At 38.1% G+C, this 115,343-nt stretch carries 111 protein-coding genes, 1 other RNA gene and 2 pseudogenes (2 of these 114 cut by a window edge); 10 read left to right on the plus strand and 104 right to left on the minus strand.

The features are described from left to right. Positions 1-860, minus strand: the 5' portion of a protein-coding gene (locus tag KJS36_RS02960) for a DUF4097 family beta strand repeat-containing protein (RefSeq protein WP_213534181.1). Its footprint begins 298 nt before the window's first position; 860 of the gene's 1,158 nt are visible here — the first part of the coding sequence; it begins with the start codon at positions 858-860; its stop codon lies off the left edge, out of view. Further along, the gene (locus KJS36_RS02965) at positions 845-1,210 is read right to left on the minus strand and encodes a PadR family transcriptional regulator (RefSeq protein WP_213534183.1); all 366 of its coding nucleotides are present in this window, start codon (positions 1,208-1,210) and stop codon (positions 845-847) included. Before KJS36_RS02965 ends, KJS36_RS02960 begins: the two co-directional genes overlap by 16 nt. A gap of 147 nt (positions 1,211-1,357) precedes the next feature. Between KJS36_RS02965 and KJS36_RS02970 the strand changes: the two genes are divergently transcribed. Continuing rightward, positions 1,358-2,197: an exodeoxyribonuclease III gene (locus KJS36_RS02970; protein WP_213534185.1), complete on the plus strand. Its 840-nt coding sequence runs from the start codon at positions 1,358-1,360 to the stop codon at positions 2,195-2,197. Between the two features lie 195 nt (positions 2,198-2,392). Continuing rightward, complete coding sequence (locus KJS36_RS02975) at positions 2,393-3,451, plus strand: C39 family peptidase (protein WP_213534187.1); 1,059 nt, start codon at positions 2,393-2,395, stop codon at positions 3,449-3,451. 55 nt (positions 3,452-3,506) lie between these two features. Here KJS36_RS02975 and KJS36_RS02980 read toward each other — a convergent pair whose 3' ends face one another. From KJS36_RS02980 to rimP, 27 genes and pseudogenes are all read right to left on the minus strand, one after another. Beyond that, positions 3,507-3,854, minus strand: coding sequence for a Spx/MgsR family RNA polymerase-binding regulatory protein (locus KJS36_RS02980; RefSeq protein ID WP_213534188.1), 348 nt, complete (start codon positions 3,852-3,854; stop codon positions 3,507-3,509). A 51-nt stretch (positions 3,855-3,905) separates the two neighbouring features. Beyond that, positions 3,906-4,550 (minus strand): phosphoserine phosphatase SerB, encoded by a 645-nt coding sequence (gene serB, locus KJS36_RS02985; protein WP_213534189.1) that lies wholly within the window; start codon positions 4,548-4,550, stop codon positions 3,906-3,908. 43 nt (positions 4,551-4,593) lie between these two features. After that, the gene (locus KJS36_RS02990) at positions 4,594-5,082 is read right to left on the minus strand and encodes a pyridoxamine 5'-phosphate oxidase family protein (RefSeq protein WP_213534190.1); all 489 of its coding nucleotides are present in this window, start codon (positions 5,080-5,082) and stop codon (positions 4,594-4,596) included. Between the two features lie 21 nt (positions 5,083-5,103). Further along, positions 5,104-6,288 carry a 3-phosphoglycerate dehydrogenase family protein gene (locus KJS36_RS02995; protein WP_213534191.1) on the minus strand — a complete coding sequence of 395 codons (1,185 nt, stop codon included), beginning with the start codon at positions 6,286-6,288 and terminating at the stop codon, positions 5,104-5,106. Positions 6,289-6,303: 15 nt separating this feature from the next. Continuing rightward, entirely contained in the window at positions 6,304-6,471 is a 168-nt protein-coding gene (locus tag KJS36_RS03000) for a hypothetical protein (protein WP_213534192.1), read from the minus strand. Next, positions 6,468-7,562: a 3-phosphoserine/phosphohydroxythreonine transaminase gene (gene serC, locus KJS36_RS03005; protein WP_213534194.1), complete on the minus strand. Its 1,095-nt coding sequence runs from the start codon at positions 7,560-7,562 to the stop codon at positions 6,468-6,470. The genes KJS36_RS03000 and serC overlap by 4 nt, the downstream gene beginning before the upstream one ends. A gap of 94 nt (positions 7,563-7,656) precedes the next feature. Then, positions 7,657-8,412 (minus strand): acetyl-CoA carboxylase carboxyl transferase subunit alpha, encoded by a 756-nt coding sequence (accA, locus tag KJS36_RS03010; protein ID WP_213534196.1) that lies wholly within the window; start codon positions 8,410-8,412, stop codon positions 7,657-7,659. Further along, positions 8,405-9,292: an acetyl-CoA carboxylase, carboxyltransferase subunit beta gene (accD, locus tag KJS36_RS03015; RefSeq protein WP_213534197.1), complete on the minus strand. Its 888-nt coding sequence runs from the start codon at positions 9,290-9,292 to the stop codon at positions 8,405-8,407. Before accD ends, accA begins: the two co-directional genes overlap by 8 nt. Positions 9,293-9,383: 91 nt before the next feature. After that, on the minus strand, positions 9,384-10,751 hold the full coding sequence (accC, locus tag KJS36_RS03020; RefSeq protein WP_213534199.1) for an acetyl-CoA carboxylase biotin carboxylase subunit: 1,368 nt from the start codon (positions 10,749-10,751) through the stop codon (positions 9,384-9,386). Between the two features lie 93 nt (positions 10,752-10,844). Next, positions 10,845-11,279 (minus strand): 3-hydroxyacyl-ACP dehydratase FabZ, encoded by a 435-nt coding sequence (gene fabZ / locus KJS36_RS03025; RefSeq protein WP_213534201.1) that lies wholly within the window; start codon positions 11,277-11,279, stop codon positions 10,845-10,847. A 32-nt stretch (positions 11,280-11,311) separates the two neighbouring features. Beyond that, on the minus strand, positions 11,312-11,698 hold the full coding sequence (locus tag KJS36_RS03030; RefSeq protein ID WP_213534204.1) for a DUF805 domain-containing protein: 387 nt from the start codon (positions 11,696-11,698) through the stop codon (positions 11,312-11,314). Beyond that, positions 11,699-12,169 (minus strand): acetyl-CoA carboxylase biotin carboxyl carrier protein, encoded by a 471-nt coding sequence (gene accB, locus KJS36_RS03035; RefSeq protein WP_213534206.1) that lies wholly within the window; start codon positions 12,167-12,169, stop codon positions 11,699-11,701. A 51-nt stretch (positions 12,170-12,220) separates the two neighbouring features. Next, positions 12,221-13,444, minus strand: a complete 1,224-nt coding sequence (gene fabF / locus KJS36_RS03040; protein ID WP_213534208.1) for a beta-ketoacyl-ACP synthase II — start codon at positions 13,442-13,444, stop codon at positions 12,221-12,223. Positions 13,445-13,502: 58 nt separating this feature from the next. Then, a complete protein-coding gene (fabG, locus tag KJS36_RS03045) occupies positions 13,503-14,234 on the minus strand; it encodes a 3-oxoacyl-[acyl-carrier-protein] reductase (RefSeq protein ID WP_213534211.1) in 732 nt (243 codons plus the stop codon). 102 nt (positions 14,235-14,336) lie between these two features. Then, complete coding sequence (fabD, locus tag KJS36_RS03050; RefSeq protein WP_213534213.1) at positions 14,337-15,263, minus strand: ACP S-malonyltransferase; 927 nt, start codon at positions 15,261-15,263, stop codon at positions 14,337-14,339. A gap of 146 nt (positions 15,264-15,409) precedes the next feature. Next, positions 15,410-15,634: an acyl carrier protein gene (locus tag KJS36_RS03055; protein ID WP_213534215.1), complete on the minus strand. Its 225-nt coding sequence runs from the start codon at positions 15,632-15,634 to the stop codon at positions 15,410-15,412. A 68-nt stretch (positions 15,635-15,702) separates the two neighbouring features. Then, the gene (locus KJS36_RS03060) at positions 15,703-16,680 is read right to left on the minus strand and encodes a beta-ketoacyl-ACP synthase III (RefSeq protein ID WP_213534218.1); all 978 of its coding nucleotides are present in this window, start codon (positions 16,678-16,680) and stop codon (positions 15,703-15,705) included. Between the two features lies 1 nt (position 16,681). After that, the gene (locus KJS36_RS03065) at positions 16,682-17,014 is read right to left on the minus strand and encodes a MarR family transcriptional regulator (protein ID WP_244842601.1); all 333 of its coding nucleotides are present in this window, start codon (positions 17,012-17,014) and stop codon (positions 16,682-16,684) included. A gap of 313 nt (positions 17,015-17,327) precedes the next feature. Then, positions 17,328-17,798 (minus strand): TM2 domain-containing protein, encoded by a 471-nt coding sequence (locus KJS36_RS10785; protein WP_244842603.1) that lies wholly within the window; start codon positions 17,796-17,798, stop codon positions 17,328-17,330. A 119-nt stretch (positions 17,799-17,917) separates the two neighbouring features. Further along, entirely contained in the window at positions 17,918-18,865 is a 948-nt protein-coding gene (gene manA / locus KJS36_RS03075; RefSeq protein ID WP_213534220.1) for a mannose-6-phosphate isomerase, class I, read from the minus strand. A gap of 119 nt (positions 18,866-18,984) precedes the next feature. Beyond that, complete coding sequence (gene rbfA / locus KJS36_RS03080) at positions 18,985-19,332, minus strand: 30S ribosome-binding factor RbfA (protein ID WP_213534222.1); 348 nt, start codon at positions 19,330-19,332, stop codon at positions 18,985-18,987. Between the two features lie 81 nt (positions 19,333-19,413). Next, positions 19,414-21,687, minus strand: a pseudogene (gene infB, locus KJS36_RS03085) (translation initiation factor IF-2); the annotation flags it as partial. A 218-nt stretch (positions 21,688-21,905) separates the two neighbouring features. Next, positions 21,906-22,257 (minus strand): annotated as a pseudogene (locus KJS36_RS10930) (translation initiation factor IF-2 N-terminal domain-containing protein); the annotation flags it as partial. Between the two features lie 21 nt (positions 22,258-22,278). Then, positions 22,279-22,584 carry a YlxQ-related RNA-binding protein gene (locus KJS36_RS03090; protein WP_213534700.1) on the minus strand — a complete coding sequence of 102 codons (306 nt, stop codon included), beginning with the start codon at positions 22,582-22,584 and terminating at the stop codon, positions 22,279-22,281. 4 nt (positions 22,585-22,588) lie between these two features. Continuing rightward, positions 22,589-22,918 (minus strand): RNase P modulator RnpM, encoded by a 330-nt coding sequence (rnpM, locus tag KJS36_RS03095; protein ID WP_213534226.1) that lies wholly within the window; start codon positions 22,916-22,918, stop codon positions 22,589-22,591. Positions 22,919-22,984: 66 nt separating this feature from the next. Continuing rightward, complete coding sequence (gene nusA / locus KJS36_RS03100) at positions 22,985-24,142, minus strand: transcription termination factor NusA (protein ID WP_213534228.1); 1,158 nt, start codon at positions 24,140-24,142, stop codon at positions 22,985-22,987. 113 nt (positions 24,143-24,255) lie between these two features. Next, the gene (gene rimP / locus KJS36_RS03105) at positions 24,256-24,729 is read right to left on the minus strand and encodes a ribosome maturation factor RimP (RefSeq protein ID WP_213534230.1); all 474 of its coding nucleotides are present in this window, start codon (positions 24,727-24,729) and stop codon (positions 24,256-24,258) included. Between the two features lie 221 nt (positions 24,730-24,950). On the opposite strand from rimP, the gene KJS36_RS03110 reads away from it, so the two are divergent. Both KJS36_RS03110 and KJS36_RS03115 read left to right on the plus strand, forming a co-directional pair. Continuing rightward, the gene (locus KJS36_RS03110; RefSeq protein ID WP_213534232.1) at positions 24,951-25,340 is read left to right on the plus strand and encodes a CidA/LrgA family protein; all 390 of its coding nucleotides are present in this window, start codon (positions 24,951-24,953) and stop codon (positions 25,338-25,340) included. Further along, positions 25,341-26,039 carry an LrgB family protein gene (locus KJS36_RS03115; protein WP_213534234.1) on the plus strand — a complete coding sequence of 233 codons (699 nt, stop codon included), beginning with the start codon at positions 25,341-25,343 and terminating at the stop codon, positions 26,037-26,039. A 167-nt stretch (positions 26,040-26,206) separates the two neighbouring features. On the opposite strand, the gene der is transcribed toward KJS36_RS03115, so the two are convergent. The 12 genes from der to KJS36_RS03175 form a co-directional block, all read right to left on the minus strand. Continuing rightward, positions 26,207-27,517: a ribosome biogenesis GTPase Der gene (gene der / locus KJS36_RS03120; protein WP_213534236.1), complete on the minus strand. Its 1,311-nt coding sequence runs from the start codon at positions 27,515-27,517 to the stop codon at positions 26,207-26,209. A 217-nt stretch (positions 27,518-27,734) separates the two neighbouring features. Further along, positions 27,735-28,460, minus strand: coding sequence for an NADPH-dependent oxidoreductase (locus KJS36_RS03125; protein WP_213534238.1), 726 nt, complete (start codon positions 28,458-28,460; stop codon positions 27,735-27,737). Further along, positions 28,453-29,334 (minus strand): primosomal protein DnaI, encoded by an 882-nt coding sequence (gene dnaI, locus KJS36_RS03130; protein WP_213534240.1) that lies wholly within the window; start codon positions 29,332-29,334, stop codon positions 28,453-28,455. The genes KJS36_RS03125 and dnaI overlap by 8 nt, the downstream gene beginning before the upstream one ends. A gap of 24 nt (positions 29,335-29,358) precedes the next feature. After that, a complete protein-coding gene (locus KJS36_RS03135) occupies positions 29,359-30,516 on the minus strand; it encodes a DnaD domain protein (protein ID WP_213534242.1) in 1,158 nt (385 codons plus the stop codon). A gap of 30 nt (positions 30,517-30,546) precedes the next feature. Next, positions 30,547-30,996, minus strand: coding sequence for a transcriptional regulator NrdR (gene nrdR, locus KJS36_RS03140; protein WP_213534245.1), 450 nt, complete (start codon positions 30,994-30,996; stop codon positions 30,547-30,549). A 39-nt stretch (positions 30,997-31,035) separates the two neighbouring features. Continuing rightward, the gene (trmB, locus tag KJS36_RS03145; protein WP_213534247.1) at positions 31,036-31,686 is read right to left on the minus strand and encodes a tRNA (guanosine(46)-N7)-methyltransferase TrmB; all 651 of its coding nucleotides are present in this window, start codon (positions 31,684-31,686) and stop codon (positions 31,036-31,038) included. A 97-nt stretch (positions 31,687-31,783) separates the two neighbouring features. Further along, positions 31,784-32,554, minus strand: coding sequence for a phosphotransferase family protein (locus KJS36_RS03150; RefSeq protein WP_213534249.1), 771 nt, complete (start codon positions 32,552-32,554; stop codon positions 31,784-31,786). 39 nt (positions 32,555-32,593) lie between these two features. Continuing rightward, positions 32,594-32,842 (minus strand): Veg family protein, encoded by a 249-nt coding sequence (locus KJS36_RS03155; protein ID WP_213534251.1) that lies wholly within the window; start codon positions 32,840-32,842, stop codon positions 32,594-32,596. A 140-nt stretch (positions 32,843-32,982) separates the two neighbouring features. Continuing rightward, complete coding sequence (dnaB, locus tag KJS36_RS03160) at positions 32,983-34,350, minus strand: replicative DNA helicase (RefSeq protein ID WP_213534253.1); 1,368 nt, start codon at positions 34,348-34,350, stop codon at positions 32,983-32,985. Positions 34,351-34,352: 2 nt separating this feature from the next. Then, complete coding sequence (gene rplI, locus KJS36_RS03165; RefSeq protein ID WP_213534255.1) at positions 34,353-34,805, minus strand: 50S ribosomal protein L9; 453 nt, start codon at positions 34,803-34,805, stop codon at positions 34,353-34,355. 19 nt (positions 34,806-34,824) lie between these two features. After that, positions 34,825-36,792 carry a DHH family phosphoesterase gene (locus KJS36_RS03170; RefSeq protein ID WP_213534257.1) on the minus strand — a complete coding sequence of 656 codons (1,968 nt, stop codon included), beginning with the start codon at positions 36,790-36,792 and terminating at the stop codon, positions 34,825-34,827. Between the two features lie 109 nt (positions 36,793-36,901). Then, complete coding sequence (locus KJS36_RS03175) at positions 36,902-37,558, minus strand: HAD family hydrolase (RefSeq protein ID WP_213534259.1); 657 nt, start codon at positions 37,556-37,558, stop codon at positions 36,902-36,904. An 89-nt stretch (positions 37,559-37,647) separates the two neighbouring features. Between KJS36_RS03175 and KJS36_RS03180 the strand changes: the two genes are divergently transcribed. Next, positions 37,648-39,003, plus strand: a complete 1,356-nt coding sequence (locus tag KJS36_RS03180; RefSeq protein ID WP_213534261.1) for an aspartate kinase — start codon at positions 37,648-37,650, stop codon at positions 39,001-39,003. A gap of 56 nt (positions 39,004-39,059) precedes the next feature. Here KJS36_RS03180 and KJS36_RS03185 read toward each other — a convergent pair whose 3' ends face one another. The 8 genes from KJS36_RS03185 to KJS36_RS03220 form a co-directional block, all read right to left on the minus strand. Beyond that, entirely contained in the window at positions 39,060-39,251 is a 192-nt protein-coding gene (locus tag KJS36_RS03185) for an immunity protein (RefSeq protein ID WP_213534263.1), read from the minus strand. Continuing rightward, a complete protein-coding gene (locus KJS36_RS03190) occupies positions 39,248-39,517 on the minus strand; it encodes a hypothetical protein (RefSeq protein ID WP_213534265.1) in 270 nt (89 codons plus the stop codon). The genes KJS36_RS03185 and KJS36_RS03190 overlap by 4 nt, the downstream gene beginning before the upstream one ends. A gap of 1 nt (position 39,518) precedes the next feature. After that, positions 39,519-39,794 carry a hypothetical protein gene (locus KJS36_RS03195; RefSeq protein ID WP_213534267.1) on the minus strand — a complete coding sequence of 92 codons (276 nt, stop codon included), beginning with the start codon at positions 39,792-39,794 and terminating at the stop codon, positions 39,519-39,521. Positions 39,795-39,849: 55 nt separating this feature from the next. Further along, on the minus strand, positions 39,850-41,289 hold the full coding sequence (locus KJS36_RS03200; RefSeq protein ID WP_213534270.1) for a flotillin family protein: 1,440 nt from the start codon (positions 41,287-41,289) through the stop codon (positions 39,850-39,852). A 115-nt stretch (positions 41,290-41,404) separates the two neighbouring features. After that, positions 41,405-41,761 carry a hypothetical protein gene (locus KJS36_RS03205; protein WP_244842605.1) on the minus strand — a complete coding sequence of 119 codons (357 nt, stop codon included), beginning with the start codon at positions 41,759-41,761 and terminating at the stop codon, positions 41,405-41,407. Positions 41,762-41,874: 113 nt separating this feature from the next. Then, positions 41,875-42,129 carry a hypothetical protein gene (locus KJS36_RS03210; protein ID WP_213534274.1) on the minus strand — a complete coding sequence of 85 codons (255 nt, stop codon included), beginning with the start codon at positions 42,127-42,129 and terminating at the stop codon, positions 41,875-41,877. Positions 42,130-42,299: 170 nt separating this feature from the next. Continuing rightward, entirely contained in the window at positions 42,300-43,370 is a 1,071-nt protein-coding gene (locus tag KJS36_RS03215; protein WP_213534276.1) for an Rgg family transcriptional regulator, read from the minus strand. A gap of 122 nt (positions 43,371-43,492) precedes the next feature. After that, a complete protein-coding gene (locus tag KJS36_RS03220; protein WP_213534278.1) occupies positions 43,493-44,878 on the minus strand; it encodes a Cof-type HAD-IIB family hydrolase in 1,386 nt (461 codons plus the stop codon). 165 nt (positions 44,879-45,043) lie between these two features. Between KJS36_RS03220 and KJS36_RS03225 the strand changes: the two genes are divergently transcribed. Then, on the plus strand, positions 45,044-46,009 hold the full coding sequence (locus KJS36_RS03225) for an asparaginase (protein WP_213534280.1): 966 nt from the start codon (positions 45,044-45,046) through the stop codon (positions 46,007-46,009). A 31-nt stretch (positions 46,010-46,040) separates the two neighbouring features. Here KJS36_RS03225 and KJS36_RS03230 read toward each other — a convergent pair whose 3' ends face one another. The 15 genes from KJS36_RS03230 to KJS36_RS03300 all read right to left on the minus strand — a co-directional run bounded on the left by KJS36_RS03230 (position 46,041) and on the right by KJS36_RS03300 (position 60,766). Then, complete coding sequence (locus KJS36_RS03230; RefSeq protein ID WP_213534282.1) at positions 46,041-46,964, minus strand: DHH family phosphoesterase; 924 nt, start codon at positions 46,962-46,964, stop codon at positions 46,041-46,043. Positions 46,965-47,060: 96 nt separating this feature from the next. Continuing rightward, positions 47,061-48,341: a DRTGG domain-containing protein gene (locus tag KJS36_RS03235; RefSeq protein ID WP_213534284.1), complete on the minus strand. Its 1,281-nt coding sequence runs from the start codon at positions 48,339-48,341 to the stop codon at positions 47,061-47,063. Between the two features lie 53 nt (positions 48,342-48,394). Then, the gene (locus KJS36_RS03240; RefSeq protein WP_213534286.1) at positions 48,395-48,949 is read right to left on the minus strand and encodes a GNAT family N-acetyltransferase; all 555 of its coding nucleotides are present in this window, start codon (positions 48,947-48,949) and stop codon (positions 48,395-48,397) included. 198 nt (positions 48,950-49,147) lie between these two features. After that, positions 49,148-49,987, minus strand: coding sequence for a hypothetical protein (locus tag KJS36_RS03245; protein ID WP_213534288.1), 840 nt, complete (start codon positions 49,985-49,987; stop codon positions 49,148-49,150). 63 nt (positions 49,988-50,050) lie between these two features. Then, an RNA gene (ffs, locus tag KJS36_RS03250) (signal recognition particle sRNA small type) lies at positions 50,051-50,146 on the minus strand. A 9-nt stretch (positions 50,147-50,155) separates the two neighbouring features. Next, the gene (locus KJS36_RS03255; RefSeq protein ID WP_213534702.1) at positions 50,156-50,689 is read right to left on the minus strand and encodes a nucleoside deaminase; all 534 of its coding nucleotides are present in this window, start codon (positions 50,687-50,689) and stop codon (positions 50,156-50,158) included. Beyond that, positions 50,689-51,435 carry an MBL fold metallo-hydrolase gene (locus KJS36_RS03260; RefSeq protein WP_213534291.1) on the minus strand — a complete coding sequence of 249 codons (747 nt, stop codon included), beginning with the start codon at positions 51,433-51,435 and terminating at the stop codon, positions 50,689-50,691. Before KJS36_RS03260 ends, KJS36_RS03255 begins: the two co-directional genes overlap by 1 nt. Before the next feature lie 82 nt (positions 51,436-51,517). After that, positions 51,518-52,372, minus strand: a complete 855-nt coding sequence (locus tag KJS36_RS03265) for a methylenetetrahydrofolate reductase (protein WP_213534293.1) — start codon at positions 52,370-52,372, stop codon at positions 51,518-51,520. Between the two features lie 14 nt (positions 52,373-52,386). Further along, positions 52,387-54,660 (minus strand): 5-methyltetrahydropteroyltriglutamate--homocysteine S-methyltransferase, encoded by a 2,274-nt coding sequence (gene metE, locus KJS36_RS03270; RefSeq protein WP_213534295.1) that lies wholly within the window; start codon positions 54,658-54,660, stop codon positions 52,387-52,389. 15 nt (positions 54,661-54,675) lie between these two features. After that, positions 54,676-57,057, minus strand: coding sequence for a homocysteine S-methyltransferase family protein (locus tag KJS36_RS03275; RefSeq protein ID WP_213534298.1), 2,382 nt, complete (start codon positions 57,055-57,057; stop codon positions 54,676-54,678). A 17-nt stretch (positions 57,058-57,074) separates the two neighbouring features. Beyond that, on the minus strand, positions 57,075-57,758 hold the full coding sequence (locus KJS36_RS03280) for a vitamin B12 dependent-methionine synthase activation domain-containing protein (protein ID WP_213534300.1): 684 nt from the start codon (positions 57,756-57,758) through the stop codon (positions 57,075-57,077). 12 nt (positions 57,759-57,770) lie between these two features. After that, complete coding sequence (locus KJS36_RS03285; RefSeq protein ID WP_213534302.1) at positions 57,771-58,142, minus strand: DUF4430 domain-containing protein; 372 nt, start codon at positions 58,140-58,142, stop codon at positions 57,771-57,773. A gap of 79 nt (positions 58,143-58,221) precedes the next feature. Beyond that, entirely contained in the window at positions 58,222-59,319 is a 1,098-nt protein-coding gene (locus KJS36_RS03290) for a vitamin B12 independent methionine synthase (RefSeq protein WP_213534305.1), read from the minus strand. 120 nt (positions 59,320-59,439) lie between these two features. Next, complete coding sequence (locus KJS36_RS03295) at positions 59,440-60,126, minus strand: YoaK family protein (protein WP_213534307.1); 687 nt, start codon at positions 60,124-60,126, stop codon at positions 59,440-59,442. A 157-nt stretch (positions 60,127-60,283) separates the two neighbouring features. Next, positions 60,284-60,766 carry a DUF8821 family protein gene (locus KJS36_RS03300; RefSeq protein ID WP_213534309.1) on the minus strand — a complete coding sequence of 161 codons (483 nt, stop codon included), beginning with the start codon at positions 60,764-60,766 and terminating at the stop codon, positions 60,284-60,286. Between the two features lie 162 nt (positions 60,767-60,928). Between KJS36_RS03300 and KJS36_RS03305 the strand changes: the two genes are divergently transcribed. Then, on the plus strand, positions 60,929-61,147 hold the full coding sequence (locus tag KJS36_RS03305; protein WP_213534311.1) for a zinc ribbon domain-containing protein: 219 nt from the start codon (positions 60,929-60,931) through the stop codon (positions 61,145-61,147). Positions 61,148-61,254: 107 nt separating this feature from the next. Next, positions 61,255-63,255, plus strand: coding sequence for an ABC transporter ATP-binding protein/permease (locus KJS36_RS03310; protein WP_213534313.1), 2,001 nt, complete (start codon positions 61,255-61,257; stop codon positions 63,253-63,255). Positions 63,256-63,290: 35 nt separating this feature from the next. Here the strand turns inward: KJS36_RS03310 and KJS36_RS03315 are convergent, their stop codons facing one another. Then, positions 63,291-63,854, minus strand: a complete 564-nt coding sequence (locus KJS36_RS03315) for a DNA-3-methyladenine glycosylase (RefSeq protein ID WP_244842607.1) — start codon at positions 63,852-63,854, stop codon at positions 63,291-63,293. A gap of 124 nt (positions 63,855-63,978) precedes the next feature. On the opposite strand from KJS36_RS03315, the gene KJS36_RS03320 reads away from it, so the two are divergent. Beyond that, entirely contained in the window at positions 63,979-64,611 is a 633-nt protein-coding gene (locus KJS36_RS03320) for a DedA family protein (protein WP_213534316.1), read from the plus strand. A gap of 36 nt (positions 64,612-64,647) precedes the next feature. Here the strand turns inward: KJS36_RS03320 and KJS36_RS03325 are convergent, their stop codons facing one another. The 26 genes from KJS36_RS03325 to KJS36_RS03450 form a co-directional block, all read right to left on the minus strand. Next, positions 64,648-66,420: an ABC transporter ATP-binding protein gene (locus tag KJS36_RS03325; RefSeq protein WP_213534706.1), complete on the minus strand. Its 1,773-nt coding sequence runs from the start codon at positions 66,418-66,420 to the stop codon at positions 64,648-64,650. A gap of 56 nt (positions 66,421-66,476) precedes the next feature. Then, positions 66,477-67,397 (minus strand): MarR family winged helix-turn-helix transcriptional regulator, encoded by a 921-nt coding sequence (locus KJS36_RS03330; protein WP_213534318.1) that lies wholly within the window; start codon positions 67,395-67,397, stop codon positions 66,477-66,479. 279 nt (positions 67,398-67,676) lie between these two features. Continuing rightward, a complete protein-coding gene (locus KJS36_RS03335; protein WP_213534320.1) occupies positions 67,677-68,525 on the minus strand; it encodes an aldo/keto reductase in 849 nt (282 codons plus the stop codon). Positions 68,526-68,678: 153 nt separating this feature from the next. After that, positions 68,679-70,397 (minus strand): thiol reductant ABC exporter subunit CydC, encoded by a 1,719-nt coding sequence (gene cydC, locus KJS36_RS03340; protein ID WP_213534322.1) that lies wholly within the window; start codon positions 70,395-70,397, stop codon positions 68,679-68,681. After that, entirely contained in the window at positions 70,394-72,103 is a 1,710-nt protein-coding gene (gene cydD / locus KJS36_RS03345; protein WP_213534325.1) for a thiol reductant ABC exporter subunit CydD, read from the minus strand. Before cydD ends, cydC begins: the two co-directional genes overlap by 4 nt. 152 nt (positions 72,104-72,255) lie before the next feature. After that, positions 72,256-73,251: a cytochrome d ubiquinol oxidase subunit II gene (gene cydB, locus KJS36_RS03350; RefSeq protein WP_213534708.1), complete on the minus strand. Its 996-nt coding sequence runs from the start codon at positions 73,249-73,251 to the stop codon at positions 72,256-72,258. 8 nt (positions 73,252-73,259) lie between these two features. Continuing rightward, a complete protein-coding gene (locus KJS36_RS03355) occupies positions 73,260-74,747 on the minus strand; it encodes a cytochrome ubiquinol oxidase subunit I (protein WP_213534710.1) in 1,488 nt (495 codons plus the stop codon). A gap of 334 nt (positions 74,748-75,081) precedes the next feature. Then, entirely contained in the window at positions 75,082-76,575 is a 1,494-nt protein-coding gene (locus KJS36_RS03360) for a peptide MFS transporter (RefSeq protein WP_213534327.1), read from the minus strand. Positions 76,576-76,739: 164 nt separating this feature from the next. After that, on the minus strand, positions 76,740-78,542 hold the full coding sequence (locus KJS36_RS03365; protein WP_213534329.1) for a glycoside hydrolase family 13 protein: 1,803 nt from the start codon (positions 78,540-78,542) through the stop codon (positions 76,740-76,742). A 205-nt stretch (positions 78,543-78,747) separates the two neighbouring features. Then, positions 78,748-81,147, minus strand: a complete 2,400-nt coding sequence (locus tag KJS36_RS03370; protein WP_213534331.1) for a glycogen/starch/alpha-glucan phosphorylase — start codon at positions 81,145-81,147, stop codon at positions 78,748-78,750. A gap of 248 nt (positions 81,148-81,395) precedes the next feature. Continuing rightward, the gene (gene glgA, locus KJS36_RS03375; RefSeq protein WP_213534333.1) at positions 81,396-82,832 is read right to left on the minus strand and encodes a glycogen synthase GlgA; all 1,437 of its coding nucleotides are present in this window, start codon (positions 82,830-82,832) and stop codon (positions 81,396-81,398) included. Between the two features lie 198 nt (positions 82,833-83,030). Continuing rightward, a complete protein-coding gene (glgD, locus tag KJS36_RS03380) occupies positions 83,031-84,176 on the minus strand; it encodes a glucose-1-phosphate adenylyltransferase subunit GlgD (RefSeq protein WP_213534335.1) in 1,146 nt (381 codons plus the stop codon). Further along, positions 84,166-85,308 carry a glucose-1-phosphate adenylyltransferase gene (locus tag KJS36_RS03385; protein WP_213534337.1) on the minus strand — a complete coding sequence of 381 codons (1,143 nt, stop codon included), beginning with the start codon at positions 85,306-85,308 and terminating at the stop codon, positions 84,166-84,168. Before KJS36_RS03385 ends, glgD begins: the two co-directional genes overlap by 11 nt. A gap of 117 nt (positions 85,309-85,425) precedes the next feature. Beyond that, entirely contained in the window at positions 85,426-87,435 is a 2,010-nt protein-coding gene (locus KJS36_RS03390) for a 4-alpha-glucanotransferase (RefSeq protein WP_213534339.1), read from the minus strand. 162 nt (positions 87,436-87,597) lie between these two features. Further along, a complete protein-coding gene (gene nusB, locus KJS36_RS03395; RefSeq protein ID WP_213534341.1) occupies positions 87,598-88,575 on the minus strand; it encodes a transcription antitermination factor NusB in 978 nt (325 codons plus the stop codon). Continuing rightward, positions 88,568-88,969, minus strand: coding sequence for an Asp23/Gls24 family envelope stress response protein (locus KJS36_RS03400; RefSeq protein WP_213534343.1), 402 nt, complete (start codon positions 88,967-88,969; stop codon positions 88,568-88,570). The genes nusB and KJS36_RS03400 overlap by 8 nt, the downstream gene beginning before the upstream one ends. A 72-nt stretch (positions 88,970-89,041) precedes the next feature. Beyond that, complete coding sequence (gene efp, locus KJS36_RS03405; RefSeq protein WP_213534345.1) at positions 89,042-89,599, minus strand: elongation factor P; 558 nt, start codon at positions 89,597-89,599, stop codon at positions 89,042-89,044. Positions 89,600-89,713: 114 nt separating this feature from the next. After that, entirely contained in the window at positions 89,714-90,769 is a 1,056-nt protein-coding gene (locus KJS36_RS03410; RefSeq protein ID WP_213534347.1) for a M24 family metallopeptidase, read from the minus strand. Between the two features lie 136 nt (positions 90,770-90,905). Continuing rightward, complete coding sequence (gene rsmA / locus KJS36_RS03415; RefSeq protein ID WP_213534350.1) at positions 90,906-91,790, minus strand: 16S rRNA (adenine(1518)-N(6)/adenine(1519)-N(6))-dimethyltransferase RsmA; 885 nt, start codon at positions 91,788-91,790, stop codon at positions 90,906-90,908. Further along, positions 91,777-92,397 (minus strand): ribonuclease M5, encoded by a 621-nt coding sequence (gene rnmV, locus KJS36_RS03420; RefSeq protein WP_213534352.1) that lies wholly within the window; start codon positions 92,395-92,397, stop codon positions 91,777-91,779. Before rnmV ends, rsmA begins: the two co-directional genes overlap by 14 nt. Beyond that, complete coding sequence (locus tag KJS36_RS03425) at positions 92,375-92,908, minus strand: P-loop NTPase family protein (protein ID WP_213534355.1); 534 nt, start codon at positions 92,906-92,908, stop codon at positions 92,375-92,377. The genes rnmV and KJS36_RS03425 overlap by 23 nt, the downstream gene beginning before the upstream one ends. Beyond that, the gene (locus tag KJS36_RS03430) at positions 92,905-93,309 is read right to left on the minus strand and encodes a VOC family protein (protein WP_280520330.1); all 405 of its coding nucleotides are present in this window, start codon (positions 93,307-93,309) and stop codon (positions 92,905-92,907) included. Before KJS36_RS03430 ends, KJS36_RS03425 begins: the two co-directional genes overlap by 4 nt. Beyond that, entirely contained in the window at positions 93,310-94,083 is a 774-nt protein-coding gene (locus KJS36_RS03435; protein WP_213534712.1) for a TatD family hydrolase, read from the minus strand. It abuts the gene before it with no gap. A gap of 129 nt (positions 94,084-94,212) precedes the next feature. After that, positions 94,213-95,790: a ribosomal protection-like ABC-F family protein gene (gene abc-f, locus KJS36_RS03440; protein ID WP_213534359.1), complete on the minus strand. Its 1,578-nt coding sequence runs from the start codon at positions 95,788-95,790 to the stop codon at positions 94,213-94,215. 500 nt (positions 95,791-96,290) lie between these two features. Next, on the minus strand, positions 96,291-96,689 hold the full coding sequence (gene spx, locus KJS36_RS03445) for a transcriptional regulator Spx (RefSeq protein WP_213534362.1): 399 nt from the start codon (positions 96,687-96,689) through the stop codon (positions 96,291-96,293). Between the two features lie 353 nt (positions 96,690-97,042). Beyond that, positions 97,043-97,642 (minus strand): ATP-dependent Clp protease proteolytic subunit, encoded by a 600-nt coding sequence (locus KJS36_RS03450; protein WP_213534364.1) that lies wholly within the window; start codon positions 97,640-97,642, stop codon positions 97,043-97,045. A 166-nt stretch (positions 97,643-97,808) separates the two neighbouring features. On the opposite strand from KJS36_RS03450, the gene KJS36_RS03455 reads away from it, so the two are divergent. Continuing rightward, positions 97,809-98,339: a hypothetical protein gene (locus tag KJS36_RS03455; protein ID WP_213534366.1), complete on the plus strand. Its 531-nt coding sequence runs from the start codon at positions 97,809-97,811 to the stop codon at positions 98,337-98,339. A gap of 45 nt (positions 98,340-98,384) precedes the next feature. Here KJS36_RS03455 and KJS36_RS03460 read toward each other — a convergent pair whose 3' ends face one another. The 13 genes from KJS36_RS03460 to KJS36_RS03520 all read right to left on the minus strand — a co-directional run. Then, positions 98,385-99,764 (minus strand): amino acid permease, encoded by a 1,380-nt coding sequence (locus tag KJS36_RS03460; RefSeq protein ID WP_213534368.1) that lies wholly within the window; start codon positions 99,762-99,764, stop codon positions 98,385-98,387. A 90-nt stretch (positions 99,765-99,854) separates the two neighbouring features. Next, complete coding sequence (locus KJS36_RS03465; protein ID WP_213534370.1) at positions 99,855-103,271, minus strand: pyruvate carboxylase; 3,417 nt, start codon at positions 103,269-103,271, stop codon at positions 99,855-99,857. Positions 103,272-103,381: 110 nt separating this feature from the next. Further along, complete coding sequence (locus KJS36_RS03470) at positions 103,382-104,629, minus strand: FtsW/RodA/SpoVE family cell cycle protein (protein ID WP_213534372.1); 1,248 nt, start codon at positions 104,627-104,629, stop codon at positions 103,382-103,384. A 172-nt stretch (positions 104,630-104,801) separates the two neighbouring features. Next, positions 104,802-104,948, minus strand: coding sequence for a 50S ribosomal protein L33 (rpmG, locus tag KJS36_RS03475; protein WP_213534374.1), 147 nt, complete (start codon positions 104,946-104,948; stop codon positions 104,802-104,804). After that, positions 104,938-106,161, minus strand: a complete 1,224-nt coding sequence (locus tag KJS36_RS03480; RefSeq protein ID WP_373306158.1) for a multidrug efflux MFS transporter — start codon at positions 106,159-106,161, stop codon at positions 104,938-104,940. The genes rpmG and KJS36_RS03480 overlap by 11 nt, the downstream gene beginning before the upstream one ends. A 33-nt stretch (positions 106,162-106,194) precedes the next feature. Then, a complete protein-coding gene (gene coaE, locus KJS36_RS03485) occupies positions 106,195-106,845 on the minus strand; it encodes a dephospho-CoA kinase (protein WP_213534376.1) in 651 nt (216 codons plus the stop codon). Positions 106,846-106,996: 151 nt separating this feature from the next. Then, complete coding sequence (gene pflB, locus KJS36_RS03490; protein WP_213534378.1) at positions 106,997-109,333, minus strand: formate C-acetyltransferase; 2,337 nt, start codon at positions 109,331-109,333, stop codon at positions 106,997-106,999. 246 nt (positions 109,334-109,579) lie between these two features. Further along, the gene (locus tag KJS36_RS03495) at positions 109,580-110,497 is read right to left on the minus strand and encodes a magnesium transporter CorA family protein (RefSeq protein WP_213534380.1); all 918 of its coding nucleotides are present in this window, start codon (positions 110,495-110,497) and stop codon (positions 109,580-109,582) included. Positions 110,498-110,589: 92 nt separating this feature from the next. Continuing rightward, positions 110,590-111,918, minus strand: coding sequence for a phosphopyruvate hydratase (gene eno, locus KJS36_RS03500; protein WP_213534382.1), 1,329 nt, complete (start codon positions 111,916-111,918; stop codon positions 110,590-110,592). Between the two features lie 126 nt (positions 111,919-112,044). Further along, the gene (locus tag KJS36_RS03505; RefSeq protein ID WP_213534384.1) at positions 112,045-113,013 is read right to left on the minus strand and encodes a glycosyltransferase family 2 protein; all 969 of its coding nucleotides are present in this window, start codon (positions 113,011-113,013) and stop codon (positions 112,045-112,047) included. A gap of 120 nt (positions 113,014-113,133) precedes the next feature. Next, positions 113,134-113,892: a (S)-acetoin forming diacetyl reductase gene (locus KJS36_RS03510; RefSeq protein WP_213534717.1), complete on the minus strand. Its 759-nt coding sequence runs from the start codon at positions 113,890-113,892 to the stop codon at positions 113,134-113,136. A gap of 325 nt (positions 113,893-114,217) precedes the next feature. Then, positions 114,218-114,772, minus strand: coding sequence for a ribosome hibernation-promoting factor, HPF/YfiA family (gene hpf / locus KJS36_RS03515; RefSeq protein ID WP_213534387.1), 555 nt, complete (start codon positions 114,770-114,772; stop codon positions 114,218-114,220). Positions 114,773-114,939: 167 nt separating this feature from the next. Further along, a protein-coding gene (locus tag KJS36_RS03520) for an ATP-dependent Clp protease ATP-binding subunit (protein ID WP_213534389.1) crosses the window boundary here: on the minus strand, positions 114,940-115,343 show its 3' end. The gene runs 2,047 nt beyond the window's last position; 404 of the gene's 2,451 nt are visible here — the last part of the coding sequence; its start codon lies beyond the right edge, outside the window — the gene reads right to left on this strand; it ends in the stop codon at positions 114,940-114,942.

The raw sequence follows: 115,343 nt of genomic DNA on the forward strand, positions 1-115,343 counted from the left end.
ATTTTTAAATTGCCACTGTGCAGTTGCATTTTTACCTTCTTGAAATGACTATCGTCAAAAGTGATATTGCCACTTTTAAAAGTAAAATCTGCTTCTTCAGCAATCAGTTGTTGCACTTTTACATTACCACTTTTTGCTTCAAAATCAAGTTTTTCTGTTATTAAATTTTCTAGCTTTGCATTGCCACTTGTCAGTTTCATCTGAAGTTGGGAAAATTCGCTATCAGTCATCGTCAGATTACCAGAACGACAGTCAAACGCAAGTTCAGCGATACGGAGCTGATAAATTTTTAAATTTCCCGTCATCGCTTGAACACTTAATTTTCCTTGGAAATTTTCAGGCAATAAAAGAAGCATTTTTGCACGAAATGGTCGTGGTAAGCCAAAAAGTTTCGGACGTTGTCCACTTTCAATCTTAAGTTCTGCTCCATTTTCAATAGTATTCGCAAAAAAAGCTGGATTTTGCGTGTTCATATATTCTTTCAGATGAATTTTACCATCTTTTGCTGTTGAAATTTCGAGTTCATCTGTCTGATTATTGAGAGAAATTTGTGAAAAATCTGCACTCTTAAAAATAACTTCATTTGCAAGTGATAACTGTGTATTTCCTTGCCGCAAACTTTCTTTCGCCAAGTTCGTCTGATTTTTTTCTTGTGCCATTTCATCCAGAACTTCTCTCAAATCTCCCATCTCAAAAAAGGCTTGTTCACTTGCTTCTTGGTCTGAGAGTCCGTCTGACTTATGAGCTTGTGTGGCATCTAAAAGATTGCCATAAACTTCTTGATACAAGTCTTTTGTCTCTGCTGTTTCTTCATAGTTTTGAAATACTGCATCTAACTTTTGTTTTAATAGTTCTTCCATGAGTTATCTCCATTGATTTTTCCTGTGATAAGTTGTGTGATGATAGCTTGAGCAAATTGCCAAGATTTCTGAGCCTTTGCGAGGTTTTCTAGTCCTTGTGCGCTGATACTGTAATATTTCCTGCGTCCTCCCTGACTTTCATCTCCCCAATAACTTGTGATGTCGCCTGCTTTTTCCAGTCTTCTGAATACTGTGTAAAGCGTTGCTTCATTGAGTTCATACTTATTTTGACTGAGTTCTTTGACCGTTTTTACAATCTCATAGCCATAACTATCATGCTGCGATAAGATATTGAGAATGATTGCATTGACATGACCACGAATGATGTCTTTTGAAATTTCTTCTGCCATTTTTCCTCCTTGGATTTATTCTTACTTAAGTATATTATAATTCAAATTACTGTGTCTGTCAAGGTATTATTCATGAAAATAAAAAATTTTATCCCTAAAGTCTGTGAATTTTGTTATAATGAAATTATCAAAACATAAGGAAATCCTATGAAATATAAATTTATCTCTTGGAATATTGACTCACTCAATGCTGCCTTGACTGGCACGAGCGAACGCGCCGCATTATCAATGGCTGTTGTGGAAAAACTCGCCGCTGAATTGCCCGATGTGCTGGCGATTCAAGAAACAAAACTCAATGATGACACGAAAAAAACGGACAAGATTTTAGCTATTCTTGCTAAAAAATTTCCTGATTACGCGATTGTTCACCGCATTTCTACCCCACCTGCACGCAAAGGCTATGCTGGCACGATGTACCTTTACAAAAAAAGTTTGCCTGAGCCTGTCGTGACTTTCCCTGAAATTGACGCACCAGATACGATGGATAGTGAAGGTCGGATTATCACGCTTGAATTTCCTGATTTTTTCGTGACACAAGTTTATACACCAAACTCTGGTGATGGCTTGAAACGTCTTGCATTGCGTCAAGAATGGGACAGCGCTTATCGTGCTTATTTGCAAGAGTTGGATAGCACAAAACCTGTTTTTATCTCTGGCGATTTCAATGCCGCCTATCAAGAGATTGACCTTGCCAATCCTAAGAATAATCACAATAATCCCGGATTCACCGACGAGGAGCGCGCTGGATTTGGCGAACTTTTGACGGCTGGCTTTATTGACAGTTTCCGTCAGGTTCATGGCGCTGTCGAGGGCGTTTATAGCTGGTTTTCACAACGTTCACGCATGGCAAAAGTCAATAATACCGGCTGGCGGATTGACTATTGGCTAGTGTCCGAACGTCTAGCAGAGAATATCAAACGCTCAGAAATGCTGGATACTGGTGCTAGACAAGACCATTTGCCGATTTTACTGGAAATTGAGCTGTAAATTTTTTGACAGAACTGCCACTCGACTTGCGGATTTAGCCACTTAGCGAGAGTAGATACCAGAAAGCGTAGCTTTTCGGTGTCAAAAAATGTGAGTAAGAAAAATAGGCTATCAAAGGCTTTTTTCTTTATTTGATTTTTGACAGTAAATAGAATACAATATAACTGAAAGAAAACCAAAAATAGAAAGATGACAATGAATAAAAAATCACTTCTACTGATACTTGGGGCAAGCTTAGTTGCTGGTATTAGTCTTGCATTGCCAAGTCCTAGTGCCCTTGCTACCACTAGTCGGGGGGGGGGGGGGGTAAGCCTCTACCGTCTCTACAATAGCAACTCGGGTGAGCATTTCTATACTGAAAATCTCTATGAAGCAAAATCGCTCCACAATGCTGGCTGGAATTATGAAGGAATAGAAAGTAAGCAACCGACATCTGGAGCACCTGTCTATCGTTTGTACAATCCAAATGCTGGGTTGCATTTTTACACAACAAACAGCTATGAAAAAGCCAACCTTGTCGCACATGGTTGGCGCTATGAAGCTATCGCTTTTTACTCTGGTGGAAATGTTCCACTTTATCGGGCTTATAATCCTAACAGCGGACAGCACAATTACACAACAAGTAGCAGTGAAGAACAAAGTTTGACCCGCGCTGGTTGGTCAAATGAAGGGATTGCTTTTCAAGCCGCAGCTCTTGGTAATCCTAATGACAACACGATTTCTCGTGTGCCTGTTTGGCATCCTAATCATCTTTATCAAACAGACCCACGTTGGAGCAACATCCAAATCGGAGATGCAACACTTGGTCCAGAAGGTTGTGGACCGACATCAATCGCGATGATTTTGAATGGTTTCGGTGCAAATTACACACCTGTGACGATTGCACAAACAGCACATCAGATTGGTGATTATAATAATCCAAACTATCCCGGTGATGGGATTGACGGAAAAACGATTCTTAGTACCTTGAGTTATTATGGTATGACAAGCACACACATTACCACACAAAGCCAGCTCGTCAGTCAACTGGCTGCAGGAAAACCTGTGATTTACGGTATGGAATATCTTTATGTTTATCCCTCAATTTCGCATTTTGTTGTGCTTTATGGTTATAATGCTAGCACAACAACTGTTTTTGACCCTTTGGGCAAGATTACAGGCGCGCAATCTGTTTCACGACTTTGGAGCCATCCAACACAACTTTCTGACGATTTAGATGCTGGATTTCCTGCTTGGTCTGTCCTACCAAAATAACTATTATTATTTTTGACAGAACTGTCAAAAAATTTGAAAACAAAAAACGGGCCTATCAAAGCTCGTTTTTATACTGTTCTTCTTTAAATCCAATCATCACAATCTCATCATCTTTGACCATGAGCGGTCGTTTGATGAGCATTCCATTGGAAGCGAGCAATTCGGCTGCTTCTTTTTCTGACAGGTCTGTCAATTTATCTTTCAAACCTAACTCACGATAAACAAGTCCGCTCGTATTAAAAAATTTTTTGACAGGAAATTTTTTGAACCATTTTTCAAATTGTGTGGCACTGGGCGGCGTTTGCTTTAGGTCAATCGCCTGATAGCTTACCGCTTGCGCATCTAACACGCTTTTTGCCTTGCGACAGGTGCTACATTTTGGATACCAGTAAAAAGTGTACATTTTTTCCTCCTATGCTTTTAGTTCATTATAACATATTTGGGAAATCTAAATTTACTGCTTATCTACAATTTCAAGCACTTTCAGCAAATCACGTTTATTCAACACATGAGGTGCTGCTGCTTGAACCATTGGCTTAGCGCAAAATGCAATTCCAATCCCCGCTGCTTGAATCATGGGAATATCATTAGCACCATCACCTAGGGCAATCACATTTGACAAGTCCAGCTCATTTTCAGCTGCCCATTTTTTTATCGTCTCAAGTTTGACAGTTTTGTCAATAATTTGTCCTCTTGTTTTACCTGTTAATTTCCCATTTTCAAGCGCCAAACGATTGGCAAGAACATAGTCAAGCTCTACATCGTGCGCAATAATATCTACGATTTCGTGAAAACCGCCTGAAACGACACCAACTTTCCAGCCACGCTTGTGCGCTTCATCAATCAACTCACGCGCTCCTTTTGTCAGATGAATATGCGCATAAACACGCGCGAAAATACTTTCTGGCAGACCAGCCAACAGCGCAACTCGCTCTGCCAAGGCTTCTTTGAAATCAATTTCCCCTCGCATCGCAGCTGCTGTTACTTGCGCAATTTTCTCGCCGACACCTGCTTCATCTCCCAGTAAATCAATCACTTCTTCCTCAATCAATGTACTATCAACGTCCATAACCAAGAGTTTTTTTACTTTTTCTGTCATATTTTTACCTTTGCTTTGTTAGAAAAAGCACTGAACGTGCTTATCAAGATTTCATCGCTGGATGATATTTTCCTTTAATATCCAAAATTTTTACACGCACGAGCGCCACTTTTCCCATTCGTGCTGGATAAGTGTACGTCCTGATTTCTTCTTCCGTTTTTTCTGGTGCAAAATGCTGGGAAAGTTTCACAAGCAGGTCAAATTTTTCTTCTTCATCTGTCACAAGCTCTGCTTTTCCTTGCAGGCTGACCGACAGATAATCCGTTGTAAAATTCTCTGCAACAACCTCCTCATGTGCCACGACAAAATAACTCACTGCAGGATTTACTGCTATATTTTCCATTTTTTCACCGACTGGTGCACCATGAAAAACCAATGTTTCATCATCTATCAGCACTGCATTTACAGCAACAGCTCGTGGTTCTCCCTCAGCATTTACCGTTGCAAGAACGCCATAACTACTCTCAGCAAGTACGCGCAAGGCTTCTTCTTTTGTCGTTTGCAATTTGCGACGGCGCATTTCTTTGTACATTTTCTCCCCTTTTTACAAAAATTATTTCTTAATCACACGCACCCGAACGATATTTTCACTATCTTTGAAATGTCCTACAAGTGCTTCAACCTTACTTTCGTCAGATTCATCTAAATCAAGTAAAGTATAGGCAAAATCTCCCTGTGAGCGGTTGACAATATTGGCAAGATTGATATTTTCTTGAGCTACAGCATCTGAAATCCGCGCAACAACACCTGGAACGTTTTTATTGATTAAAGTCACGCGATAAGGTGTAAGCATCGCCTGACGTACACGCGGAAAATTCACAGAATTGATGATTTCACCTGTTTTTAAATAACGTTCCAAAGAATGTGCAACCATTTTTGTACAGTTGAGGCTGGCTTCTGCAGTTGAACCTCCCAAATGTGGTGTGACAAAAATTCCGTCATTATGATAGAATTTTTCTGAACCAAAGTCTGTCGCAAAGTAACGAATAGTGCCATTTTCAATAAAATCAAGCACATCTTCTTTATTAGTAATCTCATCACGCGCAAAATTGAGCACAACAACACCTTTTTTCATTTTCACAAAATTCACTGCACTATACATATTCCGGGTCTCATCAGTCAGCGGTGTGTGAATAGTGATGTAATCTGCTTTTGCAAAAATTTCATCCAAAGAAGTCACACGCTGAACGTGCGATGAAATCTCCCAAGCCCGCTCTACTGCAATGTAAGGGTCATAACCCAGCACTTTCATTCCCAGACTTTCTGCATCATTTGCGACACGACTTCCGATATTTCCTAAACCAATAATCCCAATCGTTTTTCCTGCAATTTCTGCCCCAGCAAAGGCTTTTTTACCTTTTTCAACAGCAAGGTCGATGGATTTGTCCGTTCCCATCTGGTCGCTCAGCCATTTATTAGCTGGTTTGAGATTACGTGAGCCAAAAATCATCATTGCGATAACAAGTTCTTTGACGGCATTCGCATTGCCCCCGGGAGCGTTGAAAACGACAATTCCTTCACTTGCTGCGCGTTCTACGGGAATATTATTAAATCCAGCACCTGCGCGTCCGATTGCAAGTAATTTTTTACTGAACTCATAGTCATGAAAATTTTGCGCACGACAAATAAATCCTTCTGCTTCATTTTCTGCTACTTTGTCAATCGCAAAATCCGTGCCAAATTCTTTCAGTCCTTCTTCGTCAATGTTATTTCCGATTGTTTTAATGTTAAATGTCATTTTTTCTCCTTATTTTTAAAAAGCGTTGGCGATAAGATTTACTAAAAAACCAAGCGTTCCTATCCAAAAATAATACCACCAAGATTTGGCTTCTTTATCTTTTTTAATTGTCTTTTTGACTGTTGCGTAGATACTGCCAAATAAAAGATCACATCCTATGGCAATTCCAATCCAAAATATCATCGTTGATGTTCCCTTTCAAATTTCTTCATAAAGTCAATCAACTCAACAATCCCTTCACGAGGAAAAGCGTTGTAGATACTTGCGCGCATTCCGCCAACAGAGCGATGTCCTTTGATATTTTTGAAACCTTGTGCTTCTGCTTCTTTGCAAAATTCTGCATCCAGCTCTACATTTTCCGTACGAAAAACAACATTGCAAATGGAGCGTTCATTTTTGTATCGCACAGGCGATTGATAGAAGTCAGTACTATCAAGATAATCATAGAGCAAACTTGCTTTTTCACGATTACGTTTTTCCATCGCATTGACACCACCTTGCGCCTTGACCCAGTCAAAAACCAATCCTGCCATATAAATCGCAAATGTCGGTGGTGTATTATAAAGAGAATCATTTTTCGCTAAAATCCGATAATCAAGCATGGAAGAAAGAACAGGCTCAGTCGGCAATAAATCTTCGCGAATAATGACAACTGTCAATCCAGCAGGGCCAATATTTTTTTGAGCGCCCGCATAAATCAGACCAAATTTTGATACATCATAATCAACTGCTAAGATATCTGAACTCATATCACCAACAAGTGGCACATTGCCAGTATCAGGCAACTCATAAATGGTTGTGCCTTCAATCGTATTATTTAAGGTAATATGCACATAAGCGGCATCAGAATTTTTGACAGAACTGTCAAAAGTGACAAGTCTGTCAAAATGCGTTTTTTCCGTAGTTCCGAGCGAAATTGGCTCAATATCAAGGCTTTTAGAAAGTTTGACAGCTTCGTCAAAAGCTTTTTTACCAAAACTTCCTGAAATCGCATAGTAAGCTTTTTTACCCAATCCTAAGTTTAACGGTACCATCGAAAATTGGGTTGATGCGCCACCTTGTAAAAAAAGAACTTTATAATTTTCAGGAATTGCCATCAGCTCACGCAAAGTTTCCTCAGCGTGGGCGATAATCGCGCTGAATTCCTTTCCTCGATGTGTTAATTCCATCACACTCATCCCTGAGCCTGCAATATCCAATAGTTCTACTTGCGCTTTTTTTAAAACTTCTTTTGGTAAAACTGACGGTCCAGCCGCAAAATTATAAATTGTCATCTCAAGCTCCTTTAAAAAAATCAACTTTTGTATATTATAACATAATTTTCAGAACATTTCCCAAATAAAAAAAACTGATGACATTATCAGTTTTTTAAAATTTTCTAAAGCGTTCATAACGCTGTTCTGTCAATTCTGCTTCAGACATTTTTGACAGTTCTGTCAAATTTTCTGACAGTGTATTTTTAAGATTGTCAAACAAATTTTCCTCAGAAATCACGCCGTCAATTACGTCCATCTCAAATAATTTATCAGATGTCATTTTCATCAGCTCAGCGGCTTCATCGCGTCGTGTGCCATCTTTCCACAAAATCGTTGCAAAACCTTCTGGAGACAAAACAGAATAAACTGCATTTTCCAGCATGAAAACTTTATTTGCCACAGCCAGAGCCAAAGCGCCGCCAGAGCCACCTTCGCCTGTAATCACTGCAATCACAGGCACTTTCAAATCAGACATTTCCAGCAAATTGCGCGCAATCGCTTCGCCTTGTCCACGTTCTTCAGCTTCAATTCCTGGATAAGCACCTGCCGTATTAACAAATGTAATCACTGGACGATGAAATTTTTCAGCTTGTTTCATCAAACGCAAAGCTTTACGATAACCATTTGGACTAGGCTGACCAAAATTCGTCAGCAAATTTTCCTCAAGATTGTGACCTTTTTGAATACCAATAACTGTGACAGCTTGTCCTTGAAAACGTGCAATGCCGCCAACAATCGCCTGGTCATCTGTAAACTGACGGTCGCCATGTAATTCAACAAAATCCGTAAAAATCGTCGCAATGATTGTGCGAACAGAAACTCTATCAGAAGCTCTCGCTTTATTGATAATATCTGCAATTTCAGACATTTTCATTCCCTCCGTTCGTTTCATTTGAACTATCATGAAGTGCCAAAATCAAAGCCAATTCATCACGCAATTCTGTCCGTTTCACAATCGCATCAACAAAACCATGTTCTTGCAAAAACTCTGCTTTTTGGAAATCATCTGGCAACGTTTGACGTACCGTTTGCTCAATCACGCGACGTCCAGCAAAACCAATCAATGACTGTGGCTCAGCCAAAATAATGTCACCAAGCATCGCGAAAGAAGCTGTCACACCGCCTGTTGTCGGATCAGTCAAAACCGTTATATAAAGCAAACCAGCATTAGAATGACGCTTCACAGCAGCTGACGTTTTCGCCATTTGCATGAGTGACAAAATCCCCTCTTGCATTCTTGCTCCACCAGAAGCCGTAAACACAACGACTGGCAAAGATTGCTCTGTCGCCAATTCAAAAAGTCGCGTCAACTTTTCGCCAACAACTGTCCCCATAGATGCCATGATAAAGGTCGAATCCATGATGGCAAGTGCCAATTTTTTTCCTTTAATCGTCGCAAGTCCCGTCAAAACAGCTTCATCTAAGCCCGTCTTAGCTTTCGTTGCTGCCAATTTCTCAGGGTAACCAGGAAAATCAAGCGGATTTTTCGTTTCAATTCCTGTGAATAACTCTTCAAACGAATTCTCATCAGCAATAATCGCCAAACGTTCCCGTGCCGTAATTCTAAAGTTATAGCCACAATGTGGACAGACTTTTTCAGAGCCCAAATCTTGACTGTAAATACTATGTTTACAACCTGGACATTTCGCAAAAAGTTCGTCAGGAACCTCAGGGTCTGCTAACTTTTCAGACTGTATTGAGCGATTTGGATTGATTTTTATATATTTTTTCTTTTGAAATAAAGCCATTTCTCACCTCATTTTATCCATTATTTCTGAATTCTCATAAAAAGAAGCAGAACTTTTTGACAGAACTGTCAAAAAAGAAAACAATCTATTTTCAGTCTTCTTTCAAGTATTTAGGCAAGAAAGTATTTCCCAAAAATCCTGTATCATAATCCCCAGCAATCACGTGTGCATCAGAAATGAGTTCTAGCTGGAAATCAATATTCGTAGTCACACCTTCAATATCAAATTCCATCAAGGCGCGTTGCATCTTCATCAAAGCTTCAAAACGATTTTCCCCATGAACGATGACTTTAGCAATCATACTATCATAATAAGGAGGAATTGTATAGCCTTGATACATCGCAGAATCTACACGCAAACCCACACCGCCAGAAGGCAAAAACAAGTTTGTAATTTTCCCTGGTTGTGGCGCAAAGTTAAACTTAGGATTTTCTGCATTGATTCGGCACTCAATCGCATGCCCTTGTGGCTTGATATCTTCTTGTTTTACAGTTAATTCAGCACCCGCAGCAATACGAATTTGCTCCTTGACAATATCTACACCAGAGACAAATTCCGTCACAGGATGTTCAACCTGTACACGTGTATTCATTTCCATAAAATAGAAATTTCCAGATGCTTCGTCCAGCAAAAATTCAATCGTTCCAGCATTTTCATAATTCACGTGTGCCGCAGCTTTAACCGCAGCTCCTGTGATTTTATCACGCAAAGTCTGACCAATCGCTACAGATGGACTTTCTTCCAACACTTTTTGGTTATTGCGTTGCAAAGAGCAATCACGCTCGCCAAGATGAATAACATGACCTTGGCTATCTCCCAAAATTTGTACTTCAATATGTCTCGCTGGGAAAATCATGCGCTCAATGTACATCGCACCATTACCAAAAGCAGCTTTTGCTTCGGCAGTTGCAGCATTAAAAGCAGGAATAAGTTCCTCTGCATTTGCAACTTTACGAATTCCTTTACCACCACCACCAGCAGAGGCTTTGAGCATTACAGGATAACCAATCTGATTAGCAATTTCAATCGCTTCTTCTGCGGTATAAACTTCCCCATCAGAACCTGGTGTTGTTGGAACGCCAGCTTCATTCATCTGCGCCCGCGCATTGATTTTATCGCCCATCATGTCCATCACTTCAGCAGAAGGTCCGATAAATTTAATATTCATTTCTTCACAAAGACGTGCAAATTTTGAATTTTCACTTAAAAATCCAAAACCTGGGTGGATAGCTTGCGCATGAGTTGCCACTGCAGCTTCTAAAATATTATTCATATTGAGATAAGAATCCGTTGCACGCGCTGGGCCAATACAGATTGCTTCATCTGCTAAAGCCACATGCAAAGCATCTTTATCCGCTTCTGAATAAACAGCAACCGTCTCAACACCCAATTCACGTGCTGCACGAATAATTCGTACTGCAATTTCGCCACGATTGGCGATTAAAATTTTATTAAACATACTAATCTTTCCCTCTATACAGTCACTTCAATCCTGCGCGAACATAGCTGTTCAACTTTTCAAAATATAGATAAAGCAACTTTTAAAGCCATATTATTTTCCTAAAGCAAAAGTCAATGTTCCCTTTGCAGCAAGCTTACCATCAACTGTTGCTTCTGCTTCAACTACCGCAATTGGTCCACGTCGTTTGATAAATTTTGCATGCAGGACAAGTTGGTCTCCCGGCACCACTTGCTTTTTATATTTTACACCGTCCATACCAGCGTAAAAGACAAGTTTTCCTTTATTTTCAGGTTTGGAAAGCTCTAAAACTCCTGCAGCTTGTGCCAAAGCTTCCATAATCAAAACACCTGGCATCACAGGATATTGCGGAAAATGTCCTTTAAAAAATTCCTCATTAATCGTCACATTTTTAAGAGCTGTGATTTCATCATCAGAAATATCCAACACACGGTCAACCAAAAGCATCGGATAGCGATGTGGCAGAGCTTCCATTATTTTTGTAACATCAATATTTACTTCCGTCATTTAAACGTCCTCTAAAAAGTATTTGCTATTATTTATAAAAGGTGAAAACCGCTATAAACATAAAGCAAGAATTGTATAACTAGCAACAAACTTGCAAATTTATCCCATTTTTTATCTGTATCTTTGGAAATTGTTGGTTGGCAAATCATTATTGCTGCAATCGGAGAAATCAGCCACCACCACCCAGTATGTCCTGCATCATGCAAACGACTTACCGTTGCAAAAATAGCATACAAAACAAAAACCATTCCAAAAATTGCTGTTGCCCCTTGCTCAAAATTACTATGAGTATGATGGTTTATATAAATCAAAAACATAATAATTCCAACACAAGGCAACTGACCGGCAAAATAAGACTTACGGTCAAGTTTACCCGAGTCAGAACTAAAAAAATGAAAATAATTTACAAAATACTTCATTTATTTTATTCTCACTAAATCCTGTCCAAACTCAACAACTTCCTCAGCTGAAACCAAGATTTCTGTAATCACACCATCTTTTGGTGCGGGGATTTCATTCATGACTTTCATGGCTTCAATGATAAGAAGTGTTTGACCTTTTTTGACTGTATCGCCGACCTTGACAAACTCAGCTTTATCTGGTGAAGCTTTGAGATAAATAACCCCAACAAGCGGACTTGTCACAGTTTCACCTTCAGCAACAGAAGATGAAACTTCTGGAGTACTTGGTGTTTCTATTTCAGCTTGTGGTGCTACAGTCGAAACTGGAGCTACAGCGACTGGCGCAGCTGCTGCAACTGGACTTGCTTGAAGAAATTGACCTTCATTTTTTGAAAAATTCAATTCGCCTTCTACTGTCCGATAAGAAAATTCGCGCAATGTTGAAGCGTCAAATTGTTTCATCAAATCTTTTACTTCATTTATATTCATAATCATATCGCCATGAATAAGGTAAAACCTTATCGCATGAACTATCCTTTCTTATTTACCATCCCATTTTTTAAATGCTAGAACAGCATTGTGTCCGCCAAAACCAAAGTCTTGTGAAAGTGCATAATTGATTTCTGTTTCACGTCCTTCGCCAAGCACAACGTTAATCGTCATTCCTTCATCAAGCTCTGTTGTACCAGCATTGACTGGTGCATATTGGTGCATCAAAGCTTGAACAGTTGCTACTGCTTCAATACCACCAGTTGCGCCAAGTGCATGACCGTGCAAGGCTTTTGTAGAAGAAACATATGGTTTGTCGCCAACCACATTGTGAATCGCAAGTGCTTCTGTTTCTTCATTTGCGTGCGTTGATGTTCCGTGAGCGTTGATATAATTGATATCTTCTGCAGTAATTCCTGCTTCTTCAATCGCCAATTTCATCGCTTTTTCAGCACCAATACCGCTTGGTGTTGTCATATGGTAAGCATCATTTGTTGAACCGTAACCAACAATTTCAGCAAGGATATTTGCACCGCGTGCTTGTGCATGTTCAAGACTTTCCAAAATCAAAACACCAGCGCCTTCACCCATGACAAATCCTGAACGATTTTTATCAAAAGGAATACAAGCTTTTTCTGGGTCTGTTTCTTTTGTGAGAGCTGTCAAGTTCGCAAAACCAGCGATACCAAGTTCGCAAATAGCAGCTTCAGCTCCTCCGGCAATCATTGCATCTGCATAACCATGTTTGATTTCACGGAAAGCTGAACCAATCGCATTTGAACCTGCTGCACAAGCTGTAACTTCTGCACGAGAGACCCCACGCGCGCCAGTACGTAGGGAAACATTTCCTGTTCCCATATTTGCGATTGCAAGAGGAACATACATTGGAGACACTTTACGTGGACCTTTAAGCAAAGCTTGAGAATTTTTTTGTGATTGTTCCAAGCCACCAATTCCTGAGGCAATGATACAACCTAAACGGTCATAATCTGTATTTTCCTCAGTAATTCCTGACATTGCCATTGCATCAAGTGATGCATGAACCGCATATTGACTAAATAAATCCATTCGACGCGCATCTTTTTTCTCAAAATATTTATCAAATGGAAAATCTTTGACCTCAGCAGCAACTGAAATTCCTGTTGCTGTTGCATCAAAATGGCTAATCGGACCTATTCCTGTTTTACCTGCTTTTAGATTTCCCCAAAATTCTTCTGGGTTTGAACCAATCGCACTGACAACACCATAACCTGTTATTACTACTCTATTTGTCATATTTTTTCTCCAAAATATTATTTTAATATGCTTATTTACTACTTACTTTTTAGCAGTTTTACATTACCATACCGCCATCAATCGTGAGAACTTGACCTGTCATATATTCTTGACTTGCAAGGAAAATCACGGCTGTGGCAACTTCTTGAACCGACCCAAATCGTTTCATTGGAATTTGTGCTTGCATCATTTCTTTAATCTTATCTGCAAGTCCTGCAGTCATATCAGATTCGATAAAACCTGGTGCAATAGCATTTACTCGGATATTTCGTCCTGCAACTTCACGAGCAACTGACTTAGTAAAACCAATAAGTCCTGCTTTAGAAGCCGCATAATTGGCTTGTCCTGCATTACCAATCAAGCCCACAACGCTGGCGACATTGATGATAGCACCTTGTCTCGCGCGCGTCATTGGTTTAAGAACCGCTTGTGTCATGTTGAAGGCTCCGACAAGATTAATTTTTAGTACACTCTCAAAATCATCTTCTTTCATCCCAAGTACGATTTTATCTTTCGTAATTCCTGCATTGTTGATGAGAATATCGACGGAACCTAGCGCTTCTGTAGCTTCTTGAATCATTCGTTTCGCATCATCTGTTGAGGAAATATCGCCAGAGACACCAACTGCTTGAACACCATAAGCAGTCATTGTTGCTAAGACTTCTTCTGTTACTTGCGAGCGTCCATTGATAATGACATTCGCACCTGCTTTTGCAAATTCTTCTGCAATCGCTAAGCCGATACCACGTGTTGAACCTGTGATAAAGACATTTTTGTTTTTAATTTCCATATTATTTTCCTTTATTGTCCTTGTCATCAATTTTCTCTGAAAACTGATACATACGATACTTGTGTGATTTATAGAAATCAAACCAATCCTTTTATTGTAGGATTAGTTTTCTTCATTGACAAAAGACTCAAAAGTTGCTAAATCTTCAATATTGCTAAATGTTGCTTCTTTATCAATCTTTTTGATGAAGCCTGAAAGAACTTTTCCTGGTCCAACTTCAACAAAACGTTCAACTCCGAGATTTTTCATCGTGGCTACCGACTCATAAAAACGAACAGGTTCCATGACTTGACGTGTCAAAAGTGCTGTGACTTCATCATCTTTCATAACCTGAGCGGTTGTATTAGAAATGAGAGGCAACTTAAAGTTTGAAAAGTTTGTTTTATTGAGCTCAACGGCGAGTTTTTCGCTGGCTGGTTTCAATATGGCTGTGTGGAAAGGTCCTGAGACTTTTAATTCAATCAGTCGCTTAACGCCTGCTTCTTTTAGGAGTTCAACAGCTACATCTACTGCTGCAACTTCTCCACCAATAACGATTTGAGATGGTGTGTTGTAGTTCGCAGGACTCACAATGCCATGTGCGCTTGCTTTTTTGCAAATTTCTTCAATCAGTTGGACATCTGCATTCATCACTGCAACCATCTTGCCTGAGCCAGTTGGTGCAGCTTCTGTCATGTATTGTCCTCGTTTTGCAACGAGTTGTACGGCTGTCTCAAAATCAAGCGCTCCTGCTGCAACAAGTGCAGAATATTCACCTAATGAAAGTCCGGCAACAACATCTGGTGTGATGCTATTTTCTGCGAGTAAACGCAAAATTGCAACAGAAACTGTAAGAATTGCTGGTTGTGTGTATTTTGTTTCGTTAAGTTTTTCTTCGTCATTATCAATCAATGCGTGCAAATCATAACCTAGCAATTCACTTGCTCTATCAAATGTTTGTTTTACACTGTCGTATTTGTCGTATAAATCTCTTGCCATGCCCAGTTTTTGAGCGCCTTGACCTGAGAATAAAAATGCTGTTTTTGTCATATGTTTTGTTTATTTGTATTGTAAAATGAATTTTCTTCAAAAAAAATAATTTTCTCGCGAATTTTTGATTGCCAATAAAAAATGAAAGAGAGGGTGCTACGCAAATGCACAGCTTCAACAGCTATGCTGTTGCCCTCCTATCTCAATTATTTTTGATTTTTTTCAACATAAGTGACAAGGTCAGAAACCGTTTTAAGGTCTTGATCTGTATCAACTTCAACGTCAAATTCGTCTTCGATGTCATTAATGATTTGGAAAAGATCTAGTGAATCTGCGTCAAGATCTTCAAATGAAGTTTCAAGTGAGATTTCTTCCTTATCCTTGCCAAGTTCATCTGCGATGATGTCTTGTACTTTTTCAAATACAGCCATGAGTATTCTCCTTTTTTTGAATAAAAATTATATATATTATATCTGCAAATGCAGCTTATAACCGTTTGTTAAAGGTTTATAATCAGTGTTCCCCAAGTGAGACCACCGCCAAAACCTGTGAGGGCGATTTTTTGATTATCGTCCAGATTTAATATACCACTTTTTAGCGATTCTGACAAGAGGATAGGGATACTTGCAGCACTTGTATTTCCATATTCTTGCATATTTTGGAGGAATTTTGTCCGCTCTATACCTAGTTTTTTTGCCATTTTATCTAAGATTCTTGAATTGGCTTGATGCAATAAAAAAGCATCAATTTCTTCTGAGCTCAATCCTGCTTTTTCGATAGTTGCGTTGATATTTTTTGGTACATCACGAACGGTAAAGTCGAAAACTGCTCGTCCGTCCATTGTCAGATGAAAAGCATTATTTTTTACAGAAGCAAAAGGTGTTTCAATATCCGTCAAAACTGATAAGAGACTGTCTCCTCGTGTGCCATCTGTTTGGAGTTTTTCGGAAATTATCAAAGGTTGTGTGCCAGAATTTTCCAATAAAACACCGCCTGCTCCATCACCAAACAATACAGCCGTGCTGCGGTCTGTCCAGTCAATGATTTTTGAGAAGACTTCTGCACCGATGACAATACCGCGCTGATAACCACCAGCCAAGAGTTTTTGCGCTGTTGAAAGGGCAAAAACAAAACCAGAACAAGCGGCAGTCAAGTCATAAGCGAAAGCATTTGTCGCGCCAATTTTTGCTTGAACGCGTGCTGCTGTTGAGGGCATTGTCGAATCTGGTGTAATCGTCGCTACGATGATAAAGTCAATGTCTTCTGGGGCAAGCTGTGCTGTTTCTAAAAGTTCTTGGGCGACTTTTGCGGCTAAATCGCTGGTATTTTCACCCGTTGAAATATGGCGCTGTTTTATTCCTGTGCGTGAATAAATCCATTCGTCAGAAGTATCCATGATTTTGGATAGGTCATCATTTGTAACGATATTTTCTGGAACTGCGTGTGCGGCAGCTGTTATTTTTGCAAAATGTGTCATTTTATTTCATATTCTCCAATGACGTGTGCAAATCAGCTAATTCGCCCGCCAGTTTATTTTCCGTTGTACCATAAACACTCGCAAATAGATTATTTGTGATGTTCTGGAAAAATTCACGATGGCTTGCTGTCAATTTGGCGCCTTTGGGGGTCAAATCAATATAAGTCACACGCCTATCCTCTTTTGAGCGTTCACGTTTGATGTAACCTTTATCTTCCAATCGGTTAAGTGTAATGGTGACGGTGGATAATGCCAGTTTCTGATTTTTTGCAATATCTGTCGCCCGTGCTGCTCCCAGCGTGTGAATCAAGGTCAAAATCTGCAGTTCTTTCACGGTGACATCTGAATAAGAGGATCTTTTAAAAATTGCTCCTCTAATATCATAAAGTCATGAAACAACTGAATAAGCCACTCATTTACTTGGTCAAAGTCTGTTTTCATCTTTTATCTCCGAGCTTCGTTTGCGAAAAATCTATCAACTGATGATTTGTTTTTTAAATTATTGGATATTGCTAATATTTTTATAGTACAAATCATTTTCTGTATCAAATTATATTATTTTTTTCATGAATTTTCAAGTTTTAAGTGTGAAAAAAGTTTTTGACAGAACTGTCAAAAACTTTTTAAGATGATTTGATTGTAAAATCTTATTTTGAGTATTTTCCGTTGATAAAAGTGACTTCCTCTGTGTCATGATAGGCGCTGCCATAGACTTTGACTAAGGCGATAATCCAGTCTACAAGCGCCCAAATGCCGAGTGTCAACCAGCCAAATAAAATCTTTACAATGCCAAGACCAATTTGTCCGCGCATGAAACGATCAACACCGAGACTACCAAACAAAAATGCTCCGAGCCAGACAAATAGATGCTTGTTCATTTTCGTTTCTTTAGCGTTAATCACATTGACTGTGTTTGCTACTTTGTTGAGGTTATCCGTAAATTCTGTTGAGGATTGAGCTTTGGAAATAACTTGTTGTCCCTCAGTTTCAAAAACTTTGACTTTGTCGCCAATTTTTGGATTTTCATAATTTGCTGCACTGCGTGAAACCTTGAACGTGCTGCCGTCTTCTTTTCCAACAAGAATTTCTTCGTCTGTCACATTGATAATTTCGTTCATTTTGTTTTCTCCATTATTTGCCAATAAGTGTTGTAAGTGCTGTCAAGCACTTACACATTATCGTAGCATAATGTCGTTTTTGAAATTATTTTTTGACAGAACTGTCAGAAATTTTTGTTCTATTCTGGATTGCTGGCGATGATTTCGAGCTGCCCTGTTATTGTCCAACGTTCTATTGTACTTGGTAAAATGAAATGTTCACCTTTTTTTATTGAATAATCTTGTCCATCAATCGTTAATGTTCCTGCTCCATCAAGCACGGAAACTAGCGTGTAATCCGCTGTTTTAGTGAATGTATGTTGACTGGAAATTTGCCATTTATAAACGTCAAAGAAGGCTGATTTGACAAGTGTTGAGATTGTTGCTCCTTCAAATTGTTCGGATTTTACTTTATTTTCTGGAAGTTTATCGCCCGGAATAGTCAACACGTCAATCGACTGCTGAATATGAAGTTCACGCAGATTTCCCTCGGCGTCACGCCGGTCAAAATCATAAACGCGATAGGTTGTGTCTGAGGATTGCTGCGTTTCTAAAATCACAATCCCTGCGCCAATCGCGTGCATTGTGCCACTTGGCACATAGTAAAATTCGCCTGCTTTGACGGGAACTTTTGTGAGCAATTCGTCCCATTTTCCTGCGTGAATCATCTCCGCAAGTTCTTCACGCGTTTTTGCTGTGTGTCCGTAAATAATCTCAGCACCAGGTTCAGCAGAAATGATATACCAGCATTCTGTCTTGCCCAACTCACCCTCGTGCGCCTGTCCATAAGCATCATCAGGGTGAACTTGCACAGAAAGCCAATCATTGGCATCGAGGATTTTTGTAAGGAGAGGAAAAACTTCTTGTTCGCTATTTCCGAATAATTCACGATGATTTTTGTAAAGGTCATCAAGTTTTATTCCTGCAAAGCTACCATTTCTCACTGTGGAAACACCGTGCGGATGCGCCGAAATTGCCCAATATTCGCCGACTTTATCACTGGGAAGATTGTAGCCAAAGTCTTTTAAATGGGCTCCACCCCAGATTTTTTCATGCAATACTGACTCCAAAAATAATGGTTCTTTCATTTTGTTATCCCTTTCATTTGATACTGCTATTATAACATTAAAAATTTATCTATACAATTTTTGACAGAAAAAAACACAGAAATTCTGTGTTTTTATTTTTTTGACAATTCTGTCAAAAATTATTTATTCAAATTGCGCAACAATTCGTCAATTTTTGAGCCATATTCGACAGATTCGTCTTTGGCAAATGTCAAATCTGGGATTTTGTAAATTGTCATGCGTGTTGCGAGTTCACGTTTGACAAGTCCTGTTGCTTTTTTAAGTCCTTGAGCCGCTTTTTCATTGTCGCTGGCAAGAGACGAAAGCAAGCTGTAATAAACGGTCGCTTGACTCAAATCGCCTGTGAGCTGGACATCTGTGATATTCACATCTTGAACGCGCGGGTCACGAACTTTTTTACGTAAAATATCATTGATTTCACGTTGGATTTCTACCGCAACTCGGTCACTTCTATAAGAATTTCCCATGAGATTCCTTTCTAAAATTTTAGTTATTTATCACTAAAAATCTAGTGTAGTTCAGCACTAGATTTTTCAGTGACTTGTTTATTATTTACGTTCGATTTCAACCATTTTGTAAACTTCAAATGTATCGTCAACCGCCACATCATTGTAGCCTTCAATCATCAGACCACCTTCTTGAGCATTACCGACTTCTTTGACATCATCTTTGAAGTGTTTCAAGCTGGCAATCGCACCGTCAAAGATAACGACACCTTCACGAATGACACGTACACTGGCATCACGCGCGACTTTACCACGTGTAACCATAAATCCGGCAATCGTACCAACTTTAGAAACTGTGAAGACTTCACGAACGACTGCCTCACCGATGATTTCTTCTTTAAATTCAGGGTCAAGCATACCACGCATCGCTGTTTCGACTTCTTCAATGACTTTATAGATAATGTTGTGCAGACGAATATCAACTTCAGCACGTTCGGCTTGTTCACGCGCAATTCCCGTTGGACGGACATTGAAACCAATGATAATCGCATTTGATGCTTCGGCAAGAGCAATATCTGACTCAGAAATCGCACCGACAGCTGAATGGACGATATCTACCTTCACACCTTCCACTTCAATCTTTTGCAGAGAAGCAGCGAGCGCTTCGGCAGAACCTTGAACATCGGCTTTGATGATGATATTGACCGTTTTTGTCTGACCTTCTTTGAGGGTATCAAAGAGATTATCAAGACTGACTGGACGAATGCTCTTACGATTTTCAAGTTGCGCACGTTTGGCACGTTCTTCACCGACTGCACGCGCTGTTTTCTCATCTTCAAAGACAGCAAAATGGTCGCCTGCTTGTGGAACATCATTCAAACCTGTGATTTCCACTGGTGTTGATGGACCGACAACTTTTTCACGTCGTCCTTGCGCATTCACCATCGTACGTACACGACCAAATGTACTTCCGACAACAACTGGGTCTTGTTGATGAAGCGAACCTTGTTGTACCAAAAGTGTAGCAATCGCACCTTTTCCTTGGTCAAGACGCGCTTCGACAACTGTACCAATCGCACGAACCGTTGGGTCAGCTTTGAGTTCTTGAACTTCGGCAACAACAAGGACTGTTTCCAAGAGTTCATCAAGATTTTTATTGTATTTCGCTGAAATCTCGACAAATTCTGATTCTCCACCCCAAGCAGTTGAAATAACCCCGTGTTCTGCGAGTTCTTGAGTGACACGTGAAGGATTGGCACCCGGTTTATCAATCTTGTTAATTGCAACAATGATTGGCACACCAGCTGCTTTTGAGTGATTAATTGCTTCGATAGTTTGAGGCATCACACCATCATCTGCAGCAACGACAAGGATCGTGATATCTGTCACAGATGCACCACGCGCACGCATACTTGTGAAAGCTTCGTGTCCTGGTGTGTCAAGGAAAGTAATCTTCTTACCATTGGTAGTAATCTGATAAGCACCGATATGTTGCGTGATACCGCCAGCTTCGCCTTCTGTCACGTGTGAATCACGCAAGTGGTCGAGCAGGGTTGTTTTACCATGGTCAACGTGTCCCATGATGGTAACAACTGGTGGACGTTCTACCATCTCATCTTCATTGAGATAACCATCCTCGACAAAGAGACGTTCGATATCTGTATTATCGACTTCGACTTTCTTTTCTGGTGTAATTCCGTAGTCCATGAGAATGAGTTCAATCGTATCTTCATCAAGTGACATATTTTGCGTAACCATTGTGCCCATCATAAAGAGTTTCTTGATGATTTCGGCTGGTTCACGTTTAATTGCCTTAGCAATATCTTGCACGTTCATGCCCACTTCATATTCGAGTGATTCTGGTAATTCGTGGAATTTACGTGTTGAAACTGGTGCTGCTGCTTGATTATTTCTTCCGCCACGACGTGGTTTGTTGTTCCAGTTAGAATTACGGGCGTTACGCACTTGATTTCGGTTATCATTAACGCGCAATGGGCCGCCAGCTTTGCGTTCGCCTGATTTATTATTGTTGTCGTGTTCATTTTTCTTACGGTCACGGTCACGACGACTTGTTTTACCTGTTACCGGTGCTGCAAAAACTTCTGTTGTCGTGTTTGTTTTTTCAAATTTCCCACGATTTTGTCCTTGCCCATTTTGCGAATTTTGACCTTTGTAACGGTTATCGCTTTGTCCACCTTGTCCATTTGGACGGCGATTGTCGTAGCGCTTATTATTGTCGCGATGATTGTTATTTCCAGCATTACGATTTTTATCAAAAGGTTTTTTCTCCGCTTTAGCGGCACGTTTTGCATCTTGTTCTTTTTTGATGTCTTCTGCACGACGGACAACTTTGATTTGAATCCGTGGTTTTTTATTAAAGCTTGATGTTGTCGCTGTTGCTGTTGCTGTTGCTGTTGCTTGTTTTTCTACGATAGGTTGTTCACTCTTTTCAACTTTTTCACTTTTTACTTCGTGTTTATGTGTCTCAACTGCTTTTTCTTGTTTGCCATGTTGTTTTTCTTTTTTGACAGCTTTGTCAAAAACTTTTTCAGCTGTTTTTGCTTCAGGAATTGGCGCAACTTCTACTTTAGTTTTCTCCACTTTAGCTGCTTTTTCAGCTTCTTCCTTAGCTTTAATTCGTGCCAAAATCGCTGGGTCTTCAACGATTGCTTTCCCTGCAAATGTGCGCGGTGTTTCTTCTTTTTTATGACTTGCTGCTTTTTTTTCTGTCGCTACTACTGCTTTTGGAGTTTTGACAGCTTTGTCAGAAACAGTTGTCCCTTCGCCAGACTTCGCCTTGGCAATAATCTCTGTTGCTTCTTGTGCTGTCACAGAGCTTGAGTGTGATTTCACTTCAAATCCAAGACTTTGTGCGGCATTCACAAGTTCTTGATTTGACAATCCTGTTTCTTTAGCTATTTGGTTAATTCTTTTCTTATCAGACAATTTTGTCCTCCTTTTATCTTATTACATCTTCATGAGGCTCTCCATTTTCTTTGTAAAACCGTTATCGGCAATGGCAATCACTTTTCTGTGTGTACCAATCGCGTTTGACAGTTCAATTTCTGAGAAGTTCTGTGCTAGTGTTACCTCATAGTAACTTGATTTATCTGTAATTTTTTTGATTAAATTTGCTGAAGCATCACTGGCAACAAAAACAAGTTTGGCTTGGCCATTTTTAATCGCCTTTACCACAAGTTCCTCGCCTGAAATGATTTTTCCTGCACGTTTTGCAAGACCTAGCAAATTTAATAGTTGCTGTTGTTTATCCATACTTTTAGTCATCATAATCTGGTGCCAAATCTGCTGAATATGTCGCATCAGCAAGCGCTTTGCGCGCCACTTGATGTTCCACATAAACGATTAATTCGTCATAGAAACTTTCATCAATCTTTGCACTAAACGCACGGTCAAAGCTCCGTTTTTTCTTCGCCAGAGCCGCTTCTTGATTTGACAAAGCGATGTAAGCACCGTGTCCGTGCGCTTTCCCAGTTGGGTCAATCGAAATCTCGCCTTCTTTTGTGAAAGCAATTCTCAAAAGTTCTTTCTTAGGAAAATTTTCGCCAGATACTAACGACTTTCGCATTGGAATTTTTTTCTGTTTCATAAAAAATCCTCAATTCTCTGTTTCATATTTTTTGACAATTTTGTCAAAAATAATAAATCAGAAATTTTATTCTACATTTTCGTCAGATACTTCTGCGTTGACTTCCTCAGCTGATTCTGCGACTTCAATTTCTTCAATAATCACATCATCTTCTGGAAGTTCATCTGCACCATCTTCAATAATATAATCATCCACATTAAATTCATCAGCAGATTTGATATCAATCTTACAATTCGTTACATGAGCCGCCAAGCGTACATTCTGTCCACGTTTACCAATCGCAAGTGATAACTGATCTTTCGCGACAACAGCAAGCGCTGCACCATCTTCTGTAATCAATACTTGCTCAATCCGCGCAGGTTTCAAAGCATTTGCCACAAGCGTTGCTTTATCTTTTGAATACTCGATAATGTCCATCTTTTCGCCAGATAATTCACGGATAATTCCTTGAATACGCGCCCCTTTTGCACCGACCATTGTTCCGATAGCATCAACATTTGCATCATGACTTTCTACAATGACTTTTGCTCTGTCACCAGCGTCACGCGCAATATTGATAATCTCAACCGTCCCGTCAAATACTTCAGGAATTTCTTTTTCAAACAAACGTTTCAACATCTCTGGAGCTGTCCGTGAAATGAAAACACGTGTTCCTTTTGGTGTCAAAATAACATCTGTCACATAAACTTTCACGCGGTCACCAACATGGAAACGTTCTTGCGGAATTTGGTCTTTTTTCGTGAGCAGTGCATCGACACGACCAAGATTGACATAAACCGCACGGTTATCGACTTTTTCAACCGTTCCTGTGATGATTTCATCTCTATAACGATTGTATTCATTATAAATGATTGTACGTTCTTCTTCACGCATTTTCTGCATGATGACTTGCTTTGCAGCACCAGCAGCTGTACGAGCAAAATCTTTTGGCTTTTCCTCAAACATGATTTTATCGCCGATTTCATAGTGAGGATTTAGCTCCATCGCATCTTCCAGCGAAATTTCTAAACGACTATCAAAGACTTCATCAACCACTTCACGCGTTGAATAGACATTAAAGTTACCTTTTTTCTCATCAAAAATAACTTTAACATTTTGCGCTTGACCATATTGACGTTTGTAAGCCGCCGTAATCGCCTGTTCAATCGCTTCAATCACGATTTCAGGTTTAATTCCTTTTTGTTCTTCCAGCATTTCAAATGCGTTCAGCATTTCTTTGCTCATTGTTGTTCTCACTTTCTTCTGTAGAAATTTCATTATTGTCTTTGGACAATTTTCTAATAACGACACCTCGTCTCGCCACTAGAAAATTATCCAATCAACGATTTTTTGCTCAATTAAAATTTAACCAAAGTAGTTGCTTTAGAAATCTTATCCAGCGGGATTTCAACGCTCTTATGACGTGTCTTATCAAGAACATCCAAAGTAATCACTTCATCATTTACCTTGACAATATCTCCCGTAAATTCCTTTTCCCCAGCAATCTTTTGATAAAGTTTAATCAAAACAAAGGCACCAAGTGCATTTTCAAAATCAGCCAACTTCTTTAAAGGACGTTCTGCACCGGGACTTACAACCTCTAACATATAGCCTTCACTCGGAAATGGGTCAGGTGAGATTTTGTCCAATAGTGGCGAAATAATCTCACTCAGATTGGCTGTATCTTCTATACTCACACCATCAACCTTATCAATCACTACGCGCAAAATAAAATCTTGTCCCAACTTTTCCCATTCCACATCAACCAGCTCAACATCTTCCGGCAAATAAGGCTCAATGAAAGTTTCAACAACTTTTGTAATTTCTTCCATATCATTCTCCTTTCATTTTTTCAATTAAAAATACATAAGAGAAGGAGCGTCCTTGCGAACGCTCCTTTCTAATTAATTTTTATTTAAATTCATTATATACCAAAAACTTGCACTTGTCAAGGATTATTTTTTAATAAATAAATTTATTTTCATCCTTGAAAAATCAAAGTCCGAAGCGTAAAATAGAAAATGTTTTAAAATAATTAAGGATATTAACTATTATGAAAATTTATATGCAATTATTGTTCATTCTTTTGTTTTCCTTTATTGGGGAAATCATCTCTGACGGCCTGCATCTTCCAGTTCCTGGACCTATTATCGGAATGCTTCTTCTTTTTCTTTCCTTGCAATTCAAAATTTTGGAATTTCGTCATGTTGATGAAGTCGGAAGTTTTTTAATCAATAATATGACCATTCTTTTTCTGCCTGCTGGTGTAGGAATTATGGCAAAATGGTCACTCATTTCTCATTTTTGGCTCCAAATCTTAGTTATTGTTCTCGTCGCTCTAATTGTCAATATGCTCGTTTTAGGCAAACTCATGCAATTTATCAAAGTCAAATTTGAAGGCGATTATACTGCACCAGAATTACAAAAAAAGGAGGAAGATTAAATGAATGCACTCACAGCGAACCCGCTTTTTGGCCTAGTTCTCACACTTCTTGTCTTTATGGCTGGTGTTCGGATTAATGAAAGTATCCGTAAACCTTTCACAAATCCACTTCTTTTTTCGACAATCGTGATTATTCTTATTCTTGTGCTCGCAAAAATTCCCTATAAGAACTACTATAACGGCGGAAGTATTTTAAATGACTTAATCGGACCCTCAACTGTAGCGCTTGGTATTCCGCTTTACAAAACTTTTCATCTGATGCGCCATCATGCGCGGTCGATTGTGATTTCGATTAGTATCGCAGCCGTGATAAATACTGTGATTACTGCACTTCTAGCGAAATTTTTTGGTTTATCAAAACTTGCTTCCTTATCAATTTTTCCAAAATCAGTCACAACAGCGATGGCAATGGGAATTTCTGATAAAATGCACGGTGTGGAGCAGATTACAGTCGTCGTCGTTGTCGCAACAGGTATTCTAACTAGTGTTTTTGCTGGCCCACTTCTTAAACTTTTCCGAATTAAAGACCCTGTTGCTCAGGGAGTTACACTTGGCGGGACAGGACACGCAGTTGGTACTGGAACAGCGATTGAGCTAGGAAAAGTTCAAGGTGCGATGGCCGCTTTATCTATTGGTGTGACTGGGATTGTTTATGTTGTTGTCGCGCCGATTGTCGCACAACTTATTTTAGGTTATTAGTAGCTCATCAATAAAATCAGAAAACGAATGGTATGTATAAGACCATTCGTTTTCTTTTGGGAGTAAATGTACCAAAGGTAAGGAGCCTTTGGAATGAAAAATTTTAAGGAATAAATATATTATACACTACATTTTTAAATCTGCAATGCAATATGCAATTATTTTTTTTATTTTCTTTTTCTGGCAATCATGTGAATCGGTGTTCCTTCAAAAACAAAGGCTTTACGTATTTGATTTTCCAAAAAACGCATATAACTAAAGTGCATCAATTCTTCTTCATTGACAAAAACGACAAATGTTGGTGGCTTCACCGCAACTTGTGTCGCATAGAAAATCTTGAGACGTTTTCCTTTGTCTGTCGGTGTTGGATTGATTGCGACAGCATCCATAATCACATCATTTAAGATCGAACTTGAAATTCGCAGATTTTGTGAATGGTGAATTTCTTTGATGATATCTGGTAATTTGCCCAAACGTTGTCCTGTTTTTGCAGAAATATAAACAATCGGCGCATAATCAAGGAATTTGAATTTATTTCTGATATTTTCCTCGAATTTTTTCATGGTATCATTGTCTTTTTCAAGTGTGTCCCATTTATTGACGACGATGACAATTCCTTTTCCTGCTTCATGAGCGAAACCTGCAATACGCATATCATAGTCGCGAATGCCTTCTTCCGCATTGATAACCATGAGAACAATCTCACTTCTGTCAATCGCTCGCATCGCTCGCATAACTGAGTATTTCTCAGTATTTTCATAGACTTTACCTGATTTACGCAAGCCCGCCGTGTCAATCATCAGAAATTCTTGACCTTCTGGGTCAACAAAATGCGTATCAATCGCATCACGTGTTGTTCCAGCGATTGGGCTGGCAATGACACGGTCTTCTCCAAGCATTGCATTTATCAAACTTGACTTTCCAACATTTGGACGACCAATCAGGCTGAACTTAATCAAATCAGGATTTTCAGGTTCATTATCTTCTGGAAGATTGGCAACAATCGCATCTAACACATCTCCTGTCCCAATCCCGTGAACAGCGCTGACTGGATAAGGTTCGCCAAGTCCAAGACTGTAAAAATCAAAGATTTCTAAACGACGTTCGGGATTATCGACTTTATTGACCACGAGAATGATTGGCTTATCGCTCCGATAGAGAATTTGCGCGACAGCTTCATCAGCGTCTGTAATTCCTGTCTCACCATCAACGACAGCGACAATCACGTCGGCTTCGTTCATCGCGATTTCAGCTTGCGCGCGGATTTCAGTCATGAAAGGTTCATCTGAAAGCTCGATACCACCTGTATCAATAATTGAAAATTTCTTAGTCAACCATTCGCTCGTCGCATAAATTCTGTCGCGCGTTACACCCGGTGTGTCCTCAACGATGGAAATTCGTTCTCCTGCGAGACGGTTGAAAATGGTTGATTTGCCAACGTTCGGACGTCCGACGATAGCAACTGTTGGTAAACTCATATTTTTTTACTTTCTGTTTAACTTGCCATGATTTTTGACAAGTTTTCTTATGAAATTTTTTGACAAAACTGCCACTCGACTTGTGGCTTTAGCCACTTAGCGAGAGTGGATACCAGAAAGCCTAGCTTTTCGGTGTCAAAAATTATTTTTACTGATTTTTTTGTCTTTTTTGTTATAAAATTTTTTTGACAGAACTGTCAAAATATTTTTATGATAATCACAGAAGTTTTTTCTTTTTCAGATTTTCTGTGGAAGATGGATTTTCTGCTTGTCCCCATTGGTCAACCAAGCGACTTGACCATGTGCTGCCAATGCGTCTTGCACCTGCATAATCATCTTGAACTTTATCATATTCTTTGATAACTTCTTGCGATTGCTCAATGTATTTTTCAGGAAAAACAACAGCTTCGTAAGGCAAACGAGGTTTGACATCATTAAGTCGCGCAGGTTTTCCAAGAGCAATTCCAAAAAGTGGATAAGTGTAATTTGGCAAATTCAACACATCAGAAATTTCCTCAGATTGGTCACGAATAAGTCCAATCATAACACCACCGTAGCCCAGACTTTCTGCTGCCAGAAGGACATTTTCTGCGGCAACAGAAGCATCTACAGACGAAATCAGTAAACTCTCAATCCCAGCCGGCTGAAAATCGCCGCCGTTGAGCGCAACACCTTTTTCTGCGCGGTTCATATCGCCCACGAAAACCAAATAATGTGAACAATTTTTAATCGCCTTTTGCGGTTGATAATGAAAAATTGCCTCTTTTTGCTCCTGACTTTTCACAACAATAATTGAATAAGACTGGAAATTTTTCCAGTTAGAAGCAGCTCGTCCAGCTTCTATCAGTGTTTTGACAGTTTCGTCAGAAAGTTTTTCCTCCGTAAAATTGCGTACAGATGTATGTTTCATCATCAAATTTATTGTTTCATTTTGCTCAGTCATGTCTGCGATTGGCTCCTTCTAATCTTATTTCTTTTGACAGATATTTAATCCGCTCCATTACCCGTTTTGCTGGCCAAATATCTTCCACTTTTTTCGTTTCTGCAAGATGTTGCTCTAGCTCTGCCATTGTCAAGTTTGATGTGAAAAATGTTGGCAAATTTCCTTGCATTCTATGCTGCAAAATAACCTGCAAAACACCATCACGATACCAGCTATTATTCATTTCCGCGCCAATATCGTCCAATACCAGTACTTGCGCTTTTTTCAGTTCATTGTTCCAAGTATTGACATTATCAAAAGTCAACTCAGATACAAAAGTTGGATAATGCACTAAAAACGTAGAAATATCACGCTTTGCCAGCTCATTTGCCATCGCCGCCATGATATAAGATTTTCCCACACCAAAATCGCCATAAACATAGAGCCCACTTTCCTTTTCAGGGTTATGAATGAAATCATTGATTGCCTCAATCAGACGATACTGACTGTCATTGCTAATCACAACATCTTTCGGATTGTACAAATCAATCTTCTTCAACTCTTTAGGCAAGCCAATCACTTGAACACGCTTAAGCAAACTTGCATTTGCCTGTCGCTCCGCCAATTCTTGCGTCGTTTGATAAGAAACATCCGCATAACCGTGATTCATAATGAGTTCCGGCTCATAGCCTGCGCCGTTAAACTTACTCTGCTCGCGCACAAATTCGTAGAACTTTGAATAACTCCGCTGTATCTCATCTTCCGTCATTTTATGCTGCGCAATAAAGGCCTGAACTTCCGGATTTTTCATGGTTTCTGCGACAAGCGCATCAAAATTTTCACGACTGCCTCGACTTTCTGCGCGCTGTTTTAAAATATCACTGATAGATTCCATTTTTCTCCTTTCCGTTGTCAGCCCTTATTTTGAGCCATTTTCTCGCATTTTTTTCTGCAATTCTGCAAATTTCGCTTGTGCTTCTTCACTTGTATTTTCCACATAATTTGCGGACGACCATTCTGGCGCTTTTTTAACTAATTTAGCTGCTGCTTTTGGCTTGGTTATCGCTTTTTCTTGCACTTTTTGATTCCGTTCCAAAATCCGTGTGACTGCCGCTTCTGCTGTGACAACTTTGTGCCGCAACCAATCATTTGCCACAGTATTCACAAAGTTTGATGTCAATGTTGGATTTTTTTGTTGTACCAAAACATAATGAATCAGGATATTTTGCACTTCATCAGTCAAATTTTGTTTTGACAGAACTGTCAAAAGTTTTTTCTCATCATTTGAAGCAAATCCACCTACTTCTTGCTTGATTTTTATCAAAAATTCAGCAGGTTTCACTGATTTACTCACAACAATCAAATCCTGAAAAGCCTTAGGAAATACTGACAAAGCTGGAATTGGCTCCGCTTGCCCTGATAATTGTCTTGTTGTCGCCGTCAAATTTATCGTTAAATCAGCATTTGCCGTTGTCTCAACAACCTTAAACAACTCATACCAATTTAGCTCAAATTTTTCAGCTAAAGAATAAATCATCAAACTTTCCTGATTTTCATCCGAAAAAGTCAACTTTTGTCGCGCCATCAAAGCTTTGAAAGCCTCCATATTGAATGTCTCTTTTTTGACAGAACTGTCAAAAACCTCATCAAACTTCAATTTATAGACTTCATGAAATTTACGCGAAATATTTTGCCCCTGCGGTTTTTGATAACCAGCCAAAGCCACGACACGACTTTCCCCAATCCGCGAAATCAACAACTGTTTATAAAAATCATCTGCCATAAAATCATCAAAACTCAAAGGACTTTTCAATTCAAAAAACAAATCCGGATGATTATCATAAACAGCAAGCAAATCCAAAGCAGACAGCTTATCCAGCGCTTCAATGAAAGGATTTAACCCCATATTCAAATACTCTAAAAAATGAGAAATTTTCCCCGAAGAAAAGACACGTAAAAGTTGATACAGCGCAAATGCTTCATGTCCAACAATCGGTAAATAGAGCAAAGTAAAAACCTCAGCATCAAAACTGGTTTTCCCACGATTAACAATCGTAAACGTATCTCTTGCTCTCATATTTTTCTCATCCTCTTAAAATCAACACATTTAATTCTTATTTGTAAAATTCTTCAACAGCTCTTCCAATTCACTCACATCCTTGAAAGAACGATAAACACTGGCAAAACGCACATAAGTTATATCATCCAAATTCGCTAATTCATCCATCACGAAAGCACCAATCTCATCAGATTTCACTTCATTTGTATCAAGTTGACGAATTCTTTGCTCTACACGCGCGACAATTTTCTCAATATCCTCGCTTGAAACTGGACGTTTATAGGCACTTCGCACCAACCCACGCACAATTTTCTCCCGATTAAAAGGCTCACGTTTATCATCTTTTTTAATTACCAACAAGGGCATTTCTTCAATTCGCTCAAAAGTCGTAAAACGATTGCCACAGCTTTCGCAAACACGACGACGACGAATTGCATTATCAGCCTGTCTCGAATCAACAACTCGAGAATCTTCTGATTGACATTTTGGACAACGCATTCTCATGCTCCTCTCATATTTAATTCATTTTGGTTCACATTATTTTTCTTGAAATTTTGCTTCCAAGCGGTAGATAACCTGTCCCTTCGACGAAAATTTTTCCTCATATTCCGTCATCACATTGACCTGAGAAAATTCCTCATCAGCATGCAAATCCAACCAAACCTGCTTCAAAGTCATTCCATAATTTGTCAAAGAAACCAAAGAATACTCAAACAAACCACGATTATCCGTTTTGAAATGAACTTCTCCTCCAGAAGGCAAAATCCGCTCATAAGTTGCTAAAAATGACTTGTAAGTCAAGCGACGTTTCTCATGACGATTTTTAGGCCAAGGGTCAGAGAAATTCAGATAAATCTGAGCCACTTCTCCATCTTCAAAATATTCCGTCAGCGCTGCACCATCTACAAGCATCATCTGAACATTCGGCAAATTTGCCTCCAAAGCCTTATCTAGCGCATAGGACAACACCGAAAGTTGCATATCAATCGCAATATAATTAATCTCAGGATGTTGCGCCGCCATTCCTGTAATGAAACCTCCTTTTCCACAACCCACCTCAATGTGGATAGGATGATTATTCCCAAAACGTTCCGCCCAGCGTCCCTTAAAATCCACTGGATTTTCCACTACAATATGCGTGTTTTCCTGCAAATGCTCTGGCGCACCTTTACGATATTTAACCCGCATTTTTTCTCCTTTTTTTCTAATACAATTTTAACATAAACACTTATCCCAAGTATTTCCAAAAACTGAAAAATGAGAAGGTTCCCCTTCTCTCATGATTTCACAATTCACAAAGTTTCCGAAGTCCCAAGATTTCCTGATTGACCTCTCGCATCTTTCCTTGAGCAAAATAATCCGAAATTTGCCGCAAGAAAGAAAGCTTCCCATACCAAATCACTTTTGCCATCACGTTTTTTCGAGGTTGATAACCCGAATAAGTCAGCCAACGATTCCAGTTTACCGGACGAATATAATGTGACAAAATATAAGCCATATCAACCATTGGGTCACTCAAAAAAACTGTATCCCAATCAACAAGATAAATCCGATGTGTATCATCATCAACCAGCCAGTTATTATGATTAACATCTCCATGAACAACTGTGACTTCTTCTTCACTCAAAGGAGGAATTTCTTCAAACATTTCCGCAACAACACTTGAGAGAAAATGATTAGTCTTTAGAACATCCGAACCATTGATGATATTTTTTAACAAAGTCTCAGGAGAAACAGAATGACTTCCTAGTTTTTTATAGGAATCCACCAGTTTTTTACTCTTATGTAAATGAGACAGGATTTGATTGATTTGTGTATCTCCCATTTCCTCAGGAATTAAAGTATGTCCATTTATCCAAGGCTGAGCAGACAGCATATCTCCCTCAGCTGTTCGCTTTGTCCACAAAACACGCGGAGTAATTCCTTCAAGGTAAATACTTGTCAACATTGGGTTAGCATTTTTTTTAATAAAGACACGTTCTTGATTGTTCTGCGCCGTAAAAGCATTACCAGAACCGCCTCTTACAGGCACCATATCCATATTTGCAATCATCATCTACTGTCTCCTCCTTTCCTTAGAATTTTTACTCAATCCTTAAAAATGAATCAAAATAGTCTGTGTCAAAATATCTGCATACTGATAAGATTCCGTCACTTTTGGTCCACGTGCAGGAATATTTTCAATAACAAAATGCGTTGCATAAGCTTCAATCAAATTAACTTTATGACGATTTTCACGTTTACGACCAAATTGTGATGTAATTTCAATCGTTTGCCCAAGATGAGCTTTCACATTATTTCTAATATCAACAATTTTCCCAATTTCTTGATTTTGATTATCCATTTTTCCTCCAAGAGCTGATAAATATTCACTTTATTTACTTTACCCTTATCTTTACTTGACCACATTTTTATCATAAAAATAAGTCATATTATCATTTTTAGACGATTATTTATATTATAACACGAAACTACCCTAAAAATCTAGTTCTCATTACCATATCGTATATCAATATTGTCAAAACTGCTGTACTCTTTGATAAAAGCAAGCTTCACAGTCCCTCGACTTCCCGAACGATTTTTTTCAATGATAACTTCAACAGAATTATCCTGCATACTCTCACCATCGTCCTCCTCGCCTTCGCGTTCATAATAGTCATCGCGATATAAGAAAGCGACAATATCTGCATCCTGCTCAATTGAACCAGATTCACGAATATCCGAAAGTACTGGACGCTTATCCTGACGTTGCTCGACACCACGTGAAAGTTGTGAAAGTGCAATAACTGGTACGTGCAATTCTTTAGCTAGGATTTTTAGTTGCCGTGAAATTTCCGACACTTCTTGTTGCCGATTTTCACGTCCCGTCCCTGAAATCAACTGCAAATAATCAATCAAAATCAGTCCAAGATTTCCACTTTCCTGCGCTAATTTGCGAGCACGCGCACGAATTTCCGTGATTTTAATCCCCGGAGTATCATCAATATAAATTTCAGATTGACTCAAAGCACCTGTCGCGATAAAGAGAGCATTCCACTCATCATCTGTCAGCTGCCCTGTACGCAAGTGCTGCGACTCAATCCGTCCTTCCTTAGCAATCATACGATTAACTAAGCTCTCTGCACCCATTTCCAAAGAAAAGATAGCTACCGCTTTATCTTGCTTCGTTCCAATATTTTGCGCAATATTCAGCGCAAAAGCCGTTTTACCGACGGCTGGACGCGCCGCAATAATAATCAATTCTTCATCATGCAAACCTGTCGTCATCCGGTCAAGTTCAACATATCCTGTGGCAAGACCTGTCACGACACTTTTATCTTGAGCGTGTTTTTCAATATCATCTAATGAAAGATTAATAATTTCTGAGATTTTCCTAAATCCCGAAGTATTTCGTCCTTGCTGGACATCAATCAAGTTTTTTTCAGCTTCAGCAAGAATATCATCTGCTGGTGAATCTTGCTCATAAGCCTTTTGCACACTCGACGTCAGTTTATTGATAAGCTGGCGCAGCAATGATTTTTCAGCAACGATTTTTGCATAATAAACCGCATTAGCAGCTGTTGGCGTATTTGCAGCAAGTTCAGCGATATAAGAAATTCCACCGATTGCCTCTAAATCTCCTTGATTTTCAAGTTGACTACGCACCGTCAAAACATCTATCGCCTCGCGTGTATCAAACAATTTTTCCATCGTCCGAAAAATCAACTTGTGAGCATTTTTGTAAAAGTCATTAGATGTTAAATATTCCTTGACTTCTACCAAACGCTCACTATCCAAAAAGATAGCACCAAGAACCGCCTGCTCTGCTTCTAAATCCTGTGGTGGTGCCTTAATAACATCAATTTCAGGCATTTTTATGCCTCACTAATCCGAACTTTAACTTTTGCTGTCACTTCGCGATGCAATTTCACAGGAATATCAGCAATTCCAATCGCACGAATTGGATTTGCAAGTTGGATTTTATGTTTGTCCAATTTTAAATTGTATTGAACGCTCAGCGCATCCGCAATTTTCTTTGAATTTACCGCTCCAAAAAGTCGCCCATCCTGTCCAACTTTTTCAGTAATTTCAACGATTGTATCTTCTTTTTCAAGAAGTACTTTAAGAGCTTTTGCTTCAGCCAAAAACTCAGCTTCTTCTTTTTCTTTTGCCTTTGCTTGTCCTGCTGCTGCTGCTACTGATGCATTTGTAGCAACCTTAGCAAGATTTTTCTTAATCAAGAAGTTTTGGGCATAACCTGTTGGTACTTCTTTGATATCGCCTTTTTTCCCTTGTCCTTTAACATCTGCTAAAAATATAACTTTCATTTTATCTTCCTTTTTCTAATTATTCATTTATTTCAAAACGAGCTTTGAGAACTTTTATAAGTTCCTCTTTGACTTGTTCTTCTGTACGTTCATAAATTTGAGTAGCTGCATTATTGAAATGTCCACCACCGCCCATTTGTTCCATCAAAGTTTGCACATTGAAACCATTACGCGAACGTGCAGAAACAGAAACAAAGCCGTTCGTATGATTAGTAATCGCAAATGATGCTGTCACACCAGCCATATCAAGCAAAGTATCTGCTGCTTTTGCTGTCGTGATATTATCATATTTTTGATTAGTAGCTCCAACTCCCAGCGCAATATTTCCAAAAATAATTTTGGAATTAAGTACGATTTCATTGACTTTTTTATATTTCTCAAAGTCCGTCGCCATAATTATCTTAATTAAATCATTATCTGCTCCACGTGAACGTAGATAAGCTGCTGCTTCAAAAGTTCTTGATGTCGTTGCCTTTGTAAAATTCTTTGTATCCATTTCAATCCCAGCAAGAGCAATACTTGCTTCGATATTCGACATTTTTCGAGCATTTGTATCATGGAACTGTAAAAGTTCAACTGTCAATTCACTCGCAGAGCTTGCGCTTGACTCAATATAAGACAATAACGCTTGCTCTGGGAAGTCATCATCACGACGATGATGGTCAATTACCACCACTTTTTCAAAAGATTTGTAAAAATCCAAATTTAAAGTTTGACTTGTTTTAGAATGGTCCACCATGATTAAAAGTGAATTTGCTTTTTTTATTCGACGTGCCGTTTCTAAGCGGATAATATGTGTAAAACCATCTGAACTTTTGTTCATTTTATCAATCGCACGTCCAACATCTGGAAGTAATTGCTCTGGGTCGTAAACAACGAAGGCTTCTTTTCCAGATATATTTGCAAAAACTTTCATCGCAATGGCTGCTCCCAAAGCGTCCATATCTGTAAAACGATGTCCGACAATAAAGATATCATCAGCTTCACTGATAATCGTACGTAAAGCAGTAGAAATAGCACGCGCACGTGTTCGACTCTTTTGCGTTCGACTTTCTGAATTTCCACCAAAATAAGTTGGTCTTGCCTGTTCTGTATTTTCACGCAAGACAACCTGATCGCCACCACGAACTTGTGCAAGTTCCAAGTTGTTCATCGCCGTTTTGCCAATCGTTGGAAAATCATTCCAACCATAAGAAACACCGATTGACAAGGTAAGTGGAATTTTCTTTTCTGCTGACGATGTTTTAAAATCATTTAAAACAGAAAATTTATCACTTATCATTTTATCTAAAATCCGATAATCACATAGGAAAAAGTAGCGACTACTACTAATACGGCGCAAGTAAAACGCATATTTTGTCGCAAAATTCTCTAAAGAACTTGCAATAAAATTATTTACAACTGTCCGCTCACTATCTGTTATCAAGTCTGTGGCATCATCATAATTATCCACTGAAATCGAACCAATCACTGCACGACTATCATTGAAGTCTGAGCGAAAAGCAACTTCTTTTGTAGCATCAATCAGATAAATCAGCGTTTTTTCATCATCTAAATTGATAACAAACTTTTGGTCACCAATCTGAATATACTGTTCGTCTGCTTTTTTCTTTAAAATAGCTTGAATATCTTCTTTTCCCAGAATTTTTTCATTCCCTTTAAAAACCATATCAATAAAAGGATTAAACCATTCTGGTTCAAGACTTTCTTTATTATAACGAATAACACCTATTGGCATATTATCAAGTGTTGCATTCAATGAGTTTTCTGCTTCATCATTGATTTTACGAATAAAATCCTGCCTGCGAAGTTGATAATTTTTGGTTTGTAAAAGCAAAATAGAGGTAATAATGACATTGAGCAAGAAAAGATAGACCAATGCGAGGATGCGTGAATCCGACAAAATAACCGCCAAAATTTCAAAAATCTGCACGATAACCATGATAGCGATAATTATTTGGGGTGAAAAACGTCTTACAAAATTCATACGACTCTCCTATATCCTCTTATTTTACCATAGGACGGACGAAACTTAAAGAACTTTTTTATTTTTTATTTGTGAAATGAAGATTACTTGTGTCACTACTGTGCTTTTTTTACTTTTCTTGCGCTTGAATGGCTTGCAAAGCTTCATGCAAATTATTGACAAATGCGTCAGCTGCTTTTTGGTTCATGCCAAAACGTGTATCTTTGATTGCCCAGACTGTTGCGCCAGCTGCTTTTCCTGCGGCAATACCATTTTCTGAATCTTCGATAATTAAACTTTCATCAGCTGTTACCTGCAATCTTTGCATAGCAACTTGATAAATCTCAGGATTGGGTTTTGATTGTTTAAAATCTGCTCCTGATAAAAGAAGGTCAAAATAATGTCCAAGTTGGTGTGTGTTGAGCATCAACTGGATATCTGTCATGCTAGAACTTGAAGCTAAAGCTATTTTATAATCATGCTTATGCAAATAATCTAAAATCTCAATCACATCTGGAAATAAAAGTTTCGCATAAGGAAGTGGAGTGCGGTTTTTATAATCCGTATAATCTTCTTGTAGCTTTTGCGCTTTTTCTGCCGTAAAATTGTTTTGTAGGATTTTCGGCCAGATATCTTTCATGTTACCACCAATAAAATCCTTATTTTTTAAGTGGCTGATGTCTATCTGCTGACTGCCAAAAAATTCCTCACGACGGCCAGCGTAATAACTTTCTGTATCTACTAAAACACCGTCCATATCAAAAATAATTGCTTTAAATTTACTCATAACGCTATTATAACACTTTTACCTGTTGAAAATAGTCTGAAAATTAGTTATAATATAGGCAACTTAGAAAAATTGAGGAATGATTATTTATGAAAGTTACAAAATTTGGCGGTTCATCTTTGGCTTCTAGTCAGCAAATTAAAAAAGTTTTTAATATTATTCGTGCGGATAAAACACGCAAATTCGTTATTGTTTCCGCTCCTGGAAAACGTTCATCTGCCGATACAAAAGTAACAGATGCTCTGATTGCTTATCATGCAGCTTATAAAAATCATGAAGATGTTACGCCTCATCAAGAATGGATTATTCAACGTTATCGTGATATTTACGATGAGTTGGGCTTGTCTAGTCCAGTTATTGAGACGATTGCCCAAAATATCCGAGACTTAGCAACTTTGCCTATTGAGGGAAATAAGTTTCTTTATGATACTTTTCTTGCTGCGGGCGAAAATAATAATGCGAAGTTGATTGCGGATTATTTTAGTTCTCAAGGGCTACCAAGTCGTTATGTTCATCCAGCAGATGCGGGAATTATTGTGAATAGTGACCCTGGAAATGCGCGACTTTTGCCAACTTCTTATGCGAAAATCAAATACCTCAATGAATTGCCTGAAACCTTGATTATTCCTGGTTTTTTTGGCGTGACAGAAAATGGCGAAGTGTGTACTTTTTCTCGTGGTGGTTCTGATATTACAGGTTCTATTGTCGCTGCTGGAGTGAAGGCTGAGCTCTATGAAAATTTCACAGATGTTGATGGAATTTTCGCTGCTCATCCAGGAATTGTCAAAAACCCACATGGTATCAAGGAATTGACTTATCGAGAAATGCGTGAACTGGCTTATTCTGGTTTTTCAGTTTTACATGATGAAGCACTTGTTCCTGCTTATCGCGCACATGTGCCACTGGTCATTAAAAATACAAATAATCCTGAACATCCTGGCACTCGTATTGTCGTAAAACGTGAAACTAAAGGCGCTCCTGTCGTTGGTATTGCTTCTAGTAGTGGTTTTTCTACGCTTTATCTGAGTAAATACCTGCTCAACCGTGAAGTCGGTTTTGGGCGGCGCGTGCTGACTGCACTCGAAAATCTGGGAATACGTTTTGAACATATGCCAACTGGGATTGATGATATTTCTTTGATTATCCGTAGTCGTTACCTCAATCAACCGATTGAAAAAGCGCTGATTGCCAATCTGACCGAAAGTTTGCACCCTGATGAACTATACATTGAGCATAATTTCTCAATCATTATGCTGGTTGGTGAAGATATGAAAGAACATATCGGTGTAACTGCTCGCGCTGCGGCTGCTTTATCACGTAATAATATCAATATTGAAATGTTGACTCAAGGTTCAAGTGAAGTTTCTGTCATGTTCATTGTCAAAGAAAAGGACGAAAAAGTCGCTCTCCGTGCAATTTATGATGAATTTTTTGCTGAGAATTAAATTTTTATTGAAAAATAGAAAGAAAAAAGTTTGACAGTTTTGTCAAACTTTATTTGTTAGAGACTATTTATCAAAAAGGTCAATCCACCGAAAAAGCAGATGAGTCCAAAAATAAGTGAAAATCCTAAGCCGATAAAAAACCAAATATTGACGACTTTCACTTTTTTATAAGCTTTAAAACTTCTGAAGACTTGGTAAAACTGAAAAATCCCCAATAAAACGAAAAATACACCAACAATCATTTTCATAATTCTTCCTCGATATTTTTGTAACGTTTGCGAAATTTCTTTTCGCTGATTATAGTATAGACACCCATGCCATTTTGAATGAGAATATCACCAACCTTGCCATAAATACCACCTCCAAGGCTTACAGTTGTTGGTGCGCGAAAAAGTTTGAGTTCTGTGAAGAAAAAATTTCCATTATCAAAATTTTCTTTCACCCAATCCAGTTCTTTATTTTCTCGATTGATTTTCCAAGCACGAACAGTTGTATTTCCATAAGTTGCTTTCATATCAGTCTTCTCTTATATTTTTGTAATGTTTATAGAATTTCTTAGAGCTCACAATCGTAAAATTACATTTTTCATCACGAATAAGCACATCGCCAACTGAACCGTAAATGCCTGTGCCACCTAGAAAACTGCTACTTGGTGCACGAAAAAGTCCGCCCATATCTTCCATCCAGAAAAATTTGTGTTTTGCGAAATTTTCTTTGACCCATTCCAAAGTAGGAACATCATGGCTGATTGTCCACGCATCAACCTCACTATTGCCATTCATCGCTTTCATATCTCTATCTCCTTAAATAAAAAGTCAATATCCCCATGGAAATTGACTTTTAACATTATTCAGCTTTTTCCACTGGTTTTTCGATAATTTGTGAACGACCTGCTGAAAAATTATTTAATAATTCAGGGACGTCAATTCCCATTGTCCCTAGAACGTCAAGTCCTTGTTTCAAGCTTTCTTGGGACATTCCGAGGATTTTTGATGAACCTTCACCACCATAAATATTGATGCTATCAACGGCTTGCAGATTGGCAGAAATGCCTGTCACAATCTGTGGCAAGATATCAAGTGCCATATTGAGTTTAGCCGCATCGTTCATCTTGAGCATGGCTTCGGCTTTCTTTTCAATCGCTTCAGCTTCAGCGATACCTTTGAGGCGAATGGCTTCGGCTTCAGCTTTACCTGTCGCTTCAATAGCTGCGGCTTCGGCTAAGGCTTTGACTTCACGTTCCTTAGCATCGGCTTCGGCTTTGGCGATTTGTGCAGATTTTGCCGCTTCAGCGGCTTTGACGACATTCGCTTCATTTTCCTGCGCTTTACGCAAGACTTCTTGAGTTTCAAGGTCAGTTTCACGCTGTTTCTTGATGATTTCGACTTGCATTTCTGCTTCGGTCGTTTCTTTCTTGGAAATGGCTTCTTGGATTGCATAAGCTTGGTCGGCTGCGGCTTTCGCTTGGTCAGCTTTTGCTTTGGCATCGGCTTGCGCAATCGCTTGGTCTTGCTCATAACTTGCCAGATTGATAGCTTTTTCCTTTTGAGCGCTGGCAACTTGTGTTGCTGCTTCGGCTTCGGCTTTTTGAGCTTGCTGGTCGGCTGTTGCTTTTTGGATACGTGTTTCTTTATCTGCATTAGCTACGGCAATCGCTGCTTCTTGTTGAACGCGCGCAACTTCTTTAGCACCAAGAGCTTTGATGTAATTTTGGTCATCACGAATATCATTGATAACAAAAGAAACGATAGATAATCCCATTTTTGTAAGGTCTGTTCCTGCTTGTCCTTGAACTTCTCCTGAGAATTTATTACGGTCTTCAATCAACTCAGAGACAGTCATTGTGCCAACGATAGCGCGCAAATGCCCACGTAAAACTTGGTCTGCCATACCATCACGTTGCTCGTCTTTTTTACCTAAAAATTGCTCAGCTGCTGTGGCAATATCTTGCAAGGAAGAACCGACTTTTATCATCGCTGTTGCTTCGACTGTAACGGGGATTTTATCTTTTGAGAGAACTTTTTCAGTCTTGATATCAATCGCGGCGGATTGCAATGAGAGAAAACGGGCATTTTGGAAAACGGGCAGAACAAAAGTTCCTGAGCCACGAACAACTTTCAATTTATTGCCCTGACTATCTTTGTTGACACCTTTTGAACCGAGTGCAGATCCATAAACAATCAGTGCTGCTTGTGGTCCTGATTTTTTGTAGTTGCTAGCTACAATACCAAAGAGAACCAAAATGATGACGAGAATAATGATTCCTAAAATAAGAATGGGTGACATAAAAACTCCTTTTATTATAATTTTTTTCTTATAAACAATGTTTTTTTATATTGTAAATGAGAATTTTATTAACTTTTTAAGTGTAATATTTTTGACAATTCTGTCAAAAATATTTTTAGAAAATCATCTCTTGATAAGGGATGACGTAGGCAACACCGTCTTTTGTATCAACAATGAGAACAGAAGCATTTTGCTCAATCGCTGTGACATTGTCTTTATTGGGGGTAAAAATCTTTGCTGGCATCGTTTTGCGTGACTCATTGGCAATCGTTGTCACAACTTCACCAGTAGCCTCAAGTCCTGTGATAGCCGTTGTCAAAGTACCTGTCAATAAATTTTTTTCATCTGCCGAATATTTCTCATCAGAAACTTTATTAAAGAGCGCCATACCTGGAATGAGAATGATAATTCCCAAAATAATGACGACAAGCACAGCAAGAACGGCAAGAACAATGATTAGGGTAAGTGACACTTTTCCTCCTTTTTGTAACATTAGAAATAACTTCTTGTATTATTATAGCATATTTTTTGACAATTCTGTCAAAGGGGCTAGAGAATTTATTCTCAGCCTGTCAAAAGTTCAAACTACTCTAGTAGTATGAATTCACGCTCAAAACGTTTGGGATTGATGGCTCGATATTTTTTTTTGTTCAAATAAATCAGGTAAAAACCAACAGAAGCTGCGCCACCGTGCGTTTGAGGAAAGATGAGAATATTCTCATTGGACTGATACCAGTAGATTTGACCTTCGTCAAAAGCATCCTGCACCCACTGCTCCGTGATTTTTTCATGTGAAATTTTCCAAACATCAATAATTTTCTCACCTTTTCTTGCCCTCACGCTGTTCTCCTTTCTCATTTATTTTTCATAGCTCTATTATACTCCTGATTTTTGACAGTTTTTAATTTTGTTCCAAGCTTGGGACAAAAACTTTTTTGATAGTTCTGTCAAAAAAATACTAGCATATTCGTAAGCAAGCAAAGCTTGCAACGACTATCCTATGTCAAAAATTATTCCACATAGCGGTCATATAAATTTTGAAATTTTTGAGCCAAAGTTTTATCTCCTAGAAAATCAAATATTTCAATCACTTTTTTCATTTTTTCTTGTGCTGATTCACAATTTTCTGTTGTTACTTGTTGTTTTCCTTGCTTATAAATCACCAGATTTTGCGCAAATTTATAGACACATCGTGTAAATTCATCTGTACTACGTAACAGATTTTCTGATAAATCTAAAAATTGACGCGCAGCTGATAAATTTCCCAAATCAATCATCGCAAAACACGTCGCAGCACCTGTCCGCACAACGCGCATCCGATAATCCCGATTGTCTTCAAATAAACTCACATCTTTAAGTAAATCCACCCAAACAGAGCGCAATAAGCTAAAAGCGAGCTGTCCGACAGTGTATTGCAAGACAAAAAGTTCCATATTTGTCCAAATATCCACACCAAACAGAAAATCAGAAACTTCCTCAATTTCCTCCTCAGAAAGCTTTTCATAGCAAGCTTTAGCGGCAAAAGCAATCAATCTGAAATCATCATAAGGAATGGCTTCCTCATAAATTATCCGCAATGCTCCCCAATCCTCAGCATAATAAGCCATATCAACCTTAGCAAAAATCTCGCTAAAATAATCATCCTCACCTTTATCTAAAATATGTGAAAACTCATAAAGTGGCACGTGCATCATCTGTAAAGCCGCATCCACCTTATCAAAGTCCAGCATGACCTTTCCTGCTTCAAACTTTTCCAGAGTATAAGCATTAATTTCAATATTTTCAAAACTCTCAAGCTCATAACCGCGCTGTTCTCGGAGCAACTGAAAAACCTCGCCATATCTCCGATATACCGGCATATTATCTGCCAAATAAAGATAAGTGAACATCGACAAATCCATGAGTTTCAAAGCTTCTTCGAGTTTTTCAGGTGCTAAAACGCTCTCGCCTTTTTCAAAACGGTCAAGCGTTGCTTTTGAGACAATATCCTTAAAAAAAGCTAGTGGCAAGCCACGCTCCTCACGAATAGAATGAAAAGTCTGTCCATATCTTGGATTGATAATTTGCTTTCGTGCAACCATAATCTCTCAGCTTCTATTCCCTAAATATTTTATATTCTTACTATTATTATAGCACATTTAAAACGCTATCATAGTTTTAGTTCGTATATTTTTGTAAATTTAATCACTTTATTTTCAAAACTTTATTTCTTATTTTTATTATTTGCCACTCGAATTTGTCTGTCCAGTTCTTTTTTTATCTTCTTTTCTGGGGCAAATTTCTCTTCCCAATCTTGTGGTTTGAGCACTTTATGTGTTACTGGGTCAAAATGCGCTTTTCCATCTGGAAAAATTTTTCCCATATTTGCACTATGCACCGCATTAAACACTTCATAAGGGTCAATGCCTGACAATACAAAATTCCCATAAGCAAAGTAAAGCAAATCAATCATCGCATCTGTCTCAGCCGTCAGCACATCCATTTCTGCTTCATTTTTACTTTCTACTTTTACAACTGCTTTGTCAATATTTTCATGCAAATCAGCCACTAAGTCTGCAAATTTATCTTGATTACCAGCTGAAGCTGCGTGCAAAAATTCAACAATTTCCTCAACTTCAAAACCTGCTCTAAAACCTGCTTCCATTGCTGGAAAGGCGCGCGGTATTTCTTGCGTTTTCCCATCCATCAACTTGTGAAATGCCTTGACTTTATTGAAATTTAAATCCTTAGAAACAAAATCTTTTGTTGAAGAAAATTCAATCAAGCCAAAATAAGCCAGTGCTTTAGCGATTCCATCAGCATTATTACTATCTGTAACATAATTTGCATTTGCTTTTACAGTTTCTGTCGCATTTCCCATTGCAACACCAATTCCAACACCTTCAAGCATTTTCAAATCATTTTCAGAATCACCAAAACACATCACTTCTTGCGTTGTAAATCCAAATTTTTCTCCTAAACGCTCAATTCCCTGCAATTTTCCGATATTTTGCGGAATCAAATCTACAGAATAAGGATTGCTTCGAGTGACCTGAATTTCTGGAAATTCTTTTTCCAGCGACTCTGTCTCTGAGCGGGTTGCAACCATCATCACTTGATAAATCTCTTCATGTACAACTTCACTTAAATCATTATTTGGTATCAAGCGCCGCACTACATTTTTGAAACTATTTCTAGCAATACTTGACGTTCCTTTTGGTAAAACACCAGTCAAAAGTCCTGCCAAACGTGTCTCTCCAAACTTCAAAAGCCTAGAACCATCAACACCGTGCGCTGTCCCAAGCGAAATATCTCGATGATTGCTTTGGGCATAAGTAATGATTTTTTTCAAAATTTTGACATCTAAAGGATTTGCAAAAACAATTTCCTTGGGTGTGAAAATGTACTGACCGTTAAAAGTCACCGCAAAATCCAGCGCCAAATCTTCCAACAAAGGCAAAGCAAAAGCAGCGCCGCGTCCTGTCGCAATTCCTACTAAAATTCCTTTACGATGTAACATTTCTATTGCTCGTCGTGTCGAATTTGCTACTCCGCGTGTCCCTGTAAATAAAGTTCCATCTAAATCAAAAAATACAGCCTTTATCGTCATCTCTCATTTCCACATTTCTTCTCATCTTTTTTACTTTAAATTATACAGTAATTTTTCCAATTTTTACAGTTTTATTTATTTAATCTTGTCTTTTACTTCATTTCCACCGTTTTTCATGCTTTTTGATATAATTTGGAGTAGATTACTTTATGAGGAAAAATTCAAATGAAAAAAATATTAGTTCTCCATACAGGAGGGACAATTTCCATGGCAGAAGATGCCAATGGTCATGTTTCCCCCAATGAAAAAAATCCAATGGATGCTGTGGATATGCAATTTGCCAATGCTACAATCATTTCTGAGGATATTTTTAATCTTCCAAGTCCGCATATTACTTTAGAACATATGTTGACACTCAAAAAACGGATTGATGCTGCTTTTGACGAAGATTTTGACGGAGCAGTCATCACTCATGGCACGGATACTCTTGAAGAAACAGCATTTTTCCTTGATTCGACGATAAAACGAGGAAAACCTATCGTTATAACTGGTGCTATGCGCTCTAGCAATGAACTTGGAACTGACGGTATCTACAATCTTCTAACGGCAATCCGTGTCGCCAGTGACGAGGATTCTTATGGACGTGGTGTACTCGTCGTGATGAATGATGAAATTCATTCCGCACGTTTCGTGACAAAAACGCATACAACCAATGTCTCAACCTTTCAAACGCCCACTCACGGCCCGCTTGGATTACTCACGAAAAATAAGATTTTTTATTTCCACAATGACCGCGAAAATCAACATTTAGATATTCAAAGTGTTCATGGAAATGTTCCAATTATCAAGGCTTATGCTGGTATGACTGGAGAAATTTTTGATTTATTTGATTCAATCAATTTAGATGGACTTGTTATTGAAGCACTTGGTGCTGGCAATTTACCTCCTACAGCGGCGCATTCTGTTGAAAAACTTTTAGCTAAAAAGTTACCAATTATTCTTGTTTCTCGTTGCTTCAACGGTATCGCTGAGCCTGTCTATGACTATGAAGGTGGTGGTTCTCGTTTGCATGATGCTGGTGTTATTTTCGCTCCGGAAGTCAATTCACAAAAAGCACGAATTAAGCTTATCATCGGACTCAATGCTGGACTTTCATTAGAAAATGGTTTAGAAAATTTCATGGAAAATTAAAAAAATCTGTCACTTGGACAGTTTTTTTAATTTATTCCAAATTTTCCTGTAATTCTTGCCAGATTTGCTCATTTTCTTCTAATGAATATGAATTTGCTCCACTTGCCAAATCATGCCCGCCACCATCATGTCGCTTAGCGATTTCTTGGATAGGAACAACTTTTGAGCGCATTCTCACACGAAAATGTCCATCTGCTTGCTCGACAAAGATTGCCCAAGACTGTATTGTGCGAATGCTTCCTGGCACACCAACAATCACCGACGTTTCCGAGTCTTTTAAGTCAAAGGATGTCAAGATTTTTTGTGTCAGTACAACGCGCGCAGCTCCATTTTCAGACACTTCAAGATTTTCATAGATAAATCCTTGCAGACGAGCCACTTTCATGTCAAATGAGGACATTTCACGTCCCAAAGCTGCTCGGTCAAAGTCATAACTTGCGAGCTTTGCTGCGACTGCAAAAGTATTTGCGGAGGTTGAGGGATACAAAAATCGTCCTGTATCTCCAACAATTCCCGCGTAAAGTAGGCGCGCTGCTTCTGCATTGAGTTTTAGACCATTTTCAAAAGCAAAATCTGCTATAATCTCTGAAGCTGAACTTCTCTCTGGTTCAACTAAAAGTAGGTTCCCATAAGCATCATTATTGGGATGGTGATCAATTTTAATCACAAAATCAGCTGTTTTCCAACGGTCATCATCAATTCTTGGTGTGTTCGCTGTATCACAGACAATACTTAGATATTTCTCATTTTTATCAAGTTCAACCTTATTCATCAAGGTCAAATATGTCAAAGTTGGTTCATCATAACCTACTGCAAAAATATGCTTTTCTGGAAAATTTTCCCGCAAAATCGCACCCAATCCAGCTTGTGAACCAAGTGCATCAGGGTCTGGATTTTTATGACGATGAATTAAAATTGTCTCATATTCTTTTATTTTTTCTAGTATTTCTTTCATTTTTTTCTTTCTAAGGAAATTTTTTATTTTTGACAATTCTGTCAAAAATATTTTTTGCAGATTTTAACTTTTGACAGTTCTGTCAAAAAATATTTATCAGCTAAATTGCACATTGACAAGAACTTTTGCCACAATATTGTTGACATGATAGATTTCACAGTCAATCATTGCACCGAGCCGTGTCTCATTGATGATTTTAGGATAAATTTCGATGAGATTGTCAATCGCAACAGCTCCTAGAATATTCATGTTGAGCGACTCAATAATTACATTGCGCCGATGACGCTTGGCAATAACACGCCGAACTGCGATACTGACCATCTCAGTAAATACGCCATAAGAGACATTCCCAAAACTATTAATCATAAAAGGCTCAATCAAGAGTTGATAGGCAGAAGCGTGTTCTTTCAGACGATTGGATATATCTTCGCTGAAAGTGTGCGCAACTTGACTTTCTTCCTGTGCTTTTTGCAAGCTTTGCAGCAAATCAGATTTTGTAATAATTCCTGCATAAGTATGGTCATTATGCACGACGGGCATCATATCATAGCCCTCATAAATCATCTTCTGACTTACGCTCGCAACAGTCATATCAAGCATCGCAAGAGATGGCACTGTCATCACTTTGTTAATCGGTGTGTCATTTTTTTTATGCGTGACATCACGCATCGCAACCACACCAACCACGACTTGATAACGATTTAGCACTGCGAAACGACTGACATTTGTCCTTTTCACAAGCTCTAAAAAGTCTTTCACCGTATCCTCCTCGCGCAAGGTTGAACGATTTTGATGAAAAACATCAGCCACTTTGATAATATCTTTTTTGATTAGCTCATTTGACAGAGCGTGACTAATTCGATTGGCAACAGTAAAAGTATCATAACTCGTGCGCATGAGTGGAATTCCCATTTCATTGGCATAATCAATCACATCCAAATCAACCTCAAAGCCACCTGTGACAAGCACCGCATTTTGTTCACGCAAAGCAAGATTTTGAATGTCTTTGCGGTCACCAACAATCACCAAACCATTTGCCACCAGATATTTTTCCACTGATTCTTTGGTCATCGCACTGATTACAAAACGGTTAAACTCAACTTCAAGCCCGGCCAGTCCGCCCAAAATATCCGCATTGGCAATCTCTGCAATCTTAGCAAATGTTAATTTATTAGCAACTTTTTGCCCCTTTGAAGCCACACGTACTGTACCTGAACGGTCATTTACTGCAACAAGTCCACGATTTTCAGCTTCTTTAATGGCACGATAAGCAGTTCCATCAGCGACACACATTCTATTAGCAATGCTACGCACACTAACTTGTCTGCCAATCTCCAAACCTTCAATATAAGTTAGAATTTCCTCATGTTTAGACATAATTTTTAGAATTTCCTCATTTATTTTTCATTTCAACTTTTTTGACAGAACTGTCAAAAATTTTTATAGTCTTTTTTTGTCAAACGATAACGCTCAAATTCACGAATTTCCCCAGTATATTTATTTGCTGCCTTAAAATGTTCAACACAAGGAAAACCAACTTTTTCAGCTACTTTGATTGAGTTTTTATTTTCCTTATCAATCAATAAATCTAGCCGCTTCAGTCCAAATTCAATAAAAGAAAAATTTGACAGAGTTGTCAAAACTTCCGTCATCAATCCCTGTCCCCAAAATTTCTTATTTAACACATAACCAATCTCCGCAGACAAATTTTTTTCAGAAAATTTCGTAAACTGGACAGAACCTATCATTTTTTTCTCAGATTTTAATTCAATCGCCCATTTTCCTAATGGATTTCTCATAAACTCTTGAACAATCGCAACTTCCACTTCTTCTAACGACAAATGTAGCGGAAAAACAAACTCCAAATTCGTCCAATCTCCCGAATATTCAAACATATCTTGCGCATCATCTAAAGAAAAAGGACGTAGAAATAAACGCGCTGTTTCAATAACATTGAACTCTGCCAACTTCACATATACATTCATAACATCGCTCAGACTTCCTAACACTTTTTCATCTTTAAAAATGAAAATTCATGTGACACACAAAGCACTCCCTCATCCAAACACAAGTGAATAAGCATAAACTAGCTTTTGTTTCATTATATCACAAGTAAAAACAGCTGTCAGCAGTCACAAAAAAATTCACCATAAAAAAACATAAACTCATAACAAAGTTTACGTTTATTTTTTCACCAAATCCTGATAAGCTGTTTTCTCAATTTGAATAAGTCCATCCATCTGCTGATTTGTCAGATAAATATTAGCAGGTTCAGAATTCGCACCTGATGAAACACTATTTCCCAACTTCCCAAGTCGCACATTATCTTTATCAGCGACAATCCTTTGTAAAGTCGCATTATACTTCACTTTTAAAGCTTCATTTACTTTTGCATACTGCAAAATTCCAGCATTAAACTGATTGGCAACCTTAATATAATCCGTATTTGCCTTTTCTGCCAGAGTCAATTTCTCCTGACTCGTCGTATCAGCCTGGAGCGCCTTTACCGCATAATAATAATCATTATAACTATTCACCATCTTTGAACTGAGCGAAGAAAGATTCGTCCACTCATAATCAACCATTTTCCCAACATATTGATTAGGAGAATAAGTTTTATGAACAATCGTAAGTGTTTGATTAGAATTTTGCCCTCGAATCTTAGAAAAACTCTTATTAAAAGCTGAAAGATATTTATTGATATCCACATTATTTGTAGGAAGTGGATTTCCATCCGAAGCTACTGGAAATGGCTTATTATAAGTCGTATTCAAATCTGAAAGTTCCGTCGAAAAAGTAGTAATCAGAGTATTCGTATGACTTAACACTGTATTTCCATTTTCAATCAAAACCGCATTTCCCGTGGTATTTTTATCTTTCTTCCAAAAGCCAGCAAGATTTCCCGAAATTGCCGCAAAAACCCCAAAAAGAAACAATAAACCACTAAATACCGAACCAATTATAACAAACCAACTTTGTGTTCGTTTTCTCTTCTTCTTTTTACTCTTCTTTTCATTTTTCATAAGTATTCTCCTCATATTTCTTTTTGTAACTTATATTATACACTTTTTTTATCTTTTTATGGTAAATGACACAAAAAGAGCACATAAGCTCCATACTTAGTGCTGCTACCGTCAGGTCCTGACACGCTTCGTAAGAAACTTATTGCTCCATTGGTAATTATAACATAACTAATCTCTATTTTTCAACTTCTTGCGCCGATTTCTGAAAAAATCCTGCATTATCTCTGCGCATTCTTTTTCTAAAATCCCACTTTCCACCCGCACACGATGATTTAAACGCTCATCCTGCAAAATCTGATACAAACTGACTGTTCCACCAAACTTCGGATTTGTCGCACCAAAATAAACAGCGGGAATCCGCGCCAGACCAATCGCTCCCGCACACATCACGCAAGGCTCAATCGTCACAAACAAGGCACAATCCAGCAAGCGCCAATTTCCAACCGCTTCATTTGCCATTTCAATCGCACAAATCTCCGCATGATGTATCGCTTGCCCATCAAGTTCTCGCCGATTAAACGCACGCGCGATAATCTGTGGTTTTTCATCAGGTATCCGCTCAAAAAGCCCCGAAGTTGCCTTTCTCTGTGGCACTTGAACAATCACTGCACCAATCGGTACTTCTTCATTCGCTGCCGCTTTTTGCGCTTCGAGCAACGCTTCTCGCATGAAAAATGTTTTTTCTTCTTCCGTAAACTCCATCAAAGTTGCCATTTCTTATGTGCTTCCGCCAAATCAACAGCAACATTTCCCGCTGCTTCCTGCGCTTCTTCGTACAACTTCTTCAAATCACCAAATTGTGGCAAATGCGTTAATACCAACTTTTTCACGCCAGCTTCATGTGCAATATTTCCCGCTTCCACTGAAGACAAATGATTCGGCATTTTTTCCTTATCCTCAAAGAAATACACATCCGCCAATAATAAATCAGCATTTTGACTAAAATCCACAAGCTCAGAAAAATAGCCTGTATCTCCAGTATAAATCAAAACTTGTCCCGTTTTACGCTCCACAATCCGCATCGCATAATTCACTACAGGATGCACTGTTTTTAAAAATGTAATATCAAATGGACCAACTTTCGTGCCATTAACCACATCATAAGCATGTCCCTCAGAAACACCATCAAGTGTCAATTTAGCAAATTCATAAGTATTTTCATCATGCCCATAAATCGGCAAAATCATCCCATCCCAATCCTTACCCCGAGGATAAAGTTGACGATATTGTCGCAACACACCCAAGTCTGCGATATGGTCTTCATGATAATGACTCAAAATCACTGCATCCAAACAAGTCGGCGCCAGTTCATGCTCAAGCTCCGTTACCGCACGACTCCCCGCATCAAGCAATAAATTAAAACCACTTTCACTTTGCAACAAATAACTCGTTGTCCCCTGATCACGCATTGGATAACCACCTAAAACACCAAGAGCTGTTAATTTCATTTTTTCTCCTCACTTTCAATCTTTTAATTTTATTATATCACAAAGCAAAAAATCTACCGAAGTAGATTTTTCAAAAATTTGCTCACAAATAGCGCTCCATGATTACATTTGCCACGCTAGGACGGTTCATTGTGTAAATATGCACGCCATCAACACCATGAGCCAGCAAATCATCAATTTGCTCCAAAGAATACTCCAAGCCTGCCTTACGTAAATCCTCTGGATTATCCTTATATTTATTGATAATCTTAATCAGTTTTGTAGGAATACTTGCCCCAAAGAAAATCAACCTTTCCACATTGGCAGTACTCATGATTGGCATAATTCCGGCAGTTACAGGCGCTGTAATCCGTGCTGTCTTTATAGCTTCATTCAAGCGATAAAAACGTTCATTTTCAAAGAAAAGTTGTGAAACAAAGAAATCCGCTCCTGCATCATATTTTTGTCTCAAATGTTCAATATTTTCAATATCTAAAGGACTGCTCACGTGTCCTTCAGGATAAGTTGCCGCTCCAACAGAAAAACACTCACGTTGCTTGATATCAGTAATTAAATCACGCGCCAAAAGATATTCTCCCTTGATATTAGCATCAAAATCTTTTGGTAAATCTCCCCGTAAAGCCAAGATATTTTCCAAGCCCGCCTGCTCAATATTCTTCAAAATTTTTGCCATATCTTGATGACTGTTTTGAACGGCTGTCAGATGATGAAGAACTTCGATTCCTGTATCTTCTTTGATTTTCTTGGCAATCTCAAGTGTTTTATTTCCAGAATTTCCACGATAAGTCACCGAAATATAATCTGGCTTTTTCGTCAATCCTGAAACAGTATTAAAAATCGTTTTCTCGCCCTGACTTGTCTGTGGTGGAAAAACTTCAAGTGACACAACACTTTTATTTTGTCTATTTTTTTCTTTATAGATATCTGAAATTTTCATGAAAAGTTCCTGTCCTACTTTTCTAGTTTTTTTCTAACATTAGTTGTTGCTTCAATCAAATTTTTAAGACTGGCAACTGTTTCTTCATTCCGTCGTGTTTTCAAGCCACAGTCAGGATTAATCCAAACTTTTTCTAAAGGAATTTTCTTCAAAATACGATGAATGACATTTTCAATTTCTTCAACAGAAGGTACACGTGGGGAATGAATATCATAAACACCTGGTCCAACAGCAGTTTCAAAATGCTCAGCCTGTAAACTATCCAAAATTTCTAATGATGAACGACTTGCTTCAAAAGAAATCACATCCGCATCTAAATCATCAATCGCACGAATGATATCTTCAAACTCTGAATAACACATATGTGTATGAATTTGTGTTGTCGCTTTTACAGCAGAATGAGAAAGTCTAAAAGTAGGAATTGCCCATTCCAAATACTCTGAATACCAATCTGTTTTCCGCAATGGCAATTTTTCACGTAAAGCCGCTTCATCAATCTGAATAATCGGCAATCCCGCTGCTTCTAAATCCAGAACTTCATCACGAATGGCTAACGCAATTTGTGTAGACTGTGTTTGTAAATCTATATCTTCTCGTGGAAATGACCAGTTTAGAATAGTGATTGGGCCCGTTAACATTGCCTTCATTGGTTTTTCAGTCAAACTTCGTGCATAAGCAGAAGTTTCCACCGTGATCGGACGTTCACGACTCACATCAGCAAAGATAATTGGTGGTTTCACGCAACGTGTTCCATATGATTGAACCCAAGCAAAACGTGTGAAAACATAACCTTTTAAGTTTTCCCCGAAATATTCAACCATGTCATTGCGCTCAAACTCACCATGGACTAACACATCAAAACCTAGATTTTCTTGTAATCTGATAACTTCTTGGAAATCTTCTTTTAGATGAGCCCCATAGTCTTCTTTTGAAATCTCGCCTGTTCGATATTTCTTACGGTTCTGGCGCACTTCTGCAGTTTGAGGAAATGAGCCAATCGTTGTAGTCGGTAAAATAGGTAATTTCAAATAGTCCTGTTGAATTTTAAAACGTTCTGCACGAGCTGGTTGACGGATAGTATCTTCTTTTGTCAATGCGTTAATCCGCGTTTTCACCTTTTCATCTACTGAGCGTTTCAAATTCTGATGTATTTTTTGGTTGTCCTTTAATACTGAACTATCTGCAGGATTTTGTAATGTAATCAATTCATCTAAATCTTGTAATTCTTGTAGTTTTTCCTTAGCAAAAGCAAAATTTTCTTTGATGTCGTCTGTCAATTTGTCTTCTTTTTCTAAACTTACAGGGACGTGCAAAAGTGAACAAGAGCTAGAAAGGACGATTTTTGAGACAGATTGCTCAAGCTCAGCGACTTTAGATAATGTTTTTTCGTAATCATTTTTCCAGATATTTTTTCCATTGACAAGACCTGCAAAGAGTACTTTATCCTCTGGAAAACCGAACTTTTTAACTAAGTCAAAAGATTGTTTTCCTTCAATAAAATCAAGACCAAGTCCATCAAAATCAAGTGCAATCAGCTCTTGATAAATATCACGCACATCACCAAAATACGTTTGCAAAAGAACTTTTAAGCTTCCCTTATTTGACAAAATTACACTATAAATCTTTTTAAATAAAGTAATATCTTCTTCGGTCAAATCCTTGACGAGTGCTGGTTCATCAAGTTCTATCCAAGCGACTTTATTTTTTTCTAACGTTTGTAAAATTTTAACATAAACATTTGCAATATCATTGGCAAAATCTTTTGCTTCTTTTGTTTCGTAACTTGCTAACTTCAAGAAAGTGAACGGTCCTACGAGCACAGGTTTTGTACTAATACCTGCTTCTTTTGCTTCCAAGAATTCATCAATAATCTTTGAACCTTTCAAGGCAAAAGTTGTATTATCTTCGATTTCTGGTACAAGATAATGATAATTCGTATTGAACCATTTTTTCATCGGAAGTGCTTTAACATCGCCTGCTTCTCCTTGATAACCTTTTGCTAAGGCAAAATAAGTATCCAAAGCATCAAGCTCCAAATCACGGAAACGCTTGGGAATGACATTTAAAAGAACAGCTGTATCTAAAACAGTGTCATAAAATGAAAAGTCATTTGATGGAATAAAATCTAAGCCTGAGCTTTGTTCTTTTTTCCAATTTTTAAGACGCAAAGTTGCTACATTTTTCAAAAGTTCTTCTTGAGAAATCTTGTTTTTGAAATACGCTTCTGTCCAAAATTTTAATTCTCTTTCTCCACCGATACGTGGATAGCCTATAATAGATGTTGTCATATTTTATTCTCCCCTTTATTTTCTAAAAACTTCTTGTGCAATTGTCACACTCGCCATTGCATCTTTTGCATAATAATCTGCGCCAACAAATTCTTTATATTCTTTGTTTAGAACAGCGCCACCAACCATAAAAATAGTATTCGGTGCAACTTCACGCACAGCCGTTATTGTCTTTTTCATGTTTTGTACAGTTGTTGTCATCAGTGCTGACAAACCGACTAACTCTATTTTTTCTCGTAAAACTGTATCTACAACCTGCTGAATGGGTACATCTTTCCCTAAATCAATAATATCGTATCCATAATTTTCCAAAATCATTTTCACAATATTTTTTCCGATATCGTGAATATCTCCTTCAACAGTACAAAGAAGAATTTTTCCATTAGTTTCGGATTGCTTCCCCTCAGACAACAGACGCATTTTTAACACTTCTTGAGCATTTTTCGTTGCTTCGGCTGATTGCATCAACTGTGGCAAGAAAAGTGTACCTGCTCCAAAAGCATCTCCAACTTCGTTCAGAGCTGGAATAAAATAGCCATCTACAATCTCTAAAGGCATTTTTCCTTCTGCGAGTAGTCGTTTTGTTTCTTGCTCTGTGAGTTCTTTACGTCCTTTGATAATCATTTCTTGCAAGTTGAGCGTTTCATCTGTCGCTGTTATTTTAGCTACTGACTGATTTGATGTTGTGATTTGTGTATTTTGTTCTTTTTCAATAAAATCAATCGCTTGTTTATCTTGATTGCTGAATATTTTCAAGCTACGTACAACGCTCATCATATAGTCTGATTTTGGATTCATGATAGGTGCGCAAAGTCCTGCTCCAAAAGCCTGAGCGAGAAAAGTACCATTCAACAAAGCCCGATTGGGCAAGCCAAAGCTAATGTTTGATAAACCGACAACTGTGCGGATATTTATTTCGCGGAGCATTCGCAAGGTATCCAGTGTGACTTGCACTTGTTCTTGCTGGGCGGAAGCGGTCAAGACAAGCGGGTCAATCATCACTCGTGTTTTGTCAATCCCGTATTTTGCTGCTTCGTTGATGATTTTTTGCGCAATCGCAAAACGTTTTTCAGCTGTATCAGGAATACCGTCCTCGTCTAAACATAGTCCCAAAATCACCGCACCATATTTGGCAACAATCGGCAAGACCGCATCTAAATTTTGCTGTTTGCCATTGACCGAGTTTATTAGTGGCACACCATTATAGATACGTGCGCCAGCTTCAAGGGCTGAAATCTCTGAGCTGTCCAGTTGTAAGGGCAAATCAAGCAGACTTTGCAATTCGGATACGGCTGTTTTCATCATGTCTGCTTCGTCTATCTCAGGTAAGCCAACATTGACATCAAGGATATCTGCGCCAGCATCTCTTTGTGCTACTGCTTCTTTGACAATATAGGCAACATCACGTTGTCGTAGTGCTTCTTTAAGACGAGGTTTACCTGTTGGATTGATACGTTCGCCAATCAGCGTCAATTCGTTGGCTTTGATTTCAATTGTTTTGAGTGCCGACGTGAGAAAGGTTCCTATTTTTACTTGTCGCTCGACAGGTTGCCTCTGGTCAATGAGCTGACGTAATTTTGCTGTGAATGCTGGTGTTGAACCACAACATGAACCAAGAACAGTGACACCAAGTGTCAGTAATTTCTCAGCATAGTCGCTATATTCATCTGCGGTGACTTTATAGACTGTTTCGCCATTTTCCATGACGGGAAGTCCAGCGTTTGCCTGCACCATGACTGGAATTTTTGCAACTTGTGCGATTTTTTCGACGGTGGGTAAGATTTCTTTTGGTCCGAGTGAACAATTTGCACCAACAGCATCGACACCAAGATTTTGCAAAGTCAGCGTTGCTGTTACTGGGTCTGTACCTACAAAGGTTCTTCCGTCTTCTTGAAAGGTCATTGTTGCAAAAATCGGTAAATCAGTATTTTCTTTGATTGCCAAAATGGCGATTTTTGTTTCAAGTAAATCTGCCATCGTTTCGAGAATTATGAGGTCTGCGCCAGCATTTTCAGCGGCGATAGCCTGTATTTTGAAGAGTTCGTAGGCTTCGGTAAACGTCATCGTGCCAAGTGGTTGCAGCATATGTCCAGTCGGTCCCATATCGTAGGCGACGTATTTCGCGCCTGATTTTTGAGCGAGAGTGACGGCTGCATTGATGATTGGTAGGACTTCATCTTCTTTGAGTTTTGCTGCATTTGCCTGAAAAGTATTGGTCGTGATAATATCTGCGCCAGCTGCGACATAATCTTGATGAATGGCAAGAACAATCTCTGGGTGTTCCAGATTGAAATACTCTGGATTTTCGCCGACAGGAAGTCCACGAGCTTGAAGTTGTGTCCCCATCGCGCCGTCAATGAGTAAAATTTTTGATTTTAAATCTTCTAAAATTCCCATTTTTTTTCTCCTTTTGATTATGTAGCTTTGATATTAAAGCGACCATTTTTTGCCATTTCCAATGTTAAATCATCTGCTACTTTTCTTTTTGGTTTGGCTTGCTCTGGATTTTCAAATAATCCAATGATTGCTGTGACTGATTTTCTTGGTATCATGAGATTTGTCGTGGTCAAGGTAATTCCGAGTTCTTTACTGGCATTCATTGTATTTAAAAAATCGCGTTGTGTGGGAACAAGTGGCAAATCGCCATAACCGGGGCTAAATCGACGATTAAGCGTGTAGTCAGGAAAAGTCGCTGCAATTTCTACTTCTGCTAAATCCAAAACTTTTTCGATATATTCGACACAACAGCTGTCTAAAATTCTTGCTTTTGTGAGTTCTGAAACTTCGTAGAGACGAATGACACGCTCAATAGCAATCCCAAGACTGCCAACGAGTAAAACAACACTTTGAGCGTTTTTGAGATGGTGATAAATGTTTTTTCCAGTTAAAATAAGTTCTGTTCCAACGACTTTTACTTCTGTTTTTTCAGGATTTAGTTCTATTGGAAAATTGCGAAAGAGATAAACTGCGTTAGATTTTTCTTGAACTTCTATCATAAGATCATCAATTAACTGAGAAATTTCTGCTGTCAGTTCTTGTTTGTGGCGATATCCGAGGTAGCGTAAAACTTCTGCTTTATCTAAAGGAAGATATTGCATAGCAACTCCTTTTTAGTCTCCGAGATAGAAGACGATTTTATCTTTATTTTTTAGTTTTTCTTGACTGGCACCTTTTGTTGCTAGTTTTCCGTTTATTTTATACATCCAATATTGTTTCTTAACTGGATTTTGCTCTGTTTTGCCAATTTTTGTGATAAATCCGTTTGTTGCTTCTACTTTTTCTTTGGATTTTAGGAGTGTCATGACTGTTTCATTCTTTTTTATTTTTACATTTTCAAATGTTGTTGATTTTTTATTTGAATATTGAACTGTCAATCTGACTGTTGTTGATGTGCTTGGTTTACTTGTTGTTCCTGACTTTTGACAAGCGGCTAAGCCTAAGAGGGCAAGAGCAACTGTTGCAACTGAGAAGACTTTTTTCATGTTTGACTTTCTGTATAGATAAAACCTGCATTCACAAAATCAATGTGAATACAGGAAAATATTTATTTTATCAAAGATTTTATTTCCAAATCTCGTCAGCGATAGATTTGATGTGGCTGAGTTTTTGCCACTCTTCTTCTTCTGTGAGCTGATTACCTTCTTCTGTTGAGGCAAAGCCACATTGGGTGGAAAGGGCGAGATTTTCAAGTGGGACAAGTTCTGCAGCCTCGTTAAGACGCGCTAAAATATCTTCTTTATTTTCAAGTTCTGGATATTTCGATGTGAAAATTCCAAGGACAATGAGGACATCTTGACGATTATTCCAGATGTCTTTTAGTGGCTCAAAGTCGCCAGAGCGTGCATCGTCGTATTCAAGGAAGAATGTGTCGTAGTTGAGTTGTCCGAGGTATTTTGCAATCGGTGCATAACTTCCTTCAAAGAGATAAGTTGATTTGAAATTACCACGACAAATGTGCGTTGAAATGCGCAAGTCTTCTGGAAGATTTTCCAGAGCTTTGTTGATGACATAGACAGCATCTTCTGCAGATTTTTGATGTTTTTCTACTTCTTCTTGGAGGGTTAATTTTGCAATCAAAAATGCCCAAGTGGTATCGTCAAGTTGGATATAACGCGCGCCAAGGTCATAAAAATGGCGGAGTGTGTCATTGTAAGCTTTGGCTAAATCGTCAAGAAAATCTGTCCAATTTTCATAGTATTCGTGCCAGCGGTCGCTCCTGCCATCACGGAAAAACATGGTTGGTGATGGAATAGTGACTTTGGCTTCTTCGCCTGCTGGGAGAACTGTTTTTAAGAACTCGAAATCTGCGAAAAATGGATGTTCTGGATTGAAGGCAATCTTATCTACGAGTTCAATGTTTGTTGAGCGCGTTTTTTCGCCGTGAAATTTATAGGAATCATGCTGGTCATAAGTGCCAACACCGTTGAGTCCCCAGAGGAAGTCGAGATGCCACCATGAGCGGTTAAATTCGCCGTCTGTAATCGCTGGAAGTCCTGCTTGTGTTTCTTTTTTCACAAGGTCTGTGATCGCTGCTTGTTGCACTTTCCTGAGTTCTTCACTCGTGAGTGTTCCAGCATTGTAGGCTGCGCGTGCTTCTTTGAGTGCTGCTGGTCGTAAGTAAGAACCTACGTGGTCAAAATGATAATGTGTGTGTGTCATAAAATCCCCTAAACTAATAATTTCTTGTGATGTTCTTAATTTTAACAAAATATTTTTATCATGGTCTTATTATTTTTCAATGTTGAATTAGTAAAATTAAAAATCCCTTACGGGATTTTCTTAGCCTTCAAATCTGAGGATGATATAGACAATGAGTAAGTCAAGGCTGTTGAGCATCAATGCCCAATTTCCAAAAAGCTTGACGGCAATCGTTGCGAGAAATGCGCCAACAAAGAAACATGGCACGATGAAAAGCATGATTTTTGCATATTCCCAGTATTTTTTTTCTCTAGTGATGAGATACTGAGCGAGATTGACACTGAGGATTTTGAGATTTCCTGTGGTGAAAACGCTAGTATAGCCGTGTCCGTGTGTTTTATTGAATGTATCGAACTGAATTGCCATGAAAAAGCTGAGAATACCTACAAAATAAGCGTTTGGTACCCATGAAAGAACTGTTTCATAGAGGAGGACAAAAATTGTCAATCCAATCAGCTGAAAAAGCATGAGATAAAGCGCGCTGGGCTGCTTTTTCTTTGTCAGGCGATGTGCATAATAAACTTTGAACATGACACCAGCGATAAAAAAGAGAATGGGGACAAAGAAGTCCCAGAAAGCTGCGAAATTGCCCTGAGCGAGCGAAATTCCGGCTTGAATGATATTTCCAGTCTGTGCGCCTGCAAATCTGCCGTCAAAATGAAAGAACGTGAAGCCGTCCATATAACCTGCGCCGAGCGACAATAATATCGCAATCCGCAATTTTTCTTGAACTTGACTGATTCTTTCTTGTAAATGTTGATTTCCCATGTTTCTATTTTATCAAAATTTTTGACAGAATTCCCTAACGATATTGATTTTGCCTGAAAATATTTTTTGACAGTTCTGTCAAAAAATATTTATGATAAAAAAGTCTATCAGCATAAAATTACTGATAAACTTTTTTGACAAAACTGTCAAAAATATATTAGAGCCATTCTTGTTTTAGGACGAAGAAACTTCCACGGACTTCGCCAGCAAGTTTTGATTTTTGACGGGCAAATTTGAATTTTCCTTCAAGTTCGTCAGGAATTCCCATGCCTGCTGATAACTTGATGCCGACTGCACGTTTTGGTTTTTTGCCCTCTGCTGCTGCGATTTTTTCGTATAAAACGTTGATAACCATACCATTTTCATAATAAAATTCAGGCCAATACAAACTGTCACTTTCATACACAGCAACTTCCAAAATTTTTGACGAAAATGTCAAATCTCGTTCTTCTCTGAGTAATTTTTCCAGCCAAGTCACAAGTTCTGCTTTTTCATCGGCTGGGAATGTGACATATTCAAATTTATATTTGTTCCAAAAATAGCGTGCTTCATTGGCACGTAATCCTGCCAGCGCCTCCGCCACAGGAGAGCTTTCTACCCCCACTGTTTCAACTTCTTTGAAATTTACTTTGTAAGCCATTTTTTTATGTCCTTTCACATTTGTTAGAGTTATTATAACAAAAAATAGCCTAAAAAGTTTTTGACAGAACTGTCAAAAAAATATTGTCAAAATTTTTTAGTATTTTCAATTTTTAAGGTATAATAATCATAATAGGGAAAATCTGAATAAGGAGGACAGTCCATGAACGGCTACGAACAGCAATTTACCTGCGTCAAATGTGGCAATCACAACTTTGAACAGGATCAAATCCAATCCACAGGCGGCGATTTTTCAAAACTTTTTAATGTGCAAAATAAAAAGTTTATCACTATTTCTTGTAATCAATGTGGTTACACCGAACTTTACAAAGCCAATACAAATACTGGCATGAACATTCTCGACTTTTTACTTGACAACTAAGCGTTTTCAATTGAAAAATCAACCTAAAGTCTTAGTAAACTATGATAATTTTGCGTTAAAATAAAGTAGGTAATTATTACAAGTTTAGAATTTAGAAAGAAGTTTTTATGCCAGTCTTAGAACTCAAAAACATCCGAAAATCTTATTTTCTCGGAAAAGAAGAATTTCCAGTTTTAAAAGGAATTGACCTTGAATTTGAACGCGGAGATTTCGTCAGCCTTCTTGGCGAATCCGGCGGCGGAAAATCAACCTTGATGAACATTATCGGTGGCTTAGACCGTAAATATGACGGAGATGTCGTCGTTGACGGAGTTGCCCAAAAGTCAAAAAAAGAAAAAGATATGGACGCTTATCGCCGAGATACGATTGGCTTTATCTTCCAGTCTTTCAATCTTGTCAACTACCTCTCCGTCCTTGACAATATCCTCATTTCGCTCAAAATGACAACGCTCAGCGAAAAAGAACGTCAAGCAAGAGCGATTGAACTTACAAAGCAAGTTGGACTTTACGACCATCGCAAGAAAAAGCCAAATCAGCTCTCTGGCGGTCAAAAACAGCGTGTCGCGATTGCCAGAGCTTTAGCAAGTGACCCAGAAATCATCCTCGCCGATGAGCCAACTGGCGCTCTTGACTCACAAAATACCAAAGAAGTCCTTGCTATTTTGCGTGATATTGCTCAATCTGGCAAAACCGTCATAGTTGTTACGCACTCTCAAGAAGTTGCCGATTATGGTACAAGAATCATCCATCTCGCTGATGGACAAATCACAGGAGACGAGCGCATCAAACCTGCCTATCCTGTGGAAGAAAAAGCAAAACCCTTTGCTACAAAAGCACTTTCTTATGTTGATATCATTCGCACAGGCTTCAAACATTTCCTTAACGCTTGGAAAATCAATCTCTTGATTGCCATAGGAACAGCGATTGGACTTTTCTCAGTCATCTTCTTCTTAGGACTTGGAGTTGGTGGAACACACTACATGAACAAAACAATCGATGGAGCTTTCCCAATCAATACAAACGCTCCAGTCGTCGTCAAACGTCCAAGCTCTGTCTCAGCAAAAACACCCGATACACAAGCATTTGGACAAGCGCAACAACAACAAGCGCAAGGGGACACAAGTCTATTGATGAATTCCTCCGATTTAGACAAACTCAAAGGTCTTGATAATGTAACCAAAATCGAAGGAATGTACAATATCAACGTTTTACATGGCAGCGTCACACAAGATGCAAAAAGTACCACCATGCAAAGCCTTGGTTCATGGTCAAATTACAATCTGAAATCAAGCATCAAATCAGGAAAAGTCCCAACAGGTGACAAAATCACTTTAAGTGAAGACCTCGCCAAGAAGTTTAATAGCAATACAAAGGCACTCGTTGGCAAAACAATTGCACTCAGCTTCATCATCATGGGTGAGAATAATGCACCAACAACAATCACTGGTAACTATACTGTTTCAGGTATTGTCAAATCAAGCAGCCAACTCAATGATATTTATTTCACATCATCTGCCCTGAAATCACTTCTTTCATCGCACAATATCTCAACAAATTATCAACTAGCGGTTCTCACAGTCAATCGCGTGTCAAATGTTCAAGACGTCTCAAAAGCAGTACGTAAGATAAAAGTTGACGGTCGTCAATACTTCTCTAGCATGGATATGGGTTCTGTCCTTAGTATGTTTACAAACATTACTTCTATCGTTTCCTATGTCTTAGCTGCGATTGCTGGTGTTGGTCTGGTTGTCTCTATCTTCATGATTATTGTCACAACTTATATGTCCGTTGCTGAACGAACAAAAGAAATCGGGATTATGCGCGCGCTCGGTGGTCGTCGAAAAGATGTTTCTCGTCTCTTTACTACAGAGAGTCTGATTTTAGGAGTTTTCGCCGCGGCAATTGCTCTTGGCTTCTCATTTGCTATGTCAGCCATTGTCAATTCTGTATTATCTAGCTTCTTGGGTGGTGTTGCGATTATCCAAATCACACCAGTTATCATTATCTTTGCGATTTTGATTTCACTCTTGATTGCCTTTCTATCAAGTCTTGCTCCGTCTGCTCGTGCTGCTCGACTCAATACAATCGAAGCACTTGCTGCTGAATAATCACAAAATAAAAAAGCTTCCATTCGGAAGTTTTTTTATTGTTCATTTTTCCAAGTCACAGTCTGCATTTCACCTTTAGCGTATCTCGAAATATTTTCATTTCCTGCCACATAAAAATTCAATGCCGCAGATTTCCAAGGTTCAACACAATTTATCCCAATCCGTGAGCGACTAGCAATCTGTAAAGGATTTTTAGCTTCTACCACTCTCAAATCTGTTAAATTCTGCTTATCAAAGCGCTTATCAAGCCCAAACAAAGCCGTCAATTTCCCTGGTCCATTTGCCAAAATCTCACCAGAAGGTAGTTCTAAAGCACGAATAAGCACCGCTTCTGCCACATTTTCAGCACAGGTCACAAGATTTAGCATCTGATGACCGTAAATCTGATAAACATACCAATGACCATCTGACAAATACATCGCTTCATTGCGTGGCGTACGTCTGCCAGCAAAACTATGACTTGCCATATCTTCTGGAAAAAGATAGGCTTCTGTCTCAACAATCCAACCTAAAGTTTTTCCATTATGTTCAAGTGCCATACCAAGTAGCGCTTTCGCTGTTCCAATCGTATCTGTTGCCATCACTTCAGTAAATTCCATAGTTTCATTGTAACAAAAAAATACAAATAAATACTTTTCTAATGATTTTCAAATCTATTTTTCATTTAAGCTTTCTATGTTAAAATAATAATAAGAAAAACATTAAAACTCTAAAGGAGCTTCAATGCAAGAACTTATTATCCAAACTATGAACCACTTCGGCTATATTGGCGTTGCCTTTTTAATTATGATTGAAAATGTCTTCCCTCCTATTCCCTCCGAAGTCATCTTAACTTTTGGTGGCTTTATGACACTTCATGCTGATTTAGCCGTTTGGGGCGTGATTTTATCTGCTACGATTGGCTCTGTTCTCGGTGCAATCATTCTTTATTTCATCGGACGTCTTTTAAATGTTGAGCGTTTAGAACAACTCATTTCCGGAAAATTAGGCAAGATTTTGCGCTTAAAAAAAGGAGATATTCGCAAGGCTGAGAGTTGGTTTATGAAACATGGCTCACTCACCATCTTCTTCTGTCGTTTCATTCCTCTCATCAGAAGTTTAATTTCACTTCCTGCTGGCAGTGCAAAAATGAGATTTCACACTTTTCTCTTATTAACGACGCTTGGAACTTTGATTTGGAATATTGTACTTGTTCTTCTGGGACGTGCGCTTGGTGATAATTGGCAAACAATCGCTAACGTGATTGACAATTATTCAACTCTAACAGTCATTGTCCTAGCTCTAGTCACTTGCATTGCTCTTGGCATCTTTATAAAAAAACGTTTCTTCGCTCAAAAAAAACAGTCTCTCAACTGATTATATAAAAAAACTTTCTCGAAAGAGAAAGTTTTTTTAGTTTGTTACAACTTGTTCGGCGACATATTTTGCATAAAGTGGGTGTGTTGCGACAAGTTCTGTATGTTTTCCTGCTCCTGTCACTTCGCCATGCTCAATAAAGTATATCTTGTCTGCATCAACAATCGTTGAAAGTCTATGAGCAATGACGAGGGTTGTGCGTCCTTTCATCAGACTATCAAGTGCTTTTTGTACCATTGCTTCTGACTCTGAGTCAAGGCTGGCTGTTGCTTCGTCCAGCATGAGGATTTTTGGATTGCGGAGGAAAGCACGCGCAATCGCTATCCGTTGACGTTGTCCAGCTGAGATTTTCACACCTCGTTCACCAACTTGAGTATTGAGTTTGTCTGGCATATTTTCTACAAAGTTGCGGGCAAAAGCGAGGTCTAAGACGTGCCAGAGTTCATCATCACTAAATTCTCCTTCAAGTCCATAGGTAAGATTATCTCGGATAGTTCCTGCCATGATAGCACTGTCTTGACTGACAAATCCAAGTTGAGAACGCCAACTATCAAGTGAGATATCAGCTATATCTTGTCCATCAATCGTCACTTGTCCAGCCGTTGGACTGTAAAAACGCTCTAGGAGGCTGAAAACTGTTGATTTTCCACCTCCAGAAGGTCCAGCAAAGGCAATGATTGAGTTTGGTTTTGCTTCAAATGACACATTTGTTAGGATAGGCTCCCCCTCATCGTAACTAAAGTTGATATGTTCTGCTTTGAGTGTCTTGCCTTCAACATCTACTGCTGCACCTTGATGCAGTACTTCTTGGTCTTCTTTGAGTAAATCATTGAGTCGCGCAGTTGCACCTGAAGCTTTGGAAAGTTCTGTGAAAAGACTGGCAAGAGTTGGGACAGCGCCAATCAAGTTCATAAGATACATGAGAAAGCTCATCAGAGCACCAATCAACATTGCGCCTGTCGCTACAAGATGAATACCGTAAGCAAGTATTCCAAAAATCATTCCCATCATCAAGAACATCATGATAGGCTGCATAGAGCCGTCAAATATGGCTTCTCTACGTCCGACTTTGTAAAGACTTTCAATATCATTTTCAGCGGAAGCTGTGGCTTGTTTTTCCGCATTTGATGACTTAATCAAGCGAATTTCGCCCAAAACTTCATTGGAAAGTCCTGAGAAATCTGCGAGTGCATCTTGTTTCTTGTGACCAATCTTTGAACCAAACATCATGATAGGTCCCATAACAAGAGCGACAACTGGTACTGCGATAACCATGACAAGGGTCATATGCCAGTTCATACGAATCATCATGTAGATAGAGCCAATAAGTAAAATCAGGCTAGATAGTGACTGAGGGACTGTATTTGCAAGGAGATTTTTAACTTGTGTGGTATCGTTGACCAGATGTGAGCCGATTTCTCCTGTTTTTACTTCATCAAAATAACTGACTTTGAGATGAACGAGTTTATTCCAAACAGTGCTACGCAGACGTTTGACAACATTTTCACCGAAAAATCCGAGGACAGAGGCGCCTGCAGCTCCAAGCAAGGCTGAACCGAGGAAAAGTCCGACAATTAGCGCAATTTGCTTATAATCCACACCTTTAGAAAATCCATTGATAAGTGGCTGTATCATCTTTGGTACTTGAAGCTGAATAAGTGAACCTGCAATTCCAAGTATCAAGCCACCTACAAAGAGCGAGTATTTTGGTTTTGATGTGCGAATGAGTTTGATGAAGCCTTTTGTTGATATTTTTTGTTTGATTGCTTTACCGTTTTTATCACGTGTGACAGCAGCACGTGTTTCCATTGGACGTTCCACGAAACTGTCCTCCTTTTATTTGTTTAATCTTGTTTTTTTAGGACTTAAAATTCGTCCCAGTTGTCTTTTTCTGTTTTGTCGTTTTTACTTGAAGGGTCGTCATTGTTAAAAAATGGTTGTGATTTGAAATCATCTCGTTTTTGGTTGAAATAAGCGCCACGACGTCCGCCTCCAAATCCTCTGGAATCATTTCTTGAATCACGGAAGTTGTTCATGAAGTTATTCCAATGTTCATCAAAGTTTTGATTGTCTGTGCCATCTTTGAAGTTTGCCTTGAAACTGTCTTTGAGATTTCCCATGAGTGTTTTCCAGTCTTCGCCAAATGGCATTTCATCACGCGCACCACGACGTGCTGCATTTGCGCCACGTTTCATCTGTTGCCCCATACGATTCATCTCACGACGATAATCTTGCATTTCACGGCGAAATTGATTGCCGAAAATATGCTGGTCATGTGCATTCATCAATTTCCAGATATTATCATCTCCGAAGAATTTTTTGAGTAAATCTTCGTTGTTGCTAACTTCATTTGCTTTTGACAGTTTTGTCAAAAGTTCTGCGAGTTGTTTTTGTTCTTCTTCTGTGAGGCTGTCAAAAATTGTTTCACTCATATCATCATGAAGTTGACTCCGCGTTTTCTGTGCTTCTCGTCCTTTTTCTGTCAAAAAGACACGGTTGACACGTTTGTCATTTTCATCAGCAATCCGTTCGACAAGTCCTGATTCTTCAAGATTTTTAACTTGTGCTGTGACACTTGATGGCTTGATGTCAAGAAGTTCTGCGATTTCTGCGTTCGTTAATCCGTCTTTTTCCCAAAGTTCAACGAGCAGACCTTGTGCGCCATTTCTGGCATTACGATTTCTCATTTGTTGATTGATTGCATCGGCACGCATGGCAAGCATCACGTTGGGATTGCGGAGTAATTTTGAAAAGAGATGTAAAAGATTGTTTGTTTGTTCTGACATAATAGACTCCTTTTATTTTAAAATATTATCTGCAAAAATGAGATGATAGAACATTTCATTTGGGTGATGCAGGATTTTTGAGAAAAGCGTGACTAGTTTTTTTATTTTATTAATCATATCTACTTTCCTTTCGTTTTTCTTGTTTAATTTAGTTAGTTTTTATTCGTTATCAACTAACAAAATAAATTATAAAACATTTAATTAGTTTTGTCAATAAAAAACTAACTATTTTTTGTAAAATCAGTCAAAAGTATGAAAAAACGCCGAAATTCGACGTTTTTACCATTTATCTTCAGAATAATTCGCATCTGGTGCGCCCATCACTCGCTCGCCTTTTTGAAGTAAATCAATACTTTCTATATCAGCTGCTGTGAGTTGCCAATCAAATATATCAATGTTTTCTCGCTGTCGCTGCGCATTTGTTGATTTTGGAATTGTTGCAACTCCATTTTGATACTGCCAACGTAAGATAATCTGCGCAATTGTTTTATTGTATTTCTGAGCTAATTTTTCAAGAGTTGGGTCATTAAGTTCTGCTCCTTTATGTCCCAGCGGACTCCAAGCTTGGTGCTGAATGCCCAATTTTTTCAGATAAGCATGAGTGACATGATTTGAAAAATAAGGATGTGTTTCCAACTGGTCAACAGCTGGAACAATTTTTGCTTTTGTGAGCAGTCTGTCCAGATGATTTGCCTCAAAGTTAGAAACGCCGATAGCACGCACCAGCCCTTCATCATAGAGATGTTCGAGCGCTTTCCAAGTTTCAAAGAATGTTTTTTCTTTCGGCCAATGAATAAGATAAAGGTCAAGATAATCCGTTTGTAATTCTTTGAGTGTTTTTTCAAAGGCAGATAATGTCTCTTTATAACCTTGTTCGTACTGCGCAACCTTACTTGTGAGCCAGTAATCTTCACGTTTACAGTCCAAACTTTTTAGCCATTTTCCCAGAGCAATCTGATTACCGTAACTCGAAGCTGTATCGTACAGACGATATCCTGCCTGCCAAGCATGGGTGTAGGTTTCATTAAAATCCACAACGTCCGTTTCAAGTACTGCACCAAAACCGAGCATCGGCATTTCACTTCCATTATTAAGTCGTGTTAAATTTTTACCATCATTTTTTGTCATCTGAACTCCTTTTTTTCATGATAGCATTTTGACAGAAAAATTTTCTTGCAAAATTTGCTTTAATTTCTTGTAATTTCTGCTTTTTATTTTTTGACAGTTCTGTCAGTTAATTTTTGACAAAAAAATATTTTTGACAGAACTGTCAAAAATATTTTATAAGCCTTGGTCAAGTTGATAGAGACGTTTAAAGTCTGGATTGTTGTCAAGAAGTTCTGACGGACTTCCATCAATTTTGACAGCACCATTTTCCAGAAAAACAACTCTATCCATCCGTGAAATTCCCAATAAATGATGTGTGATGAAAAGAATTGTCTTGTCATTCAGTCGCTCAAAGAAAAGTTTGAGGAGCTGATTTTCCGTAATCGGGTCGAGCGATACTGTCGGCTCATCCAAAATAACCGTCTGCACATCAGACAATAAAATCCGCGCAAGAGCCAGTCGTTGACGTTCACCACCAGAAAAACGAAGTCCTGCTTCATCCACCCATTCATCAAGCTGATTTGGCAAACTTTCAATCATCGTCTTCAATCCAACCAATTCAAGTGCTGACCAGATTTCCTCATCTGTCGCTTCCAGATTTCCCAGAGTTACATTAGAACGTACACTTGTATTGAAAATATACGGACTTTGGCTGATAACACCAATTTTATGTTCAACATTGTTCGCTTTTTGTACTTCCACATCGCCAAATTTAATCGTCCCACCTAAAGGCTGCAAATCTCCTCTGACAAGGCTGGCAAGTGTTGATTTACCAACACCAGAACGTCCAAGAATAGCCAAATGTTCCCCAGCTTTTACTGACAAATTAAATTTATCAAAAATAACAGTTTTGTCAGAAAATCCGAATGTTAAATTTTTTATGACAAGATTGTCAGAAACAATTTTCTCTGTTCGCAGTTCATCATTTCCCTCAGGTAATTCATTCAAACGCTCAACAGAATCCCCGTAACGTTGCGTCTCAACAATCGCATCAGATAACGGAGAATAAGCATCAAATAAAGGAAAAATCATCAACACAACAGCCGCAATATAATTCGGCGCATCTCCAGTTTTCAAAGCACTTGATGACCAGAAAATCAAGAACACAACCAACAAAGCAAAAATAAGCTGTAAAACCAAGCCACGTTTGCGCGCCACACTAAATAAATGCTTTTGCTCCCCGCGCGTATTTTCCTCAGCTTGACGGTAAGATTTCAAGAAATCTCCCTTTCTCCCAGATAAAATCCAATCCTGCAAGCCCAAAATATCATCAGTCAAATCTGAAAAAAGTTGATTACGATACTTCTTCAATCTCTCATCAGAACGCACAGAAACTTTATAAGAAACAAAAGGCACAACAATCACCAATACAGCCAAGAAAAATGCTAAGCCCAAAGCAAAAGTAAGTGAAAAGACACCTGCAGTAATTACCAAAGCAACTGATAAAGCACCTGCAATCAGTACAGGGAAAATAGTCCGCAAATACAAATCTTGCAAATTTCCAATATCTTCATTCAAAATACCCAGTAAATCCCCAAGTTTAATTCGCTCAGACAGTGCGACCGCATTTTTTTCCAAACGCAAATAAAGTTTTTTACGCAGTTCACTCGTAATCTTCAAAATCCAATTATGCGATGTCAAGCGTTCAATATAGCGCAAAGTCGGACGACTAATCCCAAAAATACGAATAAAAAGCACAGGAACATAAATCATCAAGATATTCTCAGGTTTTGTCGCTGATTTTGAAATAACATATCCAGCCGAAAACATCAGCAAACCTGCACAGAGCATCGTCAACGTTCCCAAGAAAATTGCAAAAACCAAACCTCTAAAATATTTTTTCAAAAATGGCGTAATCCAATTATTTTTGAATAAAACTTCTCTAATTTTCATCCACGCATCTCCTTGATTAATTGCTGATAATAAGAATTTTCCGCCAACAACTGCTCATGCGAACCAATCCCTTCAACTTTTCCTTCATTCAGCACAATTACCACATCCATTTGTGGCAACCAGTGCAAACGATGAGTAGCCAGAAATACTAACTTATTTTCCAACAAGGGTAAAATATTTTCCTTAATTTCCAACTCTGTTTCAATATCCAAATGAGCCGTCGGCTCATCCAACAGCAAAATATTCCGTGTGTTAGACAAGAAAGCCCGCGCCAGCGCTACACGTTGCATTTGCCCACCTGACAGCGTTCTGCCAGATGCACCAATCTTGGACGACAAGCCGATTGTATTCACTAATTCTGACAATCCCGCCAAATCTGCTGCTTGCAAAATTTCATCATCCGTCGCTTCTGGCGCATAAAATGCCAGATTTTCCCGCAGAGTTCCAGCAAAAATATAAGTATTTTGTGGAATAAATGACAAAGATTTTCGCCAATTTTCATCAGTCAATGATGAGAATTTTTTATCAACATTGATTTGAAATTCTCCAGCAGTTGGCATCAAGAAGCCAGATAACATAGACAAAAGTGTTGATTTTCCTGAACCAGAAGCCCCGACAATCGCAACTTTTTGAAAACCAGAAATCTCAGCCGTCACATCTTGCACACCGCGTCCTGTCTCATAAATCTTCGTCACATTTTGCAAAGTCAATGTTGAACTCTGCATCCATTGAACTGAATTTTCCAAATTTTCTTGCACCTGTTCATCAGCTGATAAAATATCATTGACTGATTTCAAAGCATTTTTTCCATTCAAAGTTGCATGATAATCACTGGCAAATTCACGTAAAGGCAAGAAATACTCAGGTGCTAAAATCAAAACAGCCAAAGCAGGAAAAAGCAAAATGTGTCCATCCATTAACTTCAAACCAAGAAACAAAGCAACTGTTGCCACCGACAATGTTGCAAAAAAGTCCAAGGCAAAAGTGGACAACATCGCCATTCGCAAAGTACTCATCGTTGCTTTACGAAAACGCTCAGAAGTCCGATAAATAGAATTAGCATAACTTTTTGACAAGCCAAAGTATTTCAAAGTAGAGATGCCACGAAGCGAATCCAAAAAGTGATTGGAAAGCAACATATAACTTCGATACTGCCGACTTGCCCGTCCTTGCGCCGCATAACCCAACAAAATCATAAATATAATCGCAAAAGGAAAAGCGACAACCAACACAATCGAACTTTCCCAATCCAAAACAATGATTGCAACCAGTAAAAGAACAGGAACAATCATCATATTTAAAACTTTGGAAAGTACTAACTTAATATAACTTTCCACTTGTTCAATCCCAGCAATAGTGGTTGCTGTCAATGAACCTGAACCCATATCTGCCGCCAAAGTTGGTCCAAGTTTGAATATTTTATCTAAAAGTTCTTCACGCAAATTCATAGAGAGCTTATAAGCCAATCCATCTAAAAACTTCTGACGTATAAAACTCACACCCTCACGTGCCAAAAAACAAATAAAAAATCCTAAAATCAATGGTAGAGTAGCTTTAAATCCTTGTCCCTGCCAAAGTTGTGTAATTGCACCAGATAAGAAAAGTGCCTGTCCCAAAATGACAACTGCTTGCAAAATAGCAAGCCCAGCCAAAATAGGAAAAACTTTTCGTACTCCTGGCAAGGCAAAAAGAGCCTTATCAATCATTTTCTTCCTCTTTTCACATTTTTCTCTTACTTTATTCTATTATAAAAAGTCATTACTTTCCATTATACAAAAATACCAGCTTAAATTTCTAAACTTTGTTTTGAATAATAAATCATGTGAGAGCATTCTCACATGATTTGCTTATTCTTCGATTATTTTGCAATACGTTTTCTAAAGATAAAGTAAGTCCAACTGATATAGACAAGAACAAAAGGTAGGATACAGAGTGCCACAATCGACATCACAGTTAATGTATAATGTGTTGAAGAAGCATTCTTTATCAAAATATCATGTGCTGAATTTGTCGCAATCATTACACGTGGGAAAATTCCTTGGAAAAGCAAGGCAACCAAAGCAATAAATGTCAATCCAGAACTAATAAATGCTAACAATTCTTTTTTCTTAATCACAGCAAGATGTGCTAAAACAGATAAAGCAACAATCACAAGCAAGAGTAACAAAGTTCCAACTGCGTGCTTATGCAAGAAATCTGTAAAAATCAAAAGCAAGATAGCAAAGACAACTTCACCTGCATAAAGAATCGGATAAAGTACTTTTTCAAACTGATTGGCACGACTACGCAAAGGACCTTCAACTTTCAGTTGAATATAGTTAAGACCGTGCAACCAGCACAAAAGCGTCACCGCAACACCACCAACAACCGACAAAAGATTGACATAGTTGAAGAAATTAGCTGAGATATTTCCCTGTGCATCCATAGGCATTCCTTGAATAAAACTTGTAAACATCAACCCAAGTAAGAAAGGTACACACAGAGAACTGACTCCTAAAGCTTTTGTCCAGATTTTTTTCTGTTTTTCATTAACGGCACGATGACGAAATTCAAAAGAAACACCACGAATAATCAAACCAACCAAAATCAGAAACAGCACAAGATAATAACCGCTAAAGAGTGAGGCATACCAATAAGGAAAGCTTGCAAACATAGCACCACCAGCAGTTAAAAGCCAAACTTCATTTCCATCCCAAAAAGGTCCAATGGCTGCGATACTCTGGTCAATTTCACGTTCATCCTTTGCTACAAAGAGACTTGAAATCCCGACACCATAGTCAAATCCTTCTAAGAAGAAATAACCGCTAAACAATACACCAATGATGATAAACCAAAATAATTGTAATCCACTTATACCAGCCATTATGCTTCACCTGCACTTTCTTTTGGAAGTTCTTTATCAAAAGCGTCTTTGCTAAATGGGTCCAGAGAAGCATAAGACGTTTCTGCTTCTTGCGCTGGTTGACGCATCACATGTACACTGTAAACGATCATCACAGCTCCCATCAAACAAAAGAGTAGGAAATAAATGATATTTGAGAATAAAAGTGACGCAACCGAAACGTTAGGTGAAACAGATTCTTGAACTGTGAACAAGCCATAAACTGTCCACGGATAACGTCCAAGCTCAGTGACCAACCAACCACAAGTAATTGCAAGAAACGGCACATACATCAGCCAACCATAAACACGCAATTTCCATTTTGTCTCTAAAAGGCTTGGCTTTTTCTTTCGTGTCCAAAAGAGTCCTAAAACAGCTGCCAGTATGCTAAGCATTGACAAACCAGCCATGACACGGAATGTATAGAACAGAGCATTCATAGGTGGTACGAAATTCTTAATATTTTTTACTGCAGCTGGATTAGCTTCTGGGAAAGCTTCCGTGAAATGATTTTCATAATAAGTATTGAGTTGATCAATATCTTTAAGAGGTGTTTTATTTGTAGGTTGATGGAAAGTCAAAATGGATAACATATAAGGGACTTGAACACCGAAAACTTCTTTGTGACTTGCTTCATCGAAGAAAGCAACCAAGCTCCAAGGCGCTGATTCACCTTTTTTCATTCCATTTGTATCTGTAATTCCTTCAGCTGCTGCAAATTTCATTGGTTGAGTTTGTTGAACAAAAAGCATGGATTGGTCACCTGCAAGGAAATTACCTAAAGAACCAATCAAAGCAACAATCAATCCTAAACGAACAACTGGCTTGAAAATATCCACATCACGTTTCTTCAAGAGTTGGAAAGCAGCGATACCTGCGACAACAAAACCACCAACCATGAAGAAAGCTGTCACAACGTGAGAAAATTCCAGGATTGTTTGTCTATTTGTTAATAAAGCACCAAAATTTTGCAACGTTGCGCGTCCACCATGGACTTTATAACCTACTGGATTTTGCATCCAACTGTTGGCAGCAAGAATCCAAAGAGCTGATAAAGTAGAACCAAACCAAGTTAAAAAGATAACCGCCAAATGCAACTTCTTACCTATCCGATCCCAACCAAAGAGCCAAACTCCAAGGAAGGTAGATTCCATGAAGAATGCGAGAAGTGCTTCAACAGCAAGTGGTGCGCCAAAGATATCTCCGACAAAGCGACTATAATCTGACCAGTTCATTCCGAATTGAAATTCTTGAATGATACCTGTAACGACACCAACTGCAAAGCTCAATAGCATAATCGAGCCAAAGAATTTTGTTCGTGCTTTCCATTTTTCATCGTTTGTTTTCACATATATTGCTTCCATGAGGAAAACCATGAAAACCATTCCGACAGAAAGTGGAACGAAGAAAAAGTGAAAGACGGTTGTCATTCCAAACTGAAAGCGTGCGAGATTTACTATTGTAAATATACTTGCTAACGGAAACATAAAACCTCCTATGAGATATTAAAATATTTCTTTTTATCCGATGACCACTCAAAATAATGGTTAAGTTCTAAAAATAAGAGCGTACTACTTAGCCTTCAGACCTTACTAATTGAAATATTTATTGTTTGTTTTAGATTTAGAATTATTAAAAATTTTTAATAATTCTACAAAACTATCCATACTTATTTTACCACTCTGTAAGCGGATAGAAAAGAGATTAAGCTGTCAAAAACTTTAGACATTTTTTTATTACACTTTACAAATAAAAAAGACTTTCCAATTTGGAAAATCTTTTTTCATCTTTCTATTACTAAGTTTAGCGAACATCGCCCATTAATTTCAAAATAGGTTTTTTGATTAGGAACAAAATAATTCCGACTAAAATACCAACAAATCCTACGATAGCAAAGAAGCTTACTTCTGTTGAAGGTTTAAATACTGGAGCAAGCTGTGCATTGATAACTTGTGATGTTGAATCTGCCAAGAACCACATTGCCATCATTTGTGATTGAAATGCCATTGGTGCAAGTTTTGTCGAAACAGACAAACCAACTGGAGAGACAAGAAGTTCACCAGACATTTGTACCGCAAACATTAATACAAGCCAAAGCGCACTGGCACGCCCAGCAGTTCCATTCAACAATCCTGGCAAAGTCATAATAAGATAAGAAATTCCTGTAAGAACAAGTCCTAAACCAAATTTCACGATGGTTGAAGGTTGGCGTTCTCCTAATTTATTCCAAAGTCGAACAAAAATAGGTGACAAAAGAACAATAAAGAGTGGATTTAATAACTGATACCAAGAGGGGTCAATATGCAAACTCAATCCGAACCATGTTGGATTTAAGTTTGTTCGTGATTCTCCCCAAACAGCAATAATTGTTGAACTTTGTTCTTCAATCGCCCAGAAAACAATAGCAGATAAGAATAATGGAATATAGGCTGTTAATTTACGACGTTCATCTGTCTCTACTTTTTTAGAAGTAAACATCATTACAAAGTAGATAATTGGAACAACAATACCAATAATAGATAAAACATTAATAAAATTATTGATGAAATTTTTAGGACTGGCTTGATGAAGTATGAAAAATCCTACAAATGCAACAATAACAACAATTATCAAACCGATAAGAAAATGTTGTTTTGATTTTTGACTCATTGGATTAGATGGTTTGCGTCCAATTTCTGGGAAATGGCGAATACGTCCATACCAATAAGCGAAGAGCGCTACAATCATCCCAATCGCTGCTAATGAGAAACCAAGATGATAATTCACGCCTTGTCCCACAGTCCCTACGATAAGTGGAGCAATCAATGAACCCATATTGATACCAACAACGAAAATATTAAATCCTGTATCGCGTCGTGGGTCTTCTTTTGAATAAAGATGTCCAACCATATTTGAAATATTTGGTTTGAGCATTCCTGTTCCTAAAATAATCAAAAATAATGCTATGAAAAGTGATGTCAATCCAAAAGGTGTTGCTAAAGCAATATGCCCTAAAGTAATTAAAATACCGCCAATAAAGATTGTATTTGAAGCGCCAAGTAAACGGTCAGCAATCCATCCACCAACGATTGTTGAAAGATAAACTAAAGCACCGTATATACTTACAATCGCCATTGCTTGTGCTCTTGGAAGCCCTAAGCCAGCGTTATGACCAGTTGTTAAAGCATAGAGATAATAGACCAGAATGGCACGCATTCCATAATAAGAAAATCGTTCCCAAAATTCTGTTTGAAAAAGCGTGAGCAAACCACGAGGTTGCCCCAAAAATGTTTTTTCGTTTTTGTTTAAGTTATTCATAAGGTATATTATAAAATTTTATATACAGCTTGTCAAATTGTTGTTAATTTTTGATTTTATATATTTCTATTATGAAAATAATGTAATATTTCAAATCGTCTATTTTTTAAGAAAAAAGTATGAATTTTCATTCATACTAAAATATCTTTATATAGTGATTATGCTTATAATTTGAAACTTATATCCACTGAGGATTTCCGTGAAATATCAATGTGATTGAGTTTTTCCTTTAAATCTGCCATAAAATTAAATTCTTGAAGGAAAGTGATTGTTTCAAAATCAATGCTTATATCTTCTTCACTTGGATTGATGAGATATAAAAAGATTTCATCATCTGTATAACGCAAAATTCCTAGAACATTTTCTGTGAAAAAAGTTGAAAATTCGCCATGTTTGAGTGTATTTTCTGAAAGACGTTTTGAAGTCCAATCTTTATAGAGTTGATGCTTTGCTTCCTGAATAGTGTCCCAAGGCATATATTTCCGATTGTTTGGGTCTTTTCCGCCAGTCAATCCTGCTTCATCTCCATAATAAATACAAGGAATACCCGGTAAAGTGAACATCATACCCACTGCAAGTGCGTTATTTTCTTCTCCTACCATTGTGAGAATACGCTCTGTATCATGAGTTCCGAGATTATTGAGATTATTATAGAAAATATCTTTGGGATAATTTTCCGAAAGTGTCATGAGGTTATAAGCAGTATCATGAGCGCTTCTATTGCCGTTGAGATAGTTGATAATCATATCACGAAAAGGATAATTCATCGCACCATGTAGGCTATTTCCTAAGATATAATCTCGACGTTGTCCGTAAGAAATCTTGTTAGACGCATCTTCCCAGACTTCTCCAATAAGCACTTTATCTGGATAATCATTGAGATTTTCTCTGATACCGCGAATAAATGTATCTGGCAATTCATCTGCTACATCTAAACGCCAACCATCAATATTGAATTTATTCCATTTTGTAAGAACGGAATTGTCTTTTGCATAAATAAAATCTCTGAATGATTCATTGTCTTTATCAATCTCTGGAAGGTCTTTAATTCCCCACCATGATTTATAATCAAAAGGATAATTTTCAAATTTGAACCAGTCAAAATAAGGACTATCTGGATTTTTTGCCGCACCGACTTCATCTCCATATTTTCCAGAAATATTGAAATAGCGCGATTCTTTTCCAACGTGGCTGAAAACTCCGTCAAGTATGATGTGCATTTCATTTTCATGAAGCATATCAATCAACTGTTTGAAATCTTCTTCGCTGCCCAACATACTATCTATTTGTAGATAATCGTTAGTGTCATAACGATGATTACTGGTTGCGCTAAAAATTGGATTGAGATAAATAGCATTTATTCCCAAATTTTTGAGATAGGGAATCTTGTCGATAATTCCTTGCAAATTACCACCGAAAAAATCCCAACGTGCAATATTTCCATTTTCATCTTTGACATAAAAAGGTTCGTCTTTTTTGTTGCCATAAATAAATGAATTTGGCTTTGGCGCATTGATTTTCTCGTCAGCATTACCATTGTGAAAACGGTCAGGAAAAATCTGATAAAACACGGACTCACGATACCAATCTGGTGCTGGGTCTTCACTATCAAAAACGGTCACTTGATAAGGCGTGACATCTTGCTCTGCAACATACAAAACACCTTCTCCACCAAGTCCACTACAACCATAAAAATGCTGAACATTTCCCCAGTCAGATGTTTCTGTAATTTCAAAATAATAAAAATAAAGTCCGTGTCCGACATCGAATTTTACGGATGCGCTAAACAGTTCATCACTGATTTTTTGCATATCAAATTCATGGCGCTGCCCAAAATCACGACGAATGATAAATTTGATAGAAACATCAGGACGGTCTGTTTTGAAATTTACTTTCATTATTTCGCCGACTTTGATTGCCCCAAATGGTTGTTTGAGTTCTTTATTCCAAGAATTAAAATAATACATTTACCATCTCATTTCATTTTTCTCTCTATTTGTGAGAATTGATTTATCATGAACAGTACAATTTCTTCTGTTCATGACAAAACTGCTCGCACAAATTTTTTGACAAGTCTGTCAAAAATATTTTGAGCTTATTTCTTTTTGACAGAACTGTCAAAAGTTCAAAAAGAGAAAGTAATTGCTTACTATTCCCCTTTTTTTGATTGGTTTACTGTTTTGGCTTGATATACCAGATATCCTCAGCATATTCACGAACAGTACGGTCTGAACTGAAACGTCCAGAATTTGCAATATTCATCAATGTTGCTTTTGTCCATGCCGTTTTATCACGATAGAGTGTTTCCAAAGATTTTTGAGCACGTACATAGTCTTTGAAATCACGCAGAACAAAATATTCATCGTTGTAAGTTGTCAAACTATCGAAGATTTCAGGACCCTCCATTGAAATATTTGGGATAGTGCCATCAATAAAAGCATCTAAAATACGATGAATGACTGGATTTTGTTCGTAAATATCCCGCGCATTGTAATTATTATTTTTATAATAAGCATAAACTTCATCTTTTGTTAGACCAAATTTGAAGTAATTCCCAGCGCCGACAGCATCGAAAATTTCAATGTTCGCACCATCAAGTGTTCCCATCGTCAATGCACCATTTAACATAAATTTCATGTTTGATGTTCCAGAAGCTTCTTTTGAGGCCAATGAAATCTGTTCCCCAACATTTGCTGCAGGAATAATCACTTCGGCTAAAGAAACATTGTAATTTTCCATGAAGACCACTTTAATGCGGTCTTTCACTTCAGGGTCATTGTTAATCATACCAGCAATCTCATTGATTGCTTTGATAATTGATTTCGCATAGTGATAACCTGGTGCTGCTTTCGCACCAAAGATGAAGACACGTGGTACCATATCCAATTCAGGATTATCTTTAATGTCAAAGTACAATTTCAAAATATGCAAGACATTCAAAAGCTGACGTTTGTAAGCGTGCAGACGTTTCACTTGCACATCAAAAATCGCTTCAGGATTAACAGTGATACCATTGCGTTCCTTAATCAACTCAGCCAAACGTTGTTTATCATCAAACTTCGCAGCATCTAAACGTTCCAAAGTTTCAGTATCATTTTTATAAGCTTCTAAGAGTTTCAAATCATTGAGATTATGACGCCAAGTTTTACCAATCGTCTCATCAATCACTGTTGACAAGCGTTCGTTGGCAATTTGACTCCAGCGACGATCAGCAATCCCATTTGTTTTATTGTTAAAACGTTCAGGATAAATCTCGTAGAAATCATGCAACTCTACATCTTTCAACAAATCTGAGTGCAATTTTGCTACACCATTTGTTGAATGTGAGCCGATAATTGATAGGTTTGCCATATGGATTTGTCCATCTTTGATAATACGTGTGTTATGAACAAGTGTTGCACCAACTTTTGGCAATAATTCTGCTGTACGACGCCGGTCAAGCTCAACAATAATTTGATAAATACGTGGCAACAATGTTTTTACCATATCTTCAGGCCACTTTTCAAGGGCTTCTGAAAGGATGGTATGGTTAGTGTAAGACATAACTTTTACAGTCAAATCCCAAGCACGGTCCCAAGGCACATTGTATTCATCGACCAACAAACGCATAAATTCAGGCACACACAACGCAGGGTGAGTATCATTGATGTGAACCGCAATATATTCAGCAATTTGATTGATTGGTGCTTTGATTGTTGAATGATAATGGCGCATAATACGTTGCAAACCAGCAGAAACAAAGAAATATTCTTGTTTCAAGCGAAGTAAACGTCCATCATAATTGGAATCATCAGGATAGAGTTCTGATGACAACATCGCTGTTTGGCGCATATATTCCAAATTTTGGAATTGCAAATCCAAATCTTTTGGAACTTCTGAGCGCCATAGGCACATATTGTTGACTGTTGTATTTTCATAACCAACCATTGGTGTGTCATAAGGGACAGCAAGTACACGTTCTTGATTTTTATACTGTGGTATTAAATTTCCTTTGCCATCATCTTCAAGCCAGACTTCGCCACCAAAACGCACTTCAATCGCTTTATCTGAGCGACGAACTTCCCAAGGATTCCCATTGTCTAACCATGAATCTGGCAATTCTACTTGATAGCCGTCCACAATCTTCTGTTTGAATAATCCATAACGGTAACGAATACCATTTCCGTTTGCTGGAAGTCCTGTTGAAGCGAGTGAGTCCATGAAACAGCTTGCCAAACGTCCCAAACCACCATTTCCGATAGCCATATCTGGTTCGATAATCGCAATCTCATCAAGGTCAACACCTAAATCTTCAAGACCTTCACGTACTGTTGGTAAAATACCAAGATTAAGCAAATTGCTCTTTAACATCTTGCCCGGCAAAAACTCAATAGAAAAATAATAAGTTTGTTTTTTCTTTGATTCGTCTTTGTATTCATTGTCTGCTTGCCAGATTTTTGAATAATAATTTTTTACAACTGAAGCGAGTGCCGCAAATTTTTCTTGTGGTCCTGCTTTTGTCACATCTGTTGCAAATTTAGTTATCAGCCGTTGTTCAAAATCCTGCTTAAATTGTTTTTTTGATAATTTCAAGAAATACCTCGTTTTTTTATTTGACTTGTTACTCACTTTTTGTTTAATTTTCTTTTAGAAAATGGAATAAAAAACAATAGAGAGAGTATTTTATATATCTCGTTTAATACGAGCATCATTTTGTTAGTAAGTAGGAAACACTAAATACCTACTTTCTTACAATGTCTGCAAATTTTCATTTGCACATGATGATTTTAACATATTTTTATTATTTACGCAATCGCTTGCGTAAATTTTCTATTTGGTTTTCAAAGAGAGACATATAAATCAACATATTGCTGTGCTTTAGATTGCCATGAAAAATCTTCTGTCATTGCTTCCTTGCGCAATTTTTCAAAAGTTTCACTATCATTTTCATAGAGTTCAACCGCACGAATGACTGTATCTCGTAACACTTCGCCTGTAAAATCAACAAATCCAAAACCAGTTCCCGTTTTTGTATTTGGGTTAAATGGTTTAACAGTATCTTTCAATCCACCAATTTCATGAACGATTGGCAATGTCCCATAGCGCATTGCAATCATTTGCGACAGTCCGCAAGGTTCAAAGGCTGATGGCATGAGGAAAAAATCACTTGCTGCATAAATTTCCTGCGCCAGTTGCAAATCAAAAGTGATGTGAGCGACGAGTTTATCTGGATATTTTCCTGCAAAATACTTGAAGCCATTTTCAATATCTGTGTAGCCTGTTCCCAGAAGAACAACTTGTACATCTTGCTGCAAAATCGCATCAAGTTGCGAAAGAGCGATATCAAAACCTTTTTGCGTAGTTAAACGTGACACCATACCAATCAATGGGACATCTGAACGCTGAACAAGTCCCATTCTTTTTTGTAAATTTGCCTTATCTTTGGCTTTACCTGTCAAGTCATCTGCTGTAAAATGATGAGCAATCTGTGAATCAGTTTCTGGGTCGTAAACATCATAGTCAATCCCATTTAAAATCCCAGAAACTTTTCCAGCGACATAACGCAACACATCATCTAATCCGCAGCCAAATGCTTCTGTTTGAATTTCTTGTGCATAGCTTGGTGAGACTGTGTTGACACGGTCAGCGTATAGAATACCTGTTTTTAACATATTGAGCATTCCATTATGCCGGACAACACCTTCAAAATAACGTTCCATTCCCATACCGAATAACTCTGTTAGAGCTGTTCCTTGCATCACACCTTGAAATTCAATATTGTGAATGGTAAGTACTGTTTTAATTTTTTGATAAGCATTTATCCATTGAAACTTTTCTTTTAAAAGAAAAGGAATCATCGCTGTATGAAAATCGTTGACGTGCAGGACATCTGGAATGAAGTCTAACTTTTCCAATATCTGACAAATTGCAAGGTCAAAGAATGCCCAACGCTCGCCATCGTCCTCATAACCATAAAATTCACCACGTCCAAAATAATGTTCATTATCTAGGAAATAATATTTGACACCATCTTTTATCAAACTCTTGACACCAACATATTCACGACGCCAGCCTACGTCAACAAAGTCCCAGAATTCATCTTTTAAAAGTATGCGATGTTCTTCTTTAATCAATCTTGAAAAATATGGCAAAACAACTGCTATTTCCTCTACATCAGATTTTTTTGCCAGCTCTTTTGGGAGAGCACCTGCAACATCGCCAAGTCCACCAGTTTTAAAAAAAGGTGCACATTCACTTGAAGCAAACAAAACTTTCATTCTCTAACCTCCGTGTTTTCTGTAAAAATTTTATTTCTTAGAAAACTCTTTAAACTTCTCTTTTTCTATTTTACACTATTATCACAAAATATGACAGTTCTGTCAAAAATATTCCTATACTTTTGACAAAGCTATCAAAATTTCATTCTTTTTTACATAAAATGGCGCAGAATAATCTACGCCACTTATAATCAGTGACTATCGTTGTATTACATCTTCTGTCACAATTGTTCCTTTTGGAATCACAACTGGCTTCTCTGCTGTTCCAATGACAGATACTCCATTTTCAATCACGACGTGTTTATCAATAATCGCGTATTTAATGTTTGAATTTTCTTTCACTTCTGAATCTGTAAAGAGCAAAGAATTTTCAATGACTGCTCCTTTTTCAACCGTAGAAGCACGAGAAATCAGTGAATTTTTGACTGTTCCTTCAACAACACAACCAGAGCCTAATTGGCTGTTGACAACATTACTTTCTTCAGAGAAAAATGTTGGCACTTCATTTTTAATCTTTGTTAAAACAGGTTGACTGCTATATAAAAGTGAAGTGAAATTTGCTGTGTCAAGCATCATCATATTAGCATCATAAAAGTTTTTGATACTTATTATATTACTCATATAGCCTGTATATTCATAACCATTGACATCAAACTCATTCATGTGAGCGCGCAACAAATGGGCAATCGAATTGATTTGATTGATTTCTTGCATACGATGAAGAAAGTCAATCAGCCAGTCCGTGTTCACAATAAAGATATTGATATTCAGTGCTTCTTTTTCTGCCAAATCTTCTATCTGATTTTTATAGCTATCGTGCATTTTTCCATCTTCATCAAAGCGGATAATTGTATCATAATCATCTGCTAAGTCAGGAGATACTTTTTTATACACAGCTGTTACTTCTTTACCTGATGCTTTATGAATTTTTAGAACTGCATTTAAGTCAACATTACAAATGAATTTACTACCAATCAACACTGTATATGGAGAATTTGCTTTACGGAGAAAATTGATTTGTTGATTGAAATAAGCCAGACCTTTTTCACGTAAACGTTCAAAATCTTGGTAAATATAGATGAAGAAACGATTATTGATACCATCTAAGCCCCATTCACTTCCAGCTCCCAAATGGTCAAATACAGATTGCGTTTCTCCCTCATTAAAAGTCATAAAAACGCTATTGACATGAGCATTTGACAAACATGAAAGCGGAAAATCAATCAAACGGTACTTGCAATCAAAAGGCAAAGTCGCAACTGGACGTTCATCTGTTAAAGGAGACATATTTGGATTTTTAGTGACGCTTGACAAAATCGCACACATTTTATTATTATTGTTCATTTTTATGTTCCCCTTTCACTTCTCCATGTCCGATGACAGCTACTTCACCATCGCCAATGATTTCAACGTTATCTCCGATTTTTGCATTTTCACCGATAATTGCATTTTTAATCGTAACATTTTCGCCGATATAGCTACCACTCATAATAAAGCTATCTTCAATCGTTGTGCCACCTTGTACATGAACATTTTGCGAGAGAATGGAGTGTTTCACTTTGCCATTAACATAACAACCATCGCCAATCAAAGAGTCTTTGACTTCTGCTTGTTCTGTAACAAACTGAGGTGCTGAGATATCATTACGACTGTAAATCCGCCAATTTTTATCCTTGATATCAAGTTCCATATTTAAATCAAGAAATTCCATTGTTGATTGGTGCAAACTATCAATCGTACCAACGTCTTTCCAATAACCTTTGAAACGATAGGCAAAAACATTTTCTCCAGATTCAATATAGGCTGGAATAACGTCACCACCGAAATCTTCCATTGGATTTCCTTTGGCATAACCATTGACAAGGACTTCACGCAGACGTTTCCAGTTAAAGATATAAATTCCCATTGAGGCAAGATTTGATTTTGGTTCTTTGGGTTTTTCTTCAAACTCGATAATTCGGTCACTTTCGTCCGTATTCATGATACCAAAACGGCTGGCTTCTTCGATAGGAACTTCCATTACAGAGACGGTCAAGCTTGCATCGTGTTCCTTATGGCTTTCCAACATAGCTTCATAGTCCATCTTGTAAATATGGTCGCCTGATAAAATCAGGACGTATTCTGGGTCTTGCTGGTCGATATAAGCGATATTTTGGTAAACAGCGTGTGATGTCCCTTCAAACCATTTTGAGCCATCTTGTGAAGAATATGGCTGCAAAATCGTCACTCCTGAATTGACTCCATTTAAACCCCAAGGTGCGCCATTTCCGATGTGTGCATTAAGAACAAGTGGTTGATATTGAGTAATCACACCTACATTTTTTACATTGGAATTTACACAATTTGAAAGTGCAAAATCAATGATACGATAACGTCCGCCAAAAGGTACTGCTGGTTTTGCGATATCTTTTGTCAACTTGCCAAGACGTGTTCCCTGACCGCCTGCAAGAATAAGACCAAGCATTTCGATGCCCATAATAAATCCTCCTTTATTTCTCATTTTTTAATGTTTTTTTAATAATGTAAGTTAATTTTATAATATTTTTCTTAAAAAACTAAATGATATGCGAAACTCGTTCGTAGAGAAAAAATCTTAAACGCTTCTCTTAGAATCTTGGACGAATTGGGATAAGAAATTTGTAAATCCTGTATTATTATTTAAATCTTCAAGGTTGAGATGAAGACGATAGCGCCAGTAATGGAAAGCTTCTGCTGGGATATTGATTTGCTCCTGATGAGGATCTGCGAAACGTAAATCTGGACTCATTCCAAGCCAATCTTGAATTGGTAGAGCAACAATCATTGCATCTGAGTTGAGATGCCGTTTGATAATTTCCTGAACAATTTCAGGTGTTGCTTCCCAAGGAGCTTCACCATACCAGCCCATGATTTCATTGTAATATCGTTGTGTGACTGCACGGTCTTCTTGCCACCAGGCGCGAATATTGCTCGTATCATGGCTTGATGTTGTCACCACGCTCAAATATGGTGCATACTGCAGGCCATTGACAAAGCTATCATCACTTGGCATTCTCTCGATAATGAGACGCAAAATCTCTAGGCGATACATAACATCAGGAACATTATTTGGCACCATTCCCAAATCTTCGCCACAAGCGAGCATATTGGTTGCGTGTTTAATCGCTGGTAATTTCTCATAAGCACGTTCTTTCCAGAAATCATAATTGCGTCCGTAGAAATAATCGTTATAGAGTCGTTCAATCCGCTCTTTGTATTCATTACCAAATTCACGGAAAGAAGTGTTCGTCATCAAAGTAATCCGTGGATGATAGAGATATTCATTTTTACGGTCTTTGACAAAAATAACATTTTCATGTAGTGTGTAAAGTCCGTCACGCATCCAATCTTCTAATCCTGCAGCTTCTACTTTTCTTTGAGTATCAAAGTCTGGCTTGAACTGGTAATTGCCACCACCGACATAGTCAAGGAAACGTTGGATAATATAATCACGATTGTCACGTCCAAGTACTTCATCAATGACCCAATCTTTAATGAATGGCTTTGTGAAACGTTCTGGACTCCATTGACGGAATGGTATGCCATAATTATTTTCGATTTCTTCTGCGGACATCGCAATCGCTGGTGAAAATTGTCCGAGAAGTCCGCGCACACTGCCTGCTGGCATTTCCCAGATACGGAAAAAGCCTAGAATGTGGTCCAATCTATATGCATCAAAATACTCTGACATAGCGGTCATACGGTGTTTCCACCAAGCATAATCATCTTTTGCCATTTCTTCCCAGTTATAAGTTGGGAAGCCCCAGTTTTGTCCATTGACAGCAAAAACATCTGGTGGCGCACCTGCCTGCATATCAAGGTTAAATAAATCTGGATTGACCCAAGCATCTACTGAATCATGCGCAATACCAATCGCAATATCACCTTTTATCGCGACACCTAAACTGTGGCAATAATCGACAGCTTCTTTGAGTTGTGTGTGCAAAAGATATTGTACAAAAATGTGTAAATCAAGAATATCAGCGACTTTCTTATCTTGACTGAGTTTTTCAAAAATATCTTCTGTGTAATTTGCATAAGTTCCCCAGCTTGAAAACTCTGCACTTTTATTTTTGTCGCGCAAATAGCTAAAGCAAGCATATGGAAGCAGCCAATCTTTTCTTTTATTGTAAAAGTTTTGATAGTCTGCTGTTGCTTTGAGCTTTGTAGCTTGCTTGTCATAAATGAGCTTCGCATATTTCCATTTGAAGGCAAGTACTCGCTCATAATCTATCTGCTGTAACGCATTGAGCTGTTCTTCTTCTTCCAAAAGTGCGGTTTGTTGAAGCTTTGTATAATCATCAAGAAAAGCATGAATATCTAAATAAATCGGATGCAAAGCAAAAACTGAAATGGCTCTATAAGGATACGAATCTCGCCAGTCCATAAAAGTTATTGTGTCGTTGATTGGCAGGAGCTGCAAAACGTCCATGTCGCTTTTATGCGCAAAATCAGCTAAAAGTTTCAAATCTGAAAATTGACCTATTCCGCTTGAATTCTTGCTTCTTAGGGCAAAGATGGGGACAGCTATTCCTGTGTGATGGGGATGTGGACCATAAGGTTGAATTGTGAAATCCTCCTCCATTTTTTCCTCCTGTGGTTTTCTTATTTTTCCAAGAAAACGTTTTCTACATTTTTAATTATAACGCTTTCATAGAAAAAATACCACTATTTATTATGAATTACAAAAAATTTTTTTCTTATACAGAAAATAAAAAAAGAACTTCTTTAAGAAGTTCTTTTTTGCTTAATCTTGTTTAATAAAATGAGTGAGAATACCGTTGATGAACTTGCTGGATTTTTCATCACTAAAGTCTTTGGCTAGTTCAATAGCTTCGTTCGTTGCAACAATATCTGGTGTTTCTGTGAAGAGAATTTCATAAGTACCGATGCTTAGAACAAGTTGTTCTACGAGCGTAAGACGATTAAAAGACCAATTTTTTGCAAGATGCTCTGAAATTGTCGCTTCAAGAATTGATTTTTTAGAAAGAATACCGTCAATGACTGTTGTAAAGTAAGTTGGTACTTCACGATTTTCTGCTTCTTCATTATCATAGTTGAGAGCAAAATCTATTGAGTTTTCTAGTATTTTTTCGCTTTCAGCTTGCAATTTTTGCTCTGCTTTGGCTAATTCTTTATGTAACTCATCTGGTAGAGTAAGTGCTGTGAAAATGTCAGAACTATATTTTTCAAGGATACTTTCGTGAATTCTTGAAAATACTTCGAGAAATAGACTGTGTGCTTCTTCATTTGTTGCATTTTTAGGGATTTTACGAAGAAGTTCAAGAACTTTCGGTGCTGTTGCTTCTTCTTCAAATTCAATGCTGAATAGGCGAACAAGATTTAGATTATTAAAAACACCTTGATAGAGCTCGATAGCTTCTTCTTCACGCATTTTTTTTGTGTGACTTCCAAAATCGCGAATAAATAAAAGTGCTTTTGCTACGGCTGTTTTTTCAATATCTTCTACTGACAGAATTTCGTAAATTTCTGATAAGTTTTTCAGTGAAGTGGTGATTGATTTTGGAAAATCACGAATGATAATCCTGTCATCTTGAAAAGCAACGTCGAAACGTGGTGGACGTGTGATAGCTATTTCAAGTTTTTTTACATTTTCTTGAAAATCTTTAACGAGCGTTTCTGACATACTATGTTGAGTAGTATAGGCAAAAAGCGTTTGTACAGCACGTTGCCGTATTTCATGTTGTGTGAGCTTTTTAGGCATCAAAAAATCCCTCATCAAACAAGTCTTCAATGTTTGGCTTTGGTTCTTTTGCCGTTACCACACCGACCACGTGGATATTGACATTATCAACGTCAATTTCAGTGGCTTGAGCGACTGCTTCTTTCACTTCTTTTTGGATTTTGGCAGCCACAGTTGGAATGCTTACACCATAAGCGAGGTAAACATAAATTTCAACGGTGATTTTATCATCTTTTGTGTCAATATATACACCACGTCCTTCAGATTTTTTGCCAAGACTATCTGAAAAACGTTTGTTGCGAAGGGAATAGACGCCTTCAACTTTTGAAGTTGTAATACCAATAATAACTTCAAGAACTTCGGGAGCAATAACGATATCGCCGAGTTCTTCGTTATGTACAGTTTTTTCTGCCATTTTGATTTCCTCTTTATTTTTGGCGGAAAATCATTCTATCAACGGTGACAGAATGATTTTTTCATTTTTTAATTAAGCACGTTTGAGGTATTCGCCTGTTTGTGTGTTAATTTCAAGTTTTGTACCTGTTTCAACGAAATCTGGAACATTGACAACAAGTCCTGTTTCCATTGTTGCGGGTTTTCCTGAGCCTGTTACTGTCGCACCTTTGATTGATGGTTGAGTTTCAGTGACTTCTAGGACAACTGTTGTTGGTAATTGGATACCGATAACTTCTGTTCCGTAGAATTGGATTTTTACTTCTGTGTTTTCAAGGACATAGAGCAATTCATTTTTGACTTGTTCAACTGGGATTTCGTATTGTTCAAATGTTTCATTGTTCATGAAATAAGCTGTGTCGTCCATTTGGTAAAGGTATTGAGCGGCTACTGTTTCAATAACTGCTTGTTCAAATTTGTCTTCTGGACGGTATGTATCATCAAAAGTTGAGCCTGTACGGACATCTTTTAATTTCATACGCATGATTGTATTGCCTTTACCAGGTTTGTGGTGATTTGCTTCCATAACGCGGAGGAGTTTATCTCCATTCAAAAATGTCATACCGGATTTGAGTTCGTGTGCTGCAACCATTATTATTTGTTTCTCCTTAGAAATACTTTAGATTTTGCTTATTAAACATTTTAAATAGACTTCAAAAATTCAATAGCTTTTAACAATTCATTTTATCACAAAAGTTTGATTTTTTCAAATGACAATCAGCTCTTTAGGCGCTTGTGTCAGAACTTCACAGCCATTTTCTGTGATAAGTAAGTCATCTTCAATCCGGACACCACCTAAATCTGGCAGGTAAATTCCTGGTTCGTCAGTGACCAGCATATTTGTTTGCAATTTTTCGGTCATTTTCTGTCCAAAGTAAGGAATTTCATGGATATCAAGTCCAACGCCATGTCCGATACCGTGTGTGAAATATTTTCCAAATCCGGCTTGTTCAATCACATCTCGTGGAATTTTGTCAAAGTCAGCATAAGTTAATCCTGCTTGGGCTTTATCGATCAGTTTCTGATTGGCTTCACGTACGACATGATAAATTTCTGCAATTTTTGGATTGGCTTCGCCGACGAAAATCGTTCGTGTCATGTCGCTGGCATAATGTTCGTAAAAACAGCCGAAATCCATTGTGATTGTGTCACCAAATTCGATGACTTTGTGGCTTGCTACACCGTGCGGAAGACTGCTGCGTTTGCCTGAAGCGACTATTGTGTCAAATGAAGTGCCGCTTGCACCAAATTCGCGCATCTTGAAATCGAGAAAATTGGCGATTTCGATTTCTTCGCGACCTGGTTCGATGAATTTGAGGACATCTAAGAAGGCTTTATCTGTGATTTCGCAGGCTTTGCGGATATTTCTAATCTCATCTTCATCTTTAATTTGTCGAAATTCCATGAGAAAATTGCTTGTGCTAAAAATTTCAATATTGCGTACAATCGTGGAAAGTTGTTTAAAAAACGCATAATCAACGGTTTCTTCAAAAGCGACTGTTTTCAAGTTTTCGTGGGCAATGATTTCTGGCAACTGAGCGAGTGCATCACGTGTTTCAATGATTTCAAAACCACTGATAATTTCTTTTGCCATTGCGCTATATCGGCTGTCGGTCATGAAAATATTGCGGTTTTTCGTGAGAAATATTGTGCCGGCTGTGCCTGAAAATCCTGTCAAATAGTAGATATTTTTCATATCTGTAATAAGGAAACTTTCCAGATTTTCCCGTGCCATTTTGGCTTTGAGATTTTCAATTCTCATTTTTTTCTCCTTTTTTTGTAAGAAAATATTTTTGACAGTTCTGTCAAAAAATCTTGTTGCTTTCAATTTATCACAAAATTTAAAATATGCCAAGTGAAGCATTGATTTTATTTTTTGACAGTTTTGTCAAAATTTTTTAGTCTTTGAAGCTAATGAGTGCGTCTGATAATTTGCCAAATTCGGCGATTGTCAGAGCTTCTGCTCGAATGCTTGGAGAAATCTTGGCTTGTGCCAACTGAATTTCCATGACGGCTTTATTTTCCTTGCCAAATGCGGCTTGGAGATTGTTCATCAAAGTTTTGCGTCGGTGAACAAATGTTGCGTGCATAACTTTGAAAAACCAGTCTTCATCTTGCACATCAACGAGCGGTTTGTCCCGGCGCGTCATTTTCAAAATCGCACTATCAACATTGGGTGCTGGCACAAAAACGGTTCGAGGCACGGTAAACGCGACTTCGGCTTCCAGATAATATTGCACCGCAATCGAAAGCGAGCCGTAAGCTTTGCTATTTGGTCGTGCGGCAATGCGGTCAGCGACTTCTTTTTGCATCATTACCACGAACTCTGTGAAGGGAATTTTGCTCTCAATCAGGTGCATGAGAATCGGTGTGGTAATGTAGTAAGGAAGGTTTGCCACGACTTTGATTGGGTATTCTGGATGAGCAAATTTTGCGATATACTGGTTCAAATCGACTTTCAGAACATCTGCGTTGACCAGCTGGAAGTTGTCGTAGTTTGTGAGTGTTTCGTCCAAAATCGGAATCAATGTTTTGTCAATCTCAAATGCCATGACTTCGGCTGCTTCTTCGAGCAAATATTGCGTCAGCGAGCCAATTCCAGGGCCGATTTCGATGACGTTTGTTGTTTTATCAAGTTCGGCTGTCTGCGTGATTTTCGTCAAAATATTATGGTCTGTCAGAAAATTTTGACCGAATTTTTTCTTGAAATTAAAATCGTGCCGGCGCAAAATATCCTGTGTGCGGATGACGTTTGCGATGCGGTCTATATCAGTTGTAGTCATTCATTACCTTTTCTATTTGTTCATGTGAAATATTAAACATATTTAATCGTTTGAGAAGTTGTTTACCATTTGCATAGCCAATTCGGAGTTCATGACAGAGAAATTCTCGACGACGTCGGCTGTCAGGCTGTAAAATCAGTCCAAATTCTATCAAATCTGCTTGTAAAATTTTTGACAGAGCAGAATTTTCGCTGACAGACGACTTTTTATTTTTTGACAGTTCTGTCAAAAAATTTTCATCTGTCAAATTGCCTGAAATGCTTGAAAAAGCCTTCTGTAAGCTGTCAAAATCTGCGTGTTCCACACCGAGCGAATGTCCTTTGCTCCGCGACTTGGGCTTTCCTTCTTCTCGATTGATAAAAACGTGCGCTGCTTCAGGAATTGCCTGCATGATGATTTTGCGAATGCGCTCGCCCTGAAAATCAGGGTCTGTGAAAACAATCAATCCGCGCGTTTGCTGGAGCCTTTTCAATCGCATCAAGTCCGTATCGTCAATGCTTGAACCGCCCGTTTCATAGGTATCCACATCGTAAAATCGCTTGAGATTTGCGGTATCATCGCGTCCTTCAACGACTACAACTTTGTCAATTTTTATTTTTTCTGTCATATTTTTTGAGATAATTTTCTTTGTCTTTTTTATTTTTCAGCACAATCACGCGCTGCCAAACATCATATTCTGTGAGTTTTTCTTTGATTTGAGGGACTTCTTTTTCGGGAAATGTCCAGACGAATTTCAAAAATTCCAGATAATCTTTGTCCCATTTTTCGACAAATTCTGCAGCCATATCGGGACGATTTTCTCCAACTATTCTGGTCTTGATTGAGCGTGTAAATACGCGCCAAGTCGCTACTAGCCGTGAGAAATCCAACCAGATAATCTCGTCAGCAAAAGGCAAGCGTTCATCTAGGGTTGAGCCATAATTGCCATCAATAATCCAATTTTCATGTTCAGCGATAAAATCTCGCATTGTTTCAATTAGTTTCTCACGCGCAATATTCTCAGGATATTTATGGAAAACCTTGTCCAAATGCAAGACAGGAAAATTTGTCAATTCCGCCAATTCCCGTGTCAACGTTGATTTTCCAGCGCCAGAACTTCCGATAATCACGATTTTCATGCTTTTTCGTCTTCTGGATAGGCAAAAATTTCACTCAGATTACCCTCAGGATCCGCAAAATAAAAGGCACGCTGCCCCCAAGGATACGTCACAGGATCAGAAATAATCGTCACACCCGCCGTAGAAAACTGGACAAATTTCTCATCGACTTCCGCGTGTGATGCGACAGCAAAAGCCTGTTCCATCCGCAGATTGAGCCGTGTTTCAGTAGCTTTTTCACCGACAAGCTCCTCAACGAAGCGCTGATTTGAAAGCATCAGTCGAAAATCCGTTTCGCTATCGAACAAATCCGCGTGCTCTGGATTACCATCCCAATCGGTCGTAAACCCCAGCATATCACGGTAAAAAGCGACCATCGATGCCAGATCCTTGACAAAAAATCCAAAAGTGTCTAGTTTCATTTATTTCTCCAATCTGAAAATTTTTCGGGCATTCGCCGTGGTAATTTCAGCCACTTCTTCCACCGTCAAACCGCGCAGTTCCGCAATTTTTTCCACTACATAACGCGTATAAGCGGGCTGATTTTCCCGTCCACGATAAGGAACCGGCGTCAAATAAGGCGCATCTGTCTCCACCAAAATCTTGTCCAGAGGTAATTCGCGTGCGACTTCTTGCTCAGCCAGTGCTTTTTTGAAAGTTATCACACCTGAAAATGAAATCATCATTCCCAAATCCACAAATTTTTTCGCCCAATCAAGCGAACCAGAAAAGCTGTGCATGATTGCCCCAGCTACGCCGACGCCTTCCGAGCGAATAATCTCATAAGTTTCCTCGAGCGCATCACGTGTATGAACCTGAAAAGGCACGTGCGCCTCTTTTGAAATTTGGATTTGCCGCCTAAATACGCGCTCCTGCTCATCTTTCGGACGCACCATCCAATGATAATCCAGCCCAATCTCGCCACAAGCAATCACTTTGGGTTTTGACAGTTCTGTCAAAAGATATTTTTCCGCTTTTTCGTCAAATTCCGCACATTCGTCAGGGTGCCAGCCAATCGTTGCATAGCAAGCATCGTATTTTTCAGATAAACTTGCTGCCCAATTATTCGTCTTACGGTCAACACCGACCACATTCATCTGTGTCACGTCCAGCTCACGCGCTGCCGCAATCAATTCTGCCTCTCGTCCCACAAATTCATCTGAATTCAAATGTGTATGTGTATCAAAAATTTCCATCATTGCCCATCCCCATCTGTCGTCATTTTCAGCACCAGAGCTACCAAAAAATCACGATTATTTATCTCTTATTATAACACAAGTCTGCCGGCAAACGCCTGTTCTTCTGCAATTTTTAAGAAAAATAACTTAGTCAAGCAGTAACGCATCAATTTTCTCAACACGCTCATCTTCCAAGCGCAAGCTTTTCTGAAAATTTTTCCGCAAAAAATAACGATCGTGCGACACGGCAAGGAGTGTTCCTTGATAAGCCGCAAGAATAGCTTCGATTTCTTCTCTGGCTTCAATGTCCAGATGATTGGTCGGCTCGTCTAAAATCAGCAAATCAATCTTCTCTTGAAAAAGCTGCAAGAGAGCTAAACGAACCTTTTCACCACCAGATAAGTCCCGCAGACGTTTGCTCACATCACTTGCATAAAAACCGAAACGAGCCAACTCCTCACGCGCTATTTGCTCATTGCCCGTCAGCTTTTTTGCAAAATCTACAAGGCGCGACATCTCATCTGGAAAGTAAAGTTGCTGTGGCAAATAGCCAACTGCCAAATTTTCTGCACGTTTAACCTCGCCTTCGTCGGGTGTGAGTTCTCCCAGCAGGAGCCGTAGAAAACTCGTCTTGCCCGAGCCATTTTTCCCCAGCACTGCCAGCCGTTCACCTCGATAAATCGTGAAATTTGTCTCTGTGAACAAGAGTTTATCACCAAGTATTTTGCCAAGATTGCTCACACACACAACTTCTTTCGGTGTTTTTGCTGTGCTCTGGATGTCTTTGCGCAGGCGTTTTTTAACTCTGGTCGGTACTTTGAGCTGGGTGATCCGCTCCAGACGATGCTCGATTTCTTTGGCTTTGCGATAAAATTTCTCATTGCCACTTTCATTGCCCCACTGGCGGTACTGTTTGGCAAGCTTACGCAGACGAAAAATTTCTTGTTGTTGCAGCTCATAGTCTTTTTGCAGTTGCGCTTCTCGATCTTTTTTTAATTTTTTGTAAATCGTGTAATTTCCTGGATAGGTTTGCAACTGCTGATCGCTGATTTCAATGATTTTTTGAACGGTATTATCAAGAAATTCTCGATCATGAGAAACGACAATGAAGGCTTTTGAGGTATTTTTGAGATACTTTTCTAGCCAGCGAACGCCTGCCAAGTCCAGATGATTGGTCGGCTCGTCCAGCAGCATCAACTCGACATCGGAAACGAGAATACGGGCCAATTCGACACGAATGCGCTCACCTCCACTGAGTGTTGCCAAGGATTGATCTACTTTTTCCGCCAATCCAAGCCCTTTTAAGGTCGTGATAATCCGATCTTCGAGCGAAAAGCCATCCAACGCAGCAAACTCTTCTTGAAGTGCACCGTAGCGCGCTAACAGTTGCTCCGTATAGTCCGTTGTCATTTGCAACTCGATACTTTCTAATTGTTCCTTGAGTCGTGCGATCGCGCCAAAACTTGCCAGAAGATCGGCACGCACGCTTTTTTCAGAAAAAGTTGGATTTTGCTGGATGACACCGATTTTCAAGGCTTTTTTCTTGCTGATGGTACCCGTTTGTACTTTTTCTTCACCTAATAAGAGCCGCAGCAAGCTGCTTTTTCCAGTGCCATTACTGCCAACCAGACCGATTTTATCTTTTTCTTGAATACTGAAATTGAGCGTGTCAAAGAGTGGCACGCCGCCGATTATTTCGCTTAATTGATTGATTTGAATTAACATTTTTTACTCCTTTATGGACAATGTCAATCAAATAAACTGTGTTTCTAAAAGTAGCAAAACACGATAAAATAGGAGATTACGAAAAGAATCATAACCTCCTATTTTTCTATTTGAAAAACATTTCATGGTTGATGATTTTACTTATAAATACTGATTTTTGGGCGCACTTATCCCTTTAGCCAGCAAAAGTAAAACCGATCATATGTACATGCGCGATGCGTTTAAAATGATCATCTTCTCGATAAATAGCGTACATATGAGCCATGAAATGTTCCTCCTCTTCTTTAAATTTAAGTTTATCATAACACATTTTTGACAGTTTTGTCAAAAATTTTCTGAAAAAAGTTTTTGACAGGGTACAAACTTACAACTTCGTTATAAGTTCACCCTGTCCGAGAAGGCTGAGAATAAATTCTCTAGCCCCTACAGCAGAACCATCAAAAATCAAAAAGGCGCTAAATCAGCGCCCTCTCAATAATAAATGCAGTAAAATAAATAGATTAGATAGCATTACGCAAACGCGCACCACCATTTTCTAAAATACGAACGGTACGTGGCAAGAAAGCACGAATTTCTTCTTCGTTGTAGCCAACGTGCAAACGTTTTTCGTCCATGATAATCGGACGACGCATGATCTGTGGATTTTCAGAAATAATCTTAATCGCAGCAGACAAAGACAAATCTTCAAAATCAACACCTAAAGTTTTAACGAAGCGATTACGACTTGAAATCAAGCCCTCAACACCATCGTCACACTTTTCAAGAATACGGCTGATTTCCTTTACTGACAAAGGATTAGCGATAATATTGCGTTCCTCAAATGGAATCTGGTGATAGGCAAGCCAGTTTTTTGCTTTTTTGCAACTCGTGCAAGACGGTGCAGTATAAATAGTAATCATCCGTTTCTCCTTTATTTTTTTAGTTATTTATCTAACAGGGTTAAACTTTTCTAACTTCAACGGTTGCTCAATTATACCATATTTTTAAATCAAAAAAAAGACCTTTTTCATCTTTTTTTCATAAAAATTCATAATTTTTTTAAATAAATCAAAACCACAATAAAGTAAGCTTTTTCAAGGAATAATAAGCTCAAAATTTTCTAATTATTTCCTTAAAATTTTTTTGACAAAACTGTCAAAAAGTATTCAAGACTTTTTTCATCACAATTTTTTTGACAGGCTGAGAATAAATTCTCTAGCCCCTACGGCAGAACTGTCAAAAACAAAAAAAGCTCCGTAGAGCTTTTTGACAGTTATTTCAATTTGTTATTTTCCATGATTTCGTCAATAAAACCATAGTCAAGTGTTTCTTGCGCTGTCATCCAGTTATCACGTTCAGCATCTTTATTGACCTGTTCCACAGGTTTGCCAGAATTATCCGCCAAAATTTGCTCAAGAACTTCACGTGTGTGTGTCAAATGACGTGCCACGATTTCCATATCCGTCTGCTGTGTGCCGCCACCTGTACCACCCATTGGTTGGTGAATCAAGTATTCAGCATTTGGCAACATGAAACGTTTTCCTTTTGTCCCGCTAGACGCAATGATAGTACCCATTGACGCCGCCATACCCATGACAATCGTCTGTACATCAGATTTGATGAAATTCATCGTATCAACAATCGCCAAACCAGCAGAAACACTGCCTCCAGGACTATTCACATAAATATAAATATCTTTCGTATTATCCTGCGCATCAAGGAAAAGCAACTGTGCAATAATACTGTTTGCCATGCCATCATTAACTTCACCAGTCAACATGATAATCCGGTCTTTCAAAAGTCGTGAATAAATGTCATAAGCACGCTCTCCGCGACTTGATTGCTCGATAACAGTAGGAACTAAGTAACCCATAGTATCTCTCCATTTCATTATTTATGTGCTTATTATATCTCATTGGTCAGAAAAGGTCAAAGAATAAGCATTTTATTATTTAATTTTTATCACAATTTTTTTAAATCCCAGTAAGATAAACTAAAAAACATTTCACAAACGCTTTCTTATTTGATATAATAAAATTATGAATACAGAACTTATCATAGCAATGATTTTCGGACTGATTATTGGTGCATGGCTGATGGTAGCCGGCATTTATATTTATAAAATTTACGATGAAAATCGCTACAAAAAACGCCTTTCGATTGAAAAACTCCTCCGAGAAATTGAAGTCAGAAACACACTGAACCAAAAAATTATCGAAGTCCTCAATCGTCCTATCACAAACGATGACCAAGAACTCATCAACCCACAAAGTGACGTCAAAATTCCCTTTTACGATTACAATTTCTTAAAAAATTATACTTCCATGTATAATCTCTACATCCCAACTTATTTTTTGAACACATTCTTCAAAAACCTCGCACATCATTTAGCCGTTTTTGACGATGCTCAAGATTTAAAAAATGGTGGCTATATTTTCAAAGAATCACGTCCCATTTTTGAAAACTTCTCAGTAGAAATTACTGACGAGATTGAAGCAAAAAAACGTGAACTCAATCAAGCAAGAAATGTTTTCCCAGCAATGTTAAAAAAACAACATTACAATCTCTAAAACACAAAAAATTTTTGACAGTTCTGTCAAAAATTTTTTTCATCTTCACAACTCAATTTTAGATTTACGAACTCTCGAAACCATTCCAAAAACAATAATCCAAAGAATAGTACCTAGCGCAGGTATCCGCGTATCTTTGAAAAAGAACAATGAAACAAAGATAAGACAAAATCCCACAATCGCGATTGGCACAAAAATCTTCGCCGCAGGTAAAATAAAACCATCTGGCAAGAAATCTTTTGACTTACGAAATCTCAAAAAAGTGAAAAGTGTCAAAATATAAACTGCAAGAAATAAATCCGTAGCTACCGAAGTAATCATATTAAAAGCACTCGCCGTCGCCTGAAAACTGGAAATCAACGGAGCAGCTAAAACCAATACCGAAATAAACAACAGTGCATTCAAAGGAATTGCCGACTTAGAAAGCTTTGTAAAAGGTCTTGCAAATCTATCTTTATGAATTGTTGATAACGAATAAAGATTACGCGCCGAACTAAATAAACAAGAATTCAAAGCTGAAGCTGCCGAAGTCAGCACCACAAAATTCACAAGTGCAGCCGCCCATTTTATCCCAATCAACTGAAAAATCATCACAAATGGCGACTTATTCGCAGGAATAGACTGCCAATGATAAATCGACATAATCGCAATCAGCGCCCCAACATAAAAGAGAATAATTCTAATCGGAAGCTGATTGACAGCCTTAACAAGCGTTGGACGAGGATTGTTTGTCTCAGCAATCGTCATCCCAATAAATTCCATCCCCACAAAAGCAAACATTACCATCTGAAAACTTGCAAAGAAATTCCCAACACCTTTAGGGAAAAATTGAAAATGATTGCTAATATTACTCAAACTTACCACATCAGAGCCATGACGATATTGAGCAAAAATCAAAATCACCGCCGTGAGAATCAATCCCAAAATAGCCACAACCTTAATCATTGCAAACCAAAATTCCGTCTCACCAAAAAATCGTGCATTCAGCGTATTCAGCCCTGTCAAAAGCACCAGAACAATCACTTCCATCAGCCAAGCTGGTGTATGAGGAAACCAATAAGCCAAATAATTCCCAATCGCCGTCAATTCCGCCATTGCCATGAAAATAACCACCAGCCAATAACTCCATTGCGCAAAATAGCCCGTTTTAGCTCCTAGATAACGACTCACAAAGTTCAAAAAACTATGCTGCTCCGTATCCGTATAAAGCATCTCTCCGATTGCCCGCAAAAGGATAAACATCAATATCCCAATAATCGCATAAACAAATAAAATCGAAGGTCCCGTCAAACTAATGGACTTACCAGCTCCAAGAAAAAGTCCTGTTCCAATAGTTCCTGCAATAGCAATCAACTGAATATGACGATTTTGCAATCCTCTTCTCGTTGTCGTTTTTTCCAATAATTTTTTATTTTCATTTTCCATAAAATACATTATACACTAAAACGTCAGAAATGTCTAAAATTGTATTAACAAATCTAAAAAATACACCTCTAAAAGAAGTGCATTTTATTTTTAAACGAGTTCTAACAGCAAATCTTGCGTTTGAATAGCTTCCCCAGTCAAAGCATGGATTTTACCAACAACCGCATCAAACGGTGCTTCAATCGTTGTCTCCATCTTCATCGCTTCTGTAACCATCAAAGCTTGACCTTTTTTAACTTTATCGCCCTCTTTGACCAAAACATCAAGAACAGAACCCGGCATTGTCGCACCAATCTGATTTGGATTCCCCGTCTCAGCCTTACGTTTTGCTACAACTTGCGCTTTAATAGAATGGTCATTAATCACTACTTCACGCCGTTGTCCGTTCAAATTAAAGAATAACACACGATCCCCAGAAAGATTAGGCTCGCCAATATCATCAAGACGAATAATTAACGTCTTCCCTTTTTCAATCTCCAGCTCAATCTTCTCACCAAGTCGCATTCCATGCAAGAATGTTGGTGTATCAAGTAAAGTAACTGCACCAAATTCATGTTGCATCTTTTGATAATCAAGGAAAACTTGTGGATACATCAAGTAACTAATCACTTCATGTTCCCCTGGTTCATAACCAATCTTTTCTTGAAGTTCAGCTTTTACCTGCTCAAAATCAACAGCAGGCGCATGAAGTCCCGGACGGTCTGTTAAAGGTGTCTTTCCTTTCAAGATAATCTTTTGCAATTTCTCAGGAAATCCTCCGACAGGTTGACCAAGATTTCCCGCAAAGAAATTAATCACTGATTCAGGGAAATTTAGACCTTCTCCTCTTTCGTAGATATCTTGTTCTGTCAAGTCATTTTGTATCATAAACAGCGCCATATCGCCAACAACTTTTGAACTTGGTGTGACTTTGATAATATCCCCAAACATCATGTTGACCGTGCGATACATCCGTTTTACTTCATCAAATTTATGATCCAATCCAACTGCTGCCGCTTGTGCTTTCAAGTTTGTATATTGTCCACCAGGCATTTCGTGCATATAAACTTCCGTTTGTGGGCTAGTAATTCCAGCTTCAAACGCCGCATAATATTTACGCACATCTTCCCAATAATGGTCAATTTCCTCAGCATTCTTGATATTAATATTTGCATGACGTGGACCATGTTCCAAAGCATAATAAATCGACTGCATTGAAGGCTGTGACGTTCCACCAGCAAGTGAAGCTGTCGCCACATCAATAATATCAACACCCGCTTGTGTCGCACCAGAATACGTAATAATCCCGTTCCCAGACGTATCATGTGTATGCAGATGGATTGGCAAATCAATCGTTTCTTTCAACTCAGAAATCAAACGATAAGCCGCTTGTGGTTTCAACAAACCTGCCATATCCTTGATTGCAAGAATATGCGCACCCGTTGCTTCCATCTCTTTTGCCAAGTCTTTATAGTATTTCAAACTGTATTTTGGACGGTCAGGATTGAGAATATCGCCAGTATAACAAATTGTTGCTTCAGCAATTTTACCCGCATCACGCACCGCTTGAATTGATTTTTCCATCTGTGGCAGCCAGTTCAGACTATCAAAGATACGGAACACATCAATCCCCTCATTGGAAGCGACCTTGATAAATTCTTCAATTACATTATCTGGGTAATTTTGGTAACCTACAGCATTTGAACCACGGAAAAGCATTTGGAACATGGTATTTGGCATCAATTTACGAAGTTTACGCAGACGATACCAAGGACTTTCATTCAAGAAACGATAAGCCACATCAAACGTCGCACCGCCCCACATCTCAGCAGAGAACAACTCAGGCAAACCTTCATCAATAGATGCCGCAATCCCTTTCATATCCTGCAAACGCAAACGTGTTGCAAGCAATGATTGATGCGCATCACGTAACGTTGTATCTGTCAACAAAACCTCTTTTGTATTCTTAACAAAATCAACAACAGCATCTGCACCCTCTTCATCAAGAATATTTTTGGCAGTACGAACCTTTTCGCCAACAACTAATTGAGGTTGACGCGCTTCAGCATAATGTTTTTTCTTTGTATCTTCAATACCCGGAAATCCATTCACTGTGATATTTGCTAGATAATGCAATGTTTTTGTCCCACGATTGCGCATTTGTGGGAAATTAAACAAACTTGGTGTATTATCAATAAATGTCGTTGTTGCCTGACCACTTGTGAAATGTTCATCTTTAATCACATTTATCAAAAATGGAATATTAGTTTTCACACCACGAATACGGAATTCATGCAACACACGATCCATCTTGCGTACCGTGTCTGAAAAGTCTTTTGCGAAAGTACAAACTTTTACCAAAAGCGAGTCAAAATATGGTGTGACTTCATATCCAGCATAAGCATTGCCGACATCAAGACGAATACCATACCCCCCTGGAGAACGATAAGTATTGATTTTACCAGTATCTGGTAAAAAGCCATTTTCAGGGTCTTCTGTTGTGATACGACATTGAATAGCTGAACCGAGTGCAGGAATTTCAGATTGTTCAGGAATACCAATTTCTTTGTGTAAATCTTTTCCTTGCGCAATTAAGATTTGCGCTTGAACAATATCAACACCTGTAATCAACTCAGTAATCGTATGTTCCACCTGAACACGAGGATTGACCTCAATAAAGTAGAATTTATCATCTTTTACCAAAAATTCAACCGTACCAGCATTAACATAACCAACATTTTTACAGAGTTTCACAGCTGCCGCACAGATTTCCTCACGAAATTCTGGTGATAAACCAACAGCAGGAGCAATTTCAATCACTTTTTGATTACGACGTTGCACGGAACAATCACGTTCATGAAGATGGACAATATTTCCATGACTATCGCCAAGAATTTGAACCTCGATATGTTTTGGATTTTCAATGTATTTTTCAACATAAATCTCGCCTGAACCAAAAGCCCCAATAGCTTCTGACTTCGCACGCGCATAACCATCACGCATCTCATCTTCATTGCGAGCCACACGCATCCCACGTCCGCCACCACCAAGAGCAGCTTTAATCATGACAGGATAATCATATTTCTTCGCAAATTCAAGCGCACCGTCAATGTCAACAGCACCAGGTGTTCCAGGAATACCAGGAACATTTGCTTCCACTGCTGCTTCTTTAGCTTTGATTTTATCGCCGAAAATATCCAAATGATGAAGTTCAGGACCGACAAATGTCAAACCAGCAGCACGTACTTTTGTCGCAAAGTCCAAGTTTTCAGATAATAATCCATATCCTGGGTGAATAGCATCAGCACCGCATTCTAGAGCTACACGAATAATATCATCCATATCAAGATAAGCATCAATAGGCTTTTTACCTTGACCAATCAAATAAGATTCATCTGCTTTAAAACGATGCACAGAATATTCATCTTCTTTTGCATAAACTGCGACTGTTGAAAGTCCCAATTCATTACAAGCACGAAAGACACGAATCGCGATTTCGCCGCGATTGGCAACTAGCAATTTTTTCATATAGCCTCCAAATTGATTATTCACTAATATTTTTCTATGTATTGACAATTTTCTGTCAAATCCATTTATTTTAAGGCTCTGTCAACAATGACAGAGCAATCTTAACAAAATTATTGTTTAACGACTTGATATTGCCCAGTGAGTTCTGTGATTTCGCGACGTTTTTCATCCGCAGAAATATTAAGAACAAAAGCAACACCAAGCGAAAGTACAAGGAAGGACGAGCCTCCTTGCGAGACAAAGGGAAAAGTAACCCCAGTTTCTGGAATAACTCCAATCGCTCCTCCTACGTTGATAAAAACTTGTAAAAGTAAGAGTGATGAAACACCAATCGCCATCAAACTATTAAAAGAGTTACGCGCTCGAATACCTACTAATAAGATACGAATAATGAGGAAAAATAGAATACCAAGTACTAAAATTCCACCAATAATTCCCAATTCTTCCATGATAATAGGAAATACAAAGTCTGTTTGTGCTTCTGGCAAGAAGCCATTTTTCTCAATAGAATTTCCTAATCCTCGTCCTATCCAACCACCATTTGCAATCGCATAATAAGAATTTGCCAACTGATGTCCAGAATTTGCCAAGTCAGAAAAAGGATTTATAAAAGCGATAAAACGTTTATTGATATATGAAATACGAAGAAACGTTGGAATAATATTTCCACCTGTCGCATAAAGCACTCCTATAAATGCGAGAATTGCTGCAAGGATAATCTTTCCATAGCCACTGAACCAGCGCCAAGAAATACCACTTGCACCTACCATCACAAAAACTATTGCCGCCATAATAGTACTATTTCCAATATCAGGCATGATAAGTTCAATCAAAATTAAACTTAAAATCGGTAAACGCCAACCTCCCAACAATTTTTGAACGATACTTTTTCCTTTAAAAATTTCATGGATATCTTTTTTACCAATCTCATCTTGTTTACTAGAAAAGACTGATGCAAGATACCACACAATGAAAATCTTTGCAAGTTCAGCTGGCTGAATTGACCCAATTCCGGGAATGATAATCCATCCATGAGTTCCCCCATTTCCCGTAGTTATAAGTTTGGGACCAACTCTTGCAAAAATGAGTAAGGCTAAAAGTACAAAAAACAAAAATCCAAGAAGCTTCTGACTTTTGAGCGCTTTAAGTTTCATACGATAAATAACACTGATTGCCACAAAACTCAAGAGCATAAATACTGCCTGATTGATAACAGACCTATAAGGAGAAAGTCCATGGCTGATTTGATAAGGAACCGATGTTGAAAACACCATAATAATTCCTATTGCTGACATGAGCAAGTAGGGAATCAAAATGGAATAATCTAAGAAATTGGTCTTTTTCAATCCTTCTTTCATTTTTATCCTTCCTTATTGAGACAGCTTTTCAATTATATTATCTTTTTTATTATATCATTTTATCTCGCCATTTTGCAATAGCAAAGCCAAATAAGAAAGGAAAAAGGAGGATTTCCCTCCTTATTTTATATTTCTTATTTTCATTCAGATAATAATGAAAATGCTATTCGTTTTACTCCTCTTTATGCAAAGTCACAAGCCGTTCTTTCGGGCAAAACTTGAGACTTTCTACTTTTTCTGGATGTGTAGCTTTATTTTTACTACTGATATAGTTTTTGCTTCCACAAGATGTGCAACGTAAAGTTATTTTAACCCTCATTGACAATACTCCGTTTACGTAAGTATTTGCGGAAGTTGATAAATGACCAGAGAATATTAATCAGGACAAAACTTCCTGTCACAATGATTGCTGCACGGAAAGAAATTGCACCTGCAACAGCTGAGCCAATCATCGGTCCTGTTACCATTCCAAGATTTGCTGCCATTTGATTGAAAGCAAAAATTCGCGAAATTCCTTCTTTTGGTGTGATTTTTGAAAGCAAGGAATTGACAGATGGCATGAGCGCTCCTGTTCCAAATCCAAGTAAGAAACGTAAAATCCCCAGTTGCCAAGCATTACTAACAAAAGCCATTGGCAGATAAATCGCAAATGACCATACAAGCCCAATCAAAATCAAACGATGATTTCCTAAACGGTCGCCAATTCTTCCCAGCGTTGATGATGAAAGCATAGCTGAGAAACCAACAGCCGATACAATAACTCCAGAGATGAACATCAAATTTGGAATAGATGGGCTGAGATATCGGATGTACAAGGTTACAAAAGGCTCAATAGATTGTGTTGCGATTTGTAAAATAAAGGTTGTTACAAACAATCCAAAAAGAATTTGTTTGTTTGGAATTTTTGCCAAGATATCTTTTGTTGATAAAAGTTCTCCTTTTTTAGGTGGAACGAAATCTTCATGTACCAAAAAAATTGTCAAAAGTGTTGCAACTAACAAAACTGAACCTGTGATAAGGAAAACATTTCTCATACCAAAGATTTCTGCAATCAATCCACCTAATGATGGTCCGACAAGTGAGCCGGCAATCATACCAGTCGAAAGTGTACCAAGAGCATAGCCAGATTTTCCTTTGGGAACTTGGCTTGCTATCAGTGCTGTCGCATTGGGAATGAAGCCCGAAAATAATCCGTTAAGAATTCGCAACAATAAGAGAAAATAAACGTTCGGTACGAAAGCAAGTCCGCCCATTGTCAAGGTCATAATCGCTCCAGCACGTACCATCATTGGCTTACGTCCATATGTATCCGCAAGCCTTCCCCACAAAGGAGCGACTAAACCTGAAGCAAGTGCTGTTAAAGATAAAGCCAAGCCTGCATAAAAAGTGGCTTGTGAGACAGATTTTATTCCTAAATCCTCAATATAAAGTGGCATGAACGGCATTACGAGTGAAAATGATGCTCCCGTAAAAAACGTTCCAAACCAACAGATGAGTAAATTTCTTTTCCAGTTTACAGTTTTCGTTTGAATTCCTCTTTCCTTCTTATTTTCTATTTTCAAATTTTATTTTAATGTGTCAAGTGCCTGCAAAACTTGGGCTTGCGTTTCTTCAAAAGTTCCACTACTATCAATCACTTTATCAGCGTATTTCATTTTTTCAGTCAAAGACATTTGTGCGGCAATTCTTGCCTCTGCTGCTTTTTCAGATAAATTATCCCGAAGCATTACACGCTCCAATTGGATATTTTCAGATACTGCAATAAGCCAAATCTCATCAAAGCCATCATAATGTTGTTCCAGCAATAATGGAATATCCATAAAAATAACTGTATTTTGCACTGTTTTTTTTGACAGTTCTGTCAAATTATTATTTTCAGTCTGTAGCATTTTTGACAGTTCTGTCAGTAAATTATCACGTCTTGTATAAAGTTCTTCTCGAATAATTTTATTTTGCAGCTTTGCCAATTTTTCACGTGCTTTATCATCAGAAAAAACAAGCTCTCCTAATTTTGCCCGATTGAGTTGTTTGTTTTCATCAAAAAATTCTGTACCAAAATTTATCAAAATTTCTTGATACAGTTTTCCTCCAGGAAGTTGCAATTCATGTACTACTTTATCCGCATCAATCACACGAAATCCCTGAGAAATCAAAAAATCAACCACAGTTGATTTCCCACTCGCTATTCCACCAGTCAATCCGATTACCTTTATCATACTACTATTGTAGCACAAATTTTCTATGAGCGTTAAATGTAAACACAGAAAAATAAAATAGACTTTCTTAATTGAAAGTCTATTTTATTTTTATCAGCTGTAATATTAAAGAAAAACCTGCCCGAAGACAGATTTCTCAATTTATATCTAATTAGATATTTGAAGTGTGCATTACTTCGCTATCATCAGTAGAAAGAACTTCGTGGAATACACGTTCAGTCAATTCTTGCTTTTGTTCTGGAGTCAGATATTTAGTGTTAACACAGTAACCAGAGATACGAACGATAACATCTTCACCGCGCATAATCTTGTCATAAACATCTTTCAAGTCCATAACGTTCAAGTTAACGTGTTGTCCACCTTGAGTGAAGTAACCATCAAGAATTTGAACCAAGTTTTCAACTTGTTCGTCACGAGTTTTACCAAGTGCACGAGGAGAGACCTGAGTTGTCAATGAAATACCGTCATTGGCATCTTTAAAGTCCAATTTAGAAAGTGAGTTAAGGTTTTGCAACCATCCACCACGAGCTTTGTTTGATGGGTTAGCACCTGGAGAGAAGAATTCAAGTTTAGATTTGTTAACTGTACCATCTTCATTAAGGTAAACACCTTTATGAACAGGAGAGTTACCAGTTTGTTTAGAGTATGCAACGTTAGAAGTGATAGTCAAAAGTGATACAGTAGCTTCAGCACCTTTGTAAAGTTCATGGCTATCCAATTTTTCTTTGTACATACGCATAACCATCTTAGCAAGATCATCAGCACGGTCATCATCTTCACCATAACGTGGATAATCGCCTTCTACTTCATAGTCGTAGATGTAGCCATTTTCATCACGCAAAGTCTTAACTTTAGCGTATTTGATAGCTGAAAGTGAGTCAACAGTATTTGCGAAACCACAAATACCAAATCCCATGTTGATACCAACTTTAGTAGGCAAGAATGCCATTTGAACTGCTTCATAGTTGTATTTATCAGTCATGTAGTGGATGATATTCATAGCATCAACATAAGTATCAGTCAACCAGTCAAGAGATTTGTCAAAGTTAGCCAAAACTGTATCATAGTTCAATACGTCATCACGAACAGGTTCGATATCGAAGACTTTGTAATCTTTATGAACGTCATCATATCCACCGTTCAAACCAGTAAGCATAGCTTTCAATACATTAACACGAGCGCCAAAGAATTGGATGTTGTGACGTGCATTTTCGCTTTCAGGGTCAAGTGGTGATACACAACAAGAGATACAAGCCATTTCGCCGTAACCATCTTTAGCCATTGTTTCATAACCTTCATATTGAATTGAAGAGTGTTTATGAGACATTGACATAGCGTAACGTTTGAAGCTGTAAGGAAGTTTAGAATCCCAGAGAACTGTTAAGTTTGGTTCTGGAGCATTTCCGATAGTATCAAGTGTGTTGAGGAAACGATAGTCCATCTTAGTAACACGGTGACGACCATCAAGTCCCATACCAGCCATAGATGTAGTGATGAATGTTGGGTCACCAGAATAAAGTTCATCGTAAGCAGCAGCACGAGCGAATTTCATTGTACGAAGTTTCATAACGAAATCATCAACAAATTCTTGGATTTCAGATTCTGTAAATGTACCACGAGCAAGGTCACGTTCAGCGAAGATATCAAGAACGATTGGTACACGTCCGAGTGATGTTGCAGCACCATTGATAACACGACATACAGCCATGTAAGCAATGTTTACCCATTGGATAGCTTCTTTCACATTCATAGCAGGACGTGAAACATCAAGACCATACAAAGCACCAAAATTTACAACTTGTTGCAATGCTTCGTATTGCATATTGATTTCTTCTTTAAGACGGATATTTTCGTCGTTGATTTCAGTGATAGCATCCCATTCTTTTGCTTTTTCTTTCATCAAGTAATCAGCACCATAAAGAGCAAGACGAGCATAAACACCAACGATACGTCCACGTGAGTAAGCATCTGGCAAACCAGTTACTGTGTGAGCGTGACGTGCTTTACGAATGTTAGAGTTGTAAGCACGGAAGATACCATCATTAACAGAAGTCAATGTTTGGCTCAAGATTTCATCAAGTTTAGGGTCGATAGAAAGACCATGTTCTGTCAAAATCTTTTTAGCAACACGGAATCCACCTTTAGGCATGAAGTTCAAGCGGTAAAGTTCGCTGTTTTGCATACCATAAATGAGTTCAAGATCTTTATCGTTAGCATCAACATATCCAGCAGGAATTTTGTCGATTGAAGCAACACGGTCAGTATCAAATGGGAAGCCAACTTCTTCATAATGAGCTTTTGTGTCGTCGATAATTTTCTTTACTTTAAGAGTACGTTCTGTTGGACCAGCGAGGAAGCTTTCGTCTCCATCGTATGGTGCGTAGTTGTTTTGTACGAAGCGTGATACACTTGCTTTGTCACGCCAGTCAGTTCCTTTGAAGCCATCCCAGGCTTTGTCAAAGGTATCAGCAGTAACTGTAGTTTTCATTGTATGAAAATCTCCTTTAGTTTCTATATCTGAAAGACTGTTTCAGATTACATATATAATTATATCATACAGTTTCGGAATTTCAATAGTAATATCGCTAAAAACGCACTTTCTTTACTAATACAGTCCTCTGTATTTTAATATCTGTTATACTTTCTAATCATTTTCTTTCTTTTTATCGCCTAATCTAAAAAATTTAGTATTTTTTAGATTTTAATAAAGAAAAAACTGAACATAAGTTCAGTTTTACATCAAATCTCTTTTCCGCAAGAACCATACGACCAAACCGCTAATTATTAACGTACTTCCGAGAATTACCCACATCATCCAAACATCCGTTTGCCCTGCAATGGGTACATTAATACCATAAAATCCAAAAATCATTGCTGGAATACCGAGGACAAATGTCGCCGAAGTCATAATTTTCATGACAATATTCAAGTTATTGCTCACAATATTTGAAAATAAATCACGCAGATTTTCTAATAATTTTAGCTGAATACGTGTTTCAGTATAAGCTTGATCTGTTTCTACAAATACATCATAAATTCTATCTGCAAAACCATCTTCATCTTCTGCTCGCAAATAATCGATAAAATTTTTCAAAACATCACGATTATTATCTAAGGCATCTTCAAAATATATCAAACTCGCCTGAATTGCAATCATATCAACAATTTGGTCATTTTTTGTCGAATTTTTAATTCCAACTTCCAATTTACGTCTGCGCGCCCGAAAATCTCGTAAATAATCATGATATATATGGGTCATTTGAGACATTACCTCAAAAATCAGCTGGTGCTTATAACGTTTATAGTCATATTCTCTCTCAAACATGGCTTGATTATCAATATCATGGTTCATCGCTAAAATCACCGACTCACTCTTTGTCCATATCAAAGAATAGGGAAAAGTCGCTACTTCATTATAATTAGAAGCTGCTGGATATTGCAACAAAATCAAATTATTATCATTATCATCTGTTTCAAAACGTGCATTTTCATAATCATCCAAAATTCCTCCCAAATAATCAAAAGGAAAATCAAAGGTCTTTGCAACTTTGCCAATCTCCTCACGTGTAGGATTAATGACATAAGTAAAATTTTTCATTTCATCCGACTTGATAAGTTTCTTCTTGTCAGATAACTCATAATTTTTAATCATTGATAATAACTGTTATACTTTCTAATCATCTATTTTTTCATTATAACAAAAAAGTTCCCCGTAGGGAACTTCAACATTAGTATCAAACAAAATTATTTGTCAAATTTGTTATCTTTGATATTGTAGAATGATTTGACACCTTTGTATTCAGCAACTTCACCAAGTTGGTCTTCGATACGAAGAAGTTGGTTGTATTTTGCAATACGGTCAGTACGTGACAATGAACCTGTCTTGATTTGACCAGCATTTGTAGCAACAGCGATGTCAGAGATTGTAGAATCTTCTGTTTCGCCTGAACGGTGAGAAACGATAGCTGTGAAGCCTGCTTCTTTAGCCATTTCGATAGCTTCAAATGTTTCTGTCAAAGTACCGATTTGGTTTACTTTGATAAGGATTGCGTTAGATGCACCTTCTTTGATACCACGAGCAAGGTATTCAGTGTTTGTAACGAAGAAATCGTCACCAACAAGCTGAACTTTTTTGCCAAGACGGTCAGTAAGTTTCTTCCAACCTTCCCAGTCATTTTCGTCCAAACCATCTTCGATAGAGATGATAGGATATTTTTCTACAAGTTGTGCGTAGTAGTCAATCATGTCATCTTCAGAGCGAAGTTCCCATTCAGATTCAGGTTTGTTAGCCAATTTACCAAATTCATATTTGCCAGTTTCAGCATTGTAGAATTCAGATGATGCAGCATCCATTGCAAAGACGATATCTTTACCAGCTACATAACCAGCTTTTTCGATAGCTTCAAGCAATACATCGAAACCTTCGTCGTTAGATTTAAGGTCAGGAGCGTATCCACCTTCGTCACCGACAGCAGTTGAATAGCCTTTAGCTTTCAAAACAGCAGCCAATGCGTGGAAGACTTCAGCACCATAACGAAGCGCTTCTTTGAAAGTAGGCGCACCGATAGGCATAATCATGAATTCTTGGAAGTCGATAGAGTTAGAAGCGTGTGAACCGCCATTGATGACGTTCATCATAGGAGTTGGCAATACTTTAGAGTTAAATCCGCCAAGGTAGTTGTAAAGTGGAACACCAAGTTCGTCAGCTGCAGCACGAGCAACAGCGATAGAAACACCAAGGATAGCATTAGCACCAAGTTTAGCTTTAGTTGGAGTACCATCCAAAGCAATCATAGCACGGTCAATCGCTTGTTGTTCAGTTACTTCATAGCCAATGATAGCTTCAGCGATAACGTTGTTGACATTATCAACAGCTTTTTGAACGCCTTTTCCGCCGTAGCGAGATTTGTCACCATCACGAAGTTCAACAGCTTCATGTTCACCAGTAGAGGCACCAGAAGGTACCATACCGCGACCAAATGCACCGTCTTCAGTATAAACTTCTACTTCGATAGTTGGGTTACCGCGTGAGTCTAGGACTTCGCGAGCATAAATATCAGTAATAATTGACATTTTAGTCTCCTTATTATTTTTAAGTGCTGAACACTCTTAATACAACTAAATTCTACTATTTTTTCATGATTTTTTCAAGTGAAAATCTTAGCAAATTCATTTTTCATTTCGTTTCCGCTTACATTTTTATTGAAGTCCTGATTTTATCATAAAGTCTTGAAATTTACTTGTATCAACTGCTTTCCATTGACTCTGTGGTGCTTTTTTTGCGCTTTCAACGATTGACTGCAAAATAGGTGAATATTTGGGACAACTTTCTGCAAATTTTTGGAAGAGTTTACGATGTTCTATCCAAAATTCATCTTCATTTACTAGGGGATAACTGCTATAACGCATAAATGTATCTATCAGATAAGTAACCATATAATCTCGCACACCATTTGGGAAATTTTGAGGTTGTTTTTCACGGACAGCTTCAAGATAAAGACGACATTGAAGAGCTTTAACGTGTAAATATCTATCATGCGTGTTTGCTTCTTTTCTCCCTATTGAATTTGTATTGTACAACCAAGTATAAACTACTTTATCTAAGTAATAACTGTCTGTTGAAAGCTGGCTTGCCACACCTACAAAATAAGAATCTTCATAAATTCGTAATTTAGGATGAAATTGTAGATTTATCTCTTTGAGATAGGTACGTTTAAACCATTTAGCATAAACGGCTGAATTATTATTTGCTGCTGAAATTTTATATTGGTAATTTCCCTTAGTGTCTAAGTACTGCTCCATGAATTTAGCAACTATCATATCATGTTTTTTACTCTGTATCACGGAGAAAAATTCACTTAATGCTGCTGCATAATATAACATATCATCACTATCAATAAACATCAGGTACTCGCCTTTACTATTATCAATTCCATACTGCCTAGCTAATCCTGGACCAACATTTTCTATTTCGTAATAATGTAAATCAAGATTTTCAAATACAGAAAATTGTTCTAAATTAAGTTTATCCCCTCCATCATTTACTAGGATAACTTCAATTTTTGAAAAATCTACTCCTATTTGTGTATTGATAGATGATAGTGCAATACCAAGCTGTGCTTCACGTTCATTTTTAAAGGGAATAATGATACTTACTGTTTTTGTCATATATTTGCCTCACATTTCTTTATCTTTACTTATCATAACATGATAATGAAGCGTGTTCAATCCTTTTTTTCAACAAATATAAAAAAACGAGTTCTCTAGGAACTCGTTTGTCTAATTTTATTAGTGGAATTGCATTCCGCCATCAACAATGATGTTTTGTCCTGTGATGTAGTTTGAGTCAGGTCCTGCAAGGAATGAGACTGCTGCTGCAACATCTTCTGGTTCTGACAAACGTTTTAAAGTGATATCTTTGGCAAATTGGTTCATGCCCCATTCATCATCTTTACCTGCATTTTGTCCAACTTTGTGGGCAATGTCAAACATCATTGGTGTTTTGACGATACCAGGTGCATAGGCATTGACTGTGATACCTTCTTCAGCAAGGTCGCGCGCTGTAACTTGTGTGATGCCACGAACGGCAAATTTTGTACCTGAATACAAAGCAAGTTCTGGATTACCTACGACGCCAGCTTGTGAGGTTGCGTTGATGATTTTACCACCATGACCTAATTTTTTGAAGGTTTGATGCGCTGCTTGTGTTCCCCAAAGGACGCCACCAACATTGACACCGTAAACTTGAACGAATTGTTCTTCTGTGATTGTGTCGATAGGTGTTGTTGGACCAAGGCCCGCGTTATTGACGATAACATTCAAATCACCGAATTTTTCAACGACAGCATCTACTGCTTCGAAAACGTCGTCGCGTTTTGAAACGTCAGCTTTGACTGCGAAAGCATCTGCTCCAATTTTTTCAGCGGCTTTTTGAGCTGTTTCAAGGTTGTAATCAACCAATCCAACTTTAAAACCATCTGCGTGCAAGCGTTCTGCAATGGCAAGACCAATTCCTTGACCTGCGCCTGTGACTAATGCTACTTTCATTCCCTTACCAGCTTTCTTTCTTATTTCTGGATATGGTTTCTGTGTTATCAAGATAACACAGAAAGGGTACCCTTTCTGTGTTATCAAGATAACACAGAAAGGGTACCCTTTCGATAATGTGATAATTATCACATTATTACTATAATACTTTATAGAAGAATATACAAGCCATTTCTCGCTTTTTTACCAACTTGTTGGCTTATTCATCTATCTGTCAACTGCACAGTAATTTTGGATAAAAATGCTCAATATTTATATATAAAAATAATAATGTCATATCATCATTTTCAACAAAAAAAAGCTAGATTTCTCTAGCTTTTCTTTATTATTCAGTTTCGATAACTCCGAAACGTCCGTCATCTCGACGATAAACAACATTTGTACTATTGCTGTCTCCATCTGTATAAACATAGAAGTCATGTCCAAGCATATCCATTTGTAACACGGCTTCTTCAGCATCCATTGGTTTCAAAGCAACGTGCTTTGTACGTACAATCTTAATTCCTTCGTCTTCAAATTCATCTGCTTTTTCAAGAGGAGCAAATTCGTCTGTAAAGACTTGACCTGTAGGAATGCTTGTTTTTCTACGATTTGTTCTTGTTTTGTATTTACGAATCTGACGTTCGAGCTTTTCTTCTACTAAATCAACGGAAGCATACATATCTTGTGAAGTATCTTCAGCACGAAGTGTCACTTGTTTTGCTGGAATTGTCACTTCGACTTTTGCACGTTTTTCAGTATAAACTTTGAGATTAACATAGGCTGTCACTTCATGACCGTCATTGAAGTATTTGTCAAGTTTTCCAACTTTATCTTCAATGTAGGCGCGGATGGAATCTGTCACTTCGACATTTTCGCCACGGATATTAAATTTGATCATAAGAGATACCTTCACGGTTCTTTGCAATACAGTCAATCAATTCTTTTTTTGACTTTTCTTACCTGTGATTATAGAACGACAAGGTTCTTTTCAAGTAATTTTTGCACTTTTCAGAACCGTCCTTTCCTTTATTTCTAATGTAATTATAACATGAAACCTCTTTCATATCAAACAATATGTGTAATTTTAATCTTTTTATTAGCTGCACCAATAGAAATTTTGTCTTCTGCTTTGATTTCTCCTGCTAAAAGTTGCTCTGAAAGTGCATCTTCAATTTCGCTTTGAATTGCTTTACGGAGCGGACGAGCGCCATATTCTGGGTCAAATCCTAATTCGGAGATAAGTTTAACGGCAGATGGTGTGAGTTTGATGAGAATTTTTTGTTCTGCAAGACGTGAAATTAATGATTTGCTCATAATTTTCACAACTTGTTCAATTTCTTGTGCTACTAATGGATGGAAAACAATCGTTTCATCAATTCTGTTAAGAAATTCTGGGCGATATTGATGTTTTAATTCTTCGAGAATACGTGATTTCATTGCTTGATAGTCTGCTGATGCTGATTTTGCTC

It is taken from the genome of Lactococcus nasutitermitis, assembly GCF_018403765.1.
GTDB lineage: Bacteria > Bacillota > Bacilli > Lactobacillales > Streptococcaceae > Lactococcus > Lactococcus nasutitermitis.

Coding starts and splice junctions, on each gene's coding strand:
- KJS36_RS02965 (WP_213534183.1), bottom strand. CDS start 1,210: ATGGCAGAAGAAATTTCAAAAGACATCATTCGTGGTCATGTCAATGCA.
- KJS36_RS02970 (WP_213534185.1), top strand. CDS start 1,358: ATGAAATATAAATTTATCTCTTGGAATATTGACTCACTCAATGCTGCC.
- KJS36_RS02975 (WP_213534187.1), top strand. CDS start 2,393: ATGAATAAAAAATCACTTCTACTGATACTTGGGGCAAGCTTAGTTGCT.
- KJS36_RS02980 (WP_213534188.1), bottom strand. CDS start 3,854: ATGTACACTTTTTACTGGTATCCAAAATGTAGCACCTGTCGCAAGGCA.
- serB (WP_213534189.1), bottom strand. CDS start 4,550: ATGACAGAAAAAGTAAAAAAACTCTTGGTTATGGACGTTGATAGTACA.
- KJS36_RS02990 (WP_213534190.1), bottom strand. CDS start 5,082: ATGTACAAAGAAATGCGCCGTCGCAAATTGCAAACGACAAAAGAAGAA.
- KJS36_RS02995 (WP_213534191.1), bottom strand. CDS start 6,288: ATGACATTTAACATTAAAACAATCGGAAATAACATTGACGAAGAAGGA.
- KJS36_RS03000 (WP_213534192.1), bottom strand. CDS start 6,471: ATGATATTTTGGATTGGAATTGCCATAGGATGTGATCTTTTATTTGGC.
- serC (WP_213534194.1), bottom strand. CDS start 7,562: ATGACAATTTATAATTTTGCGGCTGGACCGTCAGTTTTACCAAAAGAA.
- accA (WP_213534196.1), bottom strand. CDS start 8,412: ATGTCTGAAATTGCAGATATTATCAATAAAGCGAGAGCTTCTGATAGA.
- accD (WP_213534197.1), bottom strand. CDS start 9,292: ATGGCTTTATTTCAAAAGAAAAAATATATAAAAATCAATCCAAATCGC.
- accC (WP_213534199.1), bottom strand. CDS start 10,751: ATGTTTAATAAAATTTTAATCGCCAATCGTGGCGAAATTGCAGTACGA.
- fabZ (WP_213534201.1), bottom strand. CDS start 11,279: ATGACGGAAGTAAATATTGATGTTACAAAAATAATGGAAGCTCTGCCA.
- KJS36_RS03030 (WP_213534204.1), bottom strand. CDS start 11,698: ATGAAGTATTTTGTAAATTATTTTCATTTTTTTAGTTCTGACTCGGGT.
- accB (WP_213534206.1), bottom strand. CDS start 12,169: ATGAATATAAATGAAGTAAAAGATTTGATGAAACAATTTGACGCTTCA.
- fabF (WP_213534208.1), bottom strand. CDS start 13,444: ATGACAAATAGAGTAGTAATAACAGGTTATGGTGTTGTCAGTGCGATT.
- fabG (WP_213534211.1), bottom strand. CDS start 14,234: ATGGAAATTAAAAACAAAAATGTCTTTATCACAGGTTCAACACGTGGT.
- fabD (WP_213534213.1), bottom strand. CDS start 15,263: ATGACAAAAACAGCATTTTTATTCTCAGGTCAAGGCGCTCAAAAACTG.
- KJS36_RS03055 (WP_213534215.1), bottom strand. CDS start 15,634: ATGGCTGTATTTGAAAAAGTACAAGACATCATCGCAGATGAACTTGGC.
- KJS36_RS03060 (WP_213534218.1), bottom strand. CDS start 16,680: ATGACACATTTTGCAAAAATAACAGCTGCCGCACACGCAGTTCCAGAA.
- KJS36_RS10785 (WP_244842603.1), bottom strand. CDS start 17,798: ATGAACGAAATTATCAATGTGACAGACGAAGAAATTCTTGTTGGAAAA.
- manA (WP_213534220.1), bottom strand. CDS start 18,865: ATGAAAGAACCATTATTTTTGGAGTCAGTATTGCATGAAAAAATCTGG.
- rbfA (WP_213534222.1), bottom strand. CDS start 19,332: ATGGGAAATTCTTATAGAAGTGACCGAGTTGCGGTAGAAATCCAACGT.
- KJS36_RS03090 (WP_213534700.1), bottom strand. CDS start 22,584: ATGGATAAACAACAGCAACTATTAAATTTGCTAGGTCTTGCAAAACGT.
- rnpM (WP_213534226.1), bottom strand. CDS start 22,918: ATGAAACAGAAAAAAATTCCAATGCGAAAGTCGTTAGTATCTGGCGAA.
- nusA (WP_213534228.1), bottom strand. CDS start 24,142: ATGAGCAAAGAAATGCTGAACGCATTTGAAATGCTGGAAGAACAAAAA.
- rimP (WP_213534230.1), bottom strand. CDS start 24,729: ATGGAAGAAATTACAAAAGTTGTTGAAACTTTCATTGAGCCTTATTTG.
- KJS36_RS03110 (WP_213534232.1), top strand. CDS start 24,951: ATGAAAATTTATATGCAATTATTGTTCATTCTTTTGTTTTCCTTTATT.
- KJS36_RS03115 (WP_213534234.1), top strand. CDS start 25,341: ATGAATGCACTCACAGCGAACCCGCTTTTTGGCCTAGTTCTCACACTT.
- der (WP_213534236.1), bottom strand. CDS start 27,517: ATGAGTTTACCAACAGTTGCTATCGTCGGACGTCCGAACGTTGGCAAA.
- KJS36_RS03125 (WP_213534238.1), bottom strand. CDS start 28,460: ATGACTGAGCAAAATGAAACAATAAATTTGATGATGAAACATACATCT.
- dnaI (WP_213534240.1), bottom strand. CDS start 29,334: ATGGAATCTATCAGTGATATTTTAAAACAGCGCGCAGAAAGTCGAGGC.
- KJS36_RS03135 (WP_213534242.1), bottom strand. CDS start 30,516: ATGAGAGCAAGAGATACGTTTACGATTGTTAATCGTGGGAAAACCAGT.
- nrdR (WP_213534245.1), bottom strand. CDS start 30,996: ATGCGTTGTCCAAAATGTCAATCAGAAGATTCTCGAGTTGTTGATTCG.
- trmB (WP_213534247.1), bottom strand. CDS start 31,686: ATGCGGGTTAAATATCGTAAAGGTGCGCCAGAGCATTTGCAGGAAAAC.
- KJS36_RS03150 (WP_213534249.1), bottom strand. CDS start 32,554: ATGATGATTGCAAATATGGATATGGTGCCTGTAAGAGGCGGTTCTGGT.
- KJS36_RS03155 (WP_213534251.1), bottom strand. CDS start 32,842: ATGGATAATCAAAATCAAGAAATTGGGAAAATTGTTGATATTAGAAAT.
- dnaB (WP_213534253.1), bottom strand. CDS start 34,350: ATGCCTGAAATTGATGTTATTAAGGCACCACCACAGGATTTAGAAGCA.
- rplI (WP_213534255.1), bottom strand. CDS start 34,805: ATGAAAGTTATATTTTTAGCAGATGTTAAAGGACAAGGGAAAAAAGGC.
- KJS36_RS03170 (WP_213534257.1), bottom strand. CDS start 36,792: ATGAATTTTGTAAGACGTTTTTCACCCCAAATAATTATCGCTATCATG.
- KJS36_RS03175 (WP_213534259.1), bottom strand. CDS start 37,558: ATGAGTAAATTTAAAGCAATTATTTTTGATATGGACGGTGTTTTAGTA.
- KJS36_RS03180 (WP_213534261.1), top strand. CDS start 37,648: ATGAAAGTTACAAAATTTGGCGGTTCATCTTTGGCTTCTAGTCAGCAA.
- KJS36_RS03185 (WP_213534263.1), bottom strand. CDS start 39,251: ATGAAAATGATTGTTGGTGTATTTTTCGTTTTATTGGGGATTTTTCAG.
- KJS36_RS03190 (WP_213534265.1), bottom strand. CDS start 39,517: ATGAAAGCAACTTATGGAAATACAACTGTTCGTGCTTGGAAAATCAAT.
- KJS36_RS03195 (WP_213534267.1), bottom strand. CDS start 39,794: ATGAAAGCGATGAATGGCAATAGTGAGGTTGATGCGTGGACAATCAGC.
- KJS36_RS03200 (WP_213534270.1), bottom strand. CDS start 41,289: ATGTCACCCATTCTTATTTTAGGAATCATTATTCTCGTCATCATTTTG.
- KJS36_RS03215 (WP_213534276.1), bottom strand. CDS start 43,370: ATGGTTGCACGAAAGCAAATTATCAATCCAAGATATGGACAGACTTTT.
- KJS36_RS03220 (WP_213534278.1), bottom strand. CDS start 44,878: ATGACGATAAAGGCTGTATTTTTTGATTTAGATGGAACTTTATTTACA.
- KJS36_RS03225 (WP_213534280.1), top strand. CDS start 45,044: ATGAAAAAAATATTAGTTCTCCATACAGGAGGGACAATTTCCATGGCA.
- KJS36_RS03230 (WP_213534282.1), bottom strand. CDS start 46,964: ATGAAAGAAATACTAGAAAAAATAAAAGAATATGAGACAATTTTAATT.
- KJS36_RS03235 (WP_213534284.1), bottom strand. CDS start 48,341: ATGTCTAAACATGAGGAAATTCTAACTTATATTGAAGGTTTGGAGATT.
- KJS36_RS03240 (WP_213534286.1), bottom strand. CDS start 48,949: ATGAATGTATATGTGAAGTTGGCAGAGTTCAATGTTATTGAAACAGCG.
- KJS36_RS03245 (WP_213534288.1), bottom strand. CDS start 49,987: ATGAAAAATGAAAAGAAGAGTAAAAAGAAGAAGAGAAAACGAACACAA.
- KJS36_RS03255 (WP_213534702.1), bottom strand. CDS start 50,689: ATGGAGTTTACGGAAGAAGAAAAAACATTTTTCATGCGAGAAGCGTTG.
- KJS36_RS03260 (WP_213534291.1), bottom strand. CDS start 51,435: ATGAAATTAACAGCTCTTGGTGTTTTAGGTGGTTATCCAATGCGTGAT.
- KJS36_RS03265 (WP_213534293.1), bottom strand. CDS start 52,372: ATGAAAATTTCAGATATCTATAAAGAAAAAAATAGACAAAATAAAAGT.
- metE (WP_213534295.1), bottom strand. CDS start 54,660: ATGACAACATCTATTATAGGCTATCCACGTATCGGTGGAGAAAGAGAA.
- KJS36_RS03275 (WP_213534298.1), bottom strand. CDS start 57,057: ATGGGAATTTTAGAAGATTTAAAATCAAAAATTTTACTCATTGACGGC.
- KJS36_RS03280 (WP_213534300.1), bottom strand. CDS start 57,758: ATGCAATATCTTCCTTTAGATAAAGCAGAAGTTTTACGCTACCTCGGA.
- KJS36_RS03285 (WP_213534302.1), bottom strand. CDS start 58,142: ATGAAAAAAGTCTTCTCAGTTGCAACAGTTGCTCTTGCCCTCTTAGGC.
- KJS36_RS03290 (WP_213534305.1), bottom strand. CDS start 59,319: ATGACACACACACATTATCATTTTGACCACGTAGGTTCTTACTTACGA.
- KJS36_RS03295 (WP_213534307.1), bottom strand. CDS start 60,126: ATGGGAAATCAACATTTACAAGAAAGAATCAGTCAAGTTCAAGAAAAA.
- KJS36_RS03300 (WP_213534309.1), bottom strand. CDS start 60,766: ATGGCTTACAAAGTAAATTTCAAAGAAGTTGAAACAGTGGGGGTAGAA.
- KJS36_RS03305 (WP_213534311.1), top strand. CDS start 60,929: ATGAACGGCTACGAACAGCAATTTACCTGCGTCAAATGTGGCAATCAC.
- KJS36_RS03310 (WP_213534313.1), top strand. CDS start 61,255: ATGCCAGTCTTAGAACTCAAAAACATCCGAAAATCTTATTTTCTCGGA.
- KJS36_RS03315 (WP_244842607.1), bottom strand. CDS start 63,854: ATGGAATTTACTGAAGTGATGGCAACAGATACGATTGGAACAGCGAAA.
- KJS36_RS03320 (WP_213534316.1), top strand. CDS start 63,979: ATGCAAGAACTTATTATCCAAACTATGAACCACTTCGGCTATATTGGC.
- KJS36_RS03325 (WP_213534706.1), bottom strand. CDS start 66,420: ATGGAAACACGTGCTGCTGTCACACGTGATAAAAACGGTAAAGCAATC.
- KJS36_RS03330 (WP_213534318.1), bottom strand. CDS start 67,397: ATGTCAGAACAAACAAACAATCTTTTACATCTCTTTTCAAAATTACTC.
- KJS36_RS03335 (WP_213534320.1), bottom strand. CDS start 68,525: ATGACAAAAAATGATGGTAAAAATTTAACACGACTTAATAATGGAAGT.
- cydC (WP_213534322.1), bottom strand. CDS start 70,397: ATGAAAATTAGAGAAGTTTTATTCAAAAATAATTGGATTACGCCATTT.
- cydD (WP_213534325.1), bottom strand. CDS start 72,103: ATGATTGATAAGGCTCTTTTTGCCTTGCCAGGAGTACGAAAAGTTTTT.
- KJS36_RS03360 (WP_213534327.1), bottom strand. CDS start 76,575: ATGAATAACTTAAACAAAAACGAAAAAACATTTTTGGGGCAACCTCGT.
- KJS36_RS03365 (WP_213534329.1), bottom strand. CDS start 78,542: ATGTATTATTTTAATTCTTGGAATAAAGAACTCAAACAACCATTTGGG.
- glgA (WP_213534333.1), bottom strand. CDS start 82,832: ATGAAAGTTTTGTTTGCTTCAAGTGAATGTGCACCTTTTTTTAAAACT.
- glgD (WP_213534335.1), bottom strand. CDS start 84,176: ATGAACAATAATAATAAAATGTGTGCGATTTTGTCAAGCGTCACTAAA.
- KJS36_RS03385 (WP_213534337.1), bottom strand. CDS start 85,308: ATGGGCATCGAAATGCTTGGTCTTATTCTTGCAGGCGGTCAGGGAACA.
- KJS36_RS03390 (WP_213534339.1), bottom strand. CDS start 87,435: ATGGAGGAGGATTTCACAATTCAACCTTATGGTCCACATCCCCATCAC.
- nusB (WP_213534341.1), bottom strand. CDS start 88,575: ATGCCTAAAAAGCTCACACAACATGAAATACGGCAACGTGCTGTACAA.
- KJS36_RS03400 (WP_213534343.1), bottom strand. CDS start 88,969: ATGGCAGAAAAAACTGTACATAACGAAGAACTCGGCGATATCGTTATT.
- efp (WP_213534345.1), bottom strand. CDS start 89,599: ATGGTTGCAGCACACGAACTCAAATCCGGTATGACATTTTTGAATGGA.
- KJS36_RS03410 (WP_213534347.1), bottom strand. CDS start 90,769: ATGAGAATTGAAAATCTCAAAGCCAAAATGGCACGGGAAAATCTGGAA.
- rsmA (WP_213534350.1), bottom strand. CDS start 91,790: ATGACTACAACTGATATAGACCGCATCGCAAACGTCATCCGCACACAG.
- rnmV (WP_213534352.1), bottom strand. CDS start 92,397: ATGACAGAAAAAATAAAAATTGACAAAGTTGTAGTCGTTGAAGGACGC.
- KJS36_RS03425 (WP_213534355.1), bottom strand. CDS start 92,908: ATGAAAATCGTGATTATCGGAAGTTCTGGCGCTGGAAAATCAACGTTG.
- KJS36_RS03430 (WP_280520330.1), bottom strand. CDS start 93,309: ATGAAACTAGACACTTTTGGATTTTTTGTCAAGGATCTGGCATCGATG.
- KJS36_RS03435 (WP_213534712.1), bottom strand. CDS start 94,083: ATGGAAATTTTTGATACACATACACATTTGAATTCAGATGAATTTGTG.
- abc-f (WP_213534359.1), bottom strand. CDS start 95,790: ATGTTAATTCAAATCAATCAATTAAGCGAAATAATCGGCGGCGTGCCA.
- spx (WP_213534362.1), bottom strand. CDS start 96,689: ATGATTACTATTTATACTGCACCGTCTTGCACGAGTTGCAAAAAAGCA.
- KJS36_RS03450 (WP_213534364.1), bottom strand. CDS start 97,642: ATGGGTTACTTAGTTCCTACTGTTATCGAGCAATCAAGTCGCGGAGAG.
- KJS36_RS03455 (WP_213534366.1), top strand. CDS start 97,809: ATGAATACAGAACTTATCATAGCAATGATTTTCGGACTGATTATTGGT.
- KJS36_RS03460 (WP_213534368.1), bottom strand. CDS start 99,764: ATGGAAAATGAAAATAAAAAATTATTGGAAAAAACGACAACGAGAAGA.
- KJS36_RS03465 (WP_213534370.1), bottom strand. CDS start 103,271: ATGAAAAAATTGCTAGTTGCCAATCGCGGCGAAATCGCGATTCGTGTC.
- KJS36_RS03470 (WP_213534372.1), bottom strand. CDS start 104,629: ATGAAAGAAGGATTGAAAAAGACCAATTTCTTAGATTATTCCATTTTG.
- rpmG (WP_213534374.1), bottom strand. CDS start 104,948: ATGAGGGTTAAAATAACTTTACGTTGCACATCTTGTGGAAGCAAAAAC.
- coaE (WP_213534376.1), bottom strand. CDS start 106,845: ATGATAAAGGTAATCGGATTGACTGGTGGAATAGCGAGTGGGAAATCA.
- pflB (WP_213534378.1), bottom strand. CDS start 109,333: ATGAAAACTACAGTTACTGCTGATACCTTTGACAAAGCCTGGGATGGC.
- KJS36_RS03495 (WP_213534380.1), bottom strand. CDS start 110,497: ATGATTAAAAATTATGAGTTATCTGACAAGAAGAAACTTATCAAGTCG.
- eno (WP_213534382.1), bottom strand. CDS start 111,918: ATGTCAATTATTACTGATATTTATGCTCGCGAAGTCCTAGACTCACGC.
- KJS36_RS03505 (WP_213534384.1), bottom strand. CDS start 113,013: ATGACAAAAACAGTAAGTATCATTATTCCCTTTAAAAATGAACGTGAA.
- KJS36_RS03510 (WP_213534717.1), bottom strand. CDS start 113,892: ATGAAAGTAGCATTAGTCACAGGCGCAGGTCAAGGAATTGGTCTTGCC.
- hpf (WP_213534387.1), bottom strand. CDS start 114,772: ATGATCAAATTTAATATCCGTGGCGAAAATGTCGAAGTGACAGATTCC.